Source organism: Methylosinus sp. Ce-a6, assembly GCF_009811655.1.
In the GTDB taxonomy this organism is placed as follows: domain Bacteria; phylum Pseudomonadota; class Alphaproteobacteria; order Rhizobiales; family Beijerinckiaceae; genus Methylosinus.
The window spans coordinates 1-96070 of sequence record NZ_BGJX01000013.1; the positions used below are offsets into that span (position 1 = coordinate 1).

Sequence of the window (96070 nt, forward strand, 5' to 3'; positions counted from 1 at the left end):
GCACAGTTCGTGCGCCTCGCATAATCACCGCGCCAAAGGGCGAATTCCGTCCCAACTCACCTCCGTGCAACAACGCCCTTCCGCGAAGGTACGTTGCAGATAATCGCGGGGATCGCTCGCATAGCCGGCGAATAGTTCGCGGTAGGACCGCGCGACTCGGGCCGGCGTCTCGAGCAGTCCTTCGCGTTCTGGATCATCCCCGGCCCACTCAATGAGCGTTCGGACTGCGGCCTCGGCGTCAGCCTGAGTTGGTTTAGCCATTTGAACCTTTCTAAATCATCGGCGGCATCGCCAATGTAGCGCGATGTCCTCTCGACCGGGAAAACGTCTGATCGCAAGCGTTGAACGGCGCTCGCAGTTAAGCTGGTGTCGATTTGCATTTCAAGGAGGGGCTCGCCCATTGCATGATTCCAACGGGTTGGCTGGGGCTGAGCTGCCGGAGCGGCATGAGGCGAGCCGACCGCGCCGCGCAGGCCGGCGACAGAGCGTCGTCGGCGAGCGGCAGTGCGACGACGCGGCCGGCGCCCTTGGCGCGCAGTTTCGGCGCGACGGCGCGCAGCTCCGGGCGCAGAAGCGTCGTGGCGGCGACCGCGACCGGCCGCTCCCATCCGAGGCGCTCGGCGAGCGCCACATCGGCCGCCCACCAGGCGAGGATTTCCGCTTCGGCGCGCCGTGTCGCGGGCAGCGACCGCGCCAGCGCGACGCCGGCGGGCGGCCCGCGCGCGGCGTCGGCGGCTAGAGCCGCCGTGTCCCGCCTCGCCGGGCGCCCGGCGCAGGCGAGATGCTCGGGGTCGCGCAAGGCGGCCTCGTCCTCGCGCAAGCGCAACGTCGACGCGGACGCCGCCGTGGCGCGCAGTGCGCCGGCGAAGGGCGGCGCGTTCCGCGAGACCTGATCTACGAACGCCAAGCCGACGCCGGCGGAGAATTGTGCGCCCCCGGCGCGAGCCGCGCCCAGCTGTCGATTTGCATTTCAAGGCGGGACTCGCCCATTGAATGATTTCAATGAGATGGCTGAGCCTGAAGTGCCTACCCAGGCAATTCAATCGAGACTGGCACAAACATTTTGGGCACTCAAAATGGAACTCGTCGACCGGTTGATCGACCGAGGCATTTTCGAGAGCGATGCCAGCTTCGCCCAAGAAAATTCGCGCGCTGCCTTACCCTTTCAATCGAGACTTAGCCCGCTAAAGTCTCACATGAAATGCCCGAGTTCGACGCCGTATCCCAAAGTCTCATTTTGAACCGCCAATCGACAGGAGCGGTGATTTCCGTATGATCTGCCTGAGAGAATCGAGATCGATAGGCTTCACGAGATGGTAATCGATGCCCGCCTCGGCGGAACGCTCGTAGTCTTTCGACTGGCCGAATCCCGTCGTAGCGACAAGCAGAGACTTTGATGTCGCTTCGAGGCGACGCAACCGTCGCGCCAGTTCGTAACCGTCCATATCCGGCAGGCCAACGTCCAGCAACACGATGTCGGGCGCGTGTTCGGCGGCGCTCTCCAGGGCGCTGCGCCCGTCGCACGCAATTGCAACGCTGTGACCTTCCATTTCCAACAGCATCTTCATGCTGTCGAGCACATCACGATAGTCATCGACCAGCAGGATGGTTCGTCCTGCCGTAGGGAGGTCAGGACTCTCGTCGACCGCCATGACAACGCCAGCCGATTCGGCGAGAGGCAGCGTCACGAGGAATTCCGCGCCTTTTCCCAAACCGTCGCTGCGAGCCTTCACAGCGCCGCCGTGCAGCTCGGCGAGACGTCGCACCAGCGTGAGACCGAGCCCCAAGCCGGCGATATGATTTCGACCCGACGGCTCGACCCGCGAGAAGACGTCGAAGATGCGGGTCAGGGATTCGGGAGACAGGCCGATTCCATTGTCCTTGATCGATACGAGGCCGTCGTGACCGTCTCGACTCAGGGAAACGCGAATGCGTCCATTCTCGTGGGTGTATTTGGCGGCGTTATCGAGAAGGTTCGAGAAGATCTGAACGAGGCGGACATCGTCGCCCTCGACCTCCAGCGTCGCGCAGCTCTGCTCGACCTCGAGCTCGTGGCGGTGCTCCTTGATCGTGAAATCGACATTGGCGATCGCGGCGTCGACGATGTCGCGCAGCTCGACGCGCTTTTTCGTCAACTCCATCTGTCCCGAGCTTATCTTGGCCACGTCCAGCAGTTCGTCGACGAGGCGGGTCAGATGCAAAACTTGCCGCTCTGCAATTTCACGAATTCGTCGAAGCTCGGAATGGTCGGGAAGCAGCTTTGCGAAAAGCACCATGGTGTTGCGCAAAGGCGCCAGCGGATTGCGAAGTTCGTGACCGAGTATGGCCAAAAATTCGTCTTTGCGCTGGCTCGCGCGGCGCAACACTTCCGCCTCCTGCTGCGCGAGCTCCTTGGCCCTTCGGTCCGTGACGTCGGCGCTCATGCCCACCCAGCCGCGCAACTTGCCGGCTCCGTCGCGCAAGGGCACGACTCGCGAATGCACAAAGCGCCAGCCGCCGCTCGCATATCGTAGGCGGAACTCGGCGTTGAGCGGCGTTTGTGTGGAGATGCAATTTTGCCAGCTTGTCGAGACTTGGTCGCGGTCGTCGGGGTGTACCGCATCGACCCAACCCATTCCGCGCATTTGCTCCGGCGCTTGTCCAGTGAATTCGCGCCAGCTCGGCGAGTCCTCGACGACTTTGCCCTCGGCGTCGGTGGACCAGACCGCCTGGGCGGAGGCGGCGACGAGGGCGCGGAATTTCTCTTCGCTGTTGCGAGCCGTGAGCTCGGCGTCCTTCAGCTGCGTGATCTCCACCAGCGTGATCACCACGCCTTGAATCTGATCGGAAGACGACCGGTAAGGAACGATCCGCGTCAGATACCACTCGCCGCTCTCGCTCTGGATTTCCCGCTGGATCGGCACAAATCGTCCGAGGACGGCCAGCGCGTCCTCTTGGAGCTGGCCGTATCCGACGCGGTGGCGCAGTTCCGTGATGGGGCGGCCGCTATCGCTGGCCCGGACATTGAACAGATCGCGCGCGCGCGGCGTCACTCGCAGGATTCGTAGCTCTCGATCGAGAAACAACGTGGCGATTTCCGTCGCCGCCATCAGGTTTTGAAGATCGCCGGTGAGCTGGCTCAGCTCCTCGACCTTGTGCCGATTCTCTTGATTGACGGTCTGCAGCTCCTCGTTCATGGACTGCAGCTCTTCCTTGCTGGTCTCCAGCTCCTCCATCGTGGAGCGCAGCTCCTCATTGATGGACTGCAACTCCTCATTGCCCGCCCGCATTTCCTCCTGTGAGGTTTCGTATTGCTCGATGACGGCGCGCAGACGCTCCCTGGTCGCGTCCAGCTCCGCCCGCGCCTCGGCCGCCTCCGGGCCGAGAGGAACGGACGGCGCGCTGTCGAACGCCTCATATTCATCGAAGATCACGAGATGCAGACTACCCAGCTCGGCGTCTTTCGACGGCCGCACATGGACGACGACTTGCGTCGGTTTGCCGTCCAGCTCGATCGCGACAGGGCGGGAGTGGATGCTCTCGCCATTCCGGGCCGCCGCGTGCAAGGCCGCCCGCAGCTCGACTCGCAGCTCCTCGCGCGCAAGGCGAAAGACACTGGCCGAGAGTTCGCCTCCAGGAACCTGCAAATATCGCCCGACGTGCTCGGAGGCGTGAACGATGCGGAAGTCCTGATCGACGAGCAGGCTCGGCGGCGCATAGCGCTCGACCATTTTCTGGTGCAGGGCGCCGTAACTGAGGGTGGGCTCCAAACGCAGGCTCGGGGCATCGAAGCGGCCGAGGCGGCCGAGCGTCTGGGGAAACACCGGCAATCGGGGCTCCGGCGCGGGCACGTTGCGACGCACGAAGACGCCGTGCTGCTTGCTCTTGGGCTGGAACAAGGCCGTCCGATCGATCGACTCGGAGGGGCCGAGCAGAAGCAATCCCTCTGGATTGAGAGCATAATGAAACAGGTCGATGACGTCGTTTTGCAATTCGCGCTGAAGGTAGATCAGGAGATTGCGGCAGATGATCAGGTCGAGGCGGGAAAAGGGGGGATCGCGAAGGAGATTATGATTTGCGAACACCACGATTTCGCGCACGTCCTTGCGGATGCGGTAGTTGGTGTCTTCTCGCACGAAAAACCGTTCGAGGCGTTCCGGGGAGACTTCAGCCTCGATCGAGTCCGCATATTCTCCTTCTCGCGCCCGGCGCAGCGAGGGCTCATGCAGGTCGCTGGCGAAGATCTCGATCTTCGGCGCAGCCGTCACTCGTCCAGCCTGTTCGAGCATCAGCATGGCGACGCTATAGGCTTCTTCGCCCGTCGCGCATCCGACCGACCAGACGCGGATCGTTTCCAAGCTGGTCTTGCCCTCGAACAATCGCGGAACAATCTCCTTTTCGAGATAGTCGTAGACCTCGGCGTCGCGGAAGAACCTCGTGACAGTGATCAGGAACTCCTCGGCCAGCAATTGCGCCTCGGTCGCGTCACCACGTAAGAAATCCAGATAATCTTCCAGCAGCTCTTTTTGATTCAACTGCATGCGCCGCCGAATGCGGCGCAGCACAGTCGACCTCTTATATTTGGAAAAGTCTAAATTGGTCCGCGTCCGAACTTCCGCCAGAACGCTCTGCAAGAGCTGATGATCGCGCGCGGGCGCCCCTTCCGGCGGTTCCGCGATTTCAATGCGAGGCCGGGTCGTCGCGAAGCGCACCATGCGCCACTGCATGTCCTCGAGCGGCAGCACAAAATCGACAAGCCCGGTCGCAATGGCGTTCCGAGGCATGGAGTCGAACTGCGATTCCTTAGGGTCCTGCGCGATCGTGAGGCCGCCGTGCTCCTTGATCTTCCTGAGGCCGAAGCTGCCGTCCGCGCCGGTTCCCGACAGAATGACGCCGACGCAGCGGTCGCCTTGAGCTTTCGCCAAGGTTTCGAAGAAATGGTCGATCGGCGCCCGCTCTTCGCGACGCTCCTCGATTTTCGAGAGGCGCAGGTGACTGTCGATCGTGGAAAGATTGTAGCCCGGCGGGATGACGTAAACGTGGTTCGGCTCGACCTCCAAATCTTCGGCCACCTGCGAGACAGGCATCGAGGAAAAGGGCAGCAATATCTCGGCCAGCAGGCTCGGTTGGCTAACCTGCAGGTGAACGACAATGACAAAAACAAAGCCGCTGTCGCTCGGCAGGGTGGGCAGCAGAGTCTTGAGCGCCTCGAGCCCGCCGGCCGAAGCGCCAATTCCCACGATCATCGGGGGCGAAGATTCCGTTTGTGGCATCGGTCCCCGCCAGACCGCCCGCCGAAACCCAGCGCGGCCTTCAAGAGATATCTGTTCCCCAGGCGGGACGCTGGTCAACCGGAAAAGACCTCGACCGTCGCGTTCTGGTCGAGGTGGGGACGTCCGCACTGGGGTCGATTCTGTTGAAAAAGCTCGGCGGTTGCCGGGCGTCGAGGCTCAAAATTCACCTTCCCTGTTGATTTGCGGGGGACGCAGCGAGATGAGGCCACAGGCGGCGGCCGCACGGCGTTTCTATGATTTCTGCCTCGACAATCACTGTCAGCTCCCGCATTTCGGTAGGCGGCGGCTCGGACGCGGCGGCGCGCAGCACGCCCGCCGCGCGGATCGTGCCGGCGAAACGCGTCCGCGTGTCGGCCAGCAAGATCTCGCCAGCGAGCGACCAATGCGCTCCATTCCTCAAATGACAGCCCACGCCCTGTATCGCCCGCGTCCGGTCAACTCGCGAAGGTTCGACGAGAGTTCGCCGATCATCGTGGTCGCGGCTTGTTGAGAGAGCCGGAGTTCCTTGGCGGCAAAAGGGACGGTGACGACCGGAAAAGCCAGACACAAATCGACGAGTTGCGACAACCTCGAATGCGCTCTTCGGCCTTTGCATTTTCTAAGCAGGAGCTCCCGCGCGAGCGTCAATCTGTCGAGTTCCTTCGAGTCCGCCTTCGCCATAGTTTCGATCGCGTACGCGTACGCGAGCAATCGCGATTCAAAATCATCCCGCCCAACTCGGCGATATTTGGCCTGTCGAAATCCCGAATGAAGCGCGGTGAGATAGTGCCGGGTCTTTCCCCGGGAACGTAGCAAGGCCGCAGCGAGCAAGGGGCCCAGCCAAGCGCTGCGCTGTAACGGCTCGATCTCTTCCCAAGCGTCGAGCGCGACGCTTGCGGCCATCAAGGGCGGAAAGTTCTGAGTTCGGCCCAGACGCTCACGCCACTCCGCGAGGCGGGCCTCCTCGTCCCAATCTTCATCGTAAACCAAACCAGAGTCGTCCCGCTTCAGCGAAGCCGGCTCGGTTCGCTCTATCACACGTGACGTTCGCGCCAGCAATTCATCGATTTCGTCGAACTCTCCTGTACTGATCGTCTCGCCGTCTCCCTCATCCAACTCCTCTTCCGCCGCGTCTTTGCCAATGGTGCGCGAACCAGTGGTTGGCTCGCACACCGCGCCGTGCGGTCTCCATGCACCGCGCAGACTGGCGAGGCCATCGGTCGTCAACGCCCACGCCGGTTCGCGATCAGCTATGCGACGGCGCGTGACGAGAACGGCGTGGGCCCGCACGAGTTCGTGCGTGGGCGTGCGCACGTCCGTTCCGGCGTCATGAAGCACGAGGTCTTCGACCTGCACGAATTCGCCCGCGCGCCACAAGGCGGCGCAGGCGTCGTGGAAATGCGCGCGAAGAACGAACGCTTCGGCGACGGGACTGGAGCGAAGCCGCTCGTCGAAACGCGCGAGGGCGTCCGACGCGCTCTCGAAGGGCACTTGCAGGCGCTCGAATGAAACAGAGCTGGGAAGATCTAATCCCATTTTAATTCCGCGCGAATCAAGACAATTATCAATGTAAATGGGATTTAGCTTGAGTGATAGAAGGTGCCTTTTTCTCTCCGGGTGACCGGATCGAAAATGCGTCGCCGCGGTCGCCGAAAGCGAGCCTCAGAACGGTTCCGAAGGCGGGTTTTCTGTGCCCAAAATCGAAGAGAAAGCCCATTTTCCGGCGTTTTCGTCCAACCACTCCGAACGCTCGACCGCCCAATCCGGGGCTTCGGATGCGTTTTCAAACGACCGATTTGTAATGTCTTCCAATTCTGCAACATATGTTGCAGATTCTAGGTGTTTCGTGATATCAACCTGACAAATGCAACTGACGCCCGCGATCCAGGCCAAAAACCTCAGGGAACTCGTTCTCGCCGTCGCTCGCGACCGTGGGATTGCTCGTTCGCGGGATTTCGAAGCAGCAGGAATCCCGCGCATCTACCTTCAACGCCTCCGAGACGAGGGACTGCTCACGCAACCCGGACGGGGACTCTACGCACTCGCCAACAGCCAATTCAGCGCACACCATAGTCTCGCCGAGGCCGCCAAATCCGTTCCTTCCGGGGTCATCGGACTGCTGTCGGCCCTCCAGTATCATGAACTGACGACCCAGCTTCCGTCCCAGGTCTGGATGCTCCTGCCCTCAAAGGCATGGGCGCCGAGGCGACCGCCGGTCACACTGAAGATTCTTCGCGCCAGCGGTGAGGCGCTGAAAGCCGGAGTCGAGCAGCAGCTTGTCGATCGGGTGGTCGTCCCCATTACATCGCCAGCGAAAACAGTGGCCGACTGTTTCAAGTATCGCGGCAAAATCGGCCTCGACGTGGCTATCGAGGCGCTACGGGACTGCCTGACGAAAAAGCGGGCCACGCGCGACGAAATCTGGCGTTATGCCGCCATCGATCGCGTCCAGAATGTCATGCGACCCTATCTGGCGGCGCTTTCGTGACACGAGAGCCGCTCAAAAATCTCCGGGCCTCGTTACGAGACCGCCTGACCAAGCGTGCGCGGGCCGCCGGTGAGAATGTTCAGCTGATCCTCACCCGCTACGCGATCGAAAAGCTCCTGTATCGGTTGAGCGTTTCGGAGCATCGAGAACGGTTCATCCTGATAGGCCCTATCCCCTTCAGCCTGTGGGGGCTGACGCCTTATCGCGCGACCGGCGACATCGATCTTCTCGGCGCCGGCAACCCAGAGCGCCGCGGAACAACGCCGCCGATCGAAATTCCATTCGGACTTTCAGAGACCTTCGCCGCGGATCCGGTGCAGCAAACGCAGTGGCAAGCCTTCCTTCCGCGCACCGAGGTCGCGATGGCGCGGGGGCCGCTGAACCAAATTATCCCGTCGATCGCCGCATTTCTGATGCCGGTCTTTCTGGCCGCCGCTGACGGACAGACCAGTCTTGGAAAATGGCCAGTCGGCGGGCCTTGGGGAGATTGACCCATGCCCCTGATCGGCTACGCCCGCGTCTCGACCGAGGATCAGGTCACGGACGCGCAGACCGATGTGCTGAAGGCGGCCGGCTGCGTCGAGATTTTTCGCGAGCACATGTCGGGCGCCAAGGCCTCGCGGCCGGAACTGGCCAAGGCGCTGGCGCGGGTGCGCCGCGGCGACGTGCTGGTCGTCGCGCGGCTCGACCGTTTGGCCCGCTCGCTGTCGCATCTCCTCGCCGTGATCGCCGAGCTCGACGCCAAGGGCGCGCATTTCAAATCGCTCGCCGATCCCATCGACACGACGACGCCGCAGGGCCGTTTCGCCTTGCAGGTTCTCGGCGCCGTGGCGGAATTGGAACGCGCCCTGATCCAAGAGCGCACCAAAGACGGCTTGCGCGCCGCCAAAAAGCGCGGCCGCATCGGCGGCAATCCAAAACTGCGGGCTGGCGACCGCGACGCCATCCAGCGCATCGTCGACGCCAAGGCGGCGAATTATTTCGAGCGCGTCAATCGAACGGCCGAACATTGGCTACCGGTCGTCCGGCAAATGCGCCCGGATCACCGCTGGCAGGATGTCGTGCGCGTGCTCAACGCCAAGCGCGATGGCGTCAGCGGCGCTCCCCTGCCCCAATGGACCGTCGAGCGCCTGAAGCGCGCAGTCAAATGTTTCGTCGCCGAGGGTTTGATCGAGCCCCGCCTCCTCCATCAAGCCGCCAGCCGAAAGGTCAGCAGCGAGCGCCTGGTAACGCTCGTCGCCGGGATTAAACGGGCCAATCCGGATCTGACGCTCGCGCAAATCGGCGCGCAGCTCGAGGCCATGTATGAGCGCACGCCGCGCGGCGGAACGCGCTGGGCGCCCTCCTCCGTCAAAAGCCTGCTCGATCGCGCCGAAAAGCTCCGATTGCTCGACGCCGAAAAGCTGTGAGCGAGCGGACCGCCGAGGCTCGTCCGGAAACACACCTCGCGTCACCCCGTTCTCTTGCGCTCTCGCGCCGCCTTCGCGGCCTTGCCGCGCAACAGGGCCATCAGCACGGGCCCGAGCGAGAACTCCCCCGCCCTCGCCTTTTCAGTCAGAACGCGGAGATAACCGCCGGCGCTTTTGATTTCCTCGCCGCGCTGCAGGATCGCGGCGATGACGATCGCGGCGTCATGCTCGCCCAAGACGTCCAAGGCCTGCGACCAGGCGTCTGGCGACACGCCGAGCGCCGAGCGCACCGTCGCCGCCGCCGCCGCTAAGTCTCTCCAGGATGAAATCTCGCCACTCGGGCCGTAATCGACGATGTCTGGACAGGCCTCCAGCACCATTCCGAGCGGATAGGCTCGATGCGCTGGCTTGGGATCGGCAGTCCGAGAGCGTTCTGGGGATGCTTCCGGCGCTCGCTGGATCGGCCCCCTCCCCTGTTCGAGATTTAGCTCGGATGGATCGGCCCTGCCTTCTTGAAGGCTAGGATCAAGATCAGAAGAGTTTGTTGTTTGATTCTGTATGTGACGCTCAATATGAGACTCATTGCCGCTCATATTTTGAGCTTTTATGTGCGTTTCCAGCGTCTTGTGGATTTCGGCCGCCTGCGCGGCGAGTTCGCCAGCCAAAGCCTCCAGATCGGCACGCGAAAGCCCCCGCCCGTAGCACGCCGAGAGCGTCGCGTAATGTTGGTGCGCGTCGTCCCAGTCGCCCGAAACGCCCTCCCCCAATCCTGTCTCGATCATCTTGACGATATCTCGCCGGGTGAGGGTGATCTTTTCGCGCAGCAGCGCGATCGCACGGTTTTCGGCCCGCACCTCCTCGGCGAGGTTCTCGATTTCGCTCGAACGCGCGACGAGCGGCGCGAGGTCGAAGCCGAAAGCGTCCTCTATGGCTCCCCCCTGCCCTTTTCGGGCGAAGCGTTTGCCGTTCGGAGAGTCACGGCGGATTATCAGGCCGGCGTCGACCAGGCAGGCGAGATGCCGCCGCAACGTCGCCGGAGCCATGCCATGGGCGCGGATCGAGAGTTCCTTATTCGAGGGAAACACGACGATGCCGCCGCTGGCGGAACCCGCTTCGGCAGACGTCGAATGTTTCTCCGGCAAAGAGAGCGCTGTCTCCTGGTGAAAGCTCAGCAGCGCGTGCAATACGGATAGCGCTCGGTCGGTGACGCCGAGCAACTCTTTGGCTTCGGTGAGCGCGCGAAACAATCGCCATTTGTGGACGACGGTTTCGGATGCGCCCGGCTTGGCGGCGAAATTTTCGGTCGCGGTCTGGCTCGCCACCATGGCGAGCGACAGCTGCCGCCGCCCGAAGGGCGTCGTTGGACGTGTCTGCATGATCCTTTGCCTCGCTCAGGCAAAAGAAATCCGCTCGCCGAAACGACGTCAGTCTCTCACGAGACGCTTGACAGTGATTCGCGGAAGTGAGAATCTCGGCTTGCTACAGAACGAGAAGGGCTTCCGGGACTTGGTTTCGGGGGCCTTTTTCTTTTGCGTCTAGGTTGCTTCCTCTAAATTGCGCTCAAATTGGCCTTACTCCATCGGGCATTTCTCGAGCATGGGTCCGCTTTCAGGCCTCCTCTTCTCTCGCGAGAAATCGTTCCACGATGTGTGGAATTTCTCCTCTCAAAAATTCTGAGAACGCCTCAGAGTGTTCGCGAGCAAGGCTAAATCTGATGTCTCCACCTTTGAACGTCGCCTTGCCGATGGCCCTCCCAGACTTTGCGAGTAATTGAACATCCCGTCCTTGTTCGGCTGACGATGCCTTCAATGCTCCAAGCACGATTCGGAATCGGTCGTCAGATCGAGTCCCCAAGACCTTGTCAGCTGCCAAGGTTTTTTCGATTTTGGCCAAACCGCTCGGATCCGCTGTCAAAGCTGCCGCAAGCTCGACCCACCTAGGTCGTCCTACTTTTGGAGCTCGGCCGATCGCCTCAAGAATCCCTTCCGGGATAGCCCGACAAACAGAGCGGAACCGCGCAAGCTCAGGGTCGTCAATACCCAAAGCAGCTCGAATATCCCTAGCCTTGATCCCAGCGGCATCCATGCGCCAAGCGAAAAGAGCTCGTTCAATCCACGTCAAATCCTGTCGCGCCGCATTCTCGATTCCCTGCGCGACAACAAGTTCGCTGTCCGAATAGTCCACGATCATGCATTTGAGGGGACGGCCGAGTTCTTTGGCTGCCCGCCACCGCCTATGCCCATAGACAACCTGATAGCGCCCGGGGGAACCGGGGTGGCGCCGGACTTGAATGGGGATCTTCTGACCCTCATCCTCGATTTGTCTTTTGAACGTTTCAAAGTCCTCCTCAGAGTCGTCTGGGAGCCGGTCTGGAAATGGCGAAGGTTCGATTAGATCAGGATCGACCTCTAGTCCGCTGCCACTCTCAAGTTGAGCGCGTAGCCGGTCCCGTTCCTCCCTAATGTCGGTGAGGGTTCTTTGGGTCGCGCCTATAACACCCGCACCCACACGCGCTACGGTCCTGCCGCCGACGCTGGACTCCTCGGTGCTGCCTGCAGATGATCCTGGCTGATCGCTTAAGAGGGAGCCGAAATTTGCGATGATAGATTTTCGTGGTTCGCGCTTGGTCATGCCGCTCGTCCCCAGCTCTCCGTAATCAGCCCAAGGATCCGCTCATTCACCGCGTCGATCGATTCGCGCGCTCGGTGAAATGTATCTCGTCTTATCTGCCCTGGCTCCAGTTCATAGAGGCTGCGCTTCGCTAGTCCCGCAGCCTCGACCGCTGTGCTTTCAATCGCTGTCGGAACAAGCACGTCGCTGCCAAAGAGATGCCGAAGCATCGTCACAACTTCTGTTTGCGGTAGATCATTTGGATTATGACGCGTGATCAAGTAACGGAAAAAATCCTGGCGAAGGGTCGCGCCTGCGTCGCGAATAACGATCGCAAGATCCCCCATCATCAGAAGGAACTGGCTCATGGACGCGACATCCAACATCGCGGGATGGACCGTTACGATCATCCCCGTCGCTGCATAAATCGCTCCCAGAGTTAAAAAGCCTAGCGATGGCGGCGTATCCAGGATCACGACGTCGTAATCGTCTTCAACTTCCGCGATCGCAGAGCGAAGACGCTCAAAAAATACTGTGCCAAAGTTGCCCGTTTTCTCTGCTAGCACCCGAGGCGTGTCATGCTCATATTCCATGACCTCGATGTTGCCAGGAACCAGATCAATACCGGAAAAGTAGGTCTTTCGAGCGATTTCGCGTAGGGGTCGACGTCGCTCGTCGTAACGTAGCGCTGCATAGACCGTTTCGTTTTCGCCAACATCTACTTCGGGCTGGGCACCGAACATTGCAGATAAAGAGGCCTGCGGATCGAGATCAATTGCAAGGACCCTGTAGCCTTGGAGCGCCAAGTAATGAGCGAGGTGCACACTGGTTGTGGTCTTTGCACTCCCTCCTTTAAAATTCGCGATAGCCAAAATTTGAAGGTGATCGCCGATACGGCGGCGGGGTAGAAACCGCAAAGCGTCCGCAGGCTTTTGGTGCGCGAATAGCTGCCGCAGCTCATTGATCTGAGCGAGAGTATAGGCACGATGGTTGTTATCGAGACGGGCGGGCGCGGGGCCCTTTCCCTCAATCGACATCGTTCGCAAAGTGGATTCAGGGATCGATGTGAGTTTGGATACCTCATTCGTCATGAAGTACCGGAGGCCTTTTTCTGCACTAGGTGGGTACATGCGTTCGCGCACATCTTGAAGATGTGTAGATAAAATCTCGGCGTGATGCACAATCTTGTCGACTGCGTCTTCGCCGGCTACGCTGGCCGAGGTCAAAGCTGTCATCAACGTTCCAGCATTCCTGTGACGGTCAGAGGGCGCTTTGACGCCCCTAGAGCGTCAGACATAGCCACGATTCTCCAAACACGTCCAGCGATTTTGAGTTAACGGAATGCTAATCGACGCCCCGCCGATGAGAACAAGGAGTTTTGCCCGTAACTTAGTCCCGAACGAACCCTATCTATCCAAGGGGACACAGAACGCCCACAGCCCGCAGATTAATCCGCGACGACCTCGATGATTCCCGATGTCGAAAGGGGAGGGGAGGGGAGGGGAAGCGCCGGTCCAGAAGTCGGGCGGCCGAAAATATCATCCATCACGCGATGACGCGGGGTGAGGATCCTGACGCCCTTATTCGTGCCGAGGTCGACGACGCCTCTCCTTCGAAATCCATCGCCGTCACCGCCCACGAGACGCGCCCAGCCCGCTGAAATATCGTACGCTTCAACCGTAGTCTCACGGGTTTTTACGGTTCAGCTCAGCCGCGTGCGACCGCCGAACTATCGACGCGCGGCAATTCGGCATGATGCCACCTAGCGCATTTCACCCAGGTCATAATGGACCGACTGGACATACGGGCGTGATTATTGAATAATCCACCCCATCACACTCAGAACCCATGGCTCGAAAAGTGGCGCAGCGACCCGCCGTCCCCGACATCATCGACGGCAAAGCCGTTCAGAGCCTCGTCGAGGCGCATGCCGTTCGCGGTGCGACCGTCCTCGGCCAGAAGGGCGGATGGGCCGTCCTTGTACGCTACGGCATCCTCGAGCGCGCCATCGCCGCCCAGCGCGCTCGCAAACCCCGCCTCTGGCGTAACCTCGCCACGGCGGCAGCCTTTGTGCGTGACGAGCTCGGCGTCGTGCGTTTCGAGGTGGACGCGCAAGCCTATGAACCAGACCCCGGCGCACGCCGACGCCCCGACCAGGCCGAACGGTTACGCAAGCAGCGCGAGGCGGCGGAGCACGACATGTGGTTTCGTACCGAGGTGCAGAACACTCTCGACAGGATCGACGCCGGCAAGATCGGACTCCTAGACGAAGACTCATGGGCGAAACGGGCGGCCGAAAAACGCGCCGAGATTGCGCGTCGGGCCGCCGAACACAACGGTTAGCGCGTGCGCCTGTTTCGCCGCGACAGCTACGGTGAAGACCTAGACCGTATCGTCGAGCACATCGCGAAGGACAAGCCGAGAGCCGCGCTCGCGATGTGGGATGAAATCGAGTCTCAAGTCGAACGCTTACGAAAGTTTCCGAATTCCGGGCGGCCCGGCCGCCTGAGCGGCACACGCGAGCTGCTCGTACCACGCACGCCATTTATCGTCGTCTATCGCGTCGCCGAGACACACGTAGAGCTGGTCCGCGTACTGCACGGCGCGCAACAGTGGCCGAAGTCATGAAATGGTTCGAACGTCTATCAACGGTTGGCCCTTGAGCCGATGAGCCAACGGGCGAGTCGGCGGATAGCCCGACAGTCTCATCCCCTGAGACGAGCCATCTCCGCCTGAGTTAGCCCGGCATACTTGCGAAGCTCGCGCAGATCTACAGGAGCGCAAACAACCGACAAACCAGCGCCCTTTACGTGCGCCAGCGCTTCGCCTCCGGATTTCAGGGCCGCCGCTCACGGCCTGCCGCCTCAGTGTAAAGTCGACCTCTTCGCAAGCCCCGCTGAATCTGAAGCCCGGGCGCGCTTGCAAGCAAGAACCACGGCATGGATCGACTTCTCGGCGGTGAGCGTCATCTCTCGCATTCGATCGAGGGTCTCGGCAAAATCCTTCTCATTCGCCGCCTTCGTAGGATCTCCCGTCACCTCTTCGATGGCCACGAACATCGCCCGGAGCGTGGAGAGCACGGTCATCGCGTCAACGGCCCGTTCCGACAGATCCAATTCCTCGGCGCCCCCGAACAGCCCCTCCGCGAATCCATCCAGCTCCTGCCGTCGCATGGTCGCCAGCGACATGATTTCCTCTCTATTCGCCCGTGACTGCACTCGCTTCAGCCGGAACGGATCGCTACGTTCCTGATGCCTCGTCAATCGGTTCCACAGACCCATGACGAGCGCGCCGATGAGTTCGTTCGCTTCGTCGATCGAGTCGAACGGAGGCAGTTCACCACCCCACAGGCTCTTCACGGTCTCGATTGGCGACTTCGAGGAAGGGCTGGCGATGTTGCCGAGGAGCCGCGCACGGACTTCGTGGAATGGCACGGGACACTGGTAACGATCGAGCAACGCCAGCACTTGGGCGTCGGTCGCCGTGGGCGAATTGGGCCGTTTTGCCACGTCGTTCCTCTGAGCGGGATGGTGTCGCGCCGAATGACGATAGCGTGGGAAGACATGTGCGTCCATCGCAGGTCGGCGAACGCGTTTTTATGACCGTTTAAACATGCATCCGAAGGCCAAAGTTCACCGCCGCGACATAGGTGACGAGGGGGGGAATGGCCGGAAAGATAGGCCTTTTCGTCGATTTGCGACCCGAAAGCTCGTCTCTGGCGCCGTTCCGAGGCTTGCTTTCGGCTGTCGTGGCGCCGGATTTCGATCCGGTCGGCGAAAGGAAAATAAATATCTTCTGTCACTCAAGTCAAATTGGATATGCCTTGATATATATTGTGAATTGCACGGAATTAAAATGGGCTTAGGTCTTCCCGCCTCTGTTTCGTTCGAGCGCCTGCAAGCGCCCTTCGAGAGCGCGTCGGACGCCCCCGCCGGTTTCGACGAGCGGCTTCGTTTCAGTCCCGTCGCCGAAGCATCCGTTCTTCGCGCAAAAGATCGACCAACGGGTCGGAGCGGGGGCAGGGCCCCCTCACCGATGCAGTAAGGGGCGGATCTTGTCGGCGTGCGCGTTACGGGCATGTGCCGAGTCTTGACGCCGATCGCGGCGAAATGCACTTGAGTGGGCCGAGCGGCGCCGGCCAGGAGGGCGCACCGCCGGAAGATTTCAAACTCTGTCCGCTGATCGGGGCCACGCGCCCCAAGGGACCGGAAGCGAAGCCGACCGCCCGAGATACCGCGGCCGCCGCTTGACCCCTCGCCGCAGCACCACTTTTCCTGAAACGACCAGGCCCACGAGGCTGCAAACGCTCTTGCCGATATCGATACCCAAAACGGAAATTGTCGTCCGCATGACCCACTCCTCCAGTTTGAGCCTCCGGCGAGCCTACGACGCCGGAAGAGGGGCGGGCCATTCCATAAAACTGTTCGAACGCGTGATCGCGTCCGGCAATCACTTGCTGACGCAGGTGAAGGACAATCAACAAGGCCTGCGTCGCCTGCTCGAGCTCGGCGCGGCAGGCCGCAAGCCGAGCGGCTCTGCGACGAGCCGGTCGAAAGGCCGCAATCGCTGAGAGACGCGCAAGCTGACCGTCTTTCCGGCGAAGGCGTGGTTCCGCCATACGGCGTGGGAGCCGTTCATCAAGACCGTGCCGCGATTGGAGCGCACAGTCTGCCGACGCTGTCCCGCGACCGGTCTCCTGAAGCAGACCACCGAGACCGTCTATTGGGTGTCCTCGGCGACCGGCCCGACGCCCGAGCGCTGGAACGAATGGATCAGAGGCCATTGGCGCATCGAGAACGGCAGCCATTATGTGCGCGACGTGGCGTTCGCGGAGGACGCTTCGCGCATTCGCAAGAACCCGGACATCGTCGCGCGGTTACGCTCCTTCGCCTATAATCTCCTGCGCGCCGACGGTTGCGACAACATCAAGAACGCCAGATGGCGCGCCGCTCTCGATATCCGAGCGGCCCTCGAAATGGCGGGAGCTCGTTAAGAACTGCACAGCCCTGGGCCACCCCCTCAGGTCGTGCTGAAAGCAAATCACCATGGCGACAATAAGCAAGCCCAATGCGGCCAAGCCGCCCGCCAGTTTCATGGGATTTTCACCTGTCCATTGACCATCCGGCATCTTTGTGGACGTGTTGCCAAGGATGATCAAATACGACGATGTACCGGTTCTACGCTGGCTGATGACAAATCAATTAGCTGGGCACCCTATACCGATCTGGCGATCGAAGGGCGATTCAGATGGAAGATGGAATGCCAACACGAAAATCCCTCTTCGGGGAAGCGTTCAGGCTGGGAATAACACACCTGTTCCTGGCGGCGCTATTCTATGGCGTAGCTGCATATTTTTCCGGAGCGGAATTGAAGGAAGATAGCTCGAAGAGCTTTGTCGGTCATTCCGGCATGGTAAATCTCGTGTCAGGACCCCTGTCATTTTCGATAATGTCGATCGCAGTCTGGTATCTGCGCGGAGATAGAATGATCTATAATGTAATCATGTGCTTCCTTATATCCGCGTTCGTTTCCGTTGCAGATTTTTTTCTCACAATGGAATTTTACAAGACTTTCTATGTAGCGGATAATCTGAACTTTTCCGTCGGCGACAACATAAAAGAACTGTTTATGTGCTGGGCAGTGTACTTTGGCTGGTCCATCGTGTTTCTGACGCTTCTCTACAGCTTCGATGTCAGGGACCGCGAACGCCGATTGGCTGCGGTTCGGGAAGAGGCCCTTTCCGCGCAAATGAGGGCGCTGCGCTATCAGGTAAATCCGCATTTCCTTTTCAATACGCTCAATTCGATCGCGGGACTGATTGAAGAAGGCTCCGCGACACGCGCCGAGCGCATGGTGCTGTCGCTGTCGACGTTCCTGCGCACAACGCTGACGCTGGACCCGTTCCACGATGTCCGGCTGTCCGAGGAACTGACGTTGCAGGAGGAATATCTGGAGATTGAGCATGAGCGTTTCTCGGACCGGATGACCTTCCATATCGACATCCCGGATGATGTGCGTCACGCGCTGGTGCCCAGTCTGATCCTCCAGCCCCTGATTGAAAATGCAATCAAGCATGGCGTTGGCGCGATGGCCGGCAAGGTCAGTATTTCGCTTTCCGCTCGTCGTGAGACCGACCGGCTGCGCGTGATCGTCGAGAACGACATGCCGATGGAAACGGTCGGGCCAAAGCCCGCTGGCATGGGGGTCGGGCTGAAGAATGTCGCCGACCGCCTTCGAGCGCGGTTTCAGGATGACGGGCGATTTTCGGCCGGTCCTGCCGCACCGGGTGTCTATCGGGCGGCATTGGATATGCCGTGGAGGACGGAATGACCGAACTGACGGTTCTTGTAGTCGATGATGAGCCGCTGGCCCGGCGCCGGCTGACACGGCTTGTTGAACAAGCTCGACTTGGGTAAGTCATGTCGATGAGGCTGGCGGATATCATGAAGGCCCGCGCGCTCGTAGATGAGCGCGCGCCGGACATCCTCTTGCTCGACACCCAGATGCCGGGCGGCACCGGGTTCGAATTGCTCGATGGTCTTACGGATGCTTTGCCGGCGGTCGTGTTTGTCACGGCGTTCGACCACTAAGGTGCCCAAAAATGGCGTCACCGTCTCTGATCGAGTCGAAGAAACCAGCAAGGCCGCAGGCACCGATCATGTGCCGAGGTGAGAGCCCGTTTCCCGGTCTTCGGCGGCGTTGCAAAACCGTCACCCGCGCTTTGCGCCGCAGTTCCAGCCGCATCCGCTGAGCATTTGCCTTCAACTATGCCGTGGCTCGCTCGATCGCCATCGCGGCGCTTACTTGACATAACGAATATCCGCGACGAGTTCCCAGCAATCTTTGGTCGGGTCAAGAAGCAATCGGCCATCGACTCGCCTTCCCCGACGGTAAGCTTTGCCGTCGAGGTCGTACGCCGTCCCCAAAATCTCCTCGCCCACATACGGTCCTCGGTAATGCACACGCGTCCACTCGACGGAAATCTGATTGCTCTGGTTCTGGTCGAACTCCATCATCACATATTCTTCTTTGTCGCCGGGCTTCGCCGGGACGGTCGTTTTCCAATAGAAATCGAACATCTGGATCGGAAATTTGTCGTAGCTCTCTTTCGGAATCGCGCTCTTCCTCGTCTCGTTCTTTTTGCCGCGTTCCTCATAATCGATCTGAGGCGCGGCGTATTTTTTTCGCACGGCTGCCGACCGGATCATCGTGGTGAACAACTCTTTATAACTCCGAGACTGGCACGCGAGCGCAGCCTGTTCGAGTTCATGCTGTTCGAGTTCAGCAATTGGATTTTCGGCGCCGCCCCATGCCGGCACGGCTGACAGAATTTGAGGCAGCGTCAGAGCGACCAAAAGTCGGCTGATGAACGAAGTCGAAGAGAAGGTGCACATTGTTCGCACTCATGTCAGATCCTGCTTGCCAGTCGAAACTATCGTCGGTGCGGGTCGAAGTTGAGCATAAAAGCGAACCGGTACTTCATGTATGTTGACCGCGTGCGGCGTCGGGAATAGCCACGGATCGAATGGCTCGACGCGAGGACTGGCGATGTCTCGAAGACGATGGCGGCAAATCGCCACGGTCGGCTTTCTAGCCTGTTCATATTGCCTTTGGCCGTCTGCGCTCGGCTTTGCAGGACCAGGCGGCTGCGATAAAGCAGCTCGCGACTATCTCACCGAATATTGTACGGAAATCGCGCCGGAGGATCAGGTCAGCAACAAGGGGGAAGCCTTGTCCGACGCGGTCGCCATTCTCCAGCAGGACCGCTTCAACGTCCATGTAAGAGGTCTGCGCCGGAACGGCGACAGCGTCGACGCTTATTTTGCGGGGACGACGCACTGCGTCGAGATCGCCGGCGCCGTATTGACGATCGACAAGGAAACGAGCGCGGCCATCGTTGACGGCAATCCGTCGCTGCTGCTGGACGTCTACCGCCACAAGAGCAACGGACGGTTGGAATTCTCTGTCGGAGTCTCGGACGAGGCCCCGCCCGAGGGAATTGATGCTGCGGAAACGCTGCGCCCGTTGCACGAGATTCCCCTACAATATCATGGAAAATGGGCCTATTCGGCCCATAATTGCACCGGGGGAGAAACGACCGCCGTGCTCGCAATCGATTCCAAAGGTCTGCATCAGTCGGAAGGGGAAATGATCGCTCTCGGGGTTCTCCCTATGGGGAGCTCGCGCCGCACGATTATTATCAACACTCGAAATTCGGCCGGCGGAGGAAAATGGGATTCTACGGAAGAGTTCACCCTTTCGTCCGATAGCGCCGTTCTCGAATGGCGGACGGTGCGGCCCTATCCGTCGGCGGTCTCGCGATTGGTCCGCTGTCGATAAAGCAGCGTATGAAGCAGCGCCACAAGTGGAAAAGTCTCTTGGGAGACACGGGATGATATCGATACGAAAACTTTTTCTATGCCGCTTTGTCGTCGGCGTCTTCAGCCTTGCGGCCGGGGGCGCAATGGCGGCCGGGCGCGATACCGTTCGCATGCCGCATTTCACGGCGCGACTGGTCGATGTCCATGAGGTCCCCGGCAAGGGAGTCGAATGGCTCGAGATCGAGTTCGCTTCCGGCGCGATCTCACAGGTGGAGACGGCGCTGATCCGCATCGATCCATGGACCTGCGAGCGATCCGCGTATCTGTCCGACGCCAGGGCCCGCAGGTTCGTGGCGAAGCGCTGTGTCCCGGGAGGCGGCGCCACGAGCGCTTCGAAGGGTTGGGACGTCAAGCTCGACGCCGACGGACGGCAGACCTACCGAATTCCCATCGCTCTTTCGCCCGAGGCGGCGCCCGAGCCGCCATTCGATATCGAGGTCCCCATAAGTTACGCCTTGAGCGGCGAGGAAGATGCGCCTCCGAAGGAAACGGCCGCGGTGCTGGCGTTTCGCTGGGCGGGCCGGCAATGAGAAACGCCGGCGCGGGCGCTTGCACGCTGCGGCCGGCCTCTATCCGATTCAGCCAGCCGTTTCCCTCAGCCGGCGCGTATGGGCGCAGTGGCGGATATTGTCCCGCTCCGAGAAGCGAGGCGCGACCCTCCGAAATTCTCCCGTCGTATTGGGCATGAGACGGTTCATTTGCAAAGTTTCAATGTGACGCGCTCACGGCCGGCTTCCTCGATCACGAGCGTTTTCTTCTCGTCCGAGAGGCTGAGCTGATAGAAATGGCTTTCGCTTTGCCGAAGCGGGCGCAGTTCGACGAGCATTTCGGCGGCGTTCCGCTCCCTCTCGGACGAAATGACGATTTTGCGCTTCTCGGCCAGAGCGGCTTCTACGTCTCGCGGCGTCGACGTCTTTGGCGCTCGGACATAAGCGCTGGCGACGACGAGCGGGCCGGATTTGGTGGAGATGCGATCGGCGGCGATCCAGACGAATCCGTTGGGGCTCCGGTCCGGGAGCGAGGTTGAGCGCTGCGCCTCGCCACAGATTTCCGGACGCATGGCCCAGGCGCCGAGGAAGCCCGGCAAGATACCGGCCGCATCCAGAGGCGCATAGGCTTTGCGCGCGCCCCAGGCGCCGGCGACCACTATGCCGCTTTCGTCCACAGTCACGCTGGACGACGCGGCGTAAGCGGGTGAGGCCGTCATGAGGACGACGACGAGAACTTGCTTCGGCCTATCCGACATCGAGATACTCCTTCCGCGCTCACGGCGCGGCGCAGGGAAGCTTGGGCATCAGGCGGAGACCACTGGCCCCGAGCGCGCGCGTATCGAAGACGACCCTCGGCGTCTCGACGCGGATCTGCGACGCGTCCGTGAAGCTCTCGACCTGCTCGCGCGTCAGACGCCCGGTTTCCAATGTGCCCCAGGCCGTCGCTCGAATGGGAACACGCTCAAACTCCTTGTCCATTTCGTCAAAAAGGATGGCCGCGCCCGGAGCGCCGAAGTAATACGCCTTGTTCTTCATATTGGCGGTTTCCTCCTCGCCCGAAGCGTCGGAGCCTAGCGGCACGAGTTCGACGAGGAATCGCCAAACGCTCTTTCCGGGGTCGATGCGGTCGCAGCCGAGCGCGAAATTGGGCGTCAGGTCAGGCGGGCCGGATTTATGTTTCGCATTGGGAAAATAGAAACGTACGCCGCCACCCCAGGCGCGATCGTCTATAATCCATTCCGAACGAGTGCTCGAGTCGATGACTTCGAGCTTCTCCCGAGGAGCGGCTTCGGCGGGCTGCGACACGAGAGTCCACGGACCTGCGATTGTGACGACGAGCGCTTGGGCGATGCGGCGCGCGGCGCGCTCTGCTTCTGACATTTCGTGACCCTGACCTTTGAGAGAAGGAGCGGATGCCGATCGACACGCGAGCTCACCGCGTCGCGCAGGGAAGCTTCGAATTGCCGTCGATCGTCGTCTTCAGCGCCGAGGTTGCGGATTCGAAAAAAATCCGCGGCGTCTCGGCGCGGATTGCCGATGCGTTGAGGATGGCTCGGACATCGTCTTGCGTCAGAGCGACGGTTTCGAGCGCGCCGTTCCTCGGCGTAAGCGGAGTGCGCCTTATCTCCATGTCCACCTCGTCCAGGAGAACGAGCATCCCCGGCACGCCGAAGTAATATTTCATGCCTTTCTCGTGGGCGATCTCGTCCCTGCTCGTGATGCCCGATCCGGGCGGTGTGGCTCCCACGCGGAAGCGCCAGTAGCTCTTTGTCGGATCCTGGTCGGCGCAACCGAAAGCAAATTCTGGCGCTCCTCCGGCGAGAAAATTCAGGGAAGGCGCGCCCGCTTCCTGGCTTTGTTTCAGATCGAACACAAAGCGAGCGCCGCCGCCCCAGTCAAAGGCCTCGATCCAATTCGCCCGAGGATTGCGATCGACGGCTCTGAGCGGCGCCGGAGAGGCGGCCATCGCGGGAAGCGCCACGAGCATTTGAAGAGCGACCATGGTTGCGAGGAGGGAGTTGGTGCCGATTGGCATGGAAGGCGTCTTTCTAGGCATTTTGTGACCTCGATGAATGAGAGAGCGGATAGTGTTCGCCCGATGAGCAAAAGAGAACGGCGGCGTGGCGGGTGGACTCATCGCCGTGTCGGCCGCCGAGGGGCGGCCTCTACCGAGAGCGATGCGAGACTCCGAGCCCTGTGATCGTGACGACACACGCTCTGGCGACGCCGTGCGCTTTGCTTCTGATATTTTACGCCCCTGACTTTCCAGAGAGAGGAGGGATGCCGATCGACACACGAGCTCACCGCGCGGCGCAGGGAAGCTTCGGATTTCCGTCGATCATCGCTTTCAGCGCCGAGGTTCCAGATTCGAAAAAAATCCGCGGCGTCTTGGCGCGGATCACGGACGCGTTCAGGATGGCTTCGACATCGTCTTGCGTCAGAGCGGCAGTTTCGAGCGCGTCGTCGCTCGGCGCAAGCGCAATGCGCCTTATCTCCTTGTCCGCCTCGCCCAGGAGAACGAGCATTCCCGGCGCGCCGAAGTAATATTTTATGCCCTTCTCATACGCGATCTCGTCCTTGCTCGTGATGCCAGATCCAGGCGGCGTGATTCCGACGCGAAAGCGCCAGTAGCTCTTCGCCGGATCCCGGTCGACGCAACCAAACGTAAATTCAGGGTCGCCTCCCGCGAGAAACTTCAGGGACGGCGCCCGGACTTTTGTTTCGAATTCGGTTCCGGCGAGAAAATCTCGGTGCGCCGCGTCCGCTGCTAGGCTCTGTTTCAGATTCAACACAAAGCGAGCGCCGCCGCCCCAGCTACGGTCCTCGATCCAATAATTCGACGGAGAGTCGCGATCGACGGCTCTGAACGGACCTGGCGACGCGGCCAATGCGGGAAGCGATGCAAGCGCGAGGACGGTCACTAGGCGAGAACCGGCGCCGGCTGGCAGGGAAGGCGTCTTTCTGGACATTTCGCGACCTCAAAGATTGAGTGAGCGGATAGCGTTCGCCCGATGAGCAAAGGAGAACGGCGGCGTGGCGGGGAAATTCATCGCCGTGTCAGCCGGTTCAGTCGAACGATGGCCGCTTACGTCGCCGCCATGAGTGAACCACGAGGACCAGCAGCCACAAGACGAACAATCCGGCGCCGATGGGCAGGGTGAAGATCATCAGCCAGCCGCCGACCGCCATATTGTAGAGGGTCTGTCCCACGTCCGAACCGAGGATGAGGCAGGGGTGCGGATTGCCTTCATCAAGCGCGCAGCTGTTGGCGCTCGCGACGAGGCTCGCGGCGAAGAGAGAGAGCAGTGGCAAGAAGGCGAAGAAAGTGATCGCGACGAGCGCCAGTCCATAGCGCCAAGCCAGCCTATGCCGGCTCCAGCCGGGGAAGTCGATCATCGCGGTCCCCATTTTTGCATGCGCTTCAGTCATCGATCCCGTAGATGCTCGCGTCGTAAACGAGTCCAATCTCCGCTCCATCCGGCGCCTGGACACGTAGGGCGCTCCATTCCTCGCCCGCCTCCGGCCCGTTATCGATTTGCGAGACGTTGCCGAGCTGCAGCGGCCGGTATCGTCCGGCGGCCGCGGGCTTGCATCCTTGCTCGGCGAGCGAGCGCAAAAGCGTGGCGCGCAATGCTTCCGGCTTCTTCTCGTGCAGATGGGCCTTCTCGACGATAGAAACGACGAAAGTCGCCGCTTCGTAGCTCGGGCAGCGATAGCCGCGATGATAGTCTCCGTGCTTCTTGCCGCTCAGGGGGATCATCCCCTGGAAACTTCCATGACTCGGATCGTCGATCCACTCTTGGAGCGCTTTTTTTGAATCCTGCGCAGACCCCGAGCCGAAGGTGAGGAGCAGGATGAGCAAGGCGCAACAATTTCGCATAGTTTTTGAAATCCCAAATCGTCGGATAAGGCATGGAGCCATCCGGTCCTCGCGAAATCAATTACGCCGACGCACCGGTACGATGCGCGCATTGCCCCTGAGAGAGACGCGACAAATAATGTCCTATGACGCCTCGGGGCGAGGAACACGCTCGTCCGGCGCCGTCAATCGGATAGGGGCAGGACATGCGCATCAGCGGCGAGGGCGCCATTCAGCAAAGCGACGACTGCCTTGCGCGAGGGGACGTTCAACTGTCTCAACAGTTGCGAGACATGATTGCGTACCGTGAAATGCGACAGTTTCAAGCGCCGGCCGATCTCCTTGTTCGACAGGCCATGCATCAAGAGCCGCAGAATGTCGCGTTGTCGCACCGTCAGCGTGGCCAGCCCGTGTGTGAGGGACAAGTCGCGCGCGCCGGCCGCTTCGCGCCGCGCATAGAGCACGCTGCCCTCCGGCAGCATGTGACGCACGCGAGCGAGAATATCGTCCGCGTCTTTGGTCCGCACTGCGAACAAAACGACGCCCGCAATCGCACTTTGCTCGATCATCGAGCGGCCTCCTGAATGCCCGCTGTCCTGAAGGTTTGGCGCGATGTCCGAAATGTCGTATGTGTCCATGCTGAAACTTCCGCGTGGTCCCTTTCCCAGCTCCGTAGCATCGCAGGAGCGAGGGTTCATTCGACTTCCGGCGACGAGCGCGAGCGCGGCGACGAGCGGCGGCGAGAATCTGCGAATGGCGACTGTGGGGGGACGAACGGCACGGCTTTGCGGAAGCGCTGCGGATGGCGCCACGAGTCGGTGAACGGAAGTCGCCGTGGGTAAATCTGAAGAGGAAATGAAGGATGATAAAGCGATCGTCCAACGCATGCGCCATCCGTCAGGCCACAATTCGTTTCGGCCTGATCTATTGGGGTGGCGCGTTCCTTTCATCAGTTGTTCTTTGGATTCTTAAAACAACAGAATCTGTAGACTACACCCAACGCGTCGCATATATTGCAGAAAAAATTCTTCGATATGGATCCGGATGGTTTATTACGGCTGGAATTTCGTATATTTTGTTTTGCTTAGATAGGTGGGCGAGCCGTCGCGGGCCATCGGAAAGCTCCCTGCCGATTTTCGTCATATCTTCCTTCTTGATCTCCCTAGCAGCGGCGCCGGTTTGGGCTGCATTGGGCTATGCCGCTCAAGCTGTCTACCCTTTGCCACAACTGGCGGCTCACGACTGGAATAGTTTCATCAACGACACAGCCTTAGGTGCGGCGTTGTTTTTTGGCTGGTCCTGTCTGTTCGTCAGCCTCATCTTCAGTTTCGAACTCCATGACCGCGGACGTCGGCTAGCCGCTGCCCGTGAGGAAGCGCTGTCGGCGCAAATGCGCGCGTTGCGGTACCAGGTAAATCCGCATTTTCTCTTCAACACGCTGAACTCGATCGCCGGCCTGATCGAGGAGGGATCAGCCACCCGCGCCGAGCGCATGGTCCTGTCGCTCTCGACATTCCTGCGCGCGACCTTGTCGCTCGATCCCATGCATGACGTGTCCTTGGCGGATGAGCTGGCTCTTCAGGAGGAATATTTGCAGATCGAGCGCGAGCGCTTCTCTGACCGAATGGCGTTCAGCATCGACATGCCCGAGGACGTGCGCAGCGCCCTTGTGCCGAGCCTGATCCTGCAGCCGCTGATCGAGAACGCAATCAAGCACGGCGTCGGCGCCACTGTCGGCAAGGTCGAGATCGCGCTGCGCGCGCGCCGTGAGGCAAACCGGCTTCGGGTCACGGTCGAGAACGACATGCCCATCGAGGATGACGGCAAGAAGCCTGCCGGCATGGGAGTCGGTCTGCGCAACGTCGCGGAACGGCTGCACGCCCGCTTTCAAGGCGACAGCTCGTTTTCATCCGGCCCGGTCGCGCCCGGCCGCTACCGCGCGTTCATCGAGCTCCCGTGGCGGCTCGCATGAGCGAGCTCACGATTCTCGTCGTCGACGATGAGCCGCTCGCGCGCCGCAGGCTCTTGCGTCTGCTCGCGAAGATGGAATGGGTCGGGCGGATCGACGAAGCCGCCGACGCCAGGGAGGCTCGTCGCGCGGCGGAACAATCTCGGCCCGACATTGTTCTGCTCGACATTCAAATGCCGGGCGGTAGCGGCTTCGATGTTCTGGAAAGCCTCGGACCGGAGCCGCCGGTGGTCGTTTTCGTCACCGCATTCGACCATCACGCCCTACGCGCCTTCGAGGCCAACGCCGTCGACTACGTCACCAAGCCGATCGAGCCGGGGCGCTTCGCCCGCGCCCTGGAGCGCGCGCGGATTGCCGCGGGCGCGCGCCATCAGGCGGACCGAGTCGCCGAATTGCAGGAAACGATCGCTTCCCTGAAGCGCGCTTTGACCGAACAGCCGAAAAAGCCGACCGAGTTCTGGGTGAAGGCGCGAGGCGAATACTTGCGCGTCACGCTGGCCAATGTGATCCGCTTTCAGGCCGAACGCGATTATGTGCGTATCCATGTCGTCGGCGCGGACTATCTCTTTCAGGAGAGCCTGTCCTCGCTCGAACGCCGTCTCGACGGCGAAGAGTTCCTGCGTATCCATCGTGGAGCGATTGTGCGCCGCAGCGCCATCACGCGTATCAAGCAGGCGCCTTTCGCGGCGCTGATCGCGATTTTGAGCGATGGTTCGGAAGTGCGCGTGGGGCGAACCTATGCGCCGTCGATCCGCGCGAGGCTCACGCGGGCATAGCGTGAGCGCCTTCTCGGCCGACTTCCGTAGGACCGTGCTCACTGTTCGAGCGGAACGCCGTTCTGTGCTAGCCACTCGGCGACCGACTGCCGCGCGCGCCGCGCCTCTACGGTGAGCAGACGCTCCTGCGTCATGAAGAGATAAGGCTGGAAAGTCTTGCCCTGCCGATTGCGTGCCGCGGCCGGGGCTCCTCGCTGTAAGATTCTCAGGACCCTTGCCGGATCGCCGATCTGCGCCGCGACGTGCAGAATTGTATTGCCCATGTTGTCGGAATGATTCAAACGCGCTCCGGCGGCGAGCAACATTTCGAACTGTTGCTCCCGCCCCCACATCAAGGCCGCCATCAAAGGCGTCCTGCCGGTCAACTCATTGCGGGCGTCGACATCGATGCGGCGCGTCAGCAGCTGGCGAAGATATGCCGGATCGTTCGCTTTGGCGGCAAAGTGAATCGTCGTATCGCCGTCGATTCCGGGCTGCGCAGGGTCGGCGCCGACATTCAGCAGCGCTTGAAAGGCGATATGGCTTTTGTTGAGCATAGCCCATTGCAACAGCGTGACGTTTCTATCGCCTCTCGATCGCACATCGGCGCCCGCGGCCACGAGCTCGGCGGCGCGCTTGCTGTCCCCCTGCATGGCTGCGTCGAGCAGCGCGACGACCTTAGGGTCGAAGAATATCTCGCGAGAGCTCGGCTCGCCTCCGCTCGGCTTCGGCAATAAGAACTGGAGCAGGCTAATTGCACCCAAGAGAAAATTCCGGCGAGAAAGCTTGGCCGATCGCTTCGCCCAGTTCATGGCGCGGACTTCTTCCACGGCTCGAATGTGCTCAAAGTGTAGCCCATCTCGCCACTGATGTGGAGCGTCGCGCCTTTGCATTCCCGCAGGCGTGTCTCGAAGCTATGGCTCGTTTCGATCTGTCCGAGATCGGTCCGAACGCGCCCATGATGATGCCATACGGTCGCCTGATAACGGGCGGTGTCGGTCCCCGTCCGCTCTATGCCCGCTGTTTCCAGCGACGTCTCATGGTCGGAGCCGTCGGCATCGAGAGTCTTCTTGACGACGCGTCGCTGTTCCTCGGCATATTGGCGCTCGAGTTCCTCGACGCATGCTCGATGCGACGCGAGCGTTTGCGAAGATGGCGGGACTGGCAGCCTGCCGCTCGCATCGGCCGGCTGCGACGCCAGAAAGATCACAAGACCGAAAGCCTTCGCCAGCGATCGGAAACGCATCCCTGCCATAGACGTGCTGCTCCATCGATTTGTGATCGATTTCAACTCGAATCAACGAGTCTCGCCGGAATAGGGGGACTCTCCGCCTCGCGAGTCGTTCGTGTGCTCTTTCAGATTTCCGCAAACACAAACCGCGTCGGCGCAATTATTTGAAAGCTGTTTGCGAATGAACGAGCAGTCCGGCTTCGAATGAACCGTCTGTGTCTTGGTGGCGTTCTCATAGGCGTAGACGGCAGCCTTGGTGTCCAGAATTTCCATGAGTCTCAATCCGCTGTTTTGGCAGATCAGCCGCTCGATCGGCTTGCTTTGCCTTTGACAGTCGAGGCAGGACGGAACGTCGCCGTAAAATTCCGACAAATCGCCAATCGCGCGCTTGACCTTGTCGACGTCTACGTTCGGGCAATCGATCGCAAGTGCGCGCCCCGCGACGCCCGTGAGAAGCAAGTTCAACAAGGACGCCAACAAAGCTGTTCGCATATCATCCTCCTTTACGTTCGTGTTCCGAACCGCGACGAACTCATCGAAGCGGCTCGATGCGGGTGACGCAGGATCTCTTCGTCATATCGCTCCCGGGCGTGAACAGAGAGAAGGAAAAGAACGTCTCTCCTGGGCTGTTTTTGCCGCCATCCTCATTACGACCGGCGCGGACAAAAATCGGCCTGGGCTCGGCGAGAAGATTGATCCGGAAAAAGGCAGTGTGTTCGTCATCGAGCTGATCGCCATATCCGTCCGTCTTGCAATTGTCGGAAAGCAGGGTCACGGTCCCGGCGCTCAGCTGCCTTTGGAGAATTTCCTGATAATTGCTGTTCGGATAAAACTTCTGAAGCTCTATTCCGCGAACCCCTTTGGCGCTGTGGAAGACGACGTCGATCGAGGCGTCGCCTTCATTGCCTCTTTTGCTCGTTGCGCTCGAGCCGATCCCGACCGGCAGATCGACGTCGCCAAATCCCCTCAGGCGCAGTCGCCCCTGCAAATGGTAAGTCACGCCGAGGTCCTTCTCGGAGTCCTCGGGATAGGCGAAACCCTTCCAATCGATGTTCGAAAGCGCGGCGATCTCCTTGTCCCGCTTGCCCTGCGCGAAGGCGAAGAGCAGCGTTTCGAGCGGGCTGCTCGCAGCGAACGCCTCAATCGAGGCGCCGGTCGCCAACGCGATAAGGGCGAAAACAATAGTGAAGCGGGTGAAGATCTTATAGATCATCTCGTCGTGGTTCCTTCAACATCGCCAATCGAGAAAGCACTCGACAATCCGCATCGGCGCGACAGCGCTCGTTTCATCCTTGCTCCAGTCACGGACGGCCGCTCGAGGCTCCGATAGTGGCTCACTTCTCGGCCGGCTCGCTCACGCATTTTTCAATCGGGAAAAGCACGAAGCGCTTACCTCTCAACGCGGCGGCTTTCTTCGGTTCGAGACCCTGTTCGCTGTAAGGATCGACCTCGAATGACGTCAAAGCATACTGTCCGGTATTCTCCTGGTAGCGCCATGACCCATTCTCGCCGGAGTCCTGATCGGGGCCCCAAAGGTCGTAGCTCGTGATTTCCAAACTGTTCGGATTGATTTTCCCGTTCGGAAGTCTGGTCGCGACTTCGTATCCCGTCGCTCTGGGCTTTTCCGCCAACTCGGAACGAAGGTCGTCCGCCCATCGAAGCTCGTATACGGGCTTTGCGAATTGCATCAGCCGGTAACCCTGGTAAGTCCGCCACTGAAGAAATACGCGGGTCCGGGTGGCGGAATATTCGCAATGGAGATCGTAGATGACAGTGGCGAATCTGCCGCTCTGCGCGACCACGATCATTCGGTCATCCTTGATGACGTGTGCGTTATCGGTATCGTCGCATCCGGCATCGGTATGTGAAACGACGAATTTGCGCGCGTCTGGCACCATTGGAACGTCCGGCGGCAATTCTGCGCTGCAGGCCGAGGTTTGCGCGAGGAGGGCCAAGGCGCAAAGACGCGCAGCGACCCGGGTGGAGCTTTTATAAGTCATGCAAGTCTCGACCATCTCGCAATCGTTCGTGTTCAGATTCATCAATGGCGAAAACATGCGGCGTTTTGCGATCTCTCGTTCAGCCGCGCTTACCGATGCAACGGCTTAATTTATCGCGGGCCATGAACCCGCTGTGCCATCCGATATCGAGCACGGTCTCGCCGCTGACATCGAGTCGGAAGCCCAGCTTGTCCTGCATGTTGGAGAGGAGCGCGTCGGCGGTCGGCACCGCGAGCGCTATGACGCCATATTCATATTTGTAGCTGCGATCAGTGTAGTTGAAGGCGTTCACCGTTTGCGTCTGCCCGTCATCCGACTGCATCAATGAAACCTGAATTGTGCGCACCGCGGCCGGCTTCGGAATGTTCGGACCCCAGAATGTCAGCAAGGCTCCTCGATAGTCGTCACCGGGCCCGGAGACGCGCACCGCGCCGTGGGCATTGATGAACATGGCGGCGCAGAACTCGCCAGGCTTTTTAGTGTGCGTGTCTTGAAAGAATTCCCACTTGCCGTTCCTGACCCAGGAATAGCGCGGGTCTTTTGTCATGCGCGCCGAGTCCTCGATCGTGTTCTTGGCGATGTTGGCCATCGCAAGCGTCGAGTCGAGCAGCCTCTGGGTCTTGTCAGGCAGCTGCGCCGCCTCCGCGGCGAGATCACGACGACGTTGGCGCTCTTCTTCTTGTTGTTCGTAATAGTCCTGCGCAGCCTCGCGAGCACGCTCCATGTTCCAGTTGTGCACCTGCTGTTGTTGTTCGCAGATATTGGGGAGGTCTGAACAGGCTGCGGCAGGACCGGCGAATCCCGCCCAAGCGATCGAAGCACCTGAAATCACACATGACCATACAGTCTTCTTATTTGCCGAAGGGTGGGACTCTGCCGAGGAGATGCTGTTCGTCAGGCTCTTGCCGTGGTCCATAGCGGCGTTCCTTTCAGCGCTGTTGGTGACGCAGGGTCGACAGGATCTCGCGGACCGCGGTGACGACCGCCTCCGGCTTCTCGAGCGGAATGGCGTGACCGCTGTCGACCCACACTTGGCGGGCGCCGGGATTGAGGCGGAGAATGTCGATCCGCTTGGCGTTGCTGTCACGAGCGAGTTCGGAGCTCTCGCTCATCGGCTTGGCCGCGCTGAGGATCGTTACGGGCTTGCCGGCGAACGGCGGCAAGGCGACGAGCGCCGCGCCAGTCGCCGGCAGGGCGTCCAGCTCTTCTTGCGCGACCCCCGGAGACGCCACGTCGATGGCGAGCTTGACCAAAACCGGCCATTTCTCGCGCGCGCCGGCGCCGCTCAACTGCTCCGGATGCGTCGAATCGACCAGCACGAGGCCGGCCACTTCGTCGGGATGACGGCGCGCATAGAGTTGGACGTAAAGACCGCCGATGGAATGGCCGACCAGCACATAAGGCGGCGAAATCCCCTTGGCCCGAAGCGTCGCGCGGAGTTCCTCGACGATGGTGACGCCATCGCGCGGCGTCGTCGCCGGCGCACTCGCGCCGATGCCGGGACGATTATAGGCAAAGACGGTGGTTTCGGTCGCGATGTCCGGCAGAACCTTCGACCACCACTCCAGTCGACCGCCGAGCCCGTTTTCGAACACAACGGCCGGCGCGCCCTTTCCTGTGACGACGTGCTCAACCTTTCGCTCGGCGAGGACCGAAGTGGCGACGCCCTCCATCGAGGCGCAGCCGCCAACTGCGAGTATCGTGGCGAGAAGCATCGCGACGATACGGCCGGAGCGTCGAATGCGTAGCATGGAGTCCAGTAGTGTTTTCTCTCGATTGCGTCGAGTCTCGTCCATCATCCTCTATCGTCCCGCGACATCGACGCCAGAACATGACGATACGCAGGGATCATCGACTGCGGATCCGACGCCCGACGCACTTTGATTTCGTTCTCGATCAGGCCCTTGAAAAACGCCACGAAGTCGTGTTTTCCCGTATCGGAGGAAACGCTTCCATCGAAATCCCCGCCGGCGAACTGAACTTGAAACAGATCATCGAGCGTGATTTCGCCTTGCTCGAACTTGCTCTTACCCCACGCCACATATTCAGCCTTGGCTATGTTAGCAAAGTCCGGCTGGCCGAACCTCCATGCCCGTGATGCATTAACCTCGGCGGTCGTTACTTGCGCTTCTGCAAAGTACGACTCAAAGGGGTCAGCGCTCTGTGGTTTTTCTGCAACCCTCGGCGCCGTCGACTCCGGCGGGTGTGCGCGAAATGCCAGCGTGGAAATTTTCATCGCTCGTTCCTTATCGGGAAAGGCTTGGGACACGTTGGTTTTTTGAACGCCCAGCTTCGGCCTGCTTCAATAACACTTGCTTCGACGCTCGTGCCTAGATGCTCCGGAGCACCAGTACACTATTGCTCTCGTGCCAGATCAGAGCGGCCGACGAGGCGCTCGAAATGGTTGCGGTGCAATTTGTGCCGATAGCTACGCGATGGGGTCCGGCAATTCGTTAGGATCAGGCAGCGAGCACCGCACTCCAGATTTCGGGCGCAGTTCTTCCTGCGGCTTTGAATTTACTCAGCGCGAATTGACCCTTCCTGATGCAATGCATGAGTTCGACGCCGGCGATCGTGATCGCCGCATGTCGGAATCGCTTGAACCTGAGCATCGGCCCCAAACGAAGCTTGATAGATCGGTGATCCTGTTCAATCATATTATTTAGGTATTTCGAAGATCGAATTCGAGTCCGTGCGCCGCCTCGATGCTGTGCGAGAAGCTCGCGCGCCGCCCGATGTGCCGCCTGATATCTGTCGAGCGTAATTTTGCGCGGGGGCCGTCCGTGGCGCGCGAACGCACGACGGAAAAACGCTTTGGCGGCGGCGACATCTCGCTTCGCGCGCAGAAAAAAATCCACTGTTTTTCTCGCCTTGTCGACGGCGCGGTAGAGATAGACCCAGCGCCCCTTGATCTTGACGTAGGTCATCGACGCGCCACGATCCGCCGACTTGGCGCGCGAAACGGTTCCACCGCTTTTCGAACTCCGGAACGTAGCGCTGAACCCAGCGCATGATGGTCGTATGGGCCAACGACTAGCCGCGCTCCGCCATCATTTCCACGAGATCTCGGAAGCTTAACTTGTGTCGCAGATACCAGCGCACGCAGAGAGTGATGATCTCGCGGTCGAAATGGCGCCCTTTGAACCCGCTCACGCCGTTCGCACCAGAGCCGTTTCGAGAGGTCATCGAGGCGCTTGGCTTCAAATTGGTCAATAGCATTTTGACGACGGCATCGATCGCTCTGCGTGTCCGTCGAAAAAATACCGGGTCATCGCCGCGGTTCAAATGCGCGGCTGAGCTTTGATAGTCTCGGAGCACGAATGGACGTTCGTCCGAGTGTCACATCTCCGCAGCCACGACTGTCCGCTTAATGCGTGTCGCTGGCCGCCTCTTCTCATCGCGTGTCGATCTCATGTCCATGTCATTCCGTTCCATTCCAAGCTTTCGCGCCCGTTCCCACGAAATCCCCGGTGAGGATAACCGCCAGGCGAACCGCCGTGGCGCGATGCTGCGTCGACTGGCGGGAGCTTTGCCTAGAGGACTACGCGAGCCCTTCGCTGAGCGATGGTTGCGTCGTGCGGGCGCTCCTGGGCCTGCGGCGGAACACGTGTTCCAATATATGCGCGATGCGAATGCGTCCAAGCAAGGCTCCGTCACGATGAAAGGGGCGGACAATTTTTACGTTCGTCAGTACCGTCAATACCTCAATCCGACGATGGGCGCATTTGCCCAAACAGCGATCCAGGCTGTCTTTGCCGCAGGCGGCGGTGGTCACGGCGCGTCATGGTCGCGAGTCAGACATGTCGCTCTCGCTATGGCGGAGGCTCGTCACGGGGCGTCGCCACTCGTCGTTCTCGATCGGGAGACGATTGCCGCGGCCGTGTTCTTGCCGCGACCGCAAGACGCTGAAGAAGCGCGCGCATTGCTGGATTGGCTCGCTGGTGCCGGCCGTGCGCCAGAGGCCTACAAGCGCCTTGCGAGCGGCGCTTCGATGCTATGCGCCGAGCCGGGCGTGCGGGCGGCCACGCGCTCGGCCTCTGGGGCAATGATCGATCTCGTCGGGTCAGCGGTCGGTAGCGGGAAAATGGCGCTTCTTGCGCTGCATCCCTATGATCCTGACGCGATGGGTCTGCATCTTACGCTATTTGCGGTCGAAGCCCTGGAGCCCGCTCAGGTCGAGTATGACTACGGGCTTGCTGCTGGCGCGCTCGATCCCTGGCGTCGCGCCGCCGCCGCGACGGGATCGATCGTCGTCTTCCTCGTTGGCGGAGTGGAGGAAGCGTTCACACAATGCTCACAAAATCTTTTCGTCAAGCGACCGCGCGGCGACGCGACAGACGTCGCACGAGCGCGCTGGACGTCGCTCATGCCGCTCGATCGCCTGCTCGCATGCCAATTCGAGATTTTGCAGGCGACAGTCTCCGCTTCGGGACTGCCCGGCGTTTCGCCGCGTGACGGTGAGTTCGGCATGGCGGGCTTCGCTGCCCGCCACAATAGTCAGACTTTGACACTCGTCCCCTATTTCGCCGGCAACGCCGTCCATGGCCACGCCGCTAAACTCTGGTCGAACCCTTGGTCGTCGCTGCTTTTGTGGGATGATCATAGCTGGTTTTCGGCGGTCACCGCTTCCGGTCCGACGCGGATCGTCGAAGACGTCGAAATTACTACTCGATTCCCACACATCGCCGAGAGCTTGGCCATGCGTCGTCGGCGTAACGGCGGTCCCGCGGCGCGACCGGAGTATTGGTTCGAACAGGTCGTTCGCGAAATCTCGGTGCAAGAAGAACCAGTCACAGGAAACTGGCTCGATCCCGCTCGGGCGCCCTGCAGTCTGAATGCGGGCGGCCTTGCCCATCATGGTAAGAAGCCCGCCTATTTCGGCGCAGATCGTCTTCCAAACTACGATATGCGTTGGCAACATGAAAGAGAGGCGCTCGGGCGGCCACTCGATCCGAGCGGCGTGTCGCGATGCTATTGGGAGCGGGAGTCGGCGGAGGCGTTCGCGGCGCGACATGCGCATCTGTCGGGCCTTAGCGAGACCGACGCCGTATTCCCCGACCCAATCGGATTGTAGAATGCTCTACTCGACGGAGTGAACATCCGCGAGGCTCTGGTGCGAACGGCGTGAGCGGGACATAATCCCTCCGTGGGCGCAACCGGACGCTGAGGCAATAGGCGATGCTGAGTGTGGACGACTTTTTAAAGGACGCCATTTCGACCGGGAAATCATCGTTCTCTGCGTGCGTTGGTATCTGCGATACAAGCTCAGCTTCCGAGATCTCGTGGAAATGATGGCGGAGCGCGGCTTGTTTTTGGCCCATACGTCCATCATGCGCTGGGTTCAGCGCTACGTTCCGGAGTTCGAAAAGCGGTGGAACCGCTTCGCGCGCCAAGTCGGCGGATCGTGGCGCGTCGACGAGACCTACGTCAAGATCAAAGGACGCTGGGTCTATCTCTACCGCGCCGTCGACAAGGCGGGAAAGACGGTGGACTTTTTGTTGCGCGCCAAGCGAGATGTCGCCGCTGCCAAAGCGTTTTTCCGTCGTGCTTTCGCGAGCCACGGACGCCCGCCGCGCAAAATCACGCTGGACGGATATCAGGCGTCACATCGTGCGGCGCGTGAACTTCTCGCACAGCATCGAGGCGGCGCACGGACTCGAATTCGATCTTCGAAATACCTGAATAACCTCATTGAACAGGATCACCGATCCATCAAGCTTCGTTTGGGTCCCATGCTCGGGTTCAAGCGATTCCGCCATGCGGCGATCACGATCGCCGGCGTCGAACTCATGCATCGCATCAGGAAAGGTCAATTCGTACTGAGCAAATTTAGAGCCGCCGGGACAACTGCGCCCGAAATCTGGAGCGCGGTGCTGGCTGCCTGACCTTCAGGAAACACCAGACCCCTTCGCGCGGCATTCACAAAATTTGCACCGCAACCTCCGCTTCCACCCCGATGGCGAGCGGCGGTTGATTTTTTGCGCCATGCGGTTTGAAGCAGGCGGGGAAGGCCTCGATCAATTCATCGAGAAGCGCGCGAACTTCGGCATGAGAGCGCTTTTGCGCCTCCCGGTCGATCGAGCGCCGCGATTGGTCTGCTGCTTGGCTCTCTGTCGTGTCGGTCATGAGGACCCGTCTTCGAGATTGGCGAACTTTTCAATGACTAGCCAACGGGTTCGCTAGATCGCGATTCATTTTGATCGAGCGCGCGGGGCGCACCGTCCCGGTCGCAATCGCGCGTCGCCGCTAAGGTCGCGCGCCGCCGGCCGCTCGAGAGTTTCGCGCGAATTCTCCCTGCATTGCAAGACCGTCCCGTGATCGGGAAATTTCGATAGAGATACGCGCACCTCCATGTTCGGCTCGGGACGTCTTCCAACACGAGGATCCCATGTCCACAGTCATATTTCGTCCAACCCATCGCGGCGATATACGCCATCGAAATATGTCCAGGCTCGCAACCGCTCTCTCGCTGGCGTTCGCCGTCCCCGCCTTCGCCGGCGATCCTGTTCCCGTTACCGAGAGAGGTCTCCCGCAAACAGTGCATCCGACCTATCAGGAAAAAGGCGCGCCAAATTTCTCCTATCCGACCGGCTCGACAGATGTCGGGTCCGGGGGAGGCAACAATCCCGGCGGCGGCAATATCGACTACACGGCTTGCAGCGGCTGCGATCCGCTGCAAACGATGAACGCTCAGTCTTGGGGCGGCCAAGCGTGCGACGCCGCAACGACGGTCGGCGTCAGCTGCGCGTCGCTCGCCGCCACCTGCGTCATGGAATCGGGCTGCAAAAACGTCCAGGGCGCCGGAACCGTCTCCGGGGCGTTTCAAATGACCAATGCGACTTACACGGAAACGATCAATCAGGCGGCGGCGGACAATCCGAACGCAGGGATCGACACGAGCCTCGCCGGGAAAAACGATCCCGCCAATCAAGCCTGGGGCGCCGCACAATACGAGTACAATGGCGCAACGTACCTACAAGATAACGGAGTCCAGGATCCGACATTCATTGACGTGAGAGGCTATTATCAGTTCGGCCCGGGCCCTTCCGTCAACTTGGCGAAGGCCAACGACAGCGACAACCTCGAAGGAATTGTTCATTTGCCGCCTCAGACGATGGCCGCGAACGGCATTACGCCAACGACGACGGTCGGCGATTGGCGTCAATCCATCGCCAACAGAGTCGGCCCCACGGCCGGACAGTCCGTCTTGAATTAGCCGTAACGCGAAGGGAATAGTATCATGATCTCATTAATCAATCCGATCCTCGCCGCAAGTTTCCTTGTGCTTCAAGCGGGCGGCGCCGGGAGCTTTACGCCAGTTAGGCCAATCGAGGGTTATAAGTGTTTGAGAGTCCACATCCCGGAAGAACGTAGATTTGATCCCAGCGCGGTGCCTCTGGTGTTCGCGGCTCCGACCGAGGCGTCGAAGCTAATTGGACATAGTGGAGTGGCCGCGTTCGTAAAATGGCCCTTGAACGAGGTCGATGGTTTCGTCGAGATAATTTGGGGAGATCACGGCATAAAAGCCTGGATCCATAAGGACGTCCTTCGGCCCTGGCGAACGAAGTGGACTCCACCCGGACCAGCGTCCGAATGCATCCCGACACTGATGTCGAACGGGATGATCGGAATCGGCAACGCGATCCCGTATAAACATCAGTAGCGGTCTGCCCTCCCAAACGACGTCGCCACTTGACAGCGATTTCTGCTAGTGGTTCGCTGATTCTGCAAGTGGATCGGCTAGGGCTTTCGGGACGGTGACGTTCCGGAAGCCTTTCTTGTTTTACGCGACGAAGCTTCTGATCGATCGTCTGAAAACTGCTGCGCGGCGGCATATTCTTCGTGCTGCTCAACAAGCGTGCTCAGCGCTGCGAGGGCACGCAGACAACATCCATTTTACGGGAAATGCGCCTTCAGCTCCATATAGGCTCCGTGAAGGGAGAGAAGTCTTCACCGCCGACGCTCGACCCCGGTCTAGGGAGCGCGCTCTCCAGTAACTCATCGAACTCTCCGATGTGGCGAACGTAGGCGGCGTCTCGACCGAAAAGAAGGCCACGTTTCCGTTTCGACGATCTCTGTTTCATATCAGACTCTCTTTTACGTCAGAGTCGTTGCTGCCGTGGCCAACAGAACCGACACGCATCGATGTTGAAGCGCTTCGGCGCGAATGTTTCGAAATGCGCCACGTCGACGCCGAGCGGCGAATCATGGGTGCGGCGAAATGACTCACTCGACACCGATTCGCGATTTCGATGCGCTCTGCAGACTAACTCTGGAAAGGCGTGAGTCCTGAAGGCAAGTTACGGCGCAAGCGTTGGCATGGCGACGACTCTTGAAGCAGAAACAGCGGGGTATTGCGTAGGGGAGATGTTGCTGTATTCTCGAGACCGAGACCTGTGACGAAGGCGGCGCGCGCGGTTCCTACCCCCTCCCTTTGCGTGTGCGTCTATTCCGATCAGCGAAACCAAAAGTGACGGCGCGATGTTATGCGTCAGAGCGATATCTTTTATGGAGCAGGGGGAGGCATTATTTTCAGCAGGGTGCGGCGAAATGGCGAAGCACGAACGAATTGACGACGCTGCCGTCGACAAAGCCTGTCCGATGACACTCGAACAGCAATGCGATCACCTCATCCAATTGGTGTTCACTCGCTATGGCAGCATGACGACGATCATTGCCCGCGTCGCGGCAGATGACGATATCGACCGCCGCTTTGTCGAGCTCGCTGGCATTCCACCGCGAACTCGCGACGACCTGCTGGCGAAAAAGGCATTGGCGACCGCATATACGGAATTGTTTGTCGGAAGGCCGAATGTCCTGACCGAGCTTTTGAAATCGATATGTGACGATTTCGAAGCGATCACATAGTCTGCGCTTTGGGTTCGCGCAGAATTTGCAGATGCTGGTGGTCGAAAGGAGACCACCATGAAATCGCATTCGGTTACGATCGCCGCGATACTCGCCGGGACGCTCGCCCTGGGCGAACCAGGGACATCATGGGCTGGAACAGAGAACGACGCGGGTGGGTCAGGAGGCCCGCCCGTGTCCGAATTGGAGAAGGGCGCCGCGAGCGTGGCTCTCGGCGCGTCGAAGCTTTCACCCCTTGCAACGGAATTCATCGAGCGGACGCCGGCGCTCAATCATCTCGCGAAAGCCGGCGCGCAGCTGTTCGATGCGGGGCAAGCGCATGGCCTGCGCGCGGTGGTCGCGCGGCAGGGCGAAGAGTTCATGATCTTGCAGGTCATGCCGGACGGCGAGGCGATCGTCGCGGGCGTGCAGACCGATTTGTCGGCAGATCTGCTGCTGACGATTGCCGGACGAAGCGAGCCACGAGTAACTGAGCTCGGCGTGAGCCACGGGATGCGTGGGCTGTTCGTGCGTAATGGACGACAGTTCCAGGTGTTCTACGTCACGCCGGATGGCGAGCGGGTGATCCCGGGCGTGATGTGGGACGCGAGCGGAAAAAACATCACGCGTGAACAAGTCACGCCGCTGCCCGGGGTGGCGCCGACCGTGACGATCGGCGGCGAGAAGGAGATTGGAGCCGGCAGCAGCGCCGGCCGGGGCAAGACCGTCTCGGCATTGGAGGCCGCCCGTAGCGCGACCTTCGGAACGATCGGCTCCGAAGCCGCGCCGCGGATCTACGTCTTCATCGATCCATTGTGCGGATATTCGGTTCGCGCTCTGCAGCAGTTGCAGCCGTTCGTCGCGGCCGGGAGAGTGCTCGTCGCGATCATACCCGTGTCGTTGCTGGACTACGAGGATGAAGGCCGAAGCACCAAGAGCGCCTTGGCGATGTTGAGCAAGCCCGCCGATCAAATGGCGACGGCCTGGTCGCGTGGTGATTTGAACGGGCCGCCCTTGAACGGAACGGAAGAGCTGCTTCGACGAAACATGTCGATCGCCGAAGCGATCGGGCTGCGCGGGACGCCGACGGTGATCTGGCGCAAGCAAGACGGCTCCGAGGGGCGCGTCGATGGGCTACCGGAGGATTGGAATGCGGTGATCGCGTCGATAGGGAGTGAGAGCCATGCGGCGCGATAGATGGAAGCCGAATCGATCGGGCACACCGAAACGAATCTCGCCGCTAAACAGAGGGTGGAACGGGGTGAAGTGGATCGGCTCCATACCGGGACGTGCGTTCCCGAAGCACGAAGTGACCGAAGGAGGCCGTGTTTTGACGGGATTGCTCGCCGGGGTTCGTCGTTGCCTGCGGCGCGATACGCGGTTCAGAGTCGATGAAGATCGCCACTTCGATCTCGAGGCGACGGCCTTTCTCCACGGCATGAAAGTCTGGCAGGTCGAGAGCCTCTTGCTACGCCGTCGCCGGCAGACCGCGCTCTCGGCCTATCTCTTTTTCGGGGCGGGTTGGGTGCTGTTCTTCTACTGGCTGTTCGAGATCGCGATCACGCCGTGGACGACTTGGAGCATAGCGCCGGTGCTGGAATTCGCGCCGTTCTGCTTGTTTCTCTTTCTGACGGCGTTTCAAAGCGGGCTGCAAAATTATCAGCTCAGAACACGGCGGCTGGCGACGGCGTGGGAATATCTCACCACGTCCGAGCGATTTTGGCCGAGCTGAAACGCGCTCGCATCCGCAACTCGACGCCGCCGAAGTCGCCGGCGGCGTCGACGACCGCGCCGAGAAACGCATGGCGCGCTGCAATTCCGATCGATCTCCAGCATGGCGAAAAAGGCTCGGGCGATGCCCAGTTTTTATCCGCGCATGGCCCGACGCATTTGGCCTGCAACGGCGAGCGAGGCCAGCTCGCTCGCGTGATTCGGCCGATCGGCGGACGATCGCGTGCGGCCCACGATCAGAACGTGCCGGGAGGCGCGTTGCGGGAGCCCCCCGCCACGCCGGTCGCCCATGGCGCCGATTCGTAGTTGGGCCGGGTAGCCTGGGTGGAAGGTTCCGCCGGCTTGACCACGGATCCGTTCCTATCGATCACCGGCGGCCTCCATGTGGCGTTGGCCTCGCCATAAGCGGCGGAGGGGTCGTAGAATGGATGCCTGACTGTGGGGGCGGGAGGCGCGTCGTAATCGGCTGGGGCGTGGACATTTCCCGAGGAACACGCCGCGAGCGGGAGGGAGAGGCAAATCAGTGGGAGGAAGAGCTGTCGCATGAGGGTCTCCTGTGCGAAACCATCATGCGACGAGGCTGCGCGAATGCCGTCATGCTATCTGAAGTGGATCACGTCTTGAGTGCTCGCCACAGAGCGGCGATTCGTGGCCCCAGAGCGTCAGGGCGGCAAAGGATCTCGCCCTTCGACCACGCATCAATCATTTGATAGACGATAGACTTGAGTTCGGAATACTCTGGACGCTCTGCCTTGCCTTGTTCTGCCGCCTTGAGCAGAGACCAAAGACATTCTTCCAGACCGCTTTTGAATTTCTGTGTATTCAACAGTTTCCAGGAAGTCTCTTCGCCATGACTATCGGAGTTGGCCAGAGACTGTCGCAGGGATTCATTTTCGGCGACGAGCTGAGCATTGCGCTTCCGCTCCTTGTTGAGGAGGTCCATCCAGGCGTTGAAATCTTTGATATGGATCGAACGCCAGCCGGCGCGATACTCGGCGTCCTGCTGGACGTTGAGATTGCGCAGGGCCGCCTGCTCACCTTCGTAGTAGCCGGTGTCTTCGCCCTCGCGATAGCCGTCGGACTTGCCGCTCGAATAGCCGCTTGAGCGACCCACCGCATACCAAAGCATACCGTTTCCAGAGCCAGGTTCGTCGTCGTCGCGCATCTCAGCCGTCCTTATTATGATCTCCGACGTCCGTCTGGGCGCTCAAGGTCGAGTCGACGCTCCCGCCCTTCGCGGAGCTATCAGTGGGGCCAGTGATACCCTTTCGCGGAGAGGACAACGCAGGGGTCGACGATGACCCTACACCATTGCGGCCTTTTTGTCGTGCTGCCCCTTTCAGCTGATTTCTTGCATAGCCGTCGAGCGTCTTGATCGTCCCCTCGGTGCCGGTCCACGCGGCCGCCTTGCTGAACTCGTCCATATCGACACGGTTCGCCGGCGAGAAGCCGAGCATCTTCGGCACATGATGCGGGATGAGCGAGATCAGTCCGAAGGCTTTGATCGCGACCACGATATGCAGCAAGACGAAGATAGCTAGGAGCACAACGAGTCCGATCAGATTGGTGACGAACCAGCCCTTCTCGAGAACGAAATGCACGGCGACTCCAAAGCTTATCCGGATGAGCCAGGAGACCGACGAGAACACGAAATAGCCGGCGAAGAGCCCGAGGAGCATGAGGACCGGCCGGAAGAGCACGTTGAACAGTAGCTCATAGACCTGGATGGCGCGACCATGCAGGCCCTCGCCCTCGAATGTCATATGGGCGACCATCATGAGCGGAACGGCGATCACCGCTTCGATCACGAGGATCAGATAGCCGGTCACGCCGGCGATCCACATCACCCAGGGGATGAGCGGCAGCACATAGGCGATCATGATGCCGGGAATGAGAAGCGCCAGGAGACCGAAGAACAAGGGCGTCAACAGCGCCTTGAAGACGTCGGAGACCGTGGCGAGACCGGCGGCGGCGGCGGCCCCGGCGAAATTGCCGGTGAGCAGCGAGAAGGCCGCCGCTCCCGTCTGAACGGTCCCGGACGACGCGGCGATCGCGAGCCCATAAGCCGTCAGCGCCGCGGTCATGAGATATTGGCCGAGCGTGATGAGCGAGCCGAAGGGGTCAGACCACTGGTTCGACGTCGGAGAGATGCTGTTCGCGATATAGTTCAAGAGCGGCTCGTTGAGATTGATCGAACGGAAAACGCGCTCGATCCAGGAGCCGCCTTCGCGAGCCGCAGCATTTCCGAACGTGTCGGCGTTACCTGCAGGCGGGTTAGCCCCGTCGGCGGTGTTCACATAGGTGCGCAGCTGCCCGAGAAAATTGTCGCTGGCTTGGATCAGCGGCGCGAGATCTGTCTTGAGCGCATTGCTCCAGCCGCTGTAGCTCGGGCCGTTGACGATCGGCAGATCGTTGAGCAGCGACAGCGTGCGGCCATTCAGCTGAGCGAAGGTCAGATAATAGGACCCGGCGGACGCCCATCCGAGCGTCGACAGATCGGTCGTCGTATTGTTGATGAGACCGAGTTTTCCGGCCCGCGCATCCTGGGGTTTGATGGCGTTCTGCAGCTGCGTCTGAATGTCGCTCGCCGCAGAGGTGAGCTGCTGCGTGTAGTCGCGGGTCGCATTCTGATAGGCGGCGAGCAGCGGAGTGAGCGCGGAGGTCTGCTTCGTCTGCCAATAGCTCTTTGCGACGCCCTCGGCGACGGGACGAATATCCGACGTGATGATGTTCTGGAGAATTTCCTTCTGCTTGGCCGTCATGTCGGTATTGACGCCGGCGATGGGCTGCTGCGCGCCGGAGGGCTGGTTGACCGTTATCGTGCCGCAGCTCGGCGAGCCGGTCTGATTGCCGGGGGACAACGAATAGGCCCATGTCGTCGAGCCGGACACGAGCGTCGGGGTGGGGGCCGGCGCGATCTGCGGGTTAGCGGTCGCTTCATTGACGAAAGCCCGACAGAGCTCGTTCTCCATGACGCCGAGAACGATGTTTTTCGTGCCGGGGATGATCGGCGTGGCGATGACCATTGCATCGGGTCCGATGGCCTTGATCGCGAATTTGAAGAGCGACCCCGCCATGCCGATGCCCCACATGGAGGTTTGGACGACGGCGGCCTGACCGATCGAGAAGCCAGACGTTATCGGGAACATCATGATGGCGGCGAAGCCGATCCTCACGACGAACATAGAGGTCATCGCGTTGGTGAGGAGATTGCTGGTCTCGGCGGTGCGATAGATATTCCAGATGGTCAGGTAGCACACATAGAACATGCCGAGAGCCATGGAGAAGCCGGTGAAGCGCCCAAGCAACTCGCCGATGACGGTGGCGGCGGAACCGGTGCATGTCGCGGACTGCGCGGCGCCGCTGCAACTGCTACCGTTGATCGGGAATACCGCTTTGATGACTTCCGCGGCCCAGTCGAGGCCTGGATCCAGGGCAGACCAGCTGACGTCGTAGTTCGGCGCCGCCGGGGTGGCGGATTGGGCGAGCGCCGGGGCGGCGCAAGCCACGGCGAAGAGAGCGATCGAGAGAGTGGGAAAGGTTCGGCGTGACATGGCGTCCTCGCGTGCAGATTGGTCAAAGCAATTTCGGGGGACGAAAAGGAGCCATCACGGTCCCGGGCTCGGGGAGGGCCGCGCTTCGGGATCGCGGTGAAACACGGCTTTGATTTTTTCGAGGACTTTTTCGACGATCTCGCGGGCCTTTTCGCCGAGATGCTCCAGCATGCTGCCGTCGCCCTCATGCCTGGGAATGGAGGAAGCGGCCTCGCCGACGGCGGCGTCGAGCTTCTTGAAATGATCGGTCCAGTTCGAGGCGTTTGGATGGGAGCCTAGAGCTGAAACGACTGCTCCTCGGTCCTTGCCGTATTGCCTAAGAGCATCGGCGGCTCGATCGTAAGCAGCGCCGAACGTATTGTTCTCGGAAATTGCTGCCTTGAGCTCCTCTCGCAGTCCTTCGAACCGGCCTCCAGCCTTCATGCCCTCGATTACAGCGCTCATGCCGCCCCTATTATTGGCGGCTGCGTCCTGGATGCGATTGAGGATCGAGGCGCCCGGCGCGTCTCGAAGCGCGCTCATTGCGTCGAGGGCCGCTCTGCCAGACGTATCGGCGGCGTGCAGCAGCGAGTCGTCGCGTTTCGATTGCATGCGCGTGTTCTCGAACTTCTGCAGGCGGCGTTGGACGTCTTCGGTGTTCGCCTGCTTCTCACGCGCCGATGGCTCGCGCGGCTGTTGCGCGCCTGGCTGCATTGCCGCTTGTGACGATGGCGTCGCGGCCTCCAGAATTCGGCCGATCGCGCTGGCGGAGCGCCCGACCACCCCGAGGGCCTTTCCGAACACGCCGCCCACCACGATCTTTTCCTGCACGAATTGCACTTCGTGTTTCGTGATCGGATCAGTCTCGTCAGTGTCCGGCGCTTCCGACGATGCCGGGGCTTTCGGAGCGTTGGGAGGCGTGGCCGGTGAGGCGGGCCGAGCGGCCGAAGCGGCAAGATTGCGGTCGTCATTGGCGGGCGTCGAGGGGGCCGGAGCGCCGCGCGAAGCGGGCGCCGGACCTTCGGACGAAGGAGCTACGGGAGACTTCGCCTGTGCGTTCGGCTCGTGAGCAGTCTCTGAAGTCGTCGATGCGCGCGCCGTCGATGGAGCCGCAGCGTCGAAAGCCGCGATCTCGATTTTGCTTCTATCCGCGAGTGCGGATGGGGTGTTCGCCGTTTCGTCTGCCGGCTTGTTGCGTGATGTTCCGCTCGGCTCCGCCGGCGTAGCGGAAGCCGGCATATTGCGAGGCGATTCATCGGCGACCGCGGGAGCCGTCCCAAAACCCTCGGGCTCCGATGGCCGTGCGGCCTCGACCGCAGCGTGATCGGAACTCGCGGACGGGGAGCGAGCCCTCGGATCATCGAAGGCGTCGATCTCCGCCTGTCTCGCGGGAATGCCCCGCGTTTCCGCGGCCGCTTCGGGAGCGGTCGGCGGCGCGCCGACCAACGCGACAGAAGGGGCGGGAGACACCGCGATCGGACGTTCGGGCTCGACCGACGGGCTGGCGATCGGCTGCGCGCCCGCCTCTCGGCGTGGCGCGTTCAGCACCTCGAAGGACAGGGCGAATATTTCGCCTTGGACTGCCTTCGTCATCTGGTTCGATTTGGCGGCGATTTCCGCCGCCTTCTCACGAAGCCGCGCGACGAGATCGGGATCGTCGAGCGTTTGGGTCTTTTCAAGTAGACTGCGCATCTGCTCGTTTTTGAGCCCAGGGCTCGACGCAGCCAGTTGAGTGAGTTGGTCGCGAAGATCCTTGTCGACCCGGAGCGGCCCGACAATTTTCTCTGCGTCCTGCGCCGCATAGGCGAGATCGGTCTTGAAATTCGGATCGCGGAGCCGCTCGTTCGGATTGTCCAGAAACGTATCGGCAACGCGATCAATCCGCGCGACGAGCTGAGGATCGCGTGCTTCGATCTGCGGCCGGCGTTCCTCGAGCTGGGCTAGCAGGCCGGCTGTAGCTAAATGGTCGCGAGCGCGCGCCAGCTCTTCGCCGATCGTCTTGCGCTCGCGCGGGTTCATAGCGCCGTTCAACTCGGCGCGCAGCTCCTCGACATGTTGCGCATTGGGCGCGTCGACGCGCCGCTCATCAGAAGCAGAGGTCGGATCGGGCTTGCGGGGAGAATTCTCGGGTTCGGTCGGCATGGGATTTTAGCCTCGTGGAACAGAGAAATGGAGAAGGAATTCGTGTGATGGAAAGCATGGGTCGATCAGTTGGAGAGGTTCGGGGTCGGCAGCTCGACGGCAGGCTTGAGGGTCTGGAGGTCGCGCTCGGCAACCGCGGCCAGCGTCGTGGCGTTGACGCTCGCGTTCTTCATCGCCATCCGGTAGTTCTCTAAAAGCAGGTAATTGGTGACCGCGAGCTCATTGGCGATCTCGCGTTCGACCGCGGCAGGCGTCATGCTCTGCAGCTGCGCAGCCCAATTGACGTCGCTGTATCGGCGATGCACGTCGAGCTGCAGGGCTTGCACCCAGGAACCGGTGTCGACGACCGTAAGGCCTTCGTTCTGCATCTGCTGCTTCTGTGCGGCGTTGAGCGGAATCGAAGGCGATTGAGCGGCGAGGACCTCGTTGAGCACGCTGCGCGCCAGCGAGACGCGCGACTCGTATTGGCGTCGCCGAACCGACGCTTCCTTGGCGGTGAGCGACGTCATTTGCGCGCCCCGCTGCGCCGTCGGCACGATCGGCTGGATCAGATTGGTGACGAAATCATTGGCGGAATTGACGCCGTCCTGGCCGTCATAGGTCCCGGTTCCGAACAGCGACGAGGCGCGTTGATCGGCATTTTCCCGTTGCGACGCGCTGCAGAGGCCCGCGGCCGCTTCGTCCGCGGAACAGTAGCGCGAATAGTGCAGCATATTGATCGCTTCGACAGCCTGGGCGGCTCCATAGTAGGATGGCGTTCCCTTCGCCGCTTCGCCGCGTTGATCCGCGACCGTCTGGATCGCAGTGGCGACTTTCCACGACTGCCCCGCGCCGACCGTGATCGTCTGGCCATTGTCGAGATGAGCGCAATGCAATGGGCTGACGACATGTTCGTCGCGGATCACGGCGTTGCGCTTGTCGCGTTCGAATCTCGCCATGGCCGCGTTCGAGGCGTCGGCGATCTGTCGCTGGGCGGAGACTTGCGCCTTCGAGTAATTGGCGTTTTGCGTGAATCCCTGGCGGAGAAGGGTGGTCACGTCTCCATAGTTGTTGGAGCCGAGCAGGCTCGCGAGCGGACCATTCAGACTGAGCTGGCTCGTGATCGTGTTCAGGAAATTGTTGGCTTGGTCCTGAAGCTTTTGCAGCGCCTGTTGGACTGCGATCGACGTCGCGTCGATGACGGCCAATTGCGCATTTGCGGGAGCCGCGCCGAAGACGATGGCTCCGATGACGACGCCCGTCGTCGCCGAAAGAAGATGAGAGGTCTTGTTCATTGGATTTGCTCCTCACCAGAGGCCGATGGCGTTGGGTAGCGAGTATCCGGTCGGAGCGCGGGCGGAGCCATTGACGTAGAGACTGCCGCTGCCGCCGGCGCCGCCGATTCCGATGTAGCCCATGGGCGGCCCTCCGCCGCCGAAGCTCAGCTTCGGGCAGGAAAGACCACCGCCGAGATTGCCGCCGAAGTTGAACGCGCCGAGATTGAAGCCGCTCAGCGTGATGCCGCATTGCGCGCTTCCGAGCGCCTTCTTCCAGGCGTTGGTGACGGCGTTGCAGAGCTGGCCTTCGATGGCGTTGAAAAGATTCGTCGGGTCGAGGAGATTGACCACGACATTGAGGCCGACGCCCTTCAGAATGTTGTCGAGACAGGTGAGCGACTTGACGGTTTGGGGCGGTGCAATGTCCTTGTCGTCCGCCGCGATGCGCGCCGACGCGGCGCTGGCGGCCTGTTGGTAGAGCGTGCCGCAGGCGCCGGCGGAACCGGACGGCGGCGCGGTTTGCGCGAGGGTGGCGGTGGAGAGGGCGATCGAAATAGTCGCCGAGATGATCGTCCGTTTCATCGATAGGATTCCCTTTGATTGGATTTGTCTCGATGGCGCTCCATCGTGCAGAGGGCGAGAGAGCGAATGCGAAGTTCGGCGGTGATGCGACGAAGCAGCGCGTTTTTGCTCGCGAAGCGCGTCGCTCTACGGATCGCGTCAGAGGCGTCTCCCGCCTCGGGCGCGAAGAGAGCGGCGAGTATCACCTTGCGGTTCGGCTTGTCGGGCTCCGTCAACCAATCGAGCAGGCGGAGGAGACGCTCGCTCCCGAGCTGCGCGAGCACGGACTGGAACAAGGTTCGAGCCGGATCGGTTCGAATGCATCGCGCGAAACCTGGCGGGTCGAACGCCGCGGCGTCGTCCAGGGCGACGCCGAGAGCGACGACCGCGCACTCGACGCTCGGATCCAGCTCGGCGCGACGAGCCGCCTCGGGCAGCTCGCTCAGTCGATCGATCTGGTTCGGATCGAGCCAGCTACCAGTTTGGGTCGTGACGAGATCTGACATTCGGCCTCCTTTTCCGCTCGAGGCAGGATCGAAGCGTTGTGCGCGAATGACGAACGGATTTATCGATGGGTGATGGAAACGACGCGCTCGCGGACGATTGCGCGAAGACCGAGCGGACGGATCGCGTCGCGGAGCACGCTCGGCCATGCTCGTCCGCCGCGCCAATCGACGATGGCGTTTCGATCGGCCTCGTGGGTGAAGCTGACTTTGATCGGCGCGGGGACAATTTGTCGCACCGCGAAGGAGAGAGGTATGGCCGTCCCGAAACCTCGCGCCAGCGGACGCTTTGGCGTGGAATGGTCTATTTTGGTTTTCTTCGACGGCGAAGTCGCCGGGCGTGTGGACGTCGGTGGGCGCTGCGGGGCTTCGGTGGGCGTCGTCGCCGAGGAAACCGGCCCTTGTTCGGTTGGAAGCAAGGAGAAATCGGCTTTCGCAGGGTCATGAAGACATATTAAAACCAGGGTCGGGGAGATGCGCAGGATCGTTGAGGCTCGCATGGGGAACGTCTCCGTTGATCCGGGGAGCGTGCGAGCGGTCTGCGCGAATGACCACGGTGAATCGACGATCTCGACGCGGGTCTGCCGCTATCGGGAGATCGATTCTGGAATCCAGATCATTTGGGACGCGGAATTGTCGGCTGCGTGTACTAGTTGCCAGATATGAAGCACATCGAAAAAGTCACCGGGGAGAGACGAGGCGCTGGGCGATGGTCAAGAAAAAAAAGGAAGAGCAACAACCAGATGACAAAGAGCAGGAGGAGAATAGAGACGAGTTCCTGGTGGCGATCGGAGAGCGAATCCGGGCTTTGAGAACGTCGCACGGGTGGACGCAACGCACGCTCGGCGATCGATGCGGCATGGCTGCGACCGCTATCTACCTGATCGAAAAAGGAACGCAGAACAGCTCTCTCACGACGCTGAAAAAGGTGACTTCGGCGTTGGGAGTGACGGTGGCAACGGTGCTGCCGGAGGCTGAGAGGGGAGTCGAAATGTCGTTTCGACTGTCGGAAAATTTGACGAACAGATCGGAAGAGCTGCTGGAAACGCTTCGCTCTCGCCGCAAGTCCGTGGACGCTTCGTTCGAGGAGATCGAAAAAAAGGTTCTCGTCTACCTCGAGCTGATGAAGGACCTGGAGGCCCCGAAATAGCATCTGACAACAGCGTCTAATATATGGTGCGTTGACGCTCTTGTTAAACGGTGTTATCGGTCTGCTTCGGTGAGAGCCGGAGCAGACGTCATGCTCGATTGCGACCGTTCATTCGAAACATCCATTTTCAAAGCCACGCCCCATGAGGCGGGATTGCTTTTGGCGCTATTGGGCCGCGAATTGGCCAGCGGCGAAGGTCTCATCGACGGAATGTTGCGCGTCGGTCTCGGCGTCGACGCCATCGCAGCCTATTTGGGCTGTGCGCGAACAACCATCCTCGACGAAATCTCAGACCGTGGGATTCCCATCGGCCTGGCTCAGCTCGACAAGCCATTCCGGCCGCGCAAGAACGCCTGGCCGCTGATGGATCACACGCTGTTCATCGTCGGATGGACCTGCGGCGTGCAAATCCCGGCTTTGGCCGAATTACTCGGGCGTTCCGCGGGTTCGCTCTATGGAAAGCGCCGTCGCATCGGCTTGCCGACACGTCGTGTGGCGACGGCGGAGGGCCGCAGGAAGCCCAAGCAGCCAAAGAAATCCAGCGCCGCATCGGCGACGACGCCCGATGCCGCGTCCTTACCTGCGACGACAAAACGGAAGCGAACACGTCGTCAGCCGTCCCCCGAAGCAGTCGCACTACGGACGCTGGATGCGACGTCGGAAACACTGCAGACGGCGCCGGACGTCTCATTGACGACTATAGTTTCTCCCGCTCGCCTCATGGCCGAAACGGCTCCGACGACTGAGGAAATACCGGCGCCGCAAGTGAAACCGGGGGACTCGTCACACGCCACGTCTCATTCCGATCGCCCTTCCGAGCCCCAAATCGAAGGGCCGCTCGCCGGCGCCAAAGAGAAAAACCAGCGCACTTCGCGACAAGCGAAGCCGTTGAAATCATTCGCCGAGACACATCCCGAGTGGCATGCCGCGACCGAGGACTTCAAGGCTAACTGGCTTCCGCATGATGTGGCGATCATTGGCCGTCCCGCCATCGAAAAGAAAATTCGCACGGCTGTCGGGATACTGGGCGGAATGAGCAAGGCCGCGATCAAAGCTACGACGGGACTGACCCTTCCATGCATAGGCAGCCACGTGTCTCGGATGCATCTCAGCTCGAAGGGCGCGACCAGCTCCACCTTCGATCGGCAGCGATACGAGGACGCCTTGAAGGTGCTGACCCCGAAAGCGGGCGGCGTGTCGCGTTGCTTGATATTCCGTTCGCCCGGAGACCATCGCCCCAACGTCGTGGACGAGAGCAACGAAAGAAGACGAAAAGCAGCGATAGGAACGATAGGAACGATAGGAAAGATCGCGAAGCACGCCGACGAATTCGTCGAAGAAAAGCTGAAACACGAGCCGTGGTGGACCGGGATCGAGATTCGCAACGGCGTGCGCTTGTCCGCCGTTCCCAGCCTGTCGAAACCGTTCGAGTTCACGATATAGACTTCGTCTGCGACAGCCTCTCGATAGAGCTGACTTTACTTACACGCACTCTCCTGTGCGAACGGCAAGCGCTGCGCGTGAGCCGTTGCGCGCGGGGGCGCGCGTCCCGCGATTCGCCGGGCGAACGTGTCGCTCGATCGCGACGATTGCGACGCAGCATTTCGTGGCGCATCGTCGTAGCGCGCGCTTCGCGAGAGACGTCTACGTCGCTCGTCGAAAATTTGTGGTCACACAATTTGTCGATTCTCATTCGCGCACATCCTCTCGATGATCGACCACGTCGAATCCTTTCGAGAGGGATGGTTTCATGCAAAACGAACACGCCGCGATCAACCGCCGATTGTCCGATCCGGATTTTCAGGCGTCTCTTCTATCGAGGTCTATCGGACTCGCGCTCGGACTGTCGCTGCTGACAACGGCCTTTATCGCGCATGACGTGTATTTGTGGACGCATCCGCCGACCCCGAAATATTTCGTAATCGATGGACGGAAGACCCGAGAGGTGACGGCGCTCGACACGCCGATCGTCGATGACGCGCAGCTGCTCGACTGGTCGACGCGCGCCGCGCTCGCGCCCTACAACATCAATTACAATGATTATCCGCAGCAGCTTTCCGCTGCGAGTCGAAAATTCTCCAAGCGCGGCTGGAACAGTTTCGCCACCAGCGTGATGGACACCAAGAATTTCGACACGATGAAGCGGTCGATGCTGCTCTGCTATGCGCAGGCGCAGCGCGCCGCCGTCATCAGCGAAGTCGCCACGATCGCGGGCGCGCTCGCCTACCGCATCCAGGTTCCGATCGTTCAAACCTGCCAGAACAGCCAGCAGAACATCACGCAAAATCTCGTGATCAAAGCGCTCGTCACGAGAACGAACGAAGAGGATCGGCCGGACGGCTTGGAGATCGACGAGCTCGTGGCGGTTCGCCAATAGCAACGAGGGCAAAAAGATGCAGCACAAGCGAATATCATTTGGTGTGGCGCTCGTCCTATTGGCGAGCGCTTCGCCATGCCTGGCGCAACAATCGGGGAGCCTTCCTGGAACTGCCGATGGCGGAGGTGTGCAGGCGACGGGATCGGCCGATCGAGCCGCGAACATCATTCCCCTGACGCCCGGAATGATCCGGGATCTGGGCAAGCGCTTCGGCGACAACAAGCGCGCGCAGGAGCAGGCGACGACGGAGTTCGCGGCGCCGGCGAGCCGGCGCGTCAATGTGTCTTTCGCGCCGGGGCAGGCGGTCAATATCATCCAGACGGTCAAGGGCTACCCGACGGCGATCTCCTTCTTCGACCGCACTGGCGAGCCATGGCCGATCCAATGGGACACGAACAGCAATCCCGCGGCCGTAACCGACGGCGGAAATTGCAACACGGGGCAGAACGCCAGCGGTCCCGCGGTCGCCGCTACGGGCTTTTATGTCTGCACGCCGGCCAAAGGATCGAACGTCCTGGAGATCACGCCCATGTCGCTACAGCCGCGCGGCGGTCTCGTGGTGACGCTGCAGGGCGCTCCGAAGCCGATCAGCTTTCTGTTGATCGGCGGCGGCGGTCGCTACGACGCCGATATTTCGATCCAGGTGGCGGAGCGCGGGCCGAACGCGAAGGCGGGGACCGTGCGCGCGAGCGCGCCGGATACGGCGGCGCCGTTCCTCACCGCCATGCTCGACGGCGTTCCGCCGGCCGAGGCGACGCCAATGTCGGTTCGAGGCGTCTCTCCCGACGAGCTGCGCGCTTGGCGCCTCGGCGATCGCGTCTATCTGCGCACGCGTCTCACCTTGATCTCCCCGGAGTGGACGGCGTCCGAGGCCGCCGAAGGGGGCCTCACCGTCTACCAGCTTCCCGCGACGCCGGTCGTGCTGCTCTCCCATCAGGGCCGCACCGTTTCGGCCTCTTTGACGGAGGATTGAATGTCCGACCTGTTTTCCAAGATCCCGCTGCTGTCGCAGCTACGTGAGTTCAATCGAGGCGGGCGCGGCGGTCCAGCTCGGATCGTCACGATCGCCGTGGTCGGCGTGTCGATGACCGCGCTGCTCGTCGGCGTCTCTTCGATCTCACATCCGGCTCTCCCCGAGTCGTCGGTCGCCAAAATGCCGGAGGTCGATCCACTTCCGGGCGGCATGCACAGCAATCCAGCGCAGGACGCGCTGCTGAAGCGACATGCGCAGAGCCAAGCGGACAAAGCGCTGGCGTCGGGGGCGTCCTATACGCCGCCTTTGCCCGCGGCCGCGCCGCTGCGGCTCGTCGATCGGCGTCAGCCCGAGGAGATCGCCGCGTCGGAGCCCCCGCCCGAGCCGGCGGTGGTCCCGATTCCTGAACCAGCGCCGATCTACGTCCCTCCCGAGCGTCCACAGGAAGAGGCGCCGCGTGTGGAGCAGATCGCCGCCAGCGAGCCCGCGAACACCAACGCGAGCACTGGAGCGAACGACGAGCAATTCAAGCAGGCTGTGAGCGATCTGTTCAAGCAGTGGGAAGGACGACCACCGCGCACGGATCTGGTCTTGGCGCCGGCGACGGATGTTCGAGACGATCTCGCGCCGGGGCAGGGCGCTCGCGTCGAGCCGCGCGCCACGAGCGCGCGCTCGGCGCCGCCGGCGCAACAACAGCAACGCGCGGCGGAAAACGTCTTGGTCCCGGCGGGACGCGGCGTTTACGCCCATACGGTGCTCTCGGTCAATTCCGACACGGGAGGACCGATCGTCCTGCAGGCGGACACGGGACCGCTGGCGGGCGACCGAATGATCGGGACCTTCTCCAAGAACCAGGCCGTCGGCGCGCTGTTCGGCGACACCGAGCGGCTCATTGTCCGGATCAATTCGGTCGAGCACCACGGGCAAACGATAAACGTGCAAGGCCTGGTGATCGCGCCGGACAGCATGGAGACCGCCGTCGCGACCAGCGTCGATCAGCATTACATCGAGCGCTTCGCTCTGCCGACGGCGGCGGCCTTCGTCGCCGGTCTCGGGCAGGCCATCGCGCTGTCGAACTCGACGATCGGCTACACGCCGTTCGGAGGCATGATCCAGAGCTACGGCAAGCTCAATTTCCGAGAGCAGGCCGGCATCGCCGGCGGCGCGGCGGCGGCGCAGATCGGACAGACGCTGCAACAGCAAACGCCGAAGGGCGCGACTGTCTTCCTCGCCGCTAATGCGGGCGTCGGCGTCATCTTCTTGTCCAACGTCGTCGCGGCGCCGGAGACGGCGAGCGTCGATCCCGCGAGTCTCAACACGAAGTAGGAGAACACCGATGAGCGATGTCGCCACGCATTTGAATTTCGTCGACAGCGACGAAGCCCAAGGGCTCGCGCTGGGCCTGCCGGAACCGGACGCCGAGACGGCGCCTAGCAAGCCCGCGTCCGAGGAGGACAAGGGCTCTGACAAGAAAACGCTGGGCGCCTCGATCGCGACCAGCTTTGCGCGCATCCGCACGGAATTCCTCGGCTCCCGAGGAAAGCCTACCAACGCGGCGGCGAAGGAGGAGCCGCCTTTCTCGGGAACGCACGCGGACACGGACGCCGATCCGAACGCCCCGCGCGTCGCCGAGGCTGATCCGGCTCTGCGCGCCGCAGAAAAGAAGTCGCGGACGAATCTCTTCGATCCGTTCGACCGCTACAAGCTCGTGACGTCGGCGTCCCTCGCGGCTCTCGCCGTCGCCACGATCGCGGCGGTGGCTCTTTGGCCCAATGGCGGGGGCGTCGAGAGCGGAGCCACCGAGAAGGGCGCCGAGGCCGGGCTCATGGCGCCGGCGTCGAAGCTCGCTTCCGTCCCGCCGAATGAGCGCGGCGAGCCAATCTTGGAAATTCCCGCGGAGTCCCCTCCTCAGAGGATCAAAGAGGAGGTCAGGGCGTTCTGGACCGCCGAGGAAGTTCGCAAGGCGTCTACGGGACCGCTCACGGCGCCCGCGCCCGCCGCCGCGTCGCCGTCCGTCGTCTCGGAAATCGGCGTAAGGCCGCCGCCGACTGCGACTCCCGAAGGCCCGAAAGCCGCGCCTGTTGTCGCCGCCGTCGTCGCCGCAAAGGCGACCGCTGCGCCGCCGCCGGCGCTGCCCGTTTCGGTCGCCGCCCCGGTCGCCGCCCCTGTCGCTACCGCGGCGCCCGCCACGGCGAGCGAAGCTCCCGCGAAGGCGAGGGAGGAGGGGATCAAGCGCTTCGCATCATTGGCGCCGGACGCGCCCGTCAAGGCGGAAGAGAAGCAGCTGGAGATGGAAACGAGACTGTTCGGCATGATTACCGAGCTCTCGACACTGGTGCGCCGCACCAGGGAGGAGATCGCCACTCTGCAGGACAGCGACAAGAGAATGGCGCGCGCGATCGAGGCGAAGCTGAACGATTTCGAGCGCCGGCTGAACCTCGGCGAGGCGCAACGCTCGCTCGACGCGGCGAAGGCCACGCCGACGTCTCCGCCGGAACCGGCGAGCCCGCCGCCCGCGGCGCCCGCCGCGCGGCCGGCGACGGGGATGAAAGGCGTCGTCCCGGCGTCGCTGTCGACGAAGAACGAGCCCGACACTCCCACACCGCCCGCCCGATATCGCGTGCAGGCGGCCTCGCCTGGCCTCGCCATGTTGGCCGAGCTCGATCGCAGTGGCGACGAGATCGCCCCGTTGCAAATCGGGATCGGAGCGCATGTGCCGGGCTATGGGCGCGTCACCAAGATCAGCCAGCGCGGAACCGAATGGGTCGTGCAGACGGAGAAGGGGCCGATCCGCTGAGCGGGCCGGCTTCGAGGCATTCGGTAGAGGGGGCTGAACGTGCAAGGATTGGTCAATTTCGCGGGAGAGATCGGCAATGCGATTGCGACGCTGTTGCCGACCTTTTGCTATCTGACGGCGCTCGCGCTGTTCATGTCGGCTGGATGGGGATTTTGGACGCAGGCGCAGAGCCACAATCCCTATCGAGGCCGTCCCTGGGTTCCGTTCGTGGCGCTCGTCCTGTCGGGCGCCTTCGCCTCGTTTCCATCGATCCTGACGATGGCGAACAATACGGCCGGAACCAATCTGCAAGTATCGATCGGGGCTCTGACGAGCTACACGGCGCCGACCGTCAACGGAAATCTCCTGGGACAGACGCCTGGCGACGCGGTCGTCAATGTCGTGACGCTGTTTCAGGGGTTCTTTCAGGCGGTCGGCGCAATGTCCTGCTTCTTCGCGATGCTGACTTGGAATGCGGTGATCGCAGGCCGCAGCAATCGCAGTCCCGGCGGCTGCGGCGTGCAGTTCGTATTCGGGATCATGCTCATCAATGTCGTGACCGTCGCGACATGGCTGGTTTCCGTCTTTCGAACGTGAACCGTCGAGTGCGTCCGTCGATTTGAATTCGCGACGCAGACGCCTTTGATCCGAAACCGCAACAGCGCGGAGAAAACATCATGCAGATTTTCGAGAAGCTGAAACAGCTTCCAATCGTGATCACCTTGGTCGGTTGGGCGTTGTTCTATTCGTGGTTGTTTTCGATGGCGGGTCTCGGATTGTCGGTCACGACCGCCTTCGAACTCGCTGAGCGGCAAGCGCTGGCGGAGCGCTTCGCCATGACGATGAGCTTCTATCTCGTGCTGGCGACTCTCGTGAGCTGCGCTGTCTATCTGTTAATGTTCGCACGTTGGGCGCGGCACTTTCTCTCCCATGCGCGTAAATACCGGCTCGCCGACATCGCAATGGTTCCGGCTGTCGGCGTCGGCCTCGCCGGAATGAGCGCGCTTCTCCTCGGAGGTCCGCAATGAGGCGCTTCCTCCATCGCCTCGCGGCGCCAGGAACAACCATGTGCGAGAAAGTCGCGAAGGGTTTGTTTTGGGGGATCGCGATGAACCCCGGCGTGTGGCTGTTCGTGATCGCCCTTCTCTGCGCTCGGCAGCGATAGGCAAAAAAAAATATTTTCGGCGCGCGAACGCGTCGCTCGATATTCGCACAGCTTCGTCCGAATTTTTTTTTCGAGGGCGTGAGGCGCTCTCTCAATCGAAGGAGATGAACTTGCACACCATCGCCAATATCAAATCCCGCGTGTCGTCCCTGCTCGCTGGCGCGGCGCTCTCCGTTTCTCTCGGAGCGACGAGCGCCTTTGCTCAGGCGGCTGGCCAGACGCTCGGCTCGCAGGTGCAGAGCATTTCGAAGGAGTTCTCGACCGCCGGCGGCTTCGCGGGCTCGACCGCTATGTATGTCGCCGCTCTGGTGACGTTCGTGGCCGGCGTTTGGTTTCTTTGGCAGTCGCGTCAGCCGGAGAACCGCGAGAGCGGGAAAGTCGCCGCCGGTCTCACGGGTCTCGTGCTGACCGGCCTGTTCGTCGCCGGCGGCTCGTGGATTCAGAAGGCCTCCTACACGACCACTGGCGCGGGCGCGAAAGTGACCGACCAGGCCGGCGTCATCACCTTCCAGTGACGCTCAATGCTCTCCTGTCCCGCGCCGGCGTAACGCGGCGAGGGGCAGGGGAGAAAAAGGTCCTCGCCGGTCGTTCGGTCGTAGAACCGAAGGCCGGCGAGGACGCTTCGATCTCGAAAATCGGCGCGCCGCGATGCTCACTCTTTCACGATCGCCTATGGAACATCGCTCCGCGTCCTCGAAAGCGGGCCGTGTCGTCATGCGCGACATTTGCCCGCATTGTGGAAGCAGAATCGCGAGCTGGACCGAAGACTTTTCGGAGACGTGCGGCGCGTGCTGCGCGCTGTGCGGCCTCTCGCAAAACCTCGATCGACCCGAGATCGATCGCGAGGCGGTGCTGATCTGGTTGCCGGAGTTCACGCAAGGCGCCGTCAATGCGCTCGTGCGTCGCGTGCATTCCTCTTTCGCGAGACACGGGAAAGCCGTGTCGTGGCCTCTCGATCCCCTTCCCGCGAACAGTCCCGAGGATCTGCTCGCCGCGAGTTCGGCCTATGCCGCCCTCGTCGAGCGCAGTGTGATCGCGAAGCAGCGCCTCGGCACGTCGTCGCCGCGCGATCTCGCCGAAGCTCTGTCGTTCATTTTGCCGAGCTCCTACGCCCGTCGCCACGAGCTGCTCGGCGGCGCGCGCTTGCTATCGCTCGGACGCTTTTTTGTCGACGGCCGCGACATTTATCCGCGCTTGCTCGTCAAGGAGCGGCTCGCATCGATTTTGAGGAGTTAGAAAATGCTCCATTGGATTTCCCGCGGGCTCGCCGCAGTGTCGTTGATGGCCAAGCAGCCCCTCGCGAGCTTTTGCGAAATCGAAGCCTCGCATGGCGATGCGCTCGTCACCAAGCACGGCGATTATGTGAGCTTCCTCCGTCTCGGCGGCATGCGCCGCATGTCGACGCGGGCCGATATCGATCGCTTGGCCAACGCCATGCGCATCGACATCTCCGGGACGCTGGAGAACAGGGGACATGCGATCGTCGGATGGTACGCCTCCGATCCCGATCTCGCGGCGGTCGAGATCGAGCGCGTCAACATGTCCGCCTGCCGGGAGATCGCCAAGGAAATCGGGCTGGAGCTGGGCGATATTTTCGAGGAACGCAAAAAGCTCTGGACCGGCATGATGCGCTGGGAGGCCGCGTATTTCATCTTGTGGACGCGGGCGACAACGCTCACCAAGGAAGAGCGCAAGCAGATGAAGGAGGAGCAGGCGGCGCTCGCCAAGAAATCCCCGAACATCGGCGACGCCCAGAAATTCTATTTGCGCAGCGACGTCATGGCGGCGCGGCACACCGGCTTCGTCTCGCGCGTCGTGTCGTCCCTGAAAGGGCTCGACGTCGCCGCGACAGAAATCTCGGCGCATGATGCTCTGGTGGTCGCGCGGGAGGCCATGTATCGCGAGACGGTCGGTTCCGCCTGGCGTCCGACCCTGGTCGGAGACGCTTTTCGCCCGCGCTGGCCGGATGAGAAGGATGAGCGTCCGATCCTGGAAACGCTGATGTGGCCGGCGATCCGCGATCTCTTCTTCGACTCCGACGCCGTCGTCCATGACGGGCAAAGGGTGGAGATCGGCCTCTATGATTACGGCTGCGTCGATATGACGATGGGGCCGGAGGATCCGCGGCCGTTCGTCGAGCTGTCGTCGCGGCTCGGGCAGGATCGCGTCCCTTGGCGCGTCTCCTTCGTGATCGAGGGCGGCGGCAATTCGGACATGCTCCTGAAGAGCGCCGGCGCGCAGTTCTTGTGGATGTTTCCCGGCAACCGGGACATCACCCGCGCCTTCGAGCTTTTGAAGCGCGAGCGCGAAAACAACAACCATATCGCCGTGCGCCTACGAGCGTCCTTCGCCACCTGGGCGCCGTTCGGCGAAGTCGGCAAGCTTCGGTTGCGGCTCTCGACATTGAAGCAGCGCCTCGAGGCCTGGGGCAATTGCCGGGGCACGACCGTCATCGGCGATCCGCTCGATGGCGTCATGAGCAGCGTGCCGGGGCTGGCGCTGGCGTCCACGGCGCCTCCGTCGGTCGCGCTGATCGGGGACGTGCTGACGATGCTGCCCTGGGGACGCACGGCCTCCCCCTGGGACCGGGGCAGCGTCCTGTTCCGCCAGCCGAACGGCGCCATGTGGCCCTACGACCCCTCCGGCGGCTCGAAGCGTCCGCAGGTGCTCGACACATTCGTCGCGCCGCCCCGTTCGGGCAAATCCGTGCTCGCCAATACGATCAACCTCGGCCTCTGTCTCAGCTCCGTGGCGCTGGGGGCGGTCGGCGCGAAGCTGCCGCTGATCGGCAAGGTCGATATCGGCGATTCGGCGGAAGGCTTCGTGCTGCTCATTCAAGAAGCGCTCGGACCGCAGCGCCGGCACGAGGCGATCTACACGCGCATGCAATTCGCGCCGGGCTTCGAGTTCAACGTCTTCGATCTGCAGGTCGGCTGCGAATATCCGCTGCCGCTCGAAAAGGCATTCTTGCAGAATTTTCTGGCGCTGATCACGCTGCCCCCGGATCAGAGCACGCCCTTCGAGGGCATGAATCAGATGATCGGCATCGTCATCGACGAAGCCTATCGGCTCTGCACCGATGTTCCAGGCGCGTCCCCCAAGCGCTATCGGCGTGGCGTCGAGCCTCTCATCGACATTGCGATCAAACGGCACGGCGTCGATCTCCACCACGACGAGCCGCATTGGCGAGACGTGGTGAAGGGCTTGTGCGCCGTGGGAGATTATCGTCTCGCGGAAGTGGCGCAACGGCATGCGGTTCCGCTGTTGCAAGATCTGGTCGGAGCCGCGCGCACCGATCAGGTCAAGGACATGTTCGGCAAGCTCACCATCGCCATGACGGCGGAGCAGGCCTCGGACCTCTTCGAGCGCTATATCTACGACGTCATCCGCAAGTTTCCGACGTTGAACAGTCCGACGCGGCTTGATTTCGGGGCGGCGCGCATCATCGTCATGGATCTCGCCGAAGTCGCGCCGACCGGCTCCGCGGCGGCCAATCGGCAGACCGAGATGATGTATATGCTCGCCCGCCACATCATCGCGCGCAACTTCTTCCTCAAGCCCGACTATCTGCCATTCGTGCCGGAAGAGGCGCGCGGCTTCCACCAGCCGCGCTTCCAGGAAATCTACGAGTCGGTGAAGCGGCTCGACTATGACGAATGGCACCGCACGCAAGGCAGTCCGCAAGTGCGCGCCCAGGCCGAGCTCGATGTGCGCGAAGGACCCAAGCACAATGTTCAGCTCGGCTTCGCCAGCCAGCGCTTGAGCGACATGGGTGACGCGATCGTCAGCCAGTCGACGGGCCGCTTCGTGCTGCGGGCCGGCGACGACGCGGAAGCCGAAGAGATCGTGCAGCGCTTCAATCTCTCCGAAGCGAGCGCCGACATCGTCCGCCACCGCCTTCATGGACCCGGTCCCGCCGGCGCGCCGTTCTTGGTGGTGCTGCATGCGGACAACGCCAAATATGAGCAGATGCTCGTCAACACGCTCGGTCCGATCGAGCTGTGGGCGCTTTCGACGACGCCCGGCGACAGGGCGCTGCGCAATCGTCTCTATGACCGCATCGGGTTTCGCGAGGCGCTGCGGCGTCTCGCGAGAATATTCCCGGGCGGGTCGGCGGAAAAAGAGATCGAGGAGCGCAAGGCCAAGCGCATGCGACGGGGCGAGCTCGACGCGCGCGCAGAGACCGGCGTCGTCGACGAATTGGCGAATGAGCTGGCCGACGCGCGCGGGATCGGCGCCAAGCTTCGATATGGCGACAGCGGCTCGGAGTTCTCCGCAGCGGCGGCTCGATAGCGTCGCGCGATTTTTTCATGCGCGGAAAGATTTGAAACTCGCGCAGAGCAGGGGAATCGTTTCGGCCTGATTTCGTGATCGAGGAGCGTCGCCATGCCCAGCCTTCGCATCCAGCTTCGTCCCAATGGCGTCGTCATGTTCGGCTCAGGGACGCGCGACGTCGCTCGAATGGAGCATCGCGGCGCTCTCGATCACGATAACGCCGAAAGGGTCGCGCACGCCGAAGAGGCCGAGCTACGGCGTCTCATCAAAAGCCGGTTCAAGAGGCCGAGACCTCATCGTCATTCGCGCCGACGCTGAATAGCGTGATCGCGCAAAAACACGGAGCAGATCATATGAGCGCCAACCATCCATGTCGCGTTCTCGTCCTACTACTGGCGTCGAGCATTCTGGGCGGCTGCGCGCATGATGTTGCGACGACGGTCGACACCGCAGGCATGCCGAATGCGGAGATCGCCCTCCGGCGAAGCGTCGACCACGTCGATAGCGAGATGGGCGAACTCGGTCGAATGCGCCCGGCTCCGCGTCAGGGGCCGGCCGTCGTGCCCGCAGAACTCCAGAAGATCGTCGCCTTCGAATGGGAAGGACCGATCGAGGGAGCGGTCGAAAAGCTCGCTGGCGAGGTCGGATACGAGGTCGTCGTCGATTCCGCCTTCAACGTTCAAGCAGTGTCGATCGGCGTCAAATCCGGACCGCGCCGCATCTACGAGATTTTCCAGGCCATCGGCCGCGCCGCCGGCGACCGCGCGACCGTGCAGGTCGACGCGCAACATCATCGCATACAGGTGATTTATCATGTCTAAGCCCGCGCTCCATAAGTTCGTCTCGACATTCCTGGCCTCGACCCTTCTCGCGTCCTCGGCTTTCGCCGAAGGGATCAAGGTCTATCCCGTCCCTCCGGCCCCTTCGCCCGCGGAGATCGACGCGGCGGCGCATGTTCTCGGCAATCCGTTGAACAAGCCGATCACCGGAGCGGCGCAGGAGCCTGCGGTCGTCGGGGGCGAACGTCCACCGTCGCTCGAGGCGCTGCAGGCGGTGCGCGCCGGGCGGGGCGATCCAGGGCTCGGGCTGGAGCCGGGACGAGAGGACACGCTGTATCAGGCGGCTCTGAGCTTCGGGGCGCAAGGCGGCCTGGCGGCGCGATCTTTCGCGATCAACGACATGTTGCGTCGCTATGAGGCGACGCTCGACAAAAGCTATGATTTCAGCTCGGTGGTGCTGCCGCTCGGCGGCGGCCGGACCCTGTTGCGCCCGCCGGTCGTGACCCAGGGACAGCTCGCCTTCGCGCTCGGCGACAATGCGCAGGTCGCTCGGGAGACGGACTGCGTCTATCAGATCACGCGCGAAGCGCAGCTCGCCTCCGCCCCGCCGAATTGGCGCGCCTATCTCGTGCGCAATTGGAAAGCCCCGACGCGGCCGCATGACGCCGTGCTTCCGCGCACCGAGCAGGAAGCCGCCTATTGGAACAAATGGGTGGCCGAAGGATGGGCGCAGGGCGAGAAGCAGGCGGTGGAGATTTTTCTCTCCGACCTCGGTCGCCTGCAGCGCGACATCGTCGGCATGGCGCGGTTTCGCGTGCTGCTGCGCGCCGGATTGGTCGAGCACCCGAAGGTCGCCTTCCAGAACAGCATCGTGAATGGCGGCCGCGACGAGCTGCGCGCCGGCGATCGGATCGTCCGCATCACCGATCAGCCCGGCCTGCAGGCCGACGCGCGCCGCTGGGCGCCCAAGCGCCACGGACCCTGCCCGAAATGACGTCGGATTGATTTCCGTGAGCATTCGAAGGACGCAGGAGGACGTTGTGGTCGACGAAGCTTGGGATAGCGCTGGTCTTTCCTGGGTGGCGGACCCGCGAAAGAGCGCGCCGGTCTTGGATTCTCTGCTCACCTGGGCCTATCGCTCGGGAGCCTCGCGCATTTCGTTTCAGACGGGGCATTGTCCTTGGCTGAGGATCTACGGCCGCAATCGCAGGGTAGGCGACACGACGCTCGACGAGGCGGAGATCGCGCACATCGTCAATCATCTCTATGGCGCGGACGGCATGGCGCGGCTGCAGGGCGGCGGCGCGCTCGACACGACCTATGAGATCGCCGTGAGCCGCACCGAGCGGCTTCGTTACCGTCTCAATGTCACATCGACGCGCAGCAGCCGCCGGCTCGGCGTCAATATCGTGCTGCGTCCGATCCCCGGATTGCCGCCGTCCTTGGAAGAGCAGCTGGTCGAGCCGGGCATCATGGAGGCGTTCCGGCCCCGAAACGGCATGGTCATCGTGTCGGGCGGCACGGGCTCGGGAAAATCTACGTTGATCGCCGGCATGACCATCGCGAAGCTCCTCGACCCGAATGGCCACTACGACATCGTGGAAGGCGCCGCTCCGGTCGAGTTTCTGCTCGATCGCGTCAAGAGCCCCAGCTCGACGATCAATCAGAGCGAGATCCCGCGCGACCTGCCGAATTTCGAAGAGTTCATTCGGGGCTGCATGCGGCGCGAGCCGACCGACATCATCGTCGGCGAGTGTCGCGAGACCGCGACGATGAGCGCCGCCATTCAGGCGGCGATCTCCGGGCACACGCTGACGACGACGATCCACGCCAATGACGTCGCGCTGACGATGCAGCGCATCGCGAGCCTCTGCCCCTTGGCCGAGCGCGAGAATTTGATCAGCGCCGTCGCGCAGTCGCTGCGGCTCGTCGTCAATCAGAGGCTGACGCCGTCCCTGGACGGCAAACGCACGGCGCTGCGCGAGTTCCTGGCCTTCGATCGAAAGCTGCGCAACCGCTTTTTGGAGACGGACCCGACGCAATGGCCGGGCCTGACGCGCCGCGCCATCGAGGAGCAGGGACAGTCTTTCGCGCAGGCGATCGACAAGGCCTTGCGGGATGGCCGCATCAGCCAGGAGACGGCGGCGCACGAATTGAGGGAGGAAGGCTGATGTGGCGCAACACCGCTCTGCCGACGCGGATCTTGTTTCTGGATGGGCGCGCCTGCCTGCCCCTGCTGGTCTTCGTCGTCTATTGGAGCTGGCTCACTTTCTACATTGCGATCGGCGGCATGACCTTTTTCATCGTCGTCAGCTGGGCGGGCCTCACCGTGTCCTCGGTCTTGCGGCTCCTGCGGCGCATGCTGATCGGGCCGGTGCGAACCGCTGTTCCGACCTGGAAGCGCAGGAGGGCGGCATGATCCTGGATATAGCGGATGTCGAGGCTGTGCTCGAGAATCTTCTGCGGAAAGGCGCACGGCCGGTGCTGTTCGAGGGCGTGACCATACCTTTCGACGTCGCCGCCGCGGCGGATGGATTGCTGCCCCTGTTCCTGCTGACGGGGGAAGCCTTGTGGCGGGAGGTCAAGGGCGAGGGTTTCGGACTGACGACGCAGCCCGACGAAGGCGCTCTCCTCGGCTATCGCCTCGCCATGATCGACGCCGGCTCATTCACAATGGCGATGCTGGCGACGATGGAGGCGATCTCGCAGGCCTGTGGGCCGAACGGGATCGTGGTGGAGAAGCTCGGCGATGTCTGGTCGGCGTCGAACGAACGCGTCGAGGCCGACCAGCGAGGGAAGGAACAGCGCCAATGAGACGGATTTTCATGACTCTCGCCTTCTCGCTCGCCGCCGCCGCGGCGCCCGCGCGGGCGGCCGACGATCTGGCGAAAGGGAATTACGTCAAGGCGTGCATCGACGCGGCCGCGCACGCCCATTCGATCCCTCCCGAGGTTCTGCTGATCCTTCTCAACGTCGAGAACGGGCGGCTCGGAGCCGTCAGTCAGAACACGAACGACACCGTCGACATCGGGCCGATGCAGGTGAACCAGATCTGGGTGCCCAAGCTCGCCGAACATTGGCGTGCGTCGCGAGAGGCGACCTATCGCGCTCTCCGCGACGAATTCTGCGCCAACGTCGAAGGCGGCGCCTGGATTCTGCGACGGGCGCTCGACGAGGCGGATGGCGATCTCTGGGAGGGGATCGGGCTCTATCATTCACACAATGAAAGGCACAAGGCCACCTACCGCCGCCTGGTCCTGGCGCAAGGCCGGCGTCTGCAACGCGAGGCCGTCGCAGAGACGGGCTCGACAGAGAGAGGCGCGGCCGTCACCCGAGGAGCGAGGTGATGTCCGTGTCGCACGCGTCACAGGGCAATGTGAGCGACGGCGCCGCGTTCTTGATGAGCGTCGCCGTTTTCGTCGTCGGGGTGGGCTTCGGCGGCTGGTATCTCTGGGAGGAGCAGCACGCCGCGATCAGCGCGATCGTCATGCAAGGCCTGCACGGCCAGATGAGAGTCATCCATCTTTTCACGGATCGCTACGACGTCGCCGACGCCCAGCTTCTCGCGACCAATCCCGCGACGGTGAAGTTTCCGCAGCTGCTTCGGCTCGCCCGCGAGATCGGGCGCTTCTTTCTCCTCCCCTCGATGGGCCTCGTTCTGGCGCTCGCCGCGGTGTGCGCGAGCCGCGCAGGGGCGAAGCGCTTCTCTCGGCCGCTCGATCTCGAAGCTTTGATGCGCGAGCAGCTTCGATCCTTTCGGACGCCCGCCGCCTTCGTGCGCAGACATTTGGGGCTCGTCGACATCGACCCGGGAAAGCCGCGTCCCGCAGATCGCGCTTTGACCCGCGCCGAATGGATCGAGCGCTGGGCGACGGACGACAAGGGCGCTTTCAATGAGGCAGGGGCGCGGGCGGAGCTGACCCGCCAACTCGGCTCGGCCATGCGCGACTCGGCAGAGGCGCCGCCGCATATTCGCTGCCTATGGGCGGCCTTCGCCCTGCACCGGGCGCGGCGCCACGATGAAGGGCGGCGCTTTCTGGGCGATCTCTCCTTTGCGCTGGGGGTGACGGGCAAGGAAGGCCGGACCGGCCCCGATCGCGCCCTCGCATTCCCCGTCGCCCTGGTGGAGCGAGCCGATCATTGGCTGGACGACCGAGATTTACGCTTTCCTTTGGCGGAAACGATATCGGCGCATGGCTTCACCACCACGGCGACGATGAGCGCCCTCCTCGCCGCGCGCAGGGAAGGCGGCGTTCTCCCGCCTGCGGACTTCGGATTCTTGAAGCTCGTCGATCGGCGGCTCTGGTACGCGCTGCACTCCCTGGGCTTTCCGGCCGATATGTTCGACCCGCTCCTTCACCCGACGCCGCTCGTCGAAGCGATCGGCGCGCGCGACCATTGGGCCGCGGAACGGATCGCTGGCGCGCCATTGCGCGTCGCCTCGATCGATAATGCGCTCGCGGCCATCCAGAAGCTCTGACCCACCTTCTCATTCGCGCAAAGCGCCTCGACCATGCGTTTTTAGGAAGAACCGAGGAGATCATGATGGACGAGGCGATTTCCACTGACAAGAAAAGGATCGTTTTCGAAACGCCGCACATTCACATCGACGTGCATGTGCATCTGGACGGGCCGGTAGGCGTCCCGGCTTCCGCGGACCGGCGAGCGCCGATCGCCGCCCCGACCGGCGGAACGAGACGTTCTCTGCTCACGACGCTCGTCGTCGCATTCGGCGTGTCGGCGGTCGCCTTTTTGGGCTTCCGGGCGGGGAGCGTCTCCTCCGAGCAAAAGCCGCTCGGCGCGAGCCGAGTGGCCGCGTCGCCGGACGCCGGGTCGTCGGCCGCGCCATTGCCGGACGCACTCGCTCGCGACCTGCAGCGGCCCCCGCAGATCACGCCCGCTCCAGGGACGCCGGCGGACGCGGGCCGATCCGGTCCGGCGACCTTCGGGCTGCAGCAATGACGCCAAGGTTGGCGACACGGAGGGCGGCATGATCCCGCGGGAGATTTCCGGGCCGCAGGAGCGTTTCGAGCGATCCGGCGCGCAAGCGCTGCGCGATTTGCGGCCGATGTCGACGCGCGTCTGGGGCTCGCTGATGAGCGAGTTTTCCGGCGCCATGCTCAGCGTCGGCGCCGGGCTCATGCTGCTGGAGCCAGCTTGGGTCGATCTGATCGTCCCCGCGGCGATCGGATATGCGGCCCTCGTCCTGACGCGGCGCGTCGAGCTGCCGATGCGGCTTCCCAAGAGCGCCGGCGTCGCCGACTGGAACTATCCCGACCCCAAGAACCGCGCGCCGCGCATGGCGGCCGGAATCATTTATCTCGGTCGCGACGTCGCCGGCCGGGAATTATGGATCACCGCCGAGGACGGCCGCCAACATGCGACCATTCCGGGGACGACCGGCGCCGGCAAGACCACCGCCATTTTGGGCTTCGTCTCCAATGCGCTGACTCATGCGAGCGGCTTCGTTCTCGTCGACGGCAAGGCCGACCACACATTGTTCGGCGAGGTGATGGCGCTCGCCCGCCGGTTCGGCCGCGAGGACGATGTGCTGCATCTCAATCTTCTGGTCGCCAGCGGCAGCAAAGAGAGCAACAGCTTCAATCCCTTCGCGACGGGCAACGCCGACGCCATTCGCGAAATGGTGGTAAGCCAGCTCGGCGAGCAGGCCGCTAATGACTCGAACGGCGTGTTCCGTAGCCGCGCCGTCGCCTTGATCGGAGCGGTGATCCCGGTTCTGACATGGATCAGAGATCACGCCGGCATTCCGATCGACATAGAAAAGATTCGCGACGCGCTGGAGCTCCGTGTGATCTGGAAGCTCGCCGTCAAAGGCCACTATGAATTGCGCGATCCTGCGACCGGGAAGATAAGGGACATTCCGCTCGATCTGCCGCAGGATGTCGTCTATCCGCTGCTCGCCTATCTCGGCGAGCTTCCGGGCTATGACACGGACCTCGACTACAACAAGCAGAAGTCGGACGATCCGTCCAAGCAGCATGGCTATGCGCGGTTCTACTTCACCGAGATGTTCACGCAGCTCGGCGTGTCGCTCGGACATATATTCAAGGTCGAGCAGGGCGACATCGACATGCGCGACGTGGTCTTGAACCGCCGCATTCTCGTCGTGTCTCTGCCGGCGCTGGAGAACTCCTCCGACACGTTAGCGGGGCTCGGCAAGATCGTAGTGACGTCGCTGCGCGGCATGATGGCGCAAATGCTCGGCATGCCGAAAGAAATGCTCGGCATGGAGGCTCCCTATCATATCGTGCTGGACGAGCTCGCCTATTATGCGACCAGCGATCTCGACCGGATGATGGCGCAGGGCCGCAGCTTGAATATCGCCTTCTGGCTCGGCTTTCAGGAGGTTTCCGGTATATTCGCGCGGCTCGGCGAGAAGACCTACACGCTGCTCGGCAACGCCAATCTCACCGCGGCCATGCGCCAGCAGGACGCAAACCGCACGCGTGAGTGGATCGAGGAGACCTCGGGCAAGACCGATGTGGCGCAGGCGACGAGCTTTCGCGGCGGCGACATCGGCGTTTATCACGACACCCGCCAGGCCGATGTGCGCCAGGTGTCGCGGGTGAACTGGCGCGACCTGCAGAGCCTCATCGAAGGCGAGGCGATCATGCTGTTCGGCGGCCGCCGCATCTACGCCAAGGTCTTTCATGCGAAGGTCGACAAGTCCGGGCCGAAGCCGCTCGTCAGGCGCCTGTCTCTCGCTCCGCCCGCCCGCGCCGAGCTGGAGGCGAAGCTCGACGAGGTTCGCGAGATCGCGGCCAATATCGAGAATGGGATGGTCGCCGCCGGCGGCCGCGAGCCCATGGAGCCGACGCTGAGGGCGATATACGAAGCCTTTCGCGACGCCAAGGCGAAGGGAGGCGATCGGGACGCCTGCGTGGACGCGGCGATCCGCGCCGCGGGCGAAGTTCCGTTCGTGCCGGGCGAGGAGAGGCAGGGCGCGGCGGCTCGCCTCCTGGTCATGCTCAAATCGGCGCTGCACGGAACGGGCGGCGAGGCCCCTAGCGGCGCTCGGCAGGGTGAACCCTTCGACAAGGCGCTCTTCGAGAAGATCGTCGAGATCGAGGCGGCGATCGGCGAGGATGGAGAGGCGGCCAGAGAGAGGGCGTCGATTCTTCTCGGCAAGATCGAGGCGGCGGTAAAGGAGACCGAGGGGACGTTGCCCAGCCGGGAAAATCGGGAGAAGCTGCGCGCCGATTTGGCGGCGATCACGTCGATGATCGCGCCAAACGCCGAGGCGGCGCAACAGCCGACGCCCCGGCGGCGAGTGGAGGCTTCCCCATAATGTCGCCGATGCGGCTTATCGACATCGAGCATGTCGCGCCTCTGGCGCTGCTCGGCGTCATCCTTCTGGGGATTGTTGCGCTCATCGGCTCGCGTCGGCCCGCCTATCGGCGCGGGCGATTTCTGACGCCAAATGAGAAGCGTTTCCTCGCCGTCTTGGACGAGGCGGTCGGGCAAGGTTATCGCGTTTTCGCACAGGTCCGGCTCGCGGAGCTCGTCGACGTCGATCTGAGCGCAACCAGCGCGAAGCGACGCGCCGCGATGAACAAGGTGTTCGGCAAGAGCATCGATTTCGTCATCTGCGATTCCGCCAGCCTGGAGCCCGTTGCGGCCATCGAGCTGGACGACAGGACGCATGATCTTCGGCACCGCCGGGAACGCGACATATTCGTCGACGCCGTGTTCGGCGAGATCGGCATTCCGCTGCTGAGGGCGAGGGCGCGACGCGCCTATTCCGTAGCGGCGCTCCAGACATTGCTGCGCGAGGCCGGCGTCGTGAGATCGGCTCGGCCCGAACGTCGAGAGATCGAACGAAGATGAGAATTGTTCTCGGCGTCATCGGCTATTTCGAGCAAAGTAATATTTGGATCGCGACATGAAAGACACGATCGAAACGTCATTGGGAAAAATCTGGGTGACGCTCCTGGAGAATGGCGAGATGCGCGTGTGGTGGCCACCCAACGCGCGCGTCGGCGACGCGGCGGCCGATGTGCTTCGTGGGCGCGCGCGATGGGATCCCCAGACCTATGGCTGGTATGTCTCCGCCAAGCACAAAGACAGTGTGCATGACCAGCTGTCGGAAATCTGAGCCGACGCGCCAATCATCCAAAAACATCGCGTTCTGAAGGCTCGAGGACGTCCTTCGATTCACGGGAGCGGCATCATATGTTTTTTCGCTTTTCACTTCTCGCCGGCGTATTCGTTCTCGCACAGTCGCAGTCGCTGTCGGTCATGGCGGCCGAAGCGCCTGAAATCCATTACGCGCCCGTCGAGAATCTGGAACGCGTCGATGTGGCGCTTCTTCGCGCCGCGCGTTCCACGATCGATCTCGCCGTTTACGTGCTGACGGACTGGCCGGTCATCGACGCCTTGATCGACGCTCATCGGCGCGGCGTTACGGTCCGCATCGTCCTCGATCCCAGCGAGCGAAGCGATCTCGACCGTCTGCGCGAGATCTCTGGTGACGTTCGCGTCAGCCCGCCTGGGCCGTTCATGCACCTCAAATCCTATTCCATCGACGGCGCCACGCTGCGGTCGGGCTCCGCCAATCTGACGGCTTCGGGTCTGAAGCAGCAAGACAATGATCTCATTGTCCTGCGTGATCGCGCGGTGGCACAGGCCTTCGAGGGGCGCTTCTCGCAGATCTGGTCGGCGGCCAAGTCGATCGGCGCGCCAGGCCCTTCTTTCGCGTCGAAGGTCGTCGCTCCGGCTTCGACGAAATCGCCGGCGCCGGCGAGCTGCGCGATCAAAGGCAATATCAGTCGCAAAGGCGAGCGGATTTTTCATAAGCCCGGCGAACCATTCTACGACCGCGTCAAGATCGACCAGAGCGCCGGAGAGCGGTGGTTCTGCTCGGAGCAGGAGGCCGTCGCCGCGGGGTGGAGACACGGGCGCGCCGATTGATGTCGTGAGGGTAGCCATGCCATTGCTTCATGCTGTTCCGAAAGAGACCGAAGAAGAAGGCGTCGCTCTCTCGGAAGTGGACGATCGCCTGTTGCGCGCGGCTTTCGGACGCTACGGCGGCGGTCTCGCCGAGCGATCCAGAGCCGCCGAAGTCGTCGCGCATTATCAGCAGATGGGCGCTGGGATGTGGTTCGCCTGCGCCTGTCGTCCGGACGGGCGGCGCGGGCGGCTGGTTCCCGTCGCGCAATCCTATATCCGGCGCCGAACGGGCGCCTGCTGGCCCGAGCATGACGAGACATGCGATTTCTATCGCGATCCGGCGGAACAGCTCGAGATCGTTAGAACCTATACTCGGATTGCCGCCACCGGCCCGCTGCGTCTCGCGGGACCGTTCGGCGACGGGAGGCGGGCTCTCGATCGATCCTTTGTGGGAGTCTCAAATGTCCGATCTCGGCCCGGCCTCGCGAAGCTGCTGGCGTTGCTGGTCGACAAGGCCGGATTGCAAATCGTCCCGCCCGGTGGCCGATTTGGCTTGCTTTCCGAGCAATTCGCGGCGGTTCGACGAGCGTCCGAAGGCGTCTTTCTCGACAGTCCCGCCCGACTGAGGGATTTCTCGACGACCTTTCCGAAGGCGCTCGACAACCTCGTCTCGCGGATCGACACGGCGAGGCCCGGCATCTTCACGAGAAATCGGCCACATGGCGTGCTGATCACGACGCTCGAAGCCGTTCGCCAGGGTGAGCTGCTGCCGTTCTCCAGCGCTCCTATCCCCGTTCGAGGCCGCATCTCGGTGTTCGGCGAGAAAGCCGGCGGGGCCGGGCGGAGCGCAGCTGGCGCTCGCGCGCCTTATCTCGCCGCTTGCCTCGTCGGGCGCGCGGCGGAGAACGGCCCGATCGAGGTCCTGTCGGCCTATGTGCATCCCTGTGTCGCGAAGCATCATCTGATGCTCGTCGACAGCAATTTCGAGCGTCTGACGTTGGAGCGTCTGCTCGGACTGCAGGGGTGGCTCCAGAGAAAGCACGGCATCGAGGTGACGATCGAGAAACCGGTGTTCGATGTCGGGCCGTATGCGAACGAAGCGGATCCAGTCGGACGAAGCGTCTGCATTCCAGATTTCGTCCTGCGGGCGGCGCCTACCGCGAATGTCGCCTGCGAGACGGTGATCGTCGAGACGATGGGCTTCGCCGACGAGGATTATCGCGTGCGAAAGCAGCGAACCCACGCAATGATGCGAGCGGCCTATGGAGGCGCGCCGCTCGTCACGCACGATCTGGCCGGTTCCGACAGAGATGCGGAGCAACGAGATTTTGGGAAGGCTGTCGTCCGGTCGATACTCGGGAGCGTCGGGCGCCGGTAAGCGGGGTCGGAGGCGGATCCGCCCATGTCCAGTTGAGACGGAGGTCATCAACATTTAGGGACTGCGGTGCGACAATTCCTATGGCGATGATGCGCCATAACCGGACATTCGCGACAGGCCGGCCAAACGCCCGCGTCATGCCTGTCAGGGCGCGATCTGCGACAGCATAGCCAGGATCAAAATATTGATCGTGCCGGCGCCCTGGCGGAAGAACGGCGCGGCGAGAGCGACCGCGGCGAAAGCAGTCGCTCTACCATTACGGCTGACTGAAGTTTCGGAAGCTCGATCTCGGTGCAGCGTTATCCTGCGTCGTCGAGACGCCCAGGCCCGCAAGCTGCGCAATTAGCAGAAGACCAGGGCCGATCGACGGTCCGAACGCCTTCTTCAACTTCGCCAAAAGCGGAGCGCCAGCCTTCGGTCAGCTGCCCGCCAAGTGACGCGAGCCGGCGCGGCGACGCGGCAAATACGCGACTGAAAGAATGCGAAGGTGGATCGAGAAGACAGTCCAGCGCGACTTCCGCAATCATCGCGTTCACGTAAGCGAGCTCCACTGGCCCGTAGGGCTGATAATGCGCGCCGCAGGCAGGCTCTTCCTGAGCAATGTCGCCGCCATCCGGCCACTCCACTACCGTGAGTTCGGGCGCGCCGGTACGCCCGATGTGACATTGCAGGCAGCCGCCCCTCCGGCCGATGGCGACCGCGTGGCCAGCGCAGGCATGCGCCTCGGTCCACCCGTAGACAATGGGCCGTTCACGCCCGTGCCGGACATGCCAGCGATTGAGCGCGCTCTCGGCGCCCCAGTTGCCGGTCGCTGCGACGATCATATCGGCCACTTCGAGCAGATCCTTGTTGTGCGCGATCAGCTGATGCAGGCGGCAAACCCGATGTTCGACTTTCAAATGCGGAAAGTCGGTCTGCAACCGCTCGGCCAACGCTTCGGCCTTGTTCCGCCCCACAGCGGTCGCTCCGAGCGGATGGCGCCCAACATTGGGCCAAGTCAACAGCTCGGGATCGACCACGATGAGGCGGCCGACGCCCGCCTGCGCCAGCGCGCAGGCGATGGGCGCCCCGACCGAACCACACCCGATCACCGCGACAGTCGCACCGAGCAGCCGGCGCGTACGAGCATCTTGACTTCGGCCATGCACCCAATCGGCATCGGCGCGCTGCACGAGGGTCCTGACGATCGGAACCGGGCCGAAAAAGCGGCCGAGCAGCAACGGCTGGGGGGTATGGCCAGGCCGGAATCCCACCGAGAGGGGTTCGTCGGGCGCGCGCGGCCGGCCCTTGAGCCGCTTTGGGTTGAGCACCTTCACCCCGATCGATGCGGCGCCCCCGCGTCCAGTGGCTCCGAGGAGCGCCAGCACCTCGTCCGGCTCGCCTTTCGCGGCCTGCTCCAACACAGTCCTCGCCTCGCCAGCGGTTCGCTCCGCCAATCGATACAGATCGGCAGCCGTCTCCGGGTATTCAGCAGGAAGCAATGGCGCGTCGAGCCAGAGGAACGCGGCCGCTTCGGTCTTCACCGGAGTCTTGTCGCCAAAGCGGTGACACACCCATTTCGCAATCGCGCCCTGGTCCTCGCCGACGACTTCCAGACCCTTGTCGCGCCACACACGCACCACCCGCGAGGGCGGCTTGAGTGCGATCAGGCTGAACAGGTTTTCGCCTTGTGAATGCACTCGGTAACCCCAGTAGGTGACAAACTCCTCGCGGAAGTCGCGCTCGATGATGATGCCCTCCAGCAGTTCCTCGACCAGCCGGACCGAGCGGTTTAGTAGATCCATCGCGACCTCGGAGGGATCATCAGGATCCCACTCGGCCATGTTCGGCAACAGACACAGGATGCCGTCGCTTTCGACGTGTGGCCAGGTCATGGGCTCGGGATGGTCGACCAGCGCGGTCCTGACCGGCGTCGTCGGAAACTGCGCGCCGGCCACAAGGTCGATTCGGCGGGTTACTCCGTCGGAAAACACCACGCTGATCCTCCAAGCGGCGACGATCCAGTCACGGCCCGGATAGTCGCTGGAGATCGTCGCGCGGTCGAGGCGCTCGGGCGCCTGCCCCGCCTGCTCGCGCAGGGTCGTTTCGAGCAGGAGCGCCGCCCGTCGCCAATCGAGCGCGAGCAAGGCCTTAGGCATGACGGCCGCCGCCGGCACTGCTGATCGCGCCGGCCGCCGCCGCCGTCGCGCTTAACAGGGCGGCGGAGCTGACGACCGCGGGAGCCGCCAGGGACGCGCGCTGCTCCTCTTCCAGGCGCTCGCTGAAGAAAGTGGTAGCGAACACCTTATCCCAGCATTTGAGCGCCTTCTCGCGCGTGCAGTCGGCTTCGAAGAGCGGCTGAAGCGTGTTGATCGCCTCCGTCAGCTTCTCGCGGAAACAGCGCGCCTTGGCGTCGTCAGACCCACTGGTGATGGTGTCGCCCGGAGTCACCGGGTGGGCGACGACGAGGTTCCAGTTCAGCCGATCACGGATGGCGACCATAGTATCGTAGAGCGCGCGGTCCTCGCGGTCGTTCGCGCGAAACTTCTCGGTCGTCAGAATCGAGATGCCAAAGCCGCTGAGGATCGAGCCGCGCCAGCTGTAGCGGCTGCGGGCGTATTTCTTCAGGTCGCGATTAATACGGCGCAGCTCGATGCCGTCGGCCGATGCGGCGCGCTGGTCCTCGTACCAGTCCGACACATCGCGGGCGTCGGACCGTTTCCAGCCGCTGCTCGCCGCCAGCTCGTAATGCACCTCCTCCCCGAAGACAGTGTCAGTGACGACGCGGCGATAGACCGGCAGATCGACGTGGTAACCCTTCTCGTAGAAGACACGCACGCAGTTCGACCGCACCTCAGGCGCACGCTTGAACTTGCCGTCGTCGACCGCGTCGCGCACCATCCAGCGCGCCTGTAGAGACGTCATCTCGGCCCCGCGATCGCCGACCAGATCCTTCTTGTGGAAGTAGACTCCGTCGTCGATGTCATAGTCGTTGTCGGGGTCGCGGCACATCGTCTTCATTGCGTAGCTGCCCTGTTTGACGAACTCGATCGGCTTGGGCTTGCCGGCCTTATCCAAGCCGTTCCGCAGCCGCGTCCGGTTGGAGTCGCGGCGGTCGCGCATTGCATCCTGCTCGCTCTTGGGCAGGGTCACATCCTGGTCGTGGTACGCACGCACGTCTTTAGCGCAGTCGAACATCACCTATCCTTTCTGGTTGTCGGTCAAAGCTGGGCGCCAGACGGCGCCGGTGGCCGGCATCGCCGGCAGATCTTGCATGAGTTGACGAATCATGCGCCCGTCCGCGTTGTTCGAATCGTCGCAGGCGCTCTTGGTCAGATCGGCGTCGGTGTGCGCCTGGCCGACCAGCCGATCCATCGCCTCTGGCCGGGTGTCGTCGAGGGCGAGATACGGCATCATGCTTGCCGGCACCGGCTTGTTGGGAAAGCGCACGCGCCGAATCGAGCGGCCGCAGTTGCTAATGGCGTTCGTCAAAAGCCGCGCCATGTGGTCGAAGGCGAACTCCTGCGCCGAGATGCTGAGCGGCGCGACGTCAGCGCCGAGCGACCAGTCGAGCATGGAGCGGTGCGCGCTCTCTGCGTCGAGGTAATCGCCCTCGGGGCGCGGACACGTTCCGAGTGAATAGATCTCGATCGGACGGTCGGGCGGCGCCACCGTCAGGGCGTCGACGAGCCCAACCATGATCGGGTTATTGGCCCAAAGGCCTCCGTCGGCGAACACTTGCTTCGGCCCGCCCGGTGCGTTCGGATCATCGATGGCCGCTAGCGAGCGGTAGATGGGCGCGGCGCTCGTCGCCATGCAAACGTCGACCAGCGGATAGTGATCGTCACGCACCCCGCTCTTGGGCGTCTTCTTGAAGACCCAGGCCCGGTGCTCGCTCATCAGCACCGTCGGGATCGCGAGCGAGATGCCGCGGCCTGCGAACACTTCGAGCATCGTAATATCGTCAAGCACGCCTCGCAGCGCCTCGCGCAGCGCCTTGTCGCCCTCGCGTACGAAACGGCTGCCCTGGCTCGCACGGTAGATAGCGCTGCGCTTGCCCGCGATCCGGTGCGGGAAAATCTTGGGGCCGTGCTCGCGATAAAGCGCCACCACTTCTGTCATCGGCCGCCCGACGGCCAACGCGCAGCCGACAATTGCGCCGGTGCTGGTCCCGGTGATCAAGTCGAAGCCGCGTCCCAGATCGAGCGCCGATTCGCCCCGAATGCGGGCGAACTGATCAGTCAGGCGGGCGAGAAACGCCGCCGTATAGATGCCCCGCATCCCGCCGCCGTCTAGGCTGAGCACGCGATATGGCCGCTCGGCACTCTGATCTCGCTCACCTTCGGCCATCTGCGCGTTGTTTCCTCTCTGTCAACCCGTTGCCTCTTCCATGCAGCCTAGCCGAACCGCTTCGAAGCGGTCCGGTCCAGTCAGCCCTTCGGCGGGAAGGGGTCGTTGCCATAAGAATTGGCGTCCCGGATGCGACCGTCCGGACGGTGGATAATGACTTCGCCACGTTCGCGAACGGCGGTACCGCGCGCGGTCTGCGTCGCATCGGCCTGGGTGTTGTGGATCGAACCGACCCGAGCAGCGCCTTCGCGACGCGTCGCCCAGCCCGAACCATGGGGCACTACATGAATCCGCTTCGACATCCCGATTCCTTCGACTCGTCACGGGCACCGCACCCGAGCCTGAAGGATTGCCGAAGCAATCTGAGATGTCAACCAACAATCACAAACAATCGTTTGTAATAAGCACATCATGTTTGCGAGGTTGACATCATCGAGAACGGAGAGCAAACATGATTCATGGCAGGCGAAGCACTCTACAAGGCATTTGGCAGCGCGGTTTCAACCCGCAGGAAAGCGCTCGACCTCACCCAAGCGGAGCTGGCTGGTAAGGTGAACATGTCGCGCGCCTCGATCGCCAACATTGAAAGCGGCCGGCAGAACATCCTTTTGCATCACGTTTACGCGCTCGCCGCAGCACTCGATTTCACCAAGGTGGCTGAGCTGCTGCCGCCGATGCCGCAAAAGCCTTTAGGGGAGGGGCTGAAGATGATGCTTTCCAATCAGGCGCTGTCCAAGCAGACGCTTTCGCAAGACGCTGAAGCGCAAGTCGCGGACCTGATCACAACCGCGTTGCAACCCCGACGCGGTAAGGCCTGATTATGGCCGATGCCGATCCTGATTGGGCGCGCGCATCTGCTCGTTCGATCCTCCGGGAGTATGGCGTATCGGTGCCACCGGTTCCGGTCGAACGAATAATCAAGTCTCGCAAAATCGTCCTTCAGTATGCACCGCTCGATGAGGACCTCTCCGGCATGGCATATATCAAGGATGGCGTAGGCATCATCGGCGTGAACGCGCTCCACCATCCGAATCGACAGCGATTCTCTGCTGCCCACGAGCTGGCCCATCACATGCTCCATGCTCCTGTGATCAGCCAAGCCGTGCATGTCGATAAGGGGATCCGCGTTCTGTTCCGGAACGATGTTTCGGCTCTCGGGACCGAGCCTATGGAAATCGAGGCCAACGCCTTCGCCTCGGAGCTGTTAATCCCCGGCGATCTCCTAGCCGCCGCGTTGGAGGGGGGAGGAGTCGACCTTGAGGACGAGGCAGCGATCGAAGCGTTAGCGCGACGGTTCAGAGTTAGTCCGGCGGCAATGCGCTTTCGGCTAACTCGTTGGTAACGCGCCCATGACCTTCGTCTTCTTCGATACCGAAACGACGGGGCTCAAGCGCGGTTTCGATCAGATTCTCCATTTCGCGGCGGTTCGCACCGATGCGAATTTGAACGAGGTGGCACGCTTCGAAGCGCGCTCGCGCCTACAGCCACATGTGCTTCCCCATCCCTCGGCGATGCGCACCAACGGGCTGCCGATCGAATGGCTAACTGACACCAACCTGCCGTCGCACTACGCGATGGTAGGAGACATTCGGCGGACCCTCATATCTTGGAGTCCGGCAGTCTTCGTCGGCTTCAACTCCATCCGCTTTGATGAAGAGATGCTGCGTCACGCGCTCTTTCAGAGCCTGTATCCGGCCTATCTGACGAGCAACCATCGCAACTGCCGGGCTGACGCGCTCAGCCTGGTGATGGCCGCTGATGCCGTGTCGCCCGCGCAGCTTGTCGTGCCGGTCGGTGAGGAGGGGCGAAGGACATTTCGTTTGCAGCAGTTGGCGGCGGCGAATGGCGTCGTCCATGGCCGCGCGCACGACGCCATGTCGGACGTGCTTGCGACGGTCGAGCTATGTCGACTGGTCCTTCATCGGTCACCGGAGCTATGGCAGCGGTTCGTTCGCTTCTCGAACAAGGCTACCGTCTCGGATTTCGTCGATGCTGAAGATGGCTTTGTGCTGACCGAGTTCTATGGCGGGCAGGCTTACCACGCGCCAGTCGTCTGTATTGGTCTCGACCCCGACCAATCTAACGGCCGGCTTTGCCTCAACCTCAATCAAGATATCGGTCAGCTTGCTGCAATGAACGACGTCGAACTGAAGGCCCATCTGTCGCAGAAGCCCAGTCCCATCCGTCGCTTCAGGGTCAATTCAGCACCTACGCTGACCGCTTTCTTCGATGCTCCCGAACATATGTTGGATGGCGGCTTGATCGGCCACATCGAAGATCAGGCCCGGCGCGTAAAGGCGGACTCTTATCTACGTGCGCGGCTTGTCGCCGCTTACATCGCCGCCCGTGAGCCATATCCACTGTCGCCTCATCTCGAGGAGCGAATCTACAACGGCTTCCCAAGGCCGGATGACGAGGGGCGCATGAACGCCTTTCACGAAGCCTCATGGCCGGATCGTCTCGCTATCGTGCAAAGCTTCGAAGACGACCGCTTGCGGTGGTTTGGCTTGCGGCTGATATATTGCGAAGCCCGTGGAGTTCTTCCAGCGACGGTAAAGGCCGAGATCGAGCGTCGTTTGGCGGACCAATTGGCGGGAGATGGGTCCGGCTGTTTCACATACGAGCTTGCTTTAGCCGAAACGGATAAGCTGATGGGGGAAGGAGCAGACCACGATGGTCTTCTCTCTCGATACCGCATCTATTTGCAGCATCGCAGCGCTCGCGCAGCTGCGTTTAGGGCGCGAACAGTCCCTTGAGCATCCATGCCAGCGCCGATTTCTATCGCTTTGGGCGCGTTTAGATCTAGCGAGAGGAACAGGGCGGCCTCGGAGAGCGTGAGGCAGCAAAATGGTGACTGCATAAAGATGCCGTAAATCGATCCCTCCGACCGTCCGATTTGGGTCATGAGCGAGCGCCGCGCGAGGCCGCGTCGACGCGAGTTGCAGGGGCTCGATCCCGTTCTAATTTGTGCGATCGGTGCGCGCCTGAAGGACCTGTCGGCGGCCAGCGCCAACGGTGTGGTGATCGCAAGGCATGGCGTGCTGGTCTACGAGCAGTATTTCGCCGGTGCCGACCAGCGCTGGCCGGAACATAGTTGGGGCGAGCCCCTGCCGATCCTGCCGCACGACGCCGCGACCAAGCACGACATCTCATCGATCACGAATAGTGTGGTCGCCCTCCTGGTCGGCATCGCCCTCGACCGCGGCGCGCTGAAGAGCCTCGACACCACCGCGCTCGATTTCTTCCCCGAATGCGTCGATCTGCGCTCGCCAGATCGCGACCGTATCTCCTTGGCGGATCTACTGACGATGCGGGCGGGGCTGCGTTGGATTTATCAACCTTATCTCAGCTTCTGGCGCGAAAAGCGCCAAAAGATCCCCGAAAGTGCCGGGCGCCGCCATCATGCTGGCCGAGGAATACTGACCGGCACAGGTCGGCCCTCAAGCCTATGGCGACAGAGCTGAGCCTTCGTGGTAGCTTCCGGTTCTCATTTTGATTTTGGGGGCCTTCATGAAGCGTTTGGATGTTGAGCTTGAGAATTGCTACGGCTAGTCTGTGACCGCGTTTGTCGATGGGTGCAGTGGCGATTCCAAAGCGGTCGAACTTCTTGTGCAGCCGACCCATGCAGACTGCTCGAGATGATGAGGACGGAATGCACATCGAGCGCATCCAGATTGAAGAAGGCTTTCTGAACGGATTCGACGTATGGACCAAGCCTGGCCTGAATGTCGTGATCGGCGCGCGCGGGACCGGCAAAACCTCCCTGATCGAGCTCATCCGCTTCTGTCTCAATGTCGACGGCTACACGCCCGAGACAAGTCGCAGAAGCAAAGAGCATGCGCTGTCGGTACTCGGTTCGGGTCAGATCACTTTGACGCTCGTCGATGGGGACCGCCGAATCGTCGTGTCCCGCTCCACGAATGAGACCGCTCCACGCGCCTCCGGTCCCTTTGTGCCGCCGATCATCCTCTCACAGACGGAGATCGAGACGGTCGGCCTTCAGCCCGGCGGCCGCCTACGGTTGCTCGACGGCTTTCTCGGCGACCAGAGATTGATCGCTGCGGCCGAAGCGGAAGCTGTGGCTTCCGTGCGCTCCCTTACCGCCGAAACGGACACAATCCGCCAGGACATGGAGCGGCTCAACGCTCAAATCTCGCAACTGCCCAGCATCGAGGCCCAGCTAGAGCAGCTCGCCCCGCAAGAGCAGCAGCTCGCCAGTCTGTCTGCCAACGCCCAAGCGCGGACCGGCCAGCTCAGTGTGCTGAGCGGAAAGATTGCCGTGAGTGGTGTCGCCGGCGCCGCGATCCAGCGCTTTCATGCCGTCGTGTCGCGCTGGCGGGCTACCCTAGCGAGCGCGCAAAACATGGGCACGGGGGAAGTGTGGCCGGCCAATATCGGCGAGGATCCCCTGGCAGCGCTGCGGACGCGTGTGGCCAAAGCCCACCAGCATATCCTCTATGCGCTTCAGGAGCTCGCCGCGGTCGAGGCCGCCAGTGCCGAGATGGCAACTTCGGTGGACGCGGAGAAGATCGGGTTCGAGGATCAGGCTCGCCAACTGCGTCGGGACATCGAAGGTCTCCAATCCGGCGCGGGCGAAATTGTCCGTCGCGGTCAAACACTGCGCGAGCGGAAGGCTCAGCTCGAATCCCTGCGCGGCGTGCTGGCAACGCGCAGCGCCGCGATGTCGCAAGCGATCGCGCGGCGCTCGGCCGCGCTAGACACATTGGAGGCTATTCGGACGCAGCGCTTCGAAGAGCGCACCCGAGCGGCCGCCGGTCTCAACAAAATCTTGGGACCACGCATCCGCATCCGGGTGACGCGTGGCGGTCAGACCGACGCCTTTGCGACGGCATTGATTGAGGCGCTGCGGGGAAGCGGCCTGCGGTATAATGATCTCGTCGGCTCTTTGACCCAGCGCATCAGCCCGCGGGAGTTGCTCGAAGCTGTCGAGAGCGACGATTATGAGCTCGTCGCGACCCGCGGATTGATGTCGATCGACCGTGCCGCCAAAGCTGTGTTTGCACTCAAGGAGGCGGATCTCGGCGCAATCGCGACAGTGCCTGTCGAGGATTATGTCACCTTCTCCCTGCTCGATGGAGCCGACCACAAGGATATCGCCGACCTTTCGACGGGCCAACGATGCACCGTGATTCTCCCGCTGGTTCTCCGGCACGTCGACCGACTGCTGATCGTGGATCAACCTGAGGATCATATCGACAACGCCTTCATCGCAGACACCTTGATCAGGTCAATCCTCGCGCGTCCGACGACCGGCCAGTCCATCTTCTCGACCCACAACGCGAACATCCCCGTGCTGGGAAATGCAGACTTCGTGCTTCAGCTCGGCTCGGACGGGCGGCGCGGCTTCCCGCTGGTGGCTGCGCCGCTTTGCGCGCCCCAGGTTGTCCAGGCTATCACATCCGTCATGGAGGGGGGGGCCGATGCCTTTCGGCGTCGCGCCGCCTTCTACAACGCGCAACCGCCTCAATGACCAGGGAAGAGGCATTGGCGCACCTGACCGCATCGTCCGCGCACCTTCGTGGGCAAGCGGCGCGCGCGCTTGGCGTGGTTGGACGTCCCTCCGACCTGCAAAGGCTCCGCCTCGCGCAGAAGCTTGAGATGGTCTCGCACGTCAATTACGCGCTCCAGGACAGCATCAGGCGGCTTGCGCAGCAGCAGCAGCCGCAACTGCTAGCTCACGATGAGGGCGAAGTCATTTCCGACGATGTCCGGCGTCAGATCCGCGGGCAAGCGGTCGAGTGGATCAGTGGCTTTCTGCTCCATGAGATCGCGTCTCCCATCGGGCTCGTCCGCTTGGCCGCTAAGCGAGAGCTTGCCAATAGGTGGGATAGTTCGGAAACCAAGCGTCACCTGGAATCCGTTGGTCGCGTGTTCGAGGCGATCGAGACCCTCAAGAACGCGGCTGCTGTCCCGCGACCGCAGGAATTCGATCTGGCCTCCCTGATCGACGAATTAATCGGCGCCTATCCGGAGGACGTCACAGAATGGATCTCCATGATCGGGTCGCGTCCTTTTGTAATCAAGGGCGATCCCTCGTTGATCCGAATGGTGGTGGTCAACGGCTTGCGAAACGCAGTGGAGTCGCAGCAGACGGTTGGCCGTCCGCCTCAATCGCACGATGTCACGGTGAGCTGGGGGGAGACCGACGTTGATTATTGGGTCTCGGTGCTGGATCACGGCCTCGGCATCAATGGCCCAATCGAGACGGCCTTCGAGATCGGCAACTCAACCAAGAAGAATCACACCGGCTTCGGCCTCGCGATCGCACGACAGGCCGTTGAGACGATGATCGGCTCGCTAAACCTTGAGCCCGCCAAGGATGGCGGTGCGCTCTACACCAGCCGTTGGCGCAAATGACCGCGCACGTCCTCATCGTTGAAGATGATGAAGACTATATCGCCGAGCTGTCCGCAATCTTTGGCGGGTTGGCCGCGCCCAGCCGACTGACGGTTGCCCGCAACCGTGACGAGGCGCGTACCCTACTCGACAGCGAGTTCTATGATTTCGCCATTCTGGACCTGAAGATTCCGACCGGCAACGGCACGCTAGATCTGGACCCAGAACACGGCAAGTTCGTCTTTCATCATGCGCGCAAGGTAACGCCGGGCACGAAGCTGCTCGTGCTGACATCGTCGCCATCCGACGACTTCATCGCGGACCTGCTCACCCAAAAGCATGACTCGGACATCTGGGGCGAAGGCGCGAAGATCGATACGGTCGAATTCCTACGGAAGATCAATATCGATCGTGCGCCCATCACGATCGGCAAAGTCGTTGACGCGATCCATGCCCTGGATGGGATCGAGCTCGAGTTGCGCTCCGTTAATCTCAGTACGGGTGAAGATCGCCTCGTCCGCATCTTCGCCAGACGCTTCGGTGCCATGCGCTGTAGGGCCTCGAAGATAGGTGCCGGACGTTCTGGTGCCAAGACACTTCGCTTGCAACTGTTCGACGGCAGTGGCGCGCCGCTTCGCGAGGTGGTCGCCAAGCTCGGCTCGCTGGACCGCGTGCAAGACGAAGACAGGCGGTACGAAGCCAATGTCGTCTTGCTGAACGGCGCGGTCACGCCGCGCAAGATGTCAATGTTGGAGTTCGGAGCCGGGCCGACCGCAGGCCTCTTCTACCAGCTTGCTCAAGGTCATGATGAGTCGATGTTCGCGGTCATGGCCAAGGAAGACAAACGTGCTGCAAGTGCCGTCGCCGCTACGTCGGCGGCTCTCGCCGATTGGTCCGCCAGCAAAGCGGAAACGCGACGGACGGTCGCCAAAGTTAGGGCCTGCTGGGTTGAGGATGAGGCAGCCAAAGCGCTTCAGGCGAAATATGGGCTCGACTGGGCTGCAGAGTTCGAAGGGAAGCAGCTGCAGACGCGCTGGTGCTGCGTCCATGGCGATCTGCATGGCGAGAACATCCTCGTCGCAAATGGCAACAAGATCGTGATCATAGATTACGGCGACGTTGGGATGAGCGCGGCAAGCTATGACCCCGTCAGCCTGGAGCTAAGTGCGGTTCTTCAGCAGAACGACACTATCAGTACGGCCTGGCCGAACGAAGCGGCCTGTCGCAAGTGGCATGATCTCGATGCCTATCTGGCGGATTGCCCAATCCCGGGATTCATTCGGGCGTGCCGGGAGTGGTCGACGGCTGTGGCCGCAGGGCGGCGAGAGATCGCCGCCTCGGCGTACACCTATCTGCTGCGACAGCTCAAATATTCGGACACCGACAAGCAACGCATCCTAGCGTTACTCGAAGGAGTGCGCGCGTGTATGGCCTCGACCTGATCCTGTGTTCGGGGTCGCCTCTCTCCTTTAGCAAGTGAGGAAGACCTTTCGGATTGTCCCCGATGCCGGCGTCGAGCCCGCGGGCAGCTCGTTCTCAAGGTGGAGCCTGTCAAAAGCACGGTTCACGAAACCAAGGAGGCGCCGGGTCTGATCGAAGCTTTGGCCGATCTTCTGCTGGGAACTTGGCCGCAATACCCTCTGGGATGCAGTTGTCGAAGCAGCGAAGGTCCCATTAGGGTCAGAGTTTCGCGTTGCCGAACGGGGTGGTCGGGCCGCAGGCAGTCGATCAGTCTCGCTCAATACAGAGTAGACCACTTCGACAGTAGAGCGCGAGACATTTCGAATTACGCCGGTCGAACATCGTCCACGCGGGATCGCCCTCGGCCGTCATGAAGGACGCGACATAGAGACCGTTGTCGAGCGATAGCAAAATCTCTGGCAGGCGGCCGAACGTCGTAAGTCCGATGACCTCACGACCGACGAGGCGATCAAACATTGGAGCCCAGAGCTCCTCAGCGCTGAAGCTGCCGCATAAAACGGACCGCTCGTCCTCGATCCGCCAACTCCATTCGATCATTACTCCGATTTCGCCTTGAGGTGCGGCCGGACTTCCGTCACGGCGGCAACTTGGAGTCAGTTCGCCCAGTTCGAGGAACAGCGCCGAGCCGTATCCGCGCCAGACGTGCGCGACCGTCATCCCACGCGTCGCTGCTCGAAAATGTTCGATCCAATCGGTCATGGGGCAACTATCACGCAGATCGCTAAGTGCGCAAACCACCCAGAGCCGATGGGTAAGAGAGGCGAGTCATCTGGACGCACGCGCGCCGCCATTAGCTCATCGCGTGCGGAAGGCCGATGCGAGCGTTACGGTTTTCAGCCAGAGCCCAGTTGCTCGCGTGAATGCCGTTTAGGGATGGTTCACGCGATTTCCCGAGCGGGAAGGTCGCGTCACGTCCGGCCAAAAAGCGTGGAAGTCGGTGCGGCGCACTGAGCCCTCTATATGTTGCAAAGCTGATAGGCACAGCTTCATCGAAACGGCGACGGAGAGGGCCGAACGATAGAAGGGGCCGGCGAGGGAGGCTCGGGCCGGTGCTTGTCGAGGCGGGACTCGATGTTCTCTTTCGCCTCGCGCAATAGGGCGGCGTTTCCCTCAACGCCGGCGGCGAGATCGGCGATGTGCGGCGCAACTTCTTCCGTGGCGATCTTCGAGCGCACGCGCTCTCGCGCCTTTCGGCCAGGATCCATGGCGTCGGCGGGCCGCCGGTGAAACGTGCGCCCCTGTTCGATGAAGGAATCGATCGACCGCTCTCGCGTGCGCCGGCAGGCCTCGACGAGATCGAGAGCGAGCGACTTATAGGGTTTGGCGGCCATATCGGCGGCGATCCGCTTCCAGAGATCTTCCGACTCGATCGGCTTGGCGTCGCCGAGCGCGCGGCTGCGCCTCTCGGCCTCATGGACGGCCGCCTCGGAAATCATCGTCCAGGTCGTGCCCCTGGCCCGGCTTTCCGCGACATAGGCTTTGAAGGCGGTGATGCCGGCGCTGCCGCGCGGCAGGGCGTCGATATGCTCATCCGAAGTGACGCCTTGCGCCGCGTCGATCGTCAGCGCATGGCCGAAGCCGAGCATCAGCCGCTTGGTGACGGGATCGGTCAGACGGCGCCATTCGACCTCTCCGATCTGACCTTTGGCGTTCTGGAGCAGGAGGCCGCCGGCGGTCTTCCCGACCACTTTGACGACATGGCCGTTATAGCCGATCGGGCCTTCCTTGCCGTCGATCTTGGCCCAGGTGTAGCGGTAGAGGCGCAAATGGTCGCCGGTGGCGATCGGCAGGTCGAAGGCGTGCGGCTCCTTCGCGCCGCGCGGCGCGATCGCCTTGTGAACGGTCTCATCGGCGCCGATCTCGCCCCGCGCTTTGAGCCGCGTCCGGATCGCCATGCTGATGGCGGCCGCGTCCTCATTGGTCGGCGCGGAGATCGTGATTCCCCGCTTCGAGCCGGCGGCGTCGAGAATGTCCCGCCGGCTGACATAAAATTCAGCGATCTTTGCAGCCACCTGGTCGAAATCGCCGCCGACCAGCATGGCCGTTCCCTCGGCGCGCTTCATCGCGAGAGCGGACTCGGCCTCGGAGTCGCGGAACATGCCGGCGATCTGGCGGTCGCGCCGATCGACCTGACGGACGGCGGTGAGGAGTTCGGGTTGCGCCGATTTCGGCAGGGCGCGACGCAGGATTTCGATCGTGTCGCCAGCCTCGATCGCCTGCGCCTGCTCGCGGTCGCCCAGCGCCTTGATGGTCATGCCGGTCTGGGCCTGCAGCTCGAGCAGCCGCAGCATCGGCCGCGGCGCGATCTGGCTGATCTCGTCAATGACGAGGATTGTGTTGCGAGTGGGCATGAACTCGCCGGCCTCGACGGATTTCAGAAATGGCTCCAACGCGCGGGTCTGCAAGATGCCGGCGTCCTGCAGCGCGTCGGCCTGCCGCCATGCGGTCGAGACGCCGACGATCTCGCGGCCCGAGGCGTCGAAGCGCGTGTCGGCCTTCCAGGCGGCGACGAGAGGCCGCAGCAGCGTGGATTTGCCCGCGCCGGCGACGCCAGTGAGGAGCGACAGCGCGCCGCCCCGGCCGAGCGCATAGATCGCGGCCTTTTGCACGGCGCCATGCTCTGGTTCGCTGTCAAAATCGAGACCCGATGCCTCTATGGCGCGGCGGATGTCGCCGGCCGCCAGCGCGCCGGACGTGTCGAGCGCGGCGCGCGCGGCATGGTCGCGGAGGCTCTCCTCGACGCGGATCTGTGCGGAATTGGTGACGCGGAGCACCTGCCGCGGCTCGTCCTCGGGATTCTCGCGCTTCGCCCAGGCGGCGACCAGATCGACGTGCTCGCCGTGAAGATCTATCCCCTTGCGCTCGATCAGCTCGACAACCCGGTCGATATCCTTGACGCCGCCGGCGACGCCCACCCCGATCAAGCCGCGGGCGGCGTGGATGCGAAGACGATCATGGTCGATGACGGCGGCCGTGTGGAACTCCTCGGCGAGATGTTTCGCCGCGAAGGCGTAGGCCTGCTCGAAGCGCTCCTCATTCGTCAGCGCGGCGATCTTCGCGTCCTCCATGACGGTCGAGTGTTCCCAGCCCATCGCCTCGGCCTGGTCGCGCCAGATTTTATGATCGGTCTTTTCGCCATGCTTGGCGAGGCGCGCGGCCGCCGCCGCCTCACGGAGGATTTCGGCTTTCTTTTCCGCGGAGATGTCGTCCCAGTCGAGCCCTTGGCCGGCCGCGAAGGCCTTGGCGTTGCGCAGGACCTGATGGGTGCTCTTGCTGAAGGCCTCATTGGCGAATTGCGGAATCGCGAGGATGACGGCGGCTTGCTCCTTATCGTCATAGGCGACGCGAATACCGAGCATGCGCAGCTCATCGGCGAGGACGGCCTGGGCGAATGCGCCGAACTCGTGGACGCGGGCGTGGAGGCGCTGGGTGTCGAGCGATCCGATATGGCCTTCGCCGGTGACGACCAGATTGAACAGCGCATTGTGGATGTGATCGTGGGGATCGCCGGCGATCGGCGCTTCGAGGAGGTAGGTCGCTCCCTCGCGGCCGTCCTGGACCGGCAGGGTCGGACGGGCGATATAATGCTTGAAGCTCACCCACCCGACCGCGCCGGGATCGGCGCCGCTCTCCCCCGCGCGCCCGCGCCGCGCCCAGCCGATCTCGCGGGCGACATAGCGCATCGCCGCGTCATTGGCGCGATAGATGGCGTTGCGGATGGCGGAGGCCTCCGCTGGATCCTGCGCGAATTCGGCGGCGAGCGTCACGGATTTGTGGGGCGAGAAGGTGAAGTCGTAACCGCTGATTTCTCGCTTGTGCTTCGACCAAGCCTCTCCCGTGTCGGCGCGCTTCCCCTCGAAGAGCCGGTCGAGCTCCTCGTCCTTGGGCGCATGGTGAGAATTGATGCCGAGCGCGCGGGCGACCGAGAGCGGCATGTCCGCTCGCCACGCCGGCCCGGCGTCGCGGCCGGTGTAGTAGCTGGTGAGGCGCGAGCCGGGCTCCAGCTGCTGCTGGCCGAGGGCCTCGGTCGCCTGCTCTTGCGGCGGCGGGCCGAGCCTCGCCTCCGTGAAATACATGCGGACGAGCTTGCCGTCGGACGCTGCGGCGAACTTGCGGAAAGTGATCATCGCTCAGGCCTTGGCGAGGGAAGAAAAGCGCTTTTCCAGGGCTTCGACGGTCTTGTCCGGGAGGCTTTGCTGCATGTCGACGAGGAGCTCGACGGTCTTGCGCGAGAGGATGAGCTGCTCGCGGTTCTGCGCGATCAGATGGGCGAGCAAATCGCTCAAGGTCGGCTCGCCGGCGTCGTCCTTGGGCGTGAGGAGGGCGATGATCTCGTCGAGGCGGGCGATGGTGATGCGGATCTGCTCGTTCTGAAGGCCGACCGCTTCGACGATCTGGTGGGCTTCCTGCTCGACGCGAGCGAGCCCTTCTTTCAATTCCTCGGACATGATTGCGCCTCCGCCACGAGCGCGAAGGGTCGTCGGAGTCCGCGCGAATGAAAACGATCGGCTCCGAAAGATTCGGGGCGGCGTCCGGCGCCGGCGGCGCGCGGCCCGTGACATCAGCTGTCATGGGCGCTCACACCACGCCGCGCCGGGGGCCGCTCTACGGAGAATCATCGGCGGCCGGGGATGCTCCCGACGCCGCCACGGCCGATTTGAGATGTGGCGCCGCTTTGAACACGACGACCCGACGCGACGAGATGAGAGCGGCGGCGCCGGTTTTCGGATTGCGGCCCGGGCGAGCGTTCTTGGAGCGGATGCGAAAAGTGCCGAAGCCGCGGAGCTTTACGTCTTCTCCGCTGGTCAGGGCGGACAGCATTTCCTCGAGTGCGCAATCGAGCAGGGCTTTTGCGTCCGCGCGGGAGAGACCGGGGATGCGGGCGTAAATGGCGTGCGCGAGGTCGTCGCGCGTCACCGTGCTCCTGGAAACAGCTGCGTCCAAAATCCCATCCGGCTTTCCGCCGTTCCCTCGAAAACACACCGCGTCGCCCGCAGGGCGAACCGAATCAAATTGCGGCTGGTGAATGTCTAACCCGCAGGTAGGGGGCGGACCAGCGCCGCCCGAGCTTGGTATTTGGTCACTGCGGTTTTTCGTTGGCAATCCCAGCGGGGAGCCGGCTGCTCGCATGCAGGCTCTATGGCGAGGATGCGCCAGAATTTCACATTCGGCCGAGACGCCGATGAACGATCAGAGCGCGCGCCGCCGGCTCGACCGCCTTCCGGGCTTGACTCGACTTGCGGCATGTTCTCTTTATGTTCGCATGAGCGAGCGGCGCATCCCGGAGAACACCAGCGGCTACGCCAGATGGCTGGCGGATCAAATCGCGAAGCGGACCAGCGGCATCCGCCTGAGCCCGACAACCTCGCTCTTCGTCGGCATGGCGCTCGAGGGCTATGCGGATTGGCTCGATCGCACGGAGGCGAAGACGCTTCCTTTTGTCGTGACGGCGATCGAGCCGGCCGACACGGGCGCCAGCGAGGTCGTGGCTGCGGCGCTCAATCTGCACGTCGCCACAGCCGCCTATACGGCGGCGATTATGACGCGGCCCGGCGCTCGCATCATGCTGCGTCACGGGACGAGGGTCGTTTCGGTTTCAGACAAACAATCAACGGGCGACGCCGCGCCTGATGCCGATCGGCAGACACAAGCGCACCCGGAATAGACGCCTCTCGAGTAAGTGCGTTCAAAGCCCGATCGCGCCGATCGGCTCGGCTTCTCGCCATAATTTACGGGAGCCCTTCGGAGGTCAGGCGTCGACCTCGGCCACTATTGGAGCCGTCAGGCTGGCGTCGTCATCGCCGGCGCCCGAGCGATTGACTCGGTTCGAGACCACCCATTCGCGCAGAGCGTCAGTCGGGGGCGGCCGCAAAAGGGCGCCCGGCTCCGCGCCGGTCAGCCATGCATCGAAGTCCGGCGGCGCTAGCAGGACCGGCATTCGATCGTGAAACCGTGACATCCATTCATTGGCGGCGCCGACGACGATCGTCGCCGAGAGGAGCGGCTCCGTCGTTTCAGGGTCGCGCCAGCTCTCCCACAGGCCTGCGAAGGCCAGCGGCTCCCCGGCCGGCGAAGAGAAATAATGGGGGGTTTTCGCGCCGGCTTTCCCAGTCCATTCGTAGAATCCGGACGCCACAACGATGCACCGCCGCGACTTGAAGGCGGAGCGGAACATCGGCTTTTCGGCGACGCTCTCGGCGCGCGCATTGAATGTCGAAGGGAGCTCCTTCAGCGGCTTCTTCCACCACGACGGGACGAGCCCCCAACGCATCGGGAGAATTTCTCGGCCCGCCTCGCCAGATCGCACGACGTCGATCGTTGTGGTGGGCGCGATATTGTAACGGGGTCGCAGGTTCCGCGGCGGCCCGATCACGCTCAGAAAAGCATGCACTTCCGCCCAGGTATAGGATTGGGTGAACCGCCCGCACATGGACGCAGGATACGCTACGCTCGGCGCGAACGGAAGCCGAGTCGCCGCAGCGGGTTCCCCCATGATCTTTCGCCGGACAGTCCAAGCATCTGCATCTCGGCGTTGTGGTCGGGCGTTTAGAAGATGTCCTTGTTGATCTGAGTTTTTTTCAGGTTTCCCGCGAGGGTGTCTGCGAGATCCACGGCGCCTCCGCCATATCCGTTTGCGCCGACCGTGAACTGCATGGCTGCCGTTTCAAAGCAGAGGGTCTCACGCCCGAAGAGTCGCGCGCCTCCTCTCCAGATGCTTCCCGTCGCGACTCTCAACTTGTAGACGCCAGGGTCCAGCCTCGTCTCCGCACGTCTTCCAGGGCCGATGAACAGCAGGGCGATCTGCCGGTTCGGGCCTTCTTCCACCACCTTGATCGCGAAGGATTTGTTTCCCGACGGGCTCGCGATGGTGAGCGGGTTCATGGCCGTGCGTGATGCAGTCGTCCATTGCACGCCTTCCCGTATCGGGACCGGAGGCGACGTGTCCGGGACGAGGAAATCATAGGCCGCCTGGAACAGGCCCGCCTTGACGCAGACGGCGAGCACAAATGTGATCGCCAAGGCGATGTTGGCCCGCGCGACGTTCCGATCGATGAGAATGGGCGGCCCGGGTCTCTGGCGCCGCCCCTCCCATGGATCCGCGTCGCGCGACCTGTCCGTCCAAGGCTGCTTCGACGCCTCGGCAGGAGGAGAGTCATCGAGCTTCGGCGTCCGTTTTCGTGGCTCGAAATTCGGCCTTGGACGGTTGGCCGGCATTCCTCCCCATGGATCGAATCTGTCGCCCACGGCTCTCCTCCTCGTCCGCTCGAGAGGATATTTCTTGCTATGCGTTTCCTATCAGGCGTTGCCCATCGGCTTCCCCGGGGCTCGGCGCGGATTTCTCGGGTCGTCGCCAGCGCCGTCCTTGCGTTGTGCGAGCTTCGTGTAAATCTCGATGAATCGGTCGGCCTGTATCGCAGCGCGCGTTATGGCGTCGTCGAGGGCGCGCACAGGGTGCTCCCCGCACGGGTCGATGCCGAATTCGAGGAACTCCTCATACGCCATCCACAGCGCTTGGACCGTTTTGAGAGAGTGGCAGAGCGCGAGAACATTCATCTGGTCGGCTTCGTAAATCACATGATTGTAATCGGATCGATAGTAATGGTGTTTCCCATCGGGCAAGATGCTCAGAATGTATCTTCCTACATTGCTTTTAGGGATATGGATCCAATCCTCGGAATTCTGGTTGCTATTCTGATCTTCTGCTTGCTTCGGCTCCAGAGACCGGCGCGAGAAGGCGAGGAAATGCAACGCGGCTTCCGTGATGGCGCGTCGCATCAACCGATCCTCGCCTGCCTCGACCTCGATCGTGGTGATATCGGAATAGTCGAGGCGGCGGGCGGCGGCGGTTTCCGAAATGCCCAACGCTTCGCAGCATTCGGTCAGGAAGAATGGGTGCCTACGGCTCGACGTGTAGGGAATGTTTTTGCCGAACAACGCCCTGAGAAGGTCATCCGGATTGAGGTGGCCCTCTCGATAGATTTTAAAGAGGCGGTCGCGCGCATCACGCTCGGCTTCGGGGTCGGTCGCGTCTTGTGAATCGGCCGCCTCGGCGCCGATCACACGCTGGAGACTAAGCTCGGTCTCCATGGCGGTGAACGCGTCTATATACGTGATCTTCCACAGTAAAGCCTCGTCCCCGGTGAAGCCCATCGCGAGGAGGGAGAAGGCGTTACGGTCCAATTCGAAATAGCGATCTTCGCGGTTTCGGACGGTTTGATGACCATCCCGCTTCTCGATGAAGCCCATGGCGCAATTTTGAGCCATGGACCCATCGAGGCGGGCCATACGGGCTCGTAGCCGATCGATGTCGCGGAGGACGTTTTTGTGATCCTTCCCGAACGTCTTCGCGACCTGGCGGCTGTCGGCGAGGACTCTTCCCTCGGCGACAGAGACGAGGATTTCGACGGGCAGATTCGTCGCGGGAGCGTCGGCATCGTGGTTTTGATGATCTGACATTTTCCACCTCGCATTGAAATCACAGCTGTTTTCCGAACAGCCGCGCTGCGCCTGGGGCTTTGCCCGGGCGCCACGAGAATCAGCTTGCGAGTGATGTGTGCGAATATGAAGCGCTGCGGCGGCCGGAAATTCGGGCCGAAAAAAAAATTCATCGGCCCGCGCCGCGCGCTCCTGTTTCTGCGCCAGCGGCCCCTTCTAATTCAACTTTTGCGTAAATCGATGCGCGTCAGCGCGCCTTGCGTGTGATGTTCGCCGGTTAGGCTCTGAGCGCCCCGGAGGGGCGTCCGGCACCAACGGTGCAATGGTCCATAATGGTTGTTTTTGTGGTGTCTTGGCGGTGCCTTTTATGTGCCTTGGATGTGCTTTGCGAGGGCGGATGTGCCCGCGAGGTGCCGCCGTCGTGTCTCGAAGTTCGTTGTACGTTCGTCATTGGCGCGTCGCGCTAGCAGCGGGCTCGAGAGCCGCTCTCTACCGCCGCTGCCGGCCCGAATCGGTCTTCGAATTCGCGCGGGCTCGGTTTCTCATTCGCATGCGGCCCGTAGGCTCGCACGCTTTGCGTGCGCAGCGCAACCGTTCGAGAGGAAAACGCGAATGAGCAAGGAAAACCGAAATCGACCCTTCGAGGGTGAAGCGCTCGAAGACCTCGGGCGACCGTTCGGACGGCAAGGCGACATTTATCGCTGGCTGCGCGCCAATTTCGATTTCGTCGAGAACTGGCGGATTCGACTGAGTCCGACCTGGGACACGATCGCGGCGAAGATTTCGAAAGCGGGCGTCGTGAACCGGAATGGAAAGGGACCAACGGGACGACTGGTGCGGCGAATTTGGCAGCGTGTGTGTCGCGACGTGGCGGCCGAACGAGAACGCGAAGCGGCCGAGCAGGCGGCGCGGGACGCGCTGGCCGAGCGCCGGCGCAACTATCCCTCGCGGCAGCCGGCGGCGGGGCCGTCGTTGGTGGAGGCAACGGGGCGGGCGCTCACGCCCGTGGGCGCGGCTAAGACGGCGGTGGCGACGACGGCGGCGGCGGCGGATAAGGAGAAGGAGAAGGAGATCGAGGAAAAGAAGAAGGCGGCGAGGCGGAAACTGGAATGCTTGTCGGGGCTGAGGCCGATGTCGGAATTTTTGGAGGGTTGACAGCTTCAGATACGCGCAGGGTCGCGCGACGCTCGTTTCGAGCGATGGGGCGGGAAGAGCCGCTCCGTCGCGATAGGCGGAAAGGGAATTGCAATGACCCTGTTGGATATGGAGACGACCTCGCCCGGCGAGGATCGACAGCTTGTATTGGCGGTTCGACATGGACGTGGGCGGACGGGCGGGAGCACGTTCGCGGATTATCTGATTCAGCGAACGCGCCGCGAGGGGCGGGAGATCATCGTCGGGGACGGCGATCGTCGGAACGCGACCTTGGCGGGGTTCTATCCGCCAGGAACGGAGGGCGGGGCGCATCAACCGCCGAGCGATCAGACGCCCGATGTGAAGGACTGGATCGGCCATCTGGTCGGCAAGATGGTGGAGGAGCGAAGGTCGCTGATTTTCGATTTGGGCGGGGGCGATCAGGCGCTGGCGGAGTTCTGCCGGGAGCTGTCGCTCTCGGAATTTTGCGCGTCGGTCGGCGTCGCGCCGCTGTCCATTTATATGACGGGGCCGGAGGTCGAGGACTTCGAGCATATCGTGACGATACATCGGTCGAAGGTGTTCGAGACGGAACGCTCGATGCTGGTGTTCAACGAGAGCCTCGTGCGGGCTGGCAAGACGCCGCAGGGCGCGTTCGACGCAATAATGGAACGGCCGGAAATCCTGGAGCTGATAGAGACGGGCACGGAAATCGTGGTCATGCCGCGCATCATTCACATCGCGGAAGTCCGCAAGGCTGGGCTCGGCTTTTACGAGGCTGTGGAGGGCAAGCCGGGTCGAGACGGGAAGCCGCTCGATCCGCTGAAGCGGTTTTCGATCAAGACGTGGCTGGATCGGATGGAAGGCCAACTGTCGTCCGGCAAATTTCGGGAGTGGCTGCCATGACCCCGAAGGAAACGGGAAATCCGATCGAGAGCGTGGCCGAGGATGTGCGAATTTCGGCGCGGCAGGCGGAAGCGGCGGCGGCGGCGGAGGGGATCGAGCCGAATGGTCCTCTCGGCGGCTTCGTTGGCGCGTTCAAGTGGGCGCTTTTGAAGCTGGCGGATCTGGTCGAGCGGTTCGACGTGTCATTGTCGGGAAAGATGGAGGCGCAGCAACAGCAGATTGTCGCGCTTCACGAGCTCGGCGAGACGGAGATCGAGCGATTGCGTGAGGCGACGCGCCTTGCGGCGCTGACGATCCGGCAGGCGGAAGTGGTTCAGGAGACGATCGTCACCAATGTCTGCAAGGACTTGGTGAAAAATCTGGTGAGCGAGTCGAAGCAGTGGCTGGTGCTGGCGGAGGATAATATCACCCGTCGGCGCACGCGCATTTTCGCGATGAAGATGAGCGCGGCGGCGCTGGCGCTGCTGAGTGTGAGCTTTTGGTCCGGCTATCAGATTCGCGTGTTGCAGGACGAGCCGGCGCTGCAATCGCTGGCGCGTTGCGCGAAGACGCCGATGCGGGTGGCGATACAGGGTCAGCCGACGGGCGACTGGGTGTGCAAGCTGGAGACGCTGGCTCCGCGGGA

Annotated in this window: 96 protein-coding genes and 2 pseudogenes; 56 read left to right on the forward strand and 42 right to left on the reverse strand. The window is 62.2% G+C overall.

Going from position 1 to position 96070, the window contains the following annotated elements; all coding sequences use genetic code 11:
- Positions 1-84: 84 nt before the first annotated feature.
- The 4 genes and pseudogenes from Mspo_RS10105 to Mspo_RS10125 all read right to left on the reverse strand — a co-directional run.
- Positions 85-261: pseudogene (locus Mspo_RS10105) on the reverse strand (GTP cyclohydrolase I); the annotation flags it as partial.
- Between the two features lie 97 nt (positions 262-358).
- Positions 359-907, reverse strand: a complete 549-nt coding sequence (locus Mspo_RS10110) for a DUF1403 family protein (protein WP_159729356.1) — start codon at positions 905-907, stop codon at positions 359-361.
- A gap of 325 nt (positions 908-1232) precedes the next feature.
- Positions 1233-5225 carry a chemotaxis protein CheB gene (locus Mspo_RS10115; protein ID WP_159729358.1) on the reverse strand — a complete coding sequence of 1331 codons (3993 nt, stop codon included), beginning with the start codon at positions 5223-5225 and terminating at the stop codon, positions 1233-1235.
- A 444-nt stretch (positions 5226-5669) separates the two neighbouring features.
- Positions 5670-6788 (reverse strand): RHE_PE00001 family protein, encoded by a 1119-nt coding sequence (locus Mspo_RS10125; RefSeq protein WP_159729362.1) that lies wholly within the window; start codon positions 6786-6788, stop codon positions 5670-5672.
- Positions 6789-7116: 328 nt separating this feature from the next.
- Between Mspo_RS10125 and Mspo_RS10130 the strand changes: the two genes are divergently transcribed.
- Genes Mspo_RS10130 through Mspo_RS10140 form a run of 3 tightly spaced genes read left to right on the forward strand, consistent with a single transcriptional unit; the run spans position 7117 to position 9149 of the window.
- The gene (locus Mspo_RS10130; RefSeq protein ID WP_159729364.1) at positions 7117-7740 is read left to right on the forward strand and encodes a type IV toxin-antitoxin system AbiEi family antitoxin domain-containing protein; all 624 of its coding nucleotides are present in this window, start codon (positions 7117-7119) and stop codon (positions 7738-7740) included.
- Positions 7737-8231 (forward strand): nucleotidyl transferase AbiEii/AbiGii toxin family protein, encoded by a 495-nt coding sequence (locus tag Mspo_RS10135; protein WP_201281674.1) that lies wholly within the window; start codon positions 7737-7739, stop codon positions 8229-8231. Before Mspo_RS10130 ends, Mspo_RS10135 begins: the two co-directional genes overlap by 4 nt.
- Before the next feature lie 3 nt (positions 8232-8234).
- Positions 8235-9149 carry a recombinase family protein gene (locus Mspo_RS10140; protein WP_159729366.1) on the forward strand — a complete coding sequence of 305 codons (915 nt, stop codon included), beginning with the start codon at positions 8235-8237 and terminating at the stop codon, positions 9147-9149.
- 41 nt (positions 9150-9190) lie between these two features.
- Here Mspo_RS10140 and repC read toward each other — a convergent pair whose 3' ends face one another.
- The 3 genes from repC to repA form a co-directional block, all read right to left on the reverse strand.
- Complete coding sequence (repC, locus tag Mspo_RS10145) at positions 9191-10525, reverse strand: plasmid replication protein RepC (RefSeq protein WP_159729368.1); 1335 nt, start codon at positions 10523-10525, stop codon at positions 9191-9193.
- A gap of 232 nt (positions 10526-10757) precedes the next feature.
- Positions 10758-11780 carry a plasmid partitioning protein RepB gene (repB, locus tag Mspo_RS10150; RefSeq protein ID WP_036288779.1) on the reverse strand — a complete coding sequence of 341 codons (1023 nt, stop codon included), beginning with the start codon at positions 11778-11780 and terminating at the stop codon, positions 10758-10760.
- Positions 11777-12994 (reverse strand): plasmid partitioning protein RepA, encoded by a 1218-nt coding sequence (repA, locus tag Mspo_RS10155; protein WP_036288781.1) that lies wholly within the window; start codon positions 12992-12994, stop codon positions 11777-11779. The genes repB and repA overlap by 4 nt, the downstream gene beginning before the upstream one ends.
- A gap of 625 nt (positions 12995-13619) precedes the next feature.
- Here repA and Mspo_RS10160 point away from each other — a divergent pair.
- Positions 13620-14102, forward strand: coding sequence for a hypothetical protein (locus Mspo_RS10160; protein WP_244613311.1), 483 nt, complete (start codon positions 13620-13622; stop codon positions 14100-14102).
- A gap of 3 nt (positions 14103-14105) precedes the next feature.
- On the forward strand, positions 14106-14387 hold the full coding sequence (locus Mspo_RS10165; RefSeq protein ID WP_036288787.1) for a type II toxin-antitoxin system RelE/ParE family toxin: 282 nt from the start codon (positions 14106-14108) through the stop codon (positions 14385-14387).
- A 236-nt stretch (positions 14388-14623) separates the two neighbouring features.
- Here the strand turns inward: Mspo_RS10165 and Mspo_RS10170 are convergent, their stop codons facing one another.
- On the reverse strand, positions 14624-15268 hold the full coding sequence (locus Mspo_RS10170; RefSeq protein WP_159729370.1) for a hypothetical protein: 645 nt from the start codon (positions 15266-15268) through the stop codon (positions 14624-14626).
- 923 nt (positions 15269-16191) lie between these two features.
- On the opposite strand from Mspo_RS10170, the gene Mspo_RS10180 reads away from it, so the two are divergent.
- The 4 genes from Mspo_RS10180 to Mspo_RS10195 all read left to right on the forward strand — a co-directional run bounded on the left by Mspo_RS10180 (position 16192) and on the right by Mspo_RS10195 (position 18349).
- On the forward strand, positions 16192-16329 hold the full coding sequence (locus tag Mspo_RS10180) for a hypothetical protein (protein ID WP_159729374.1): 138 nt from the start codon (positions 16192-16194) through the stop codon (positions 16327-16329).
- A gap of 84 nt (positions 16330-16413) precedes the next feature.
- Positions 16414-16752 carry a hypothetical protein gene (locus Mspo_RS10185; RefSeq protein WP_159729376.1) on the forward strand — a complete coding sequence of 113 codons (339 nt, stop codon included), beginning with the start codon at positions 16414-16416 and terminating at the stop codon, positions 16750-16752.
- Positions 16753-17006: 254 nt separating this feature from the next.
- The gene (locus tag Mspo_RS10190) at positions 17007-18089 is read left to right on the forward strand and encodes a sensor histidine kinase (protein WP_201281675.1); all 1083 of its coding nucleotides are present in this window, start codon (positions 17007-17009) and stop codon (positions 18087-18089) included.
- 89 nt (positions 18090-18178) lie between these two features.
- Positions 18179-18349, forward strand: a complete 171-nt coding sequence (locus Mspo_RS10195; RefSeq protein ID WP_210252808.1) for a response regulator — start codon at positions 18179-18181, stop codon at positions 18347-18349.
- Between the two features lie 210 nt (positions 18350-18559).
- On the opposite strand, the gene Mspo_RS10200 is transcribed toward Mspo_RS10195, so the two are convergent.
- The gene (locus Mspo_RS10200) at positions 18560-19153 is read right to left on the reverse strand and encodes a hypothetical protein (protein ID WP_159729380.1); all 594 of its coding nucleotides are present in this window, start codon (positions 19151-19153) and stop codon (positions 18560-18562) included.
- A 94-nt stretch (positions 19154-19247) separates the two neighbouring features.
- On the opposite strand from Mspo_RS10200, the gene Mspo_RS10205 reads away from it, so the two are divergent.
- Entirely contained in the window at positions 19248-20099 is an 852-nt protein-coding gene (locus Mspo_RS10205; RefSeq protein ID WP_210252809.1) for a hypothetical protein, read from the forward strand.
- Between the two features lie 124 nt (positions 20100-20223).
- Positions 20224-20670 carry a hypothetical protein gene (locus Mspo_RS10210; RefSeq protein WP_024881887.1) on the forward strand — a complete coding sequence of 149 codons (447 nt, stop codon included), beginning with the start codon at positions 20224-20226 and terminating at the stop codon, positions 20668-20670.
- A gap of 164 nt (positions 20671-20834) precedes the next feature.
- Here the strand turns inward: Mspo_RS10210 and Mspo_RS10215 are convergent, their stop codons facing one another.
- From Mspo_RS10215 to Mspo_RS20200, 7 genes are all read right to left on the reverse strand, one after another.
- Positions 20835-21386, reverse strand: a complete 552-nt coding sequence (locus Mspo_RS10215; protein ID WP_159729384.1) for a hypothetical protein — start codon at positions 21384-21386, stop codon at positions 20835-20837.
- Between the two features lie 19 nt (positions 21387-21405).
- Entirely contained in the window at positions 21406-22011 is a 606-nt protein-coding gene (locus tag Mspo_RS10220) for a hypothetical protein (RefSeq protein ID WP_159729386.1), read from the reverse strand.
- Between the two features lie 52 nt (positions 22012-22063).
- Positions 22064-22768 carry a hypothetical protein gene (locus Mspo_RS10225; RefSeq protein WP_244613313.1) on the reverse strand — a complete coding sequence of 235 codons (705 nt, stop codon included), beginning with the start codon at positions 22766-22768 and terminating at the stop codon, positions 22064-22066.
- A gap of 163 nt (positions 22769-22931) precedes the next feature.
- Entirely contained in the window at positions 22932-23600 is a 669-nt protein-coding gene (locus Mspo_RS10230; protein ID WP_159729388.1) for a hypothetical protein, read from the reverse strand.
- Positions 23601-23697: 97 nt separating this feature from the next.
- On the reverse strand, positions 23698-24060 hold the full coding sequence (locus Mspo_RS10235; RefSeq protein ID WP_201281676.1) for a hypothetical protein: 363 nt from the start codon (positions 24058-24060) through the stop codon (positions 23698-23700).
- The gene (locus Mspo_RS10240; RefSeq protein WP_159729389.1) at positions 24053-24391 is read right to left on the reverse strand and encodes a hypothetical protein; all 339 of its coding nucleotides are present in this window, start codon (positions 24389-24391) and stop codon (positions 24053-24055) included. Before Mspo_RS10240 ends, Mspo_RS10235 begins: the two co-directional genes overlap by 8 nt.
- A 284-nt stretch (positions 24392-24675) precedes the next feature.
- Positions 24676-25128 carry a LuxR C-terminal-related transcriptional regulator gene (locus tag Mspo_RS20200; RefSeq protein WP_306344960.1) on the reverse strand — a complete coding sequence of 151 codons (453 nt, stop codon included), beginning with the start codon at positions 25126-25128 and terminating at the stop codon, positions 24676-24678.
- A gap of 224 nt (positions 25129-25352) precedes the next feature.
- Here Mspo_RS20200 and Mspo_RS10250 point away from each other — a divergent pair, with 224 nt between their 5' ends.
- Complete coding sequence (locus Mspo_RS10250) at positions 25353-26462, forward strand: sensor histidine kinase (protein WP_159729391.1); 1110 nt, start codon at positions 25353-25355, stop codon at positions 26460-26462.
- Positions 26459-27235 (forward strand): LytTR family DNA-binding domain-containing protein, encoded by a 777-nt coding sequence (locus tag Mspo_RS10255; protein WP_159729393.1) that lies wholly within the window; start codon positions 26459-26461, stop codon positions 27233-27235. Before Mspo_RS10250 ends, Mspo_RS10255 begins: the two co-directional genes overlap by 4 nt.
- A gap of 38 nt (positions 27236-27273) precedes the next feature.
- Here Mspo_RS10255 and Mspo_RS10260 read toward each other — a convergent pair whose 3' ends face one another.
- From Mspo_RS10260 to Mspo_RS10300, 9 genes and pseudogenes are all read right to left on the reverse strand, one after another.
- Complete coding sequence (locus Mspo_RS10260) at positions 27274-28107, reverse strand: ankyrin repeat domain-containing protein (RefSeq protein ID WP_159729395.1); 834 nt, start codon at positions 28105-28107, stop codon at positions 27274-27276.
- Positions 28023-28505: a hypothetical protein gene (locus Mspo_RS10265; RefSeq protein WP_159729397.1), complete on the reverse strand. Its 483-nt coding sequence runs from the start codon at positions 28503-28505 to the stop codon at positions 28023-28025. Before Mspo_RS10265 ends, Mspo_RS10260 begins: the two co-directional genes overlap by 85 nt.
- A 6-nt stretch (positions 28506-28511) precedes the next feature.
- Entirely contained in the window at positions 28512-28937 is a 426-nt protein-coding gene (locus Mspo_RS10270) for a hypothetical protein (RefSeq protein WP_159729399.1), read from the reverse strand.
- A 40-nt stretch (positions 28938-28977) separates the two neighbouring features.
- Positions 28978-29658, reverse strand: a complete 681-nt coding sequence (locus tag Mspo_RS10275) for a hypothetical protein (protein ID WP_159729401.1) — start codon at positions 29656-29658, stop codon at positions 28978-28980.
- 121 nt (positions 29659-29779) lie between these two features.
- Positions 29780-30445 (reverse strand): hypothetical protein, encoded by a 666-nt coding sequence (locus tag Mspo_RS10280; protein WP_159729403.1) that lies wholly within the window; start codon positions 30443-30445, stop codon positions 29780-29782.
- Positions 30446-30524: 79 nt separating this feature from the next.
- On the reverse strand, positions 30525-31361 hold the full coding sequence (locus tag Mspo_RS10285; RefSeq protein ID WP_159729405.1) for a hypothetical protein: 837 nt from the start codon (positions 31359-31361) through the stop codon (positions 30525-30527).
- Positions 31362-31374: 13 nt separating this feature from the next.
- The gene (locus tag Mspo_RS10290) at positions 31375-32118 is read right to left on the reverse strand and encodes an alpha/beta fold hydrolase (RefSeq protein WP_159729407.1); all 744 of its coding nucleotides are present in this window, start codon (positions 32116-32118) and stop codon (positions 31375-31377) included.
- Positions 32119-32240: 122 nt separating this feature from the next.
- Positions 32241-32681, reverse strand: coding sequence for a hypothetical protein (locus tag Mspo_RS10295; RefSeq protein ID WP_159729409.1), 441 nt, complete (start codon positions 32679-32681; stop codon positions 32241-32243).
- A 223-nt stretch (positions 32682-32904) separates the two neighbouring features.
- A pseudogene (locus Mspo_RS10300) lies at positions 32905-33631 on the reverse strand (IS6 family transposase).
- Positions 33632-34052: 421 nt separating this feature from the next.
- On the opposite strand from Mspo_RS10300, the gene Mspo_RS10305 reads away from it, so the two are divergent.
- Positions 34053-35519, forward strand: coding sequence for a pyridoxamine 5'-phosphate oxidase family protein (locus tag Mspo_RS10305; RefSeq protein ID WP_159729411.1), 1467 nt, complete (start codon positions 34053-34055; stop codon positions 35517-35519).
- A 97-nt stretch (positions 35520-35616) separates the two neighbouring features.
- On the forward strand, positions 35617-36330 hold the full coding sequence (locus tag Mspo_RS10310) for an IS6 family transposase (protein ID WP_159729528.1): 714 nt from the start codon (positions 35617-35619) through the stop codon (positions 36328-36330).
- Between the two features lie 34 nt (positions 36331-36364).
- Here the strand turns inward: Mspo_RS10310 and Mspo_RS10315 are convergent, their stop codons facing one another.
- A complete protein-coding gene (locus Mspo_RS10315) occupies positions 36365-36571 on the reverse strand; it encodes a hypothetical protein (RefSeq protein WP_159729413.1) in 207 nt (68 codons plus the stop codon).
- Positions 36572-36833: 262 nt separating this feature from the next.
- Here Mspo_RS10315 and Mspo_RS10320 point away from each other — a divergent pair, with 262 nt between their 5' ends.
- From Mspo_RS10320 to Mspo_RS10335, 4 genes are all read left to right on the forward strand, one after another.
- Positions 36834-37661, forward strand: a complete 828-nt coding sequence (locus Mspo_RS10320; protein ID WP_159729415.1) for a hypothetical protein — start codon at positions 36834-36836, stop codon at positions 37659-37661.
- 1292 nt (positions 37662-38953) lie between these two features.
- Positions 38954-39313: a hypothetical protein gene (locus tag Mspo_RS10325; protein WP_142864565.1), complete on the forward strand. Its 360-nt coding sequence runs from the start codon at positions 38954-38956 to the stop codon at positions 39311-39313.
- 57 nt (positions 39314-39370) lie between these two features.
- On the forward strand, positions 39371-40489 hold the full coding sequence (locus Mspo_RS10330; protein ID WP_159729417.1) for a hypothetical protein: 1119 nt from the start codon (positions 39371-39373) through the stop codon (positions 40487-40489).
- Positions 40476-41024 carry a hypothetical protein gene (locus Mspo_RS10335; protein WP_159729419.1) on the forward strand — a complete coding sequence of 183 codons (549 nt, stop codon included), beginning with the start codon at positions 40476-40478 and terminating at the stop codon, positions 41022-41024. Before Mspo_RS10330 ends, Mspo_RS10335 begins: the two co-directional genes overlap by 14 nt.
- A 612-nt stretch (positions 41025-41636) precedes the next feature.
- Here Mspo_RS10335 and Mspo_RS10340 read toward each other — a convergent pair.
- The 5 genes from Mspo_RS10340 to Mspo_RS10360 form a co-directional block, all read right to left on the reverse strand.
- Positions 41637-42188, reverse strand: a complete 552-nt coding sequence (locus tag Mspo_RS10340; RefSeq protein WP_159729421.1) for a hypothetical protein — start codon at positions 42186-42188, stop codon at positions 41637-41639.
- 1 nt (position 42189) lies between these two features.
- On the reverse strand, positions 42190-44577 hold the full coding sequence (locus Mspo_RS10345) for a DotA/TraY family protein (protein ID WP_159729423.1): 2388 nt from the start codon (positions 44575-44577) through the stop codon (positions 42190-42192).
- Positions 44578-44631: 54 nt separating this feature from the next.
- Positions 44632-46698: a hypothetical protein gene (locus Mspo_RS10350; protein WP_159729425.1), complete on the reverse strand. Its 2067-nt coding sequence runs from the start codon at positions 46696-46698 to the stop codon at positions 44632-44634.
- Positions 46699-46763: 65 nt separating this feature from the next.
- Complete coding sequence (locus tag Mspo_RS10355; protein ID WP_159729427.1) at positions 46764-47972, reverse strand: hypothetical protein; 1209 nt, start codon at positions 47970-47972, stop codon at positions 46764-46766.
- Between the two features lie 12 nt (positions 47973-47984).
- Positions 47985-48536: a hypothetical protein gene (locus Mspo_RS10360; RefSeq protein WP_159729429.1), complete on the reverse strand. Its 552-nt coding sequence runs from the start codon at positions 48534-48536 to the stop codon at positions 47985-47987.
- A gap of 32 nt (positions 48537-48568) precedes the next feature.
- Between Mspo_RS10360 and Mspo_RS10365 the strand changes: the two genes are divergently transcribed.
- The 26 genes from Mspo_RS10365 (at position 48569) to Mspo_RS10490 (ending at position 72801) form a co-directional block, all read left to right on the forward strand.
- The gene (locus Mspo_RS10365; protein WP_159729431.1) at positions 48569-49018 is read left to right on the forward strand and encodes a hypothetical protein; all 450 of its coding nucleotides are present in this window, start codon (positions 48569-48571) and stop codon (positions 49016-49018) included.
- Positions 49019-49273: 255 nt separating this feature from the next.
- Entirely contained in the window at positions 49274-49465 is a 192-nt protein-coding gene (locus Mspo_RS10370) for a hypothetical protein (RefSeq protein WP_159729433.1), read from the forward strand.
- 262 nt (positions 49466-49727) lie between these two features.
- Positions 49728-50168 (forward strand): helix-turn-helix domain-containing protein, encoded by a 441-nt coding sequence (locus Mspo_RS10375; RefSeq protein WP_159729435.1) that lies wholly within the window; start codon positions 49728-49730, stop codon positions 50166-50168.
- 90 nt (positions 50169-50258) lie between these two features.
- Positions 50259-51611 carry a hypothetical protein gene (locus tag Mspo_RS10380; RefSeq protein WP_159729437.1) on the forward strand — a complete coding sequence of 451 codons (1353 nt, stop codon included), beginning with the start codon at positions 50259-50261 and terminating at the stop codon, positions 51609-51611.
- Positions 51612-51918: 307 nt separating this feature from the next.
- Positions 51919-52545, forward strand: a complete 627-nt coding sequence (locus Mspo_RS10385; protein ID WP_159729439.1) for a DotI/IcmL/TraM family protein — start codon at positions 51919-51921, stop codon at positions 52543-52545.
- 16 nt (positions 52546-52561) lie between these two features.
- Positions 52562-53518, forward strand: a complete 957-nt coding sequence (locus tag Mspo_RS10390) for a DotH/IcmK family type IV secretion protein (RefSeq protein WP_159729441.1) — start codon at positions 52562-52564, stop codon at positions 53516-53518.
- A complete protein-coding gene (locus tag Mspo_RS10395) occupies positions 53519-54844 on the forward strand; it encodes a DotG/IcmE/VirB10 family protein (RefSeq protein WP_159729443.1) in 1326 nt (441 codons plus the stop codon).
- A 10-nt stretch (positions 54845-54854) separates the two neighbouring features.
- Entirely contained in the window at positions 54855-56315 is a 1461-nt protein-coding gene (locus Mspo_RS10400) for a hypothetical protein (RefSeq protein WP_159729445.1), read from the forward strand.
- A 39-nt stretch (positions 56316-56354) separates the two neighbouring features.
- Entirely contained in the window at positions 56355-56891 is a 537-nt protein-coding gene (locus Mspo_RS10405; RefSeq protein ID WP_159729447.1) for a hypothetical protein, read from the forward strand.
- Between the two features lie 80 nt (positions 56892-56971).
- The gene (locus tag Mspo_RS10410; RefSeq protein WP_159729449.1) at positions 56972-57322 is read left to right on the forward strand and encodes a hypothetical protein; all 351 of its coding nucleotides are present in this window, start codon (positions 56972-56974) and stop codon (positions 57320-57322) included.
- Positions 57323-57563: 241 nt separating this feature from the next.
- Positions 57564-57974 (forward strand): hypothetical protein, encoded by a 411-nt coding sequence (locus Mspo_RS10415; protein WP_142864704.1) that lies wholly within the window; start codon positions 57564-57566, stop codon positions 57972-57974.
- A gap of 199 nt (positions 57975-58173) precedes the next feature.
- The gene (locus Mspo_RS10420; RefSeq protein ID WP_159729451.1) at positions 58174-58695 is read left to right on the forward strand and encodes a hypothetical protein; all 522 of its coding nucleotides are present in this window, start codon (positions 58174-58176) and stop codon (positions 58693-58695) included.
- A 3-nt stretch (positions 58696-58698) separates the two neighbouring features.
- A complete protein-coding gene (locus Mspo_RS10425) occupies positions 58699-61752 on the forward strand; it encodes an ATP-binding protein (protein ID WP_159729453.1) in 3054 nt (1017 codons plus the stop codon).
- Between the two features lie 335 nt (positions 61753-62087).
- Positions 62088-62555: a DotD/TraH family lipoprotein gene (locus tag Mspo_RS10430; protein ID WP_159729455.1), complete on the forward strand. Its 468-nt coding sequence runs from the start codon at positions 62088-62090 to the stop codon at positions 62553-62555.
- Positions 62548-63507: a type IV secretion system DotC family protein gene (locus Mspo_RS10435; RefSeq protein ID WP_159729457.1), complete on the forward strand. Its 960-nt coding sequence runs from the start codon at positions 62548-62550 to the stop codon at positions 63505-63507. The genes Mspo_RS10430 and Mspo_RS10435 overlap by 8 nt, the downstream gene beginning before the upstream one ends.
- A 115-nt stretch (positions 63508-63622) precedes the next feature.
- Positions 63623-64684: a type IV pilus twitching motility protein PilT gene (locus tag Mspo_RS10440; RefSeq protein WP_244613317.1), complete on the forward strand. Its 1062-nt coding sequence runs from the start codon at positions 63623-63625 to the stop codon at positions 64682-64684.
- On the forward strand, positions 64684-64932 hold the full coding sequence (gene icmT / locus Mspo_RS10445) for an IcmT/TraK family protein (protein WP_159729461.1): 249 nt from the start codon (positions 64684-64686) through the stop codon (positions 64930-64932). The genes Mspo_RS10440 and icmT overlap by 1 nt, the downstream gene beginning before the upstream one ends.
- Entirely contained in the window at positions 64929-65327 is a 399-nt protein-coding gene (locus Mspo_RS10450; RefSeq protein ID WP_159729463.1) for a hypothetical protein, read from the forward strand. The genes icmT and Mspo_RS10450 overlap by 4 nt, the downstream gene beginning before the upstream one ends.
- Positions 65324-65860 carry a lytic transglycosylase domain-containing protein gene (locus Mspo_RS10455; RefSeq protein ID WP_159729465.1) on the forward strand — a complete coding sequence of 179 codons (537 nt, stop codon included), beginning with the start codon at positions 65324-65326 and terminating at the stop codon, positions 65858-65860. The genes Mspo_RS10450 and Mspo_RS10455 overlap by 4 nt, the downstream gene beginning before the upstream one ends.
- Positions 65860-66993: a hypothetical protein gene (locus Mspo_RS10460; protein ID WP_159729467.1), complete on the forward strand. Its 1134-nt coding sequence runs from the start codon at positions 65860-65862 to the stop codon at positions 66991-66993. The genes Mspo_RS10455 and Mspo_RS10460 overlap by 1 nt, the downstream gene beginning before the upstream one ends.
- Before the next feature lie 65 nt (positions 66994-67058).
- Positions 67059-67475 carry a hypothetical protein gene (locus Mspo_RS10465; RefSeq protein ID WP_159729469.1) on the forward strand — a complete coding sequence of 139 codons (417 nt, stop codon included), beginning with the start codon at positions 67059-67061 and terminating at the stop codon, positions 67473-67475.
- Between the two features lie 28 nt (positions 67476-67503).
- A complete protein-coding gene (locus Mspo_RS10470; RefSeq protein ID WP_159729471.1) occupies positions 67504-69822 on the forward strand; it encodes a type IV secretory system conjugative DNA transfer family protein in 2319 nt (772 codons plus the stop codon).
- Positions 69822-70361 carry a DUF2726 domain-containing protein gene (locus Mspo_RS10475; protein ID WP_159729473.1) on the forward strand — a complete coding sequence of 180 codons (540 nt, stop codon included), beginning with the start codon at positions 69822-69824 and terminating at the stop codon, positions 70359-70361. The genes Mspo_RS10470 and Mspo_RS10475 overlap by 1 nt, the downstream gene beginning before the upstream one ends.
- A gap of 55 nt (positions 70362-70416) precedes the next feature.
- The gene (locus Mspo_RS10480; protein WP_159729475.1) at positions 70417-70629 is read left to right on the forward strand and encodes a hypothetical protein; all 213 of its coding nucleotides are present in this window, start codon (positions 70417-70419) and stop codon (positions 70627-70629) included.
- 77 nt (positions 70630-70706) lie between these two features.
- Positions 70707-71444 (forward strand): phospholipase D-like domain-containing protein, encoded by a 738-nt coding sequence (locus Mspo_RS10485; RefSeq protein WP_244613319.1) that lies wholly within the window; start codon positions 70707-70709, stop codon positions 71442-71444.
- 16 nt (positions 71445-71460) lie between these two features.
- Positions 71461-72801 carry a hypothetical protein gene (locus Mspo_RS10490; protein WP_159729476.1) on the forward strand — a complete coding sequence of 447 codons (1341 nt, stop codon included), beginning with the start codon at positions 71461-71463 and terminating at the stop codon, positions 72799-72801.
- 299 nt (positions 72802-73100) lie between these two features.
- Here Mspo_RS10490 and Mspo_RS10495 read toward each other — a convergent pair whose 3' ends face one another.
- The 4 genes from Mspo_RS10495 to Mspo_RS10510 form a co-directional block, all read right to left on the reverse strand.
- Positions 73101-74939, reverse strand: coding sequence for a ThiF family adenylyltransferase (locus Mspo_RS10495; RefSeq protein ID WP_159729478.1), 1839 nt, complete (start codon positions 74937-74939; stop codon positions 73101-73103).
- Positions 74932-75978, reverse strand: coding sequence for a cyclic GMP-AMP synthase DncV-like nucleotidyltransferase (locus Mspo_RS10500; RefSeq protein ID WP_159729480.1), 1047 nt, complete (start codon positions 75976-75978; stop codon positions 74932-74934). Before Mspo_RS10500 ends, Mspo_RS10495 begins: the two co-directional genes overlap by 8 nt.
- A 3-nt stretch (positions 75979-75981) precedes the next feature.
- Positions 75982-77130: a patatin-like phospholipase family protein gene (locus Mspo_RS10505; protein ID WP_159729482.1), complete on the reverse strand. Its 1149-nt coding sequence runs from the start codon at positions 77128-77130 to the stop codon at positions 75982-75984.
- A gap of 80 nt (positions 77131-77210) precedes the next feature.
- Positions 77211-77432, reverse strand: a complete 222-nt coding sequence (locus Mspo_RS10510; protein WP_159729484.1) for a DUF2188 domain-containing protein — start codon at positions 77430-77432, stop codon at positions 77211-77213.
- Between the two features lie 156 nt (positions 77433-77588).
- Here Mspo_RS10510 and Mspo_RS10515 point away from each other — a divergent pair, with 156 nt between their 5' ends.
- The 7 genes from Mspo_RS10515 (at position 77589) to Mspo_RS10545 (ending at position 84929) form a co-directional block, all read left to right on the forward strand.
- Complete coding sequence (locus tag Mspo_RS10515; RefSeq protein WP_159729486.1) at positions 77589-77948, forward strand: helix-turn-helix transcriptional regulator; 360 nt, start codon at positions 77589-77591, stop codon at positions 77946-77948.
- 2 nt (positions 77949-77950) lie between these two features.
- Complete coding sequence (locus Mspo_RS10520) at positions 77951-78472, forward strand: ImmA/IrrE family metallo-endopeptidase (RefSeq protein ID WP_159729488.1); 522 nt, start codon at positions 77951-77953, stop codon at positions 78470-78472.
- A gap of 7 nt (positions 78473-78479) precedes the next feature.
- Complete coding sequence (locus tag Mspo_RS10525) at positions 78480-79886, forward strand: exodeoxyribonuclease I (protein ID WP_159729490.1); 1407 nt, start codon at positions 78480-78482, stop codon at positions 79884-79886.
- Positions 79887-80033: 147 nt separating this feature from the next.
- Positions 80034-80594: a serine hydrolase domain-containing protein gene (locus Mspo_RS10530; protein ID WP_159729492.1), complete on the forward strand. Its 561-nt coding sequence runs from the start codon at positions 80034-80036 to the stop codon at positions 80592-80594.
- 188 nt (positions 80595-80782) lie between these two features.
- Positions 80783-82621 carry an AAA family ATPase gene (locus Mspo_RS10535; RefSeq protein ID WP_244613321.1) on the forward strand — a complete coding sequence of 613 codons (1839 nt, stop codon included), beginning with the start codon at positions 80783-80785 and terminating at the stop codon, positions 82619-82621.
- A 14-nt stretch (positions 82622-82635) separates the two neighbouring features.
- Positions 82636-83508, forward strand: a complete 873-nt coding sequence (locus Mspo_RS10540; RefSeq protein WP_201281677.1) for a HAMP domain-containing sensor histidine kinase — start codon at positions 82636-82638, stop codon at positions 83506-83508.
- Positions 83505-84929 carry a phosphotransferase gene (locus Mspo_RS10545; RefSeq protein ID WP_244613322.1) on the forward strand — a complete coding sequence of 475 codons (1425 nt, stop codon included), beginning with the start codon at positions 83505-83507 and terminating at the stop codon, positions 84927-84929. The genes Mspo_RS10540 and Mspo_RS10545 overlap by 4 nt, the downstream gene beginning before the upstream one ends.
- A gap of 286 nt (positions 84930-85215) precedes the next feature.
- On the opposite strand, the gene Mspo_RS19895 is transcribed toward Mspo_RS10545, so the two are convergent.
- From Mspo_RS19895 to Mspo_RS10565, 4 genes are all read right to left on the reverse strand, one after another.
- A complete protein-coding gene (locus tag Mspo_RS19895) occupies positions 85216-85668 on the reverse strand; it encodes a hypothetical protein (protein ID WP_244613323.1) in 453 nt (150 codons plus the stop codon).
- Positions 85669-85955: 287 nt separating this feature from the next.
- Positions 85956-89096 (reverse strand): MobF family relaxase, encoded by a 3141-nt coding sequence (gene mobF, locus Mspo_RS10555; protein ID WP_159729498.1) that lies wholly within the window; start codon positions 89094-89096, stop codon positions 85956-85958.
- A 3-nt stretch (positions 89097-89099) separates the two neighbouring features.
- The gene (locus Mspo_RS10560) at positions 89100-89417 is read right to left on the reverse strand and encodes a hypothetical protein (protein WP_159729500.1); all 318 of its coding nucleotides are present in this window, start codon (positions 89415-89417) and stop codon (positions 89100-89102) included.
- A gap of 157 nt (positions 89418-89574) precedes the next feature.
- Complete coding sequence (locus Mspo_RS10565; protein WP_305847248.1) at positions 89575-89952, reverse strand: integration host factor subunit alpha; 378 nt, start codon at positions 89950-89952, stop codon at positions 89575-89577.
- A 280-nt stretch (positions 89953-90232) separates the two neighbouring features.
- Between Mspo_RS10565 and Mspo_RS10570 the strand changes: the two genes are divergently transcribed.
- Positions 90233-90634 (forward strand): hypothetical protein, encoded by a 402-nt coding sequence (locus tag Mspo_RS10570; RefSeq protein ID WP_159729504.1) that lies wholly within the window; start codon positions 90233-90235, stop codon positions 90632-90634.
- Positions 90635-90718: 84 nt separating this feature from the next.
- Here Mspo_RS10570 and Mspo_RS10575 read toward each other — a convergent pair whose 3' ends face one another.
- Genes Mspo_RS10575 through Mspo_RS10585 form a run of 3 tightly spaced genes read right to left on the reverse strand, consistent with a single transcriptional unit; the run spans position 90719 to position 93426 of the window.
- Complete coding sequence (locus Mspo_RS10575; RefSeq protein WP_306344961.1) at positions 90719-91462, reverse strand: SOS response-associated peptidase; 744 nt, start codon at positions 91460-91462, stop codon at positions 90719-90721.
- A gap of 53 nt (positions 91463-91515) precedes the next feature.
- Positions 91516-92214 carry a hypothetical protein gene (locus tag Mspo_RS10580; RefSeq protein ID WP_159729508.1) on the reverse strand — a complete coding sequence of 233 codons (699 nt, stop codon included), beginning with the start codon at positions 92212-92214 and terminating at the stop codon, positions 91516-91518.
- A 51-nt stretch (positions 92215-92265) separates the two neighbouring features.
- On the reverse strand, positions 92266-93426 hold the full coding sequence (locus Mspo_RS10585) for a Rha family transcriptional regulator (RefSeq protein ID WP_159729510.1): 1161 nt from the start codon (positions 93424-93426) through the stop codon (positions 92266-92268).
- A gap of 429 nt (positions 93427-93855) precedes the next feature.
- On the opposite strand from Mspo_RS10585, the gene Mspo_RS10590 reads away from it, so the two are divergent.
- The 3 genes from Mspo_RS10590 to Mspo_RS10600 all read left to right on the forward strand — a co-directional run.
- The gene (locus tag Mspo_RS10590) at positions 93856-94560 is read left to right on the forward strand and encodes a hypothetical protein (RefSeq protein WP_159729512.1); all 705 of its coding nucleotides are present in this window, start codon (positions 93856-93858) and stop codon (positions 94558-94560) included.
- 108 nt (positions 94561-94668) lie between these two features.
- Complete coding sequence (locus Mspo_RS10595) at positions 94669-95445, forward strand: hypothetical protein (RefSeq protein ID WP_159729514.1); 777 nt, start codon at positions 94669-94671, stop codon at positions 95443-95445.
- Positions 95442-96070 (forward strand): hypothetical protein (locus Mspo_RS10600; protein WP_159729516.1); only part of this gene is annotated, 629 nt, incomplete at its 3' end. The genes Mspo_RS10595 and Mspo_RS10600, both read left to right, overlap by 4 nt.

What these genes read in the sequence shown, in the direction of transcription:
- Mspo_RS10115 (WP_159729358.1), bottom strand. Translation starts at nt 5,225, where the DNA reads ATGATCGTGGGAATTGGCGCTTCGGCCGGCGGGCTCGAGGCGCTCAAG.
- Mspo_RS10125 (WP_159729362.1), bottom strand. Translation starts at nt 6,788, where the DNA reads ATGGGATTAGATCTTCCCAGCTCTGTTTCATTCGAGCGCCTGCAAGTG.
- Mspo_RS10130 (WP_159729364.1), top strand. Translation starts at nt 7,117, where the DNA reads ATGCAACTGACGCCCGCGATCCAGGCCAAAAACCTCAGGGAACTCGTT.
- Mspo_RS10140 (WP_159729366.1), top strand. Translation starts at nt 8,235, where the DNA reads ATGCCCCTGATCGGCTACGCCCGCGTCTCGACCGAGGATCAGGTCACG.
- repC (WP_159729368.1), bottom strand. Translation starts at nt 10,525, where the DNA reads ATGCAGACACGTCCAACGACGCCCTTCGGGCGGCGGCAGCTGTCGCTC.
- repB (WP_036288779.1), bottom strand. Translation starts at nt 11,780, where the DNA reads ATGACCAAGCGCGAACCACGAAAATCTATCATCGCAAATTTCGGCTCC.
- repA (WP_036288781.1), bottom strand. Translation starts at nt 12,994, where the DNA reads ATGACAGCTTTGACCTCGGCCAGCGTAGCCGGCGAAGACGCAGTCGAC.
- Mspo_RS10190 (WP_201281675.1), top strand. Translation starts at nt 17,007, where the DNA reads ATGGAAGATGGAATGCCAACACGAAAATCCCTCTTCGGGGAAGCGTTC.
- Mspo_RS10195 (WP_210252808.1), top strand. Translation starts at nt 18,179, where the DNA reads ATGTCGATGAGGCTGGCGGATATCATGAAGGCCCGCGCGCTCGTAGAT.
- Mspo_RS10200 (WP_159729380.1), bottom strand. Translation starts at nt 19,153, where the DNA reads ATGTGCACCTTCTCTTCGACTTCGTTCATCAGCCGACTTTTGGTCGCT.
- Mspo_RS10210 (WP_024881887.1), top strand. Translation starts at nt 20,224, where the DNA reads ATGGCGGCCGGGCGCGATACCGTTCGCATGCCGCATTTCACGGCGCGA.
- Mspo_RS10215 (WP_159729384.1), bottom strand. Translation starts at nt 21,386, where the DNA reads ATGTCGGATAGGCCGAAGCAAGTTCTCGTCGTCGTCCTCATGACGGCC.
- Mspo_RS10220 (WP_159729386.1), bottom strand. Translation starts at nt 22,011, where the DNA reads ATGTCAGAAGCAGAGCGCGCCGCGCGCCGCATCGCCCAAGCGCTCGTC.
- Mspo_RS10225 (WP_244613313.1), bottom strand. Translation starts at nt 22,768, where the DNA reads ATGAGTCCACCCGCCACGCCGCCGTTCTCTTTTGCTCATCGGGCGAAC.
- Mspo_RS10230 (WP_159729388.1), bottom strand. Translation starts at nt 23,600, where the DNA reads ATGTCCAGAAAGACGCCTTCCCTGCCAGCCGGCGCCGGTTCTCGCCTA.
- Mspo_RS10235 (WP_201281676.1), bottom strand. Translation starts at nt 24,060, where the DNA reads ATGACTGAAGCGCATGCAAAAATGGGGACCGCGATGATCGACTTCCCC.
- Mspo_RS10240 (WP_159729389.1), bottom strand. Translation starts at nt 24,391, where the DNA reads ATGATCCCCCTGAGCGGCAAGAAGCACGGAGACTATCATCGCGGCTAT.
- Mspo_RS20200 (WP_306344960.1), bottom strand. Translation starts at nt 25,128, where the DNA reads ATGGACACATACGACATTTCGGACATCGCGCCAAACCTTCAGGACAGC.
- Mspo_RS10250 (WP_159729391.1), top strand. Translation starts at nt 25,353, where the DNA reads ATGATAAAGCGATCGTCCAACGCATGCGCCATCCGTCAGGCCACAATT.
- Mspo_RS10255 (WP_159729393.1), top strand. Translation starts at nt 26,459, where the DNA reads ATGAGCGAGCTCACGATTCTCGTCGTCGACGATGAGCCGCTCGCGCGC.
- Mspo_RS10260 (WP_159729395.1), bottom strand. Translation starts at nt 28,107, where the DNA reads ATGCAAAGGCGCGACGCTCCACATCAGTGGCGAGATGGGCTACACTTT.
- Mspo_RS10270 (WP_159729399.1), bottom strand. Translation starts at nt 28,937, where the DNA reads ATGCGAACAGCTTTGTTGGCGTCCTTGTTGAACTTGCTTCTCACGGGC.
- Mspo_RS10275 (WP_159729401.1), bottom strand. Translation starts at nt 29,658, where the DNA reads ATGATCTATAAGATCTTCACCCGCTTCACTATTGTTTTCGCCCTTATC.
- Mspo_RS10280 (WP_159729403.1), bottom strand. Translation starts at nt 30,445, where the DNA reads ATGACTTATAAAAGCTCCACCCGGGTCGCTGCGCGTCTTTGCGCCTTG.
- Mspo_RS10285 (WP_159729405.1), bottom strand. Translation starts at nt 31,361, where the DNA reads ATGGACCACGGCAAGAGCCTGACGAACAGCATCTCCTCGGCAGAGTCC.
- Mspo_RS10290 (WP_159729407.1), bottom strand. Translation starts at nt 32,118, where the DNA reads ATGGAGGGCGTCGCCACTTCGGTCCTCGCCGAGCGAAAGGTTGAGCAC.
- Mspo_RS10295 (WP_159729409.1), bottom strand. Translation starts at nt 32,681, where the DNA reads ATGAAAATTTCCACGCTGGCATTTCGCGCACACCCGCCGGAGTCGACG.
- Mspo_RS10315 (WP_159729413.1), bottom strand. Translation starts at nt 36,571, where the DNA reads ATGACCGACACGACAGAGAGCCAAGCAGCAGACCAATCGCGGCGCTCG.
- Mspo_RS10320 (WP_159729415.1), top strand. Translation starts at nt 36,834, where the DNA reads ATGTCCACAGTCATATTTCGTCCAACCCATCGCGGCGATATACGCCAT.
- Mspo_RS10325 (WP_142864565.1), top strand. Translation starts at nt 38,954, where the DNA reads ATGGAGCAGGGGGAGGCATTATTTTCAGCAGGGTGCGGCGAAATGGCG.
- Mspo_RS10330 (WP_159729417.1), top strand. Translation starts at nt 39,371, where the DNA reads ATGAAATCGCATTCGGTTACGATCGCCGCGATACTCGCCGGGACGCTC.
- Mspo_RS10335 (WP_159729419.1), top strand. Translation starts at nt 40,476, where the DNA reads ATGCGGCGCGATAGATGGAAGCCGAATCGATCGGGCACACCGAAACGA.
- Mspo_RS10340 (WP_159729421.1), bottom strand. Translation starts at nt 42,188, where the DNA reads ATGCGCGACGACGACGAACCTGGCTCTGGAAACGGTATGCTTTGGTAT.
- Mspo_RS10345 (WP_159729423.1), bottom strand. Translation starts at nt 44,577, where the DNA reads ATGTCACGCCGAACCTTTCCCACTCTCTCGATCGCTCTCTTCGCCGTG.
- Mspo_RS10350 (WP_159729425.1), bottom strand. Translation starts at nt 46,698, where the DNA reads ATGCCGACCGAACCCGAGAATTCTCCCCGCAAGCCCGATCCGACCTCT.
- Mspo_RS10355 (WP_159729427.1), bottom strand. Translation starts at nt 47,972, where the DNA reads ATGAACAAGACCTCTCATCTTCTTTCGGCGACGACGGGCGTCGTCATC.
- Mspo_RS10360 (WP_159729429.1), bottom strand. Translation starts at nt 48,536, where the DNA reads ATGAAACGGACGATCATCTCGGCGACTATTTCGATCGCCCTCTCCACC.
- Mspo_RS10365 (WP_159729431.1), top strand. Translation starts at nt 48,569, where the DNA reads ATGGCGCTCCATCGTGCAGAGGGCGAGAGAGCGAATGCGAAGTTCGGC.
- Mspo_RS10370 (WP_159729433.1), top strand. Translation starts at nt 49,274, where the DNA reads ATGGCCGTCCCGAAACCTCGCGCCAGCGGACGCTTTGGCGTGGAATGG.
- Mspo_RS10375 (WP_159729435.1), top strand. Translation starts at nt 49,728, where the DNA reads ATGGTCAAGAAAAAAAAGGAAGAGCAACAACCAGATGACAAAGAGCAG.
- Mspo_RS10380 (WP_159729437.1), top strand. Translation starts at nt 50,259, where the DNA reads ATGCTCGATTGCGACCGTTCATTCGAAACATCCATTTTCAAAGCCACG.
- Mspo_RS10385 (WP_159729439.1), top strand. Translation starts at nt 51,919, where the DNA reads ATGCAAAACGAACACGCCGCGATCAACCGCCGATTGTCCGATCCGGAT.
- Mspo_RS10390 (WP_159729441.1), top strand. Translation starts at nt 52,562, where the DNA reads ATGCAGCACAAGCGAATATCATTTGGTGTGGCGCTCGTCCTATTGGCG.
- Mspo_RS10395 (WP_159729443.1), top strand. Translation starts at nt 53,519, where the DNA reads ATGTCCGACCTGTTTTCCAAGATCCCGCTGCTGTCGCAGCTACGTGAG.
- Mspo_RS10400 (WP_159729445.1), top strand. Translation starts at nt 54,855, where the DNA reads ATGAGCGATGTCGCCACGCATTTGAATTTCGTCGACAGCGACGAAGCC.
- Mspo_RS10410 (WP_159729449.1), top strand. Translation starts at nt 56,972, where the DNA reads ATGCAGATTTTCGAGAAGCTGAAACAGCTTCCAATCGTGATCACCTTG.
- Mspo_RS10415 (WP_142864704.1), top strand. Translation starts at nt 57,564, where the DNA reads ATGAACTTGCACACCATCGCCAATATCAAATCCCGCGTGTCGTCCCTG.
- Mspo_RS10420 (WP_159729451.1), top strand. Translation starts at nt 58,174, where the DNA reads ATGCGCGACATTTGCCCGCATTGTGGAAGCAGAATCGCGAGCTGGACC.
- Mspo_RS10425 (WP_159729453.1), top strand. Translation starts at nt 58,699, where the DNA reads ATGCTCCATTGGATTTCCCGCGGGCTCGCCGCAGTGTCGTTGATGGCC.
- Mspo_RS10430 (WP_159729455.1), top strand. Translation starts at nt 62,088, where the DNA reads ATGAGCGCCAACCATCCATGTCGCGTTCTCGTCCTACTACTGGCGTCG.
- Mspo_RS10435 (WP_159729457.1), top strand. Translation starts at nt 62,548, where the DNA reads ATGTCTAAGCCCGCGCTCCATAAGTTCGTCTCGACATTCCTGGCCTCG.
- icmT (WP_159729461.1), top strand. Translation starts at nt 64,684, where the DNA reads ATGTGGCGCAACACCGCTCTGCCGACGCGGATCTTGTTTCTGGATGGG.
- Mspo_RS10450 (WP_159729463.1), top strand. Translation starts at nt 64,929, where the DNA reads ATGATCCTGGATATAGCGGATGTCGAGGCTGTGCTCGAGAATCTTCTG.
- Mspo_RS10455 (WP_159729465.1), top strand. Translation starts at nt 65,324, where the DNA reads ATGAGACGGATTTTCATGACTCTCGCCTTCTCGCTCGCCGCCGCCGCG.
- Mspo_RS10460 (WP_159729467.1), top strand. Translation starts at nt 65,860, where the DNA reads ATGTCCGTGTCGCACGCGTCACAGGGCAATGTGAGCGACGGCGCCGCG.
- Mspo_RS10465 (WP_159729469.1), top strand. Translation starts at nt 67,059, where the DNA reads ATGGACGAGGCGATTTCCACTGACAAGAAAAGGATCGTTTTCGAAACG.
- Mspo_RS10470 (WP_159729471.1), top strand. Translation starts at nt 67,504, where the DNA reads ATGATCCCGCGGGAGATTTCCGGGCCGCAGGAGCGTTTCGAGCGATCC.
- Mspo_RS10475 (WP_159729473.1), top strand. Translation starts at nt 69,822, where the DNA reads ATGTCGCCGATGCGGCTTATCGACATCGAGCATGTCGCGCCTCTGGCG.
- Mspo_RS10480 (WP_159729475.1), top strand. Translation starts at nt 70,417, where the DNA reads ATGAAAGACACGATCGAAACGTCATTGGGAAAAATCTGGGTGACGCTC.
- Mspo_RS10485 (WP_244613319.1), top strand. Translation starts at nt 70,707, where the DNA reads ATGTTTTTTCGCTTTTCACTTCTCGCCGGCGTATTCGTTCTCGCACAG.
- Mspo_RS10490 (WP_159729476.1), top strand. Translation starts at nt 71,461, where the DNA reads ATGCCATTGCTTCATGCTGTTCCGAAAGAGACCGAAGAAGAAGGCGTC.
- Mspo_RS10495 (WP_159729478.1), bottom strand. Translation starts at nt 74,939, where the DNA reads ATGCCTAAGGCCTTGCTCGCGCTCGATTGGCGACGGGCGGCGCTCCTG.
- Mspo_RS10500 (WP_159729480.1), bottom strand. Translation starts at nt 75,978, where the DNA reads ATGTTCGACTGCGCTAAAGACGTGCGTGCGTACCACGACCAGGATGTG.
- Mspo_RS10505 (WP_159729482.1), bottom strand. Translation starts at nt 77,130, where the DNA reads ATGGCCGAAGGTGAGCGAGATCAGAGTGCCGAGCGGCCATATCGCGTG.
- Mspo_RS10510 (WP_159729484.1), bottom strand. Translation starts at nt 77,432, where the DNA reads ATGTCGAAGCGGATTCATGTAGTGCCCCATGGTTCGGGCTGGGCGACG.
- Mspo_RS10515 (WP_159729486.1), top strand. Translation starts at nt 77,589, where the DNA reads ATGGCAGGCGAAGCACTCTACAAGGCATTTGGCAGCGCGGTTTCAACC.
- Mspo_RS10520 (WP_159729488.1), top strand. Translation starts at nt 77,951, where the DNA reads ATGGCCGATGCCGATCCTGATTGGGCGCGCGCATCTGCTCGTTCGATC.
- Mspo_RS10525 (WP_159729490.1), top strand. Translation starts at nt 78,480, where the DNA reads ATGACCTTCGTCTTCTTCGATACCGAAACGACGGGGCTCAAGCGCGGT.
- Mspo_RS10530 (WP_159729492.1), top strand. Translation starts at nt 80,034, where the DNA reads ATGAGCGAGCGCCGCGCGAGGCCGCGTCGACGCGAGTTGCAGGGGCTC.
- Mspo_RS10535 (WP_244613321.1), top strand. Translation starts at nt 80,783, where the DNA reads ATGCACATCGAGCGCATCCAGATTGAAGAAGGCTTTCTGAACGGATTC.
- Mspo_RS10545 (WP_244613322.1), top strand. Translation starts at nt 83,505, where the DNA reads ATGACCGCGCACGTCCTCATCGTTGAAGATGATGAAGACTATATCGCC.
- Mspo_RS19895 (WP_244613323.1), bottom strand. Translation starts at nt 85,668, where the DNA reads ATGACCGATTGGATCGAACATTTTCGAGCAGCGACGCGTGGGATGACG.
- mobF (WP_159729498.1), bottom strand. Translation starts at nt 89,096, where the DNA reads ATGATCACTTTCCGCAAGTTCGCCGCAGCGTCCGACGGCAAGCTCGTC.
- Mspo_RS10560 (WP_159729500.1), bottom strand. Translation starts at nt 89,417, where the DNA reads ATGTCCGAGGAATTGAAAGAAGGGCTCGCTCGCGTCGAGCAGGAAGCC.
- Mspo_RS10570 (WP_159729504.1), top strand. Translation starts at nt 90,233, where the DNA reads ATGAGCGAGCGGCGCATCCCGGAGAACACCAGCGGCTACGCCAGATGG.
- Mspo_RS10575 (WP_306344961.1), bottom strand. Translation starts at nt 91,462, where the DNA reads ATGGGGGAACCCGCTGCGGCGACTCGGCTTCCGTTCGCGCCGAGCGTA.
- Mspo_RS10585 (WP_159729510.1), bottom strand. Translation starts at nt 93,426, where the DNA reads ATGTCAGATCATCAAAACCACGATGCCGACGCTCCCGCGACGAATCTG.
- Mspo_RS10595 (WP_159729514.1), top strand. Translation starts at nt 94,669, where the DNA reads ATGGAGACGACCTCGCCCGGCGAGGATCGACAGCTTGTATTGGCGGTT.